Genomic DNA, 85,950 nt, shown 5'->3' on the forward strand with positions numbered 1-85,950 from the left:
TCGGGTGTGGGGGAGGAGTGGTGCTGATGGCCGGCCGGCGGGGCCGGCCGCCACCGCCGCGCCACCCCCCCCCCCCCCCCCCCCCCCCCCCCCCCCCCCCCCCCCCGCCTCGACCGCCTCGCGGAAGGCACCGCTGTCGTCGCCCATCCCCACCACCCCGTCGTGACCACCGGCCCCCGCGTGCCGGGGACGGGCCCGACAGTAGTGCGCCGGGCGCACCGACGGGCGTGGAGGTGCGCGGGCGCCGGGGCGCCTCAGCCGACGCGCGCGCGCACGGCCGCCTCGACCGCGGCCAGGTGCGCGTCGTCGTGCACGGCGCGCCCGGTGCCGGCGGGCCAGGGCACGTCCAGCTCCAGCCAGCTCGTGCAGCCTCGGTGCTCCGGCCGGCGCACCAGGCGCACCGGCTCGGGCAGCTCCACCGCGCGCACCACGAGCGCGGTGAGCTGGTGGCGCGGGCGGAAGTCCACGCGCGAGGAGCGCACGGAGGCGGACGTCCACACGTGCAGGTCCTCCAGCTCCTCCACGCGCTCGGGCCGGGCGACGGGCACCACGGCCACGACCTCGGCGCCGGCGCGCACGGTGAGCTCCTCGCCGTCGGCCCCGGCGGCGTCGGCCGCACCCAGGGGCAGCAGGTCGCGGTGCTCGGGGCGCACCGACTCCGCGTGGCTGTGCGCCACGGTGGGGAAGAGCACGAACCGCGAGGCGCCCACGCTGAAGCGCTTCTCGTGGATGCCGCCCTTGCGCAGCAGCAGCGCCTGCCGGCCCTGCAGCAGGGCGTGCGCCACCGCCCCCCACTCCTTCAGGGCGGGGGTGGGACCGGGCGCGGTGGCGGGCTCGCTGCTCACGCCGGGCTCCCTCAGCCGGTGACCAGCTGCAGGCGGCGGGACTGGTCGGAGGCGAACTTGCGCTCGGGGTCGACCGCGTCGCGCACCCGGCGCCAGGCGGGCAGGTCCGGGTACATCCGCGCGAAGCGGTCCGCGGTGGTGCGCGAGTCCTTGGCCAGGTACAGCCGGCCGCCGGCGTCCAGCACCATCTCGTCGAGCCGGTCGCACAGGCGGTCCAGGCCGGGCTTGACCGGCAGGTCCACCGCGAGCGTCCAGCCCTTGCGCGGGAACGACAGCGGCGCGTCGTTGCCCTCGCCGAAGCGCTTGAGGACGTTCAGGGCGGAGATGTGCCCGGACTCGACGATGGCCTCCATGCTGGCCCTGAGGACGTCGGTGCGGTCCATCGGCACGACGAACTGGTACTGCAGGAAGCCGTGCGGGCCGTAGGCGCGGTTCCAGTCCGCGAACAGGTCGAGCAGGTGGTAGAACTGCGTGATGTTCTGCACCACGCCCTGCTGGGTGTGGGCCTTGCGGTAGTAGAACTCGTTGAGCGCCTTCGCCGTGAAGCGGTTGAGCATCCCCGGCGGGAAGAGGTCCGGGAACTTCGCGTACTGCGGGGCGTCGAACTTCAGCGGGTCCTTGCGCAGCTTCGCCGGCAGGTCCTCCAGCTTCGCGGAGGAGCCGCGCAGCAGGAAGCCGCGGCCCATGTGCTCGCCCTTGGTGACGGAGTCGAACCACGTCTTGGAGTACGTGTAGTTCTCGTCGTTCCTCGTCAGCCGCTCGAGCATCTCGTCGAAGTCGGGGGCCTGCTCGACGTCGGCGAGGAAGTAGGAGGTCTCCACCCGGTCCAGGCGGATCCTGGCGCGCAGCACGACGCCGGTCAGGCCCATGCCGCCGGTGGTGGCCAGGAACAGCTCGCGCTCGGGGCCGTCCGGGGTGAGGGTGCGCACCTGGCCGTCGGCGGTGAGCAGGTCCAGGGAGAGCACGTGGCGGGTGAAGGTGCCCTGCGTGTGGTGGTTGCCGCCGTGGATGTCGGCACCGATGGCGCCGCCGACGGTGACCTGGCGGGTGCCCGGCAGCACCGGCACCCACAGCCCGTGCGGCACGACCGCGCGCAGCAGCTTGTCCAGGGACACCCCGGCGTCGACGTCGGCCACGGCGGCGTCGACGTCGATGTCGTGGATGCGGTCCAGGGCCGTCATGTCGATCACCAGGCCGCCGGCGTTCTGGGCGGGGTCGCCGTAGCTGCGGCCCAGGCCGCGCGCGATGACGCCGCGCGGGCCGGCGGTGCGCACGGCCTCGGCGATCACGTCGAGGTCGGCGGTGCGCAGCACCGTCGCGGTCGTCGGCGCCGTGCGGCCCCAGCCGGTCAGGCGGGCGCTCGCGCGCGAGGCGCCCCCCGCCGTCGCGTCGGCCGGGCGGTCCAGCACGGTCTTCAGGCCAGGGATGCTCACCACGGGCCCGAGCCTAACCCGCGGCCGCGACACGGCCCGCGGCGCCGGGGACGGGCCGGCGCCGGGGACGGGCCGGCGCCGGGGACGGGCCGGTGCACCGGGCGGGTGCGCCGGGCGGGTGCGCCGGGCGGGTGGCGCGGGTGCGCCGTGCGGGTGACGCCGGCGCCCGGCGCTCCAGCCGGCCGGCCGGGGCGCCGAGACCGCCGGGGTGATCCAGGAGCGCGGGACGTCCCCGTGGTGGCTGCACGCCGTCGCGGTGGCGGCGGTGCTGGCCGTGCCGCTGTCCGCCGTCCCCGACCCGGCCTCGACGGCCGGCTCGCTGGCCTACCTCGTGCCGGTGGTGCTGGCGGTGGCGCTGACCGCCCTGGCGGTGCCCCGGGTGCCGCGCGAGCGGCGCGGGCCCTGGCGCTGGCTGCTGACCGCGCAGGTGCTGTTCCTGACCGGCGAGGCGACCCTGACGGTGCTGAACCTGCTGGGCAACGACTCCTGGCCCACGCCGGCCGACGCGGCCTACCTGCTGGCGTACGTGCCGGTGGCGATCGGCCTGCTGGGCCTGAACCGCCAGCGCGCCCGGCGCTCGCACCGCGGCAGCCTGCTCGACGCCGCGGTGCTCACCCTCAGCGCCGGCACCCTCTTCGGCGTCTTCGTCGTGCTGCCGCTGGCCGCCGACAGCACCCAGGGGGCGCTGGCGCGCACCACCAGCGTGGCCTACCCCGTGGCGGACGTGCTGGTGGTGCACCTGCTGGCGCGCATGGTCACCGGACCCGGCGCGCGCACCCGCGCCTACTGGCTGCTGGTGGCCGGTGTCACCGCCACGGTGGCCGCCGACGTGGCCTGGACGGTGCTGCAGTACCGCACCGGCGGCGACACGGCCCCGCGCTGGGTCAACGTGCTGTGGCTGTCGTACTACCTGAGCATCGCCCTGGCCGCCTGCCAGGCGTCGGCGCCGGCGCTGGCGGAGAAGAAGCCCGCCCGGGCCGAGGGGCTGACCCCGGTGCGCCTGGCCGTCCTGGCCCTGGCCGCCGCGCTGCCCTCGGCGGTGCTGGTGGTGCTCGACCTCACCCGCGGGCCCACCGCGGTGGCGTGGCTGGGGCTGGGCTCGGTGCTGCTGGTGGGCCTGGTGGTGGCCCGCGTCTGGGACCTGCTGCAGCAGGTGCGCAGCCAGGCGGTGCAGCTGGCCGCGCTGGCCCGCACCGACCCGCTCACCGGCGCGGCCAACCGCCGCACCTGGGACCACGAGCTGTCCGGCGCCTGCGCGCGGGCGCGCGCCGGGGGCACCTCGTTCGTCGTGGCGCTGCTGGACCTGGACCACTTCAAGACCTACAACGACACCCGCGGGCACCAGGCCGGCGACGAGCTGCTCAAGGCCGCCACCGCCGCCTGGAGCGAGGTCCTCGGCGACGAGGGGTTCCTGGCCCGCTGGGGCGGGGAGGAGTTCGCCGTCCTGCTGCCGTGCGGCACCGACCCCGCCGCCGCCCTGGCGCGCGCGGACCGCTTGCGCGCCGTCGTGCCCGACGGGCAGTCCTGCTCGGTGGGCGCCGCGGTGTGGGACGGGCGCGAGGAGCCGGCGGCCCTGCTGCGCCGCGCCGACGAGGCGCTCTACGCGGCCAAGACCGCCGGGCGCGACCGGACGGTCACCGCCCCCGCCGGCACCGGCGTCACCACGGGCAGCACCGCCACCGCGGCCGGGCCGGGCGGGCGGGCCCCGGCGGGCGGGGCGGCGGCGGTGGCAGACTCGCGGGCGTGAGCACCACCTCCGCCCCCGCCGGCCGCAGCCGCCACGACGTGGCCCGCCTGGTCGACCACACCCTGCTCAAGCCCGAGGCGACCCGCGCGGACGTCCTCGCGCTGTGCGCCGACGCCCGCGAGCTGGGCGTGCTGGCGATCTGCGTGTCGCCGACCATGCTCTCCGTCGCGCGCGGCGAGGCCGTCGAGGGCCTCGTCGTCGCCACCGTCTGCGGCTTCCCCTCCGGCAAGCACACCAGCGCCGTCAAGGCCGCCGAGGCCGAGGCCGCCGTGCGCGACGGCGCCGACGAGGTCGACGTGGTCGTCGACGTCGGCGCCGCGCTGGCCGGCGAGTTCGACGCCGTGCGCGCCGACATCGCCGCCGTGCGCGCCGCCGTGCCCGCCCCCGGCGTGCTGAAGGTCATCGTGGAGTCCGCGGCGCTGCCCGACGACGTGCTCGTCGAGGTGTGCCGCGCCGCGGAGGCCGCCGGCGCCGACTTCGTGAAGACCTCCACCGGCTTCCACGCCACCGGCGGCGCCACCCTGCACGCCGTGCAGCTCATGGCCGCCACCGTCGGCGGGCGCCTGGGCGTCAAGGCCAGCGGCGGCATCCGCGACACCACCACCGCCCTGGCGATGCTCGACGCGGGCGCCACCCGGCTGGGACTCTCGGGCACGGCCGCCGTCCTGGCGGGCCTGGACGGCTGAGGGGACGGGCGCGGTGGGCGGGGACGTGGACGGCGGGGACATGCGCGGCGAGGACGTGAGCGGCGAGGACGTGAGCGGCGAGGACGTGCGGGCGGCTGACGCGGAGCACGGGGACGCGGTCCCCGGGGGCGGCGACGGCGGCATCGAGTGCTGGCTGACCGACATGGACGGCGTGCTCGTCCACGAGGAGCGGGCCCTGCCCGGCGCGCCGGAGTTCCTGCAGCGCCTGGCCGACAGCGGCCGGCGCTTCCTGGTGCTGACGAACAACTCGATCTTCACCCCGCGCGACCTGGCCGCGCGCCTGGCGCGCAGCGGCATCACCGTGCCGGAGGAGTGCATCTGGACGTCGGCGCTGGCCACCGCGGACTTCCTGGCGCGGCAGATGCCGAACGGGTCGGCGTACGTCATCGGCGAGTCGGGCCTGACCACGGCGCTGCACGAGGCGGGGTTCATCCTCACCGACACCGCCCCCGACTACGTGGTGCTCGGCGAGACGCGCACCTACTCGTTCGAGGCGATCACCCGGGCGATCCGCCTCATCGAGGGCGGGGCGCGCTTCATCGCCACGAACCCGGACGCCACCGGCCCGTCGGCCGAGGGGCCGCTGCCGGCCACCGGTTCGGTGGCCGCGCTCATCACCCGGGCCACCGGCGCCGAGCCGTACTTCGTCGGCAAGCCGAACCCCATGATGTTCCGCTCGGCGATGAACCGGATCTCCGCGCACTCGGAGACCACGGCGATGGTCGGCGACCGCATGGACACCGACGTCGTCGCCGGCATCGAGGCGGGCCTGCGCACCTACCTGGTGCTCACCGGTTCCACCCGGGCCGAGCAGGTGGAGCGCTTCCCGTTCCGCCCGCACCGCGTCGTGGACTCCGTGGGCGACCTGGTGCCGCTGGTCTGAGACCGCCGCCCGCCGGCCGGGACAGGTGGTCCCGGCCGGCGGGTTCAGCCGGCGGGTTCAGCCGGTGGCGCCCAGCACGTGCGCCATGACGCGCGCGCCGCGCGCCTCGGAGGTGCGGCTCTGGCGCTCCAGGCTGCGGGCAAGCAGCAGGTGCGCGTAGCCGTCGGAGGGGGCGCGGCGCACCAGCTCGCGTGCCTGCTCCTCGGCCTTGCGCAGCATCGCGGCGCCGAAGTAGGAGCGCGCCAGCAGTTCGCGCAGGGCCCGGTCGTCCGGGTTGCGCTCCAGGAGGGGTTCGAGGGCGGCGACCGCGTCGGTGTAGCGACGTTCGTCGAACGCCGCGCGGGCGAGTTCGAAGCTGAGCAGGTCGACGATCACACCGTCCTCAACCCCGGCCGGGGGCGGGCGATTCCGCCGCACGGGTCCACCCGGGTGGGCAACCTCAAGGCCGCGGCAGGGTGGGCCGATGCCGCCACCGTGACGAGCACCAGGGCCCGCGCGCTGCGCGCCGCCGCCGAGGCCGTGCTGCCCAGCGGGCGCAGCCTGCCGGGCCCGGTGTGGCAGCGCCGGCACCGCGCCATCGTGCTCGTCGCCGCGCTGCAGGCGCTGGCGCTGCTGCCGCTGGGCCTGGCGCTGGGGCACGGCGCCGCGCACGTGCTGGCCCTGGTGGGGGCGGTGCTGCTGCCGCTGGCGGCCGCGCTGCCGCGCCGGTGGGGCCGGGCGGTGACCTCCGCGGCGGCCACGGCCAGCCTGTTCACCGCCTCCGCGGTCCTCGTGCAGCTCACCGGCGGGCTCACCGAGTCGCACTTCCACTTCTTCGTCATGGTGGGCGTCGCCGCGCTCTACCAGGACTGGGTGCCCTTCGGGGTGGGGCTGGGCATCGTCGTGGTGCACCACGGCGCGCTCGGCACCGTGTTCCCCCACAGCGTCTACGGCCACCACGAGGCGGTGCGGAACCCCTGGCGCTGGATGCTCGTGCACGCCGGTTTCGTGCTCGCGGCGAGCTGCGCGCACCTGGCCTCCTGGCGGCTGAACGAGCAGCAGGTCCTGCACGACGCCCTCACGGGGCTGGCCAACCGCACCCAGCTCGGCGAGGTCCTCGACCGCGCACTGGGCGACGGCGACGGCACCGCCGTGGTGCTGCTGGACCTCGACGGTTTCAAGGCCGTCAACGACGCCCGCGGCACCCGCGCCGGCGACGAGGCGCTGCGCGTGCTGGCGCAGCGGCTGCGCGCCGGCGCCCGGGCCGGCGACCGCGTCGCGCGCCTGGAGGGCGACGAGTTCGCCGTCGTGCTGGCCGGCGCGAGCGGGGAAGAGGCCGCGCGCGCCGCCGAGCGCTTCCTCGCCGCGGTGCGCGAGCCGATCGCCGCCGGCGGTCAGCAGGTGCACCTGCAGGCCAGCGCGGGCGTGGCCGACTCCACCACCCTGGACGGCACCTGCCCCGAGGACGCCACCGAGCAGCTGCTGCGCAACGCCGGCCTGGCCGTGCAGCAGGCCAAGGCGCGCGGCGGCGACCGCGCCGTCACCTACGCCGAGGCGATGGGCCAGGCCGCCTCCGAGCGCGCCCACCTGCTGGAGGACCTGCAGGGCGTCGTCGAGCGCGGCGAGCTGGAGGTGCACTACCAGGCCACCGTGGAGCTGGACGGCGGCGCGACGGAGGGTTTCGAGGCGCTGCTGCGCTGGCGTCACCCGCGGCGCGGCATGGTCCCGCCGCTGGAGTTCGTGCCGCTGGCCGAGAGCAGCGGGCACATCACGGCGATCGGCGCGTGGGTGCTGCGCACCGCCACCGCGCAGGCGGCGCGGTGGTCGCGCCTGCGCGGGCACCCGGTCACCATCGGCGTGAACCTCTCGGCCGTGCAGCTGGCCGACGACGCCGTGCTCGACGTCGTCGCCGGGGCGCTGCGCGACTCGGGCCTGCCGCCGCAGCAGCTCACGCTGGAGATCACCGAGAGCCTGCTGGTGGACGACTTCACGGGCACCGCCACGCGCCTGGAGCGGCTGCGCGACCTGGGCGTGCAGATCGCCATCGACGACTTCGGCACCGGCTACTCCAGCCTGTCGTACCTGCGGCGCCTGCCCGTGGACATCGTCAAGATCGACCGCTCCTTCGTCAGCGACCTCGCCGGCGGCGGCGCCGCCACCACGCTGGTGGCCACCATCGTGGAACTGGCCCGCAGCCTGGGCCTGGACGTCATCGCCGAGGGCGTGGAGACCGAGCAGCAGGCCGGGGCGCTGCGCGCGCTGAACTGCGGCCTGGCCCAGGGCTACCTGTACGCGCGGCCGCTGAGCGCGGCGCAGATCGCGATGCCGGCGGCCGCGAGCGCCGCGGCGGGCTGAGCGCGGGCTCGCCCCGCGCCCGGCGGTGGGGCCGCCGGGCTGCACGGCGTTGACGTCCCCCCGCTCGTAGTGTCCAATCAGTCACATGCGTTCCGGAGCGACCCCGTGAGGTCCACCGCCGAGTCCCAGCGTCCCCGCGTGACCGCCAGCGCCGTGCGGGTCTTCGCCCGCACCGGCTACCACGCGACACCGGTGACCGCGGTGGCCGCCGACGCCGGCATCTCCCCGGCGTACGTCTTCCGGCTCTTCACCGACAAGCTCGGGCTGTTCGTGGCCGCGCTGGACCACTGCTTCGAGCGCGTGCGCGGGGCCCTGGACGCCGGCGCCGACCGGGCCGCGGGCACCTCCCCCGAGGAGGTGCTGGAGGCGATGGGCGTGGCGTACGCCGAGCTGATCGCCGACCGGGACCTGCTCATGCTGCAGGTGCACGCGCAGAGCGCGTGCGACGTGCCGGAGGTGCGCGAGGCGCTGCAGCGCGGGCTGTCCTCGGTGGTGCGGCTGGTGCAGGGGCGCAGCGGCGCCGGGGACGCGGACGTGCAGCGCTTCACCGCCTACGGCCAGCTGTGCCACCTCATCGTCACCCTGGACCTGGACGCGGTGGACGCGTCGTGGGCGAGCGCGCTGACGACCGGCATGACCCACGTGCCCTCCCCCGCCTGAACGGGCCCGGCGACGACGGGCCGGGCGACGACGGGCCGGGCGACGCGGCGCGGGACGGGCGCGGCGGGCCCGCCCTCAGGACGGGCGGGCCCCGCGGGTGCCGTCGGCGGCCTCCTCGACCATCCGGGTCGCCAGGTCCTCGCCGTAGCGCACGCGCACGCGCTCGCGCACCTCGGCGTCGTCGCGCGGCACCGGCTCCAGGAACACCTCGGCGACGTCGGGGAAGCGCTCGCGCACGCTGCGGCCGATGCGCACCGCGGCCCGCTCCACCTCGGTGCTGCTCAGCTCGTCGACCAGGTCCAGGCGCGCGCACACCAGCACCTGGTCGGTGCCCAGCTGCACGGTCAGCAGGTCCACCACCGCCTCGACCTCGGGCTCGTCGCCGAGCTGGACGAGGACCGCGCGCACCAGCCGCGGGTCGGCCTGCACCCCGGTGAGCAGGCGCATGTTCGTGCGCCCCAGCCGCACCGCGATGAGCGCCAGCAGCAGCGCGATGCACAGGCTGGCGATGCCGTCGTAGACGCCCGAGCCGGTGACCTGGTGCAGCGCGGTCCCGGCGGCGGCCAGCAGCAGGCCGATGAGCGCGGCGCTGTCCTCGAACACCACGGTCGTCGCCGTGGGGTCGTCGCTGGTGCGCAGGAACCGGCGGAAGCTCTGGCGGTTCGCGCGCGCCTCCCCGCGGGTCTGCTTCAGGCCCTTCAGCAGCGAGGAACCCTCCAGCACGAAGGCGACGGCCAGCACGACGTAGGAGACCAGCGGGCTCTCCAGCTCGTGCGACTCCGACGTCAGCGCCTCCACGCCCTCGAAGGCGGAGTACAGGGCCCCGGTGACGAAGATCGAACCGGCGGCGACCAGGGCCCAGAAGTAGCGGGCGCGGCCGTAACCCAGCGGGTGCTCGCGGTCGGCCGGGCGCGCGCTGGTGCGCAGGGCCGTCAGCAGGAACACCTCGTTGACGGTGTCGGCCACGGAGTGGGCGGTCTCGGCGGCCATGGCGGCCGAGCCGGTGACGACCGCCGCGACGCCCTTGGCGACGGCGATCAGGGCGTTGGCGCCCAGGGCGACGAGGACGGTGGCGGTGCTCTCCCCGCCGCCCGGTCCTTCGCGCTGCACGGTCCCCTGGGCTGCGTCGGTGGCCACGGTGGGAACGCTAGGGCCGTGCGCCGGATCACGCGCGCGGGCGACCGCCGCGGCGTCAGCCCCGGGCCGCCGCCTCGGCGCGGTGCAGCCAGTCGACGAGCAGGCCCCTCTCGGCGGCGTTGAGCCCGGGCAGTTCGGGTGCCATGGCGCGGAAGGCGACGACCGCGGCGGCACCGGCCTGCTCGGCGGGAGCGGGTGCACCGGCCGAGCCGGCGTCCTCGACGAGCACGGCGGCCACCACGGCGTCCCACATCGAGGTGACCAGCCCGGGGTCCCGCTCGTCGGCGGGGGTCGCCAGCAGGGTCTGGACGACGCCGGTGCCCGCGGCCTGCAGCAGGTCGACGCAGCGCCGCTCCGGCACGCGCAGGCGCCCGGTCAGCGCCACGCGGTGGACCCGCGCCCGCAGCACCTCCAGGCCCGCCCGCGCCGCTCTGGAGCGCAGCACCCGCGCCGGGTCGCCGAGGAGCCGGAACACCTCCGGGTTGGCCACGCCGAAGTCCACCTGCGCGCAGAAGGCCGCGCGCAGGTCCTCCAGCGGGTCGGCACCGCGCCCGGCCTCGTCCCGCGCCGCACGGGCCTTGGTGGCCACGAACTCCTCCGCGGCCCGCTCGGCGACGGCGTCGAGCAGCCCGTCCTTGTCCCCGAAGACCCGGTAGATCATCGGCGCCTGCACGCCCGCCGCGGCGGCCACCGCCCGGGTGGTCACCGCCGCCGGCCCCTCCCGCCCCAGCAGGTCGGCCGCCACGTCGACGAGCCGGTCGCGCGCGGCGTCCCTGCCGGCGTGCGCACCGCGCGGCTCGTGCCGACCTGCCCCGACCACCATGTTGCCAATGGTAGCAAGCGGGTGGTACCACTGTATTTCCATCGATTCGTCAATCCCGCTACCAACGTTAGCGAGGCTGTGGTGATCATCATCACCGGTGCCACGGGCGCCCTCAACGGCGCCACCACCGAGCACCTGCTCCACCGCTTCCCCGCCGAGGAACTGGTCGTCGTCGCCCGCGACCCCGCCGGGGCCGAGCGCTTCGCCCGGCGGGGCGTCGCCGTGCGCCACGGCGACTACGCCGAGCCCGACACCCTCGTGCCCGCCTTCACCGGGGCCGACCAGCTGCTGCTGGTCTCCTCCAACGACCCGTCCGCCGACGCCGTCGCCCTGCACACCGCCGCCGTGGACGCCGCGGTGCGGGCGGGCGTCGGGCACGTGCTGTACACCAGCCACCAGGGCGCCTCGCCCGGGACGCCCTTCGGCCCCGGCCGCGACCACGCCGCCACCGAGGTCGCGCTGGAGCGGTCCGGCCTGCCGTGGACGTCGCTGCGCAACGGCTTCTACGCCCACAGCCTCGCCTGGCTCGCCGGCGACTGGCGCTCCACCGGAGCCGTCACGGTGCCCGCGGACGGGCCGGTGTCCTGGACCGCGCGCGAGGACGCCGCCGAGGCGGCGGCGGTCGTCATCGCCCGGCTCGCCGCGGGCGAGGGCGGCCTCGAGGGTCCGCTGACGCTCACCGCCGGCGAAGCCCCCACCTTCGCCGACCTCGCCGACCTCCTCTCCGAGGCCACCGGCCGGCGCGTCGAGCGCGTCCTGGTCGACCCCGAGGAGTGGCTCGCCGCCCAGGTGGGCGCAGGACGCCCCGAGGCGGTAGCGCGCTTCGTCCTGGGCATGCACCGGGCCGCCGCCGAGGGTTTCTTCGCCGGGACGTCGCCCCTGCTCGCCGACCTGCTGGAGCGCCGACCGGCCACGGCCCTGGACGCCCTGACGGCGCCCCCGCCGCACTGAGGCGCGCAGGCGTCGAGGCAGCGAGCACGGCCGGCGGTCAGCCGGGAACCTCGGCGGGCGCGCAGCGCTGCCTCACGCCTCGAGCCCGGTCGTCGGGGTGGTGGCGGGCGGTTCCCCGGCGGTCCTCCGCGCCCTCGTCGGCACGGTGCGCGCACGCCGACGCTCCCCGCGCACCTCGGGGCGAGGGTCCCGCTCCGAACTGCGTCGACCGACCGGTGCGCCACCACCCCGGGCGCCGTCACACCGCCCGGGCGGCGACGGCCGCGTGGGGACGCCGCTCGCCCTCCTGCCCGCGCTGCAGGCGTTCCACCTCCGCGAAACCGGCCGAGGCCAGCCACCGCGCCGCCTCGTCGACGGGCCATCGGTACGCCGTGGTGACCCGGTGCTCGAACGGCTCGCACACCGGCCCGTCGAAGAACCCGAGGACCAGAACCCCACCCGGGGCCAGCAGCCGGCGGATGCCGGTCAGGACGCCGCTGACCCGCTCGGGTTCGAGGTGGATGAGCGAGTACCACGCCAGGACGCCCGCCACCGAGCCGTCCGGGCGGTCCACGTCCGTCAGGGACCCCACCTCGAAGCGCGCGTCCGGGTGGGCCCGGCGCGCGTGCTCGATGAACTCGGGCACCAGGTCGACGCCCGTGACGTCCGCGCCCGTCGAGCGCAGGAGACCCGTCAGGTGACCCGGGCCGCACCCGAGGTCCAGCACCGCACCGCTCACCCGCCCGAGGTGCTCCGCGATCAGCCGCCGGTCGTCCCGGTGCACGACGTCCACGGACCCCAGCAGGTCGATGTACGGGCCGGCGAGCGAGGAGCAGGCCCGCCGGACGCTCGAGGAGCTCACGGACCACGACGGTACGCACGCGGCTCGCACCCCCTGCACCCCCTCGGGGGGTCAAGCCGTCGTGCCCCCGTGCCGATGGACGCTCCTGTGAGATCGCCGTCCCCCCTGCTGCCCGCCCGGGGGTCCACCGGGCGGGGCACCGGCGCTCCCAGCGCGATCGTGCTCGAGGCCGAGCGCCTCGCGGCGCTGCACGCCTACGACGTGCTGGACGCGCCGGCCGCCACCGAGCTCGACGACGTGGTGCGCGCCGCGGCGATGGTCGCGGGCGTCCCCCACGCGACGCTGAACCTGATCGACGCGGACCGGCAGTGCCAGCTGACCACCGTGGGTTTCGAGGGCGCGGACTCCGCGCGCGAGGACTCGATGTGCGCGCTGCACTTCGCCGACGGGCAGGTGGTGCACGCGCGCGACGCCGCCCTCGACGAGCGCTACCGGACCAACCCCTGGGTCGACGGCCGGCTGGGGCGGGTGCGCCTGTACGCCTCCGCGCCCCTGCTCAGCCCGGACGGGCACGCCCTGGGCAGCCTGTGCGTCTTCGACACCGCGCCGGGGGAGCTCTCGCAGGCGCAGCTGGACGCGCTGGAGGGGCTGGCGCGGGTGGTGGTGGCCCTCTTCGAGCGCAGCCGCCAGGCCCGGGCCGCCGAGGACCACGCCGCGCGGGCGCGCGAGCACGCCGCCGAGGTCCAGCGCCTGGCCGAGCGCGACGCCGAGCTGCGCTCGGTGCTGGCCGCCTCCGAGCAGCGCTTCCGCACCGCCTTCGACACCGCCCCGGTGGGCATGCTGATCGTCGGGCTCGGTGGGCGCGACGCGGGCCGCGTCCTGCAGGTGAACTCCACGCTGTGCGCGTTCACCGGCCTGAGCGCCGCGCAGCTGCTGACCCGCGAGGTGCACGACCTCGCGCACCCGGACGACCGGGTGCACTCCGCGCTCGCCCTCGCGCCCTTCCTCCTGGGCGAGCGCGCCCACGGGCAGGTCGAGCAGCGCTACCGCCACGCCGACGGCAGCGTGCGCTGGGGCCTGCTGACGGCGACCGCCATGAACGCCGCGGTGCCCGGACCCCCGGCGCCCGGCGAACGGGGCGAACCCGGCGAACCGGGCGAAACCGGCCGCGCGGAGAGCGAGCCGCAGCTGCTGTGCCTGATCGAGGACGTCACCGCTCGCCGCGCGGCCGAGGACGCGCTGCGCCACCAGGCGCTGCACGACGCGCTGACCGGGCTGCCCAACCGCACCCTGCTGCACGACCGCCTGGCCCACGCCCTGGCCGCCGCCGGGCGCAGCGGCGCCGGGGTGGGCGTGCTGTTCTGCGACCTGGACGGCTTCAAGGCCGTCAACGACTCCGCCGGGCACGCCGCCGGCGACGAGCTGCTGCGCGAGGTGGCCTCCCGCTTCTCCGCGTGCCTGCGCCCGACGGACACCCTGGCCCGCCTGGGCGGTGACGAGTTCGCCGCCGTCTGCCCCGGCACCACCCGCGGCGAGGACCTGCGAGCCATCGCCGAGCGCCTGCTGGGCGCCCTGCGCGAGCCGGTCACCACCACCGCGGGCACCTTCACCGTCGGCGTCAGCATCGGCACCCACCTGGCTCGCCCCGACCTGGCCCGGCGCACGGCCGGCGGCTGCGGCGACGGTGGCCCGGGCGCGGTCGAGCACGCCCTGGCCCGCGCCGACGGCGCGATGTACGAGGCCAAGCGCGCCGGCAGGAACCGCGTCCACCCGGCTGGCGAGGGCGTCGCCGCCAGCACCTTGCCTTCCTAACTTAGAAGGGCAATGCTGAGGGGGTGCCCGGCGCCCTCACCTTCGACCTGCACCTGCTGACCGCGCGCCTGGACCGCGCGGCCGACCGCATCCTGCGCGCGGAGCTGGACCTGCCCTACCGCCGGTTCCTGGCGCTGCTGCTCGTCGGCGAGGGCGCGCCGACCCAGCGGGTGCTGGCCGAGCGCCTGGGCATCACCGAACCCTCGACCAGCCGCATGGTCGCCGTCCTCACCGGGGCGGGGCTGCTCGAGGCCACCGCCGAGGCGGGCGGCGGCAACCGCCGGCGCCTCGCGCTGACGGCGGCGGGGCGCGAGCGCGTCGAGGCCTGCCGGCAGCTGCTGGAGACCCGCTTCGCCGACCTCGTCGCCGTCAGCGGCGTCCCCTACGCCGAGTACGCCGCGCACACCCGGCGGCTGCTGGCCGCCCTGGACGGCTCCCTCGACGACTCCCTCGACGACTCCCCCGACGACTCCCCCGACGGCGCCCCCGCACCGCTCCCCGCACACACCGAGCAGGAGGCACCGCTGTGACCGGATGGACCCCGCTGCTGGCCGCCCACGCCGCCAGCGCCCTGATCTGCCTGGGCCTGGGTGCGCACGTCCTGCTGCGCCGCACCAAGGGAGACGGCGCCCACCGCGCGGCCGGCTGGTGCTGGGTGAGCGGCATGACCTTCGTCGCCACCAGCTCCTTCGCCATCCGCGACCTGCGCGACGGCCGGCTGAGCCTGCTGCACGTGCTGTCGGTCGTGACGCTGGTCAGCCTCGTCCTGGGCGTGCGCGCCGCGCGCCGCCACGACGTGGCGGGGCACCGGGCGAACATGCGCGGCAGCTACCTCGGGCTCGTGGGCGCCTTCCTCGGGGCGGTCGCCGTGCCCGACCGGACCATCCCCACCTTCGTCGTCACCCAGCCGCTGGGCGCGCTGGCCGCGGCCACCGCCACCGCCGCCACCACCGCGGGGCTCGCCGTCCTCTCCCGCTGGATCGGCCGGTACCGCCCCGGCAGCCGGACGCTCCCCGGCGCACCGGCCGCCGTCCGCGCCGGTGCGCGGGACGACCCCCGGGAGGGGGTGGAACGCGTCGGCCGGTGAACCGCGGCGCCAGATCCTCTGGTGCGCGGCCGGCGCGATCGGGTCGACGGTGCGGGACTGCCTCGACCTGTTGCCGTCGCCGTTGACGGAACTGCTCGAGGCCGCTCGCGCGGGGCGCTGAACCCCGCTGCGCCGGCGCGCACGCGGTACCACGCGCACGGGTGGAAGTGCGGAACCCGCTCTCCCCCACCGCGTGTCACGACTCCACGTCACAACTGCTCAGCACAGGGTGATGAGTTGTGCGGTCGGTGCTGTGCGGCGACGCGCGGGAACCCCCGGTCGAGGCCCACGACGGCCGGTGGACCGCGTTCCACGGCCGGGGGCGCCGTGCCGGGACGGGTGAACGCCGGAGCAACGGCGACCGTTCGACCCCCCAGCGTGCGTCCACAGCGACCGTCTGTGATATCCCTGGGGATCTCACAGGCAGTTCCGTGCCGAGCCACACCTGGCACCTGGAATCCGGCGTGGATCGCCGTTCCCGGCCGCTAGGCTCGGCGCCGCCGACGATCACCGCTCCTCCGATCGAGGCGTCCCTCGGCTGCGTACAGCCCAGCGCGCCGCCCTGTTCGATCGACCGCGGGAGGACCGCCCAGTCATGACCGCCTCCGCCGCACGCCCGGCTGCCGGCTCGTCGCGCTTCGCCCACCTCGACGCCCTGCGCGCCCTGGCCGTCCTCCTCGTCGTCCTGGCGCACGCCGGCCTCGGTCACGTCGTGCCCGGAGGGGTCGGCGTCACCATCTTCTTCTCGATCTCCGGGTTCATCATCACCTGGCTGCTGCTGCGCGAGCGGGCGGCGACCGGTTCGTTCAGCGCCCGGCTGTTCTTCGCCCGCCGCGCCCTGAAGATCCTGCCCCCGTTCGCGGTGGTGATCGCGCTGCCGAGCGCGGTGTACGCGCTGGCCGGTGGACGGGTCGACGGCTCGACCGCCCTGGCGCAGCTGCTGTTCGTCTACAACTGGGCGCGCACGGGCCTCGACGCCGGCGGCGACATCCTCGCCGGGACCGGCGTGGTGTGGAGCCTGGCCATCGAGGAGCAGTTCTACGTGGTGCTCGCGGCCTTCTGGCTGCTCGCGCACCGGGCCCGCCGCCACGTCGCCGTCCTGACCGCGACGGCGCTGGCCGCCACCGCGTACTCCCTCGCCGCGAAGGTGGTCCTGGCGCTGCAGGCGGACACCGCCAACCGCATCTACTACGGCTCGGACACCCGCACGGACGGGCTCGCGCTGGGCATCCTCGCCGCGGTCCTGCACCACCGCCTCACCTCCGACGCCACGAGCCTGCCGCGGGTGCGCCGCGCGCTCGGCCACGACGCCACGCTGCTGTTCGCGGGCGCGCTGCTGGTGGTGAGCATCGTCGTGCGCGACCCGCTGTTCCGCGACACCCTGCGGTTCACGTTCCAGAGCGTCGCCACCTGCCTGGTGATCCTGTACGGGCTCTCCGACGGCCGCGGCCCGTGCCGCCGGTTGCTCGACACCGTCGCCGCCGCGCGGGGCGTGCGGGTCGTCGGCCAGGCCAGCTACAGCATCTACCTGGTGCACCTGGTGCTGATCTCCGCGGCGGCCGGGCTCCTGACCGGCCTGCCGCGGCCCGTCTCCACCGCCGTCCTCGTCGTCCTCACCACGGGTGCCGGCACCGCCCTGTGGCGGCTGCTGGAGGTGCCCCTCGACCCGGTGCGCGCGCGGCTGCGGCCGGTGCCGCACGGGGCGGCGGACAGGACCGCCCCGGCCGTGCCCGTCCCCGCTCGTGCGGGCACCGGGGCCACCGCTGCGGCCGGGTCGCCGGGCGCCGGCACCCACCCCCGCGTGATCACCCTCCCCGACTCCGGCTCGGTGCGCCCCGGGGCACGGCAGTCGCGTTGAGCCTCCCCCACCGCTGCGGGGACCGGGGCGGCGAACCGTTCCTCGAGGAGTTGCTCGGCACGCGTCGTCGTGCTCGACGAGGAACTCGCTCGGCCGCTCCAGGGGCCCCGCCGCGTCCTCACCGCGACCGGCAGTCCTCGAAGGTGCTCAGCGCGGCCACGTCCGGGCAGTGCAGGTGCTCCCACCGCTCGGAGCCGAACGAGTCGTCGGTGGCGTCGACGAAGACCTCCACACCGGCGCCGCCGGGCAGCGCCCGGTAGTACGTCCTGACCGGATCGCCCTCCGTGGTCAAGGTCGTCACGCGCACCTCCACCCCCTCGCGCCGGGCACCCGGGCTCGTCAGGCACTCCTGCAGCGGAGGCGGTTCCCGGCCCTGCGGCACGTGCACCGGCGGGCACGTGCGGTACGGGTCGCGCTCGGTGAAGGCCCGTGGCGCCCGGCCGGCGGCGGTCAGCTGCCAGAGCACCCACGCCGACACGAGGACGGCGGAGGTCAGCAGCGCCACCGCGAGCACCGCCGCGGTCGAGGGCGCCGGGCGCGGGGACGGTGCGCGCACCGCTGCGGGTTCCACCTGCGCACGGTGACGCACCGGAGCACCGCCGCGCCAGCGTGGCGCGCACCCCGCCCGCGCAGGCGCGCGGCACTCGCGCACCGGGCACCACCGCGGGCACGTCACACTGGTGCCGTGGCGAGGCAACCCTGGTGGCGGGCGACGAAGACGCTGGAGCAGTCCAAGCGGTCCGGGCTGCTCTACGCGGCCGTGGCCGTGCTGGCGTGGACCCTGGGGTACGACGACACCAGCCCCTTCGTCTGGTTCGTCAAGGTCCTCTTCACGGTCGTGGCGGTCTACTTCCTCGCCGCCTGGTACGTCCGGCGCTCGCACGAGCGGGACGAGGCCGGCTAGCCGCCCGCGCTCGCGCCGCTGCCCGCGTCCCGCACGCTCGCCGGCCCCGTGCTCGACGCCAGCAGGCGCAGGTGCTCGTGGACCAGGGGGACGGTGGCCGCGCCCTCGCCGGCGGCGGTGGTCACCCGCTTGACCGAGCCGCTGCGCACGTCCCCGGCGCAGAAGATCCCGGGGACGCTGGTGGCCAGGTCGGCCGGCGGCCGGTCCGCGAGCCAGCGCTCGCGCGGCACGTCGCGCCCGGTGAGGACGAAACCGCGCTCGTCGGTGCTCACGGCGGCAGGGAGCCAGTCGGCGTGCGGGTCCGCGCCGAGCATCAGGAACACGGCCCGCACCGGCAGGCGCCGCCGCGTGCGCCGGTGCACGTCCTCGACGTCCACCCGCTGCAGCTCCCCCTCGCCGCCGGCGTCGACGACGCGCGAGTCCACGAGGACCTCGACGCGCGGGTTGAACGCCAGCTCGTCGATCAGGTACTGCGACATGGTCGCCGCCAGCGATCCGCGCCGGACCACGAGGCTGACGCGGCGGGCGGTGCGCGCCAGGTGCAGGGCCGCCTGGCCGGCGGAGTTGCCCCCTCCGACGACCGCGACGTCGCCGCCCTCCAGCTCCCGCGCGGCCGACAGGGCCGCCCCGTAGAACACCCCGCGGCCGACCAGCTCCTCCACCGCGGGCACGCCGAGCCTGCGGTACCTCACGCCGCTGGCGACGAGGACGGTGCGCGCCCGGATGCTGGCCCTGTTCGTGCGCAGCTCGTGCGGCTCGCCGCCCTCCCCCGGCAGCAGCTCCGCGGTCTCCCAGCCGGGCAGGAACCGGGTGCCGAAGCGCAGCGCCTGGGTGCGGGCGCGCTGGGCCAGGCGCATGCCGGAGATCCCCGAGGGGAAACCCAGGTAGTTGCGCAGCATGGAGCTGGTCCCGGCCTGGCCGCCGATCGCCTCCGCCTCGGTGACGACGACGGACAGGCCCTCGGAGGACCCGTACACCGCGGCGGCCAGCCCGGCCGGGCCGGCGCCGACGACCGCGAGGTCCACGACCTGCGCGGGCGGTGCGGACGCCTCGGTCTCGAACAGGGCCAGGGCGACGTCGCGCACCGACGTCGCCTGCAGCGGGGTCCGGTTGGAGGCGTACACCAGCGGGAAGCGCCGCGGGTCCTCGAAGCGGCCGCCGACGCGCCGCAGCACCTCGCGCCCGGTGGGGCTGTCCGGGTGCGAGACGCGGTTGAGCATGCCGACGCGGTCCAGGTAGTCGCAGATGGAGCGGGTCAGCGGGTCCAGCTCCGGGGAGACCACCTCGACGGCGACGTGGCGCGTGCGCGCCGCGCTCCACCCCCAGTCCGAGAGGAGTTCGGTGACGGCGTGGTGGAACTCCTCGTCGCGCCTGCCGCGCGGCATGAGCAGGAAGGCGTTGAAGCTGCCGCGCACCAGGCCCGGGCGCAGCGCGCTGCGGTCGGCCAGGAAGTGGTCCCAGTGGGCGACGACGACGGCGCGCGCGTCCGGGCTCAGCTCGCGGCAGCGGTCCAGGACGTCGAGCACGCCGGACAGCTGCGAGTCGACCACGAGCAGGGCGACGCCCGCCCCGCTCGCGCGGGCGGCGCCGACGGCCTCGGCGGCCTGCGCACCGCTGCGCACCGCGCGCACGTCGTAGTCGCGGTCGTAGCGGCTGCGGAACTCCTCCTGCAGCGCGTCGGCGTGCTCGGCGGAGACGACGAGGACGAGGGGGTCGGGCACGGTGCGGCATCCTCACTCGCGGCGGGCGGGGCGGCGGCTCGTGGTGCGGATGCTAGGGCGAGCGCACCGGTCACGTCGTGCCCCACCCCCGCCGGACGCGCGGCGCGCCCGGGGCCGGGCCGGTCACAGGGTGACGACGGCCTTGAAGCGGGCGCCGCCCCCGGCGGCGTGCTGGTGCGCCTTCTCGACGTCGGCGAAGTCGAAGGCCTCGGTGACGGGGGTGACCCGCCCGTCGGCGACCATCTCGAGGGCTTCGACGAGGAGCTCGAGCCCGTTGTGGGCGCTGCCGACCACCTGCCAGCTCTGGGAGACCAGGTCCAGGGCGGGCACGGCGAAGCCGTCGAAGGCGATGCCCATGAGGGCGATCTTGCCCCACGGCCTCAGGCCCCGGGTGGCGTCGAGGACGGTGCCGTGGTGGCTGCTGGTGTGCAGCAGCAGGTCCACACCGCCGGCGGCCCGCAGCGCCGCGCCGTCGGCGACGACCTCGTCGGCGCCCAGACCGCGCGCCAGCTCGGCCTTGTCCGGGGAGTGGGTGATCGCCGTGACGTGGTGACCGGCGGCCTTGGCGTACTGCACGGCGAAGTGGCCCACACCACCGATGCCGACCACGCCGACGCGCGAGCCGGGCGCGGGGGCAGCGCGCCGCAGGGCCGCCCAGGAGGTGAAGCCGGCGCACAGGGTGGGTGCTGCGGCCTCGTAGGGGACGGCCTCGGGCAGGACGACGGTGCCGACGGCGTCGACGGCGACGTACTCGGCGAAGGCGCCGTCCACGGTCACCCCGGTCAGCACCGGCGCGGCGCAGTTGGCGGCGGTGACGAAGCTCGCCGGGTGCTCCTGGCGGCAGAAGGCGCAGGTGCCGCACCCGCGCTGGACCATCGGCACGCCCACCCGGTCCCCGACGGCGCGGCTGTGCACGCCGGCGCCGACGGCGACGACCTCACCGACGCCCTCGTGGCCGAGCACCAGCGGGAAGGGGCGGTAGGACAGGTCGCCGTGCGCCATCCACAGGTCGGTGCCGCAGACGGCGCAGGCGTGGACCCGCACCAGGACCTGCCCTGGACCGGCCTCCGGGAGCGGGCGCTCCTCCAGGGTCCAGGGCCCCCGGGCGTCGTGGACGACGGCGGCGCGCATCGTGGTGCTCATGGTCTGCCTCTCCCCTGCGTCGAGCGGTCGGGACCGGGCGGCCGGGCCGCCCGGACACATGGTCGAGCGCTGCCGCGGTGCCGGGATCGGCAGGAAGTGCCTAGGCGCGCAGGTCCCGCACCCCCCTGCGCACCGGTCGCCGTGGACGCCTGCGCGGCGGGCGGCCGGCGCCTACCGTGCACGGTGGTGCCCGCGGGGGCGCACGGGTGCAGCGGCGGACGGGAGGGTGGGCGGTGGCGGGGTCGTCGGCGGGCTGCGCGAGGCCCGCGTCCGGCCCGCGCGCGCGCTCGGCCGGCCGCGAGGGGGAACTGGCGCTCCTCGCCGAGCACCTGGAGTCGGCACGCCGCGGGCGGGCGGGCGCCGTCGTGGTGCTGGGCGCGGCGGGGACGGGCAAGACGCTGCTGCTGCGCGACGTCGCCGCCGCGGCCGGCGACTTCCAGGTGGTCTCCCTGCGCGCTGCGCAGCACGAGTCGCAGGTGCGCTACGCCGCGCTGGAGTCCCTGGTGCGCGCGCTGCCGCCGGCGGTGGGCACCCTGCCCGCACCGCAGCGCCACGCGCTCGCCGTGGTCACCGGGCGCGAGGCGGGCGAGGTGCCCGATCCGCTGCTGGTGGGGTTGGCCACCGAGGCGCTGCTCACCGGCGCCGGACGCCTGCTGTGCCTGGTCGACGACGCGCACCGGATGGACGCGGCCAGCCTGCGAGCGCTGAGCACCGCGGCGCACCGGATGCGCCACGGCCACGGCCTGCTCGTCCTGGCCGGCCGCCCCGGGGTGCTGGAGGAGTGGCTGGAGGGGAGCACCCACGTGCGGCTGCCCCCGCTGGACCACGCGCAGATGCACCGCGTCCTGGACGTCCTGCTGGAGACGCCGATCGAGCCGCGGGTGCGCGAGCAGCTGGTCGCGGAGTCGCGGGGCAACCCCGGGGCCGTGCGCGAGTTCCTCGACCTCGTCGAACCGGCCGCGCTGGCCGGTGGTCTCGGCGTCCCCTCCGCGGCGCGGGTCCTCGACCCGCCCGCTGCGGTGGACGGGCTGCTCGGGCAGGTCGACGCGCTGCCGCAGCACGTGCGCACCCTGCTGGTGCTGGCGGCGGCGGAACCGACGGGGGACCGCGAGGTGCTGCACCGGGCGGCGCAGCACCTGGGCCTGCGCCTGCAGGACCTGGCCGCCGCGGCGGACCGCGGCCTCGTCGACGTCGGCACCCGCGTGCTCTTCGGCGACCCGCGGTTGCGGGCGCACGTCTACCGCAGCGCCGGACCGTCGCTGCGCAGGCGCGTCCACGCAGCCCTGGCCGAGGCGCTGCAGGACGGCTCCGACCCCGACCTGCGGGCCTGGTGCAGCGCCCTGGCGGCCACCGGGCCCGACGACGACCTGGCCCGCGACCTCGTCGAACGGGCCGGCGCGGCCCGCAGCCGCGGCGCCGTCGCCGCCGCCGCGCTGCTGCTCGAGCGGGCGGCGGCCCTGACGACCTCCCCCGCGGGGCGAGCGGACCTGCAGTGGCGAGCCGGGCGCGCGTGGCAGGAGTCCGGGGACCTGGCGCGGGCCCGCTCGTCGATCGCCACCGTCGCCGCGCACACCCGCGACCCCCGGCGCCGCGCGCAGGCCGAGCTGCTGATGGCCCGCATGGCCTACGACCAGCGCCACGGGCAGCACGAGGTCGAGCAGCTGATCGACGTGGTCGCGGCGCTGCCGCCGGGCACCGGGGCGGAGGCGCGCCTGCGGGCGCTGGTCGGCACGATGATCTCCGGGCCGCCGTCGGCGCGGGAGCGCCTCGCCCGCCCGGGCGCCGGCGCCCCGGTGCGCCCGGACGCACCGCCCTCCTTCGTCGAGGAGGCGCTCGAGGCGCTGACGGCGGCGTCGGAGGACCGGCCGGCGTCCGCGATCGCCCGCTCCCAGCGGGCGGTGGCAGCGCTCGACCGGGTGCCGGACGTGTCCGCCGACATCGACTTCATGTGGATCTACCTGGTCTGCGCCGTGGCGTGGGACGAGACGACACTCCTGCGCACGGCGCGCCGGTACGTCGACGACGTGCGCCGCTGCGGCAGGTTGTCGCAGGCGGGCCTCGCCTACAACTACGCCGCGGTGCTCGAGATGCACGCCGGGCACCTCGACCGCGCCGAGGAGCTGTCCCGGCGGGCCCGCAGGGTGCGCGAGCTGACCGGTGCGCGCGAGAACCACCGCGTCGACCTGCTGCTGGCCGCCTGGAGGGGGCAGGGCGCCCGCGTCGGCGAGCTGGCGCGCGCCTGCCGGGAGCTGGCGGCGCAGAACGGCGAGACGCGCGTGCTGGCCACCGTCGCCTGCGCGAACGCGTTGCTGCACAACGGCGCGGGCCGTTACACCGCCGCGCTGCGGGCGCTGGAGCCGGCGCGCACCGACGTCGGTTTCGCCCCGTTCCTGCTGCCCGAGGAGGTGGAGGCGGCGGTGCGGACCGGGGAGGCGGAACGGGCCCGGCGGGCCCACCGGCTCCTGCAGCGCTGGAGCGCCGGTGCGGGGACCCCGTGGGCACGGGGTCTGGACCTGCGGTGCCGCGCCCTGCTGCTCGGGCCCGCGGAGGAGGCGGACGCCCTGCACCGGGAGTCGGTGGCCGTCCTCGGCACCGGGGAGAGCACCTCGCAGGTGGCGCGGGCGCGGTTGCTGCACGGGGAGTGGCTGCGGCGCGCGCGCCGCCACCGCGAGGCGCGCGAGCAGCTGGGTCTGGCGCACGAGGTGTTCGCCGCCGTCGGGGCGAACGGCTTCGCCTCCCGCGCCGCCCGGGAGCTGACCGCCGCGGGCGGCGCCCCGCGCGCCGCCGACGGCGTGGAGCTGACCGCTCAGCAGCGGGCCGTCGCCCGGCTCGCGGCCGGGGGGGCGACGTCGAAGGAGATCGCCGCCGCGCTGGTCGTCAGCCCGCGCACCGTCCACGCGCACCTGCGCACCGTCTTCGCCAAGCTGGGCGTCGAGTCGCGCCGCTCCCTGCGGGACGCCCTGGTCGAGCACGGCCTCGAGGCCGGGGAGGACCGAGCCGTTCCCGGCGGGCACCGAGGAGGTCGCCGAGGAAGCGTGCCGGATCGGCCGGCCGGGCGGGTGCCTTGACGCGCCGGCGCAGCGGCACGGACGCTGCGCGGGTGCTGATCGTCCTGTGCGGGCTGCCGGCGTCGGGCAAGAGCGCCCTGGCCGACGCCCTGGGCCGGGCGCTGCCAGCGCCGGTGCTCTCGGTCGACCCCGTGGAGGCGGCGCTGCACCGCGCGGGCGTCGGGCGCGAGCAGCCCACCGGGCTGGCCGCGTACGCCGTCACGCAGGCGCTCGCGGGCGAGAACCTGCGCCTGGGCCTCGACGTCGTCGTGGACGCGGTCAACGACGCGCCCGAGGCGCGCGACGCCTGGGTCGAGGTGGCCCGGCGGCACGGGGTGCCGGCGCGGTTCGTGCAGGTCACCTGCCCCGACGTGGACCTGCACCGGCGGCGCCTGCGCGAACGGCGCCGCGACCTGGACGGTTTCCCGGAGCCGACGTGGGAGTCCGTGCAGGCCCGCCGGCACGCCTTCGACTCCTGGGACGGCGAGCGGCTGGTGCTGGACTCCCGCCGCCCCCCGGCCGACCTGGCGGCCGAGGTGCTCGCGCACCTGCGCGCGCAGCCCGCCGGGCGGGGCTGAGGGGTCCCGCGGGCCCGCCCGCCACGGCGACGGCCGCGGGCGCCGACGGCGGCGGGCGCCGCCCCTGGTCGCGCGGCCCGGTCCTCACTACAGTCCGCGCCTGTGGCCAGCCGGAGCGGGCTCCTGGGTCGTGACGACGAACTGCACCACGTCGCCCGGTTGCTGGGCAGGGCGCGCAACGGCCGCGGCGGTGCCCTGCTGCTGACCGGTGAGCCGGGCATCGGCAAGAGCGCGCTGCTGCACGAGGCGACCTCGACGCTGACCGGCACGCACCTGCTGCGGGTGGACGGCTACGAGGCCGAGTCGACGATCCCCTACGCGGCGCTGCAGCGCCTGCTGACCCCGCTGCACGCCCACCTGCCCGCCCTGCCCGAGCAGCACCGGCGCGCCCTGCGCGTGGCGGCCGGTGCCGTCGAGGGCGCCCCGCCCGAGCGGTTCCTGGTCGGGCTGGGCGTGCTGGGCCTGCTGGCGGCGGCCGGGGGGACGACGCCGCTGGTGTGCGCCGTCGACGACGCCCACCTGCTGGACGAGGAGTCGCTGGACGCGCTGGCGTTCGTCGCCCGGCGCCTGCAGGCCGAGTCCGCCGCCCTGGTGGTCGCCGCCCGCGACGAGCCCGCGGTGCTGGCCCGGATGGCCGGTGTGCCGACGCTGCGCCTGCAGGGGCTCGACCGCGAGGCGGCGCTCGCCCTGCTGCGCTCCTCGCTGCCGCAGCCGATCGACCCGGCCGCGGCCGCCCGCATCGCCGCCGCCACCGGCGGGAACCCGCTGGCCCTCATCGACCTCGCGGCCGAGCTCAGCGTCGAGGACCTGACCGAGTCCAGCTTCGCCGACGAACCGCTGCCGGTGGGGCACCACCTGGAGACGCACTACCTGCGGCAGGTGCGCCACCTGCCGGCGCACGTGCAGCGGTGGCTGCTCATCGCCGCGGCCGACTCCACCGGCACCGTCGACGTCATCGCCGCGGCCGCCGGCGAGCTGGGCGTACCGGCCTCGGCCGCCGACGAGGCGGAGAGCGCCGGGCTGGTCCGGCTCGGCGACCCGGTGCGCTTCCGGCACCCGCTGGTGGAGTCCGCCGCCTACAACGCCGCCACCGGTGCGGAACGCCGCCGCGTGCACCGCGCGCTGTCGTCGGCCACCGCGGCCCTGGGGCTGGTGCACCTGCACGCCTGGCACGCGGCGAAGGCGACGCTGGGCACGGACCCGGTCGTGGCCGAGCAGCTGGAGCGGGTGGCGGACCTGGCCGGCCGCCGCGGCGGGCTGTCCTCGCGCGCCAGCGTGCTCGCGCGCGCCTCGGACCTGACCCCGGCCGGGGAGCTGAAGCACGCCCGGCGGGTGGCCGCCGCCGAGGCGGCGCTGGGCGCCGGCGCCGCCCAGCGCGCCCAGGACCTGCTCGACGGCGTCGACGAGGGCGCCGTCCCGCCGCCGGTGCGCGGCCGGCTGATCTCGGTGCGGGCCAGCCACGCGCTGTTCACGGCCGACCCCGCGCTGGCGCGGGCCGGCGCCGACATGCTCGAGGCCGCCGCGTGCTTCCACGGCCACGACACCGCCGCGGAGCAGCACGCCCTGATCAGGGCCTTCGACTACACCCTGCCCGCCGAGCGCCTCGCCCGGGGCACCACGCTGCACCACCTCGGCCGGCGCCTGCGCGCCGGGGCCGCGGAGGCCGAGGGGCCGGCGGCGGTGGTCCTGCGGGCGCTGAGCGCGCTCGTCCTGATGCCCTACCACCGGGCCGTGCCCGTCGTGCGCCGCGCCGTGGAGGAGATCGCCCGGCTGCCCGACGAGCAGCTGCTGCTGTACGGGGCCACCAGCGTGGCGCTGACCACCGCGCTGTGGGACGCGCCCGCCCGCCGGGAGCACCTGCAGCGCACCGCGGACGCGGCCCGGGACGCCGGCTCGCTGCAACTGCTGGACACCACCTTGTGGATCATGTCCTCGGCCGAGCTGCAGGGTGGCACCCCGCGGCGCGCCGGCGAGCACGTCGAGCAGGTGCGCGAGCTGCGCCGGGCCCTGGGCTACGGCGCCGAGCACGTGGTCAACGTGGCGCTGCTGGCCTGGTCGGGCGCACCGCGCGCGCAGGTGGAGGCCGTCGCCGAGCAGGCGGGCGCCGTCGGCTTCGGCGGCGTGCAGGCGGCGGGGGTGACCGCGCTGGGGATCCGCGACCTCGCCGAGGGCCGCTACCGCGACGCCTACGCGCGCCTGAAGCCCCTGGCCGACGACCCGTTCCTGCACGTCACGCCCCTGATCCACCCCGACCTCGTCGAGGCCGCGATCCGCAGCGGGCACGGCGAGCACGCCCGGCGCGTGCTCGAGCAGCTGGAGGCGCTCGCCGCCGCCAACGGCTCGCCGTGGACCCGGGGCGTCGCCCAGCGCTCGCGGGCGCTGCTGGACGAGGACGCCGAGGAGTGCTTCCGCAGCGCCGTGGCGACGCTGACGCTGCCCGAGCTGCAGGTGGAACTGGCCCGCGCGCACCTGCTGTACGGGGAGTGGTTGCGGCGGGGTCGCCGGCGCGCTGCGGCCCGCGAGCACCTGCACCACGCCGCGGCGCTGTTCGAGCAGGCGCAGGCGCCGGCGTTCGCGCACCGGGCGCGCAGGGAGCTGGCCGCCCTGGGCGAGTGCTCCGGCACCGCGGGGGCGGGCAGCGCCGCCGGAGCGGCAGGAGGACCGGGAGCGCACGCGCAGCCGGGCACCCGGCTGACCGCCCAGGAGGCCACGGTGGCCCGGATGGCCGCCTCGGGCGCCACCAACGCCGAGATCGGGGCAACCCTCTTCCTGAGCGTGAACACCATCGACTACCACCTGCGCAAGGTCTTCGCCAAGCTGGGCATCTCCTCGCGCCGCCAGCTCGCCGAGCACCTGGACGACCTGCCGGACTGACCGGGCAGCGCGCCGGGGACCCGCACCGGGGACTCGCGCTCGGGACTACGCGCACCACGTGGTCCGCGCGGGCACCGGGCGGCGGGAGGCTGCGGGCACCCCCGAGCACGGGGACCCCGGAGCCGAGGAGGCACCCATGCCCCACGTCACCGTCGACGACGGCGCACAGATCTTCTACCGCGACTGGGGCTCGGGCGGCTCGCCGGTCCTGCTCAGCCACGGCTGGCCGCTGAACTCCGACGCGTGGGAGGCGGCGGCGCGCTTCCTCGCCGAGAACGGCCACCGCGCCGTCGCCCACGACCGCCGCGGGCACGGGCGCTCCACCCAGACGTGGCACGGCAACGAGATGGACACCTACGCCGACGACCTCGCCCGCCTGATCGAGACCCTGGACCTGCAGGAGCTGACGCTGGTCGGGCACTCCACCGGCGGCGGGGAGGTGGTGCGCTACCTGGCCCGGCACGGCAGCTCGCGGGTGGCCAGGCTCGTGCTCGTCTCCGCCGTGCCGCCGCTGATGCTGCGCACCGCGGACAACCCCGAGGGGCTGCCCGGGCAGGTGTTCGACGACCTGCGCGCCGGCGAGGCCCGCGACCGCTCGCAGCTGTACCGCGACCTGGCCGACGGCCCGTTCTTCGGGCACAACCGCGGCGACGTCGAGCGGGGGTTCCGCGACGCGTTCTGGCTGCAGGGCATGGCGTGCGGGCACCGCGCCGCCCACGAGTGCATCGCCGCCTTCTCGGCCACCGACTTCCGCAACGACCTGCGCGGCGTCGACGTGCCCACCCTGGTCGTGCACGGCGACGACGACCAGATCGTGCCCTTCGACGTGGGCGGCCGGCGCTCCGCGGCGATGGTGCCCGGCGCGCGGCTGACCGTGTACGAGGGCGCCGGCCACGCCCTGCCCGACACCGAGCGCGACCGCCTGCACGCCGACCTGCTCGCCTTCGTGAACTCCTGAACGACCGCACCCGCGACGACCGCACCCGCGACCCGACCAGTCCGCCCCCGCACCGAGGAGCTGAGGACCGTGACCACCCAGACGCCCACCGAGCCCGGGACCGCACCCGCCCCCGGGACGCGCACCGCCGCCCGCTACGCCCGCCGCCCCCTGCTGGCCGCCGCCCTGGCCGCCCCGCTGACCGCAGCCGCCGGCACGAGCGCCGCCGCGGGACCGGCGGCGGCCCGCGGGCGCGGCAGGCCCACGGTCGTGCTCGTGCACGGCGCCTTCGCCGACGCCTCCGGCTGGAGCGCGGTGGTCGAGCGCCTGCAGCGGCGCGGGTACACCGCCATCGCCCCGGCGAACCCGCTGCGCGGCCTGGCCTCCGACGCCGAGTACCTGCGCACCTTCCTCACCACGGTCCCCGGCCCGCTCGTGCTGGTCGGGCACTCCTACGGCGGCGCGGTCATCACCAACGCCGCCACCGGCAACCCGCACGTCACGGCCCTGGTGTACGCGGCGGCCTACGGCCTGGACGAGGGCGAGTCCGTCGGCGCGGCCAACAGCCTCGGCGGCGGCCACAGCGACGTCGTGGACAACCTCGTCCTGCGCCCCTTCCCCGGCAGCGGGGCGCAGGACGCCGACGCCTACGTCGACCCCGCCGAGTTCCGGCGCATCTTCGCCGGGGACCTGCCCGAGAGGCAGGTCGCCGTCATGGCCGCGAGCCAGCGCCCCGGCGTGCTGTCCTCGCTGCTCGAGCCCTCCGGGCCGCCGGCGTGGCGGACGATCCCGTCCTGGTACGTCGTGGCCACCCGCGACGGCCTCATCCCCCCGCCGGCGCAGTTCGCGATGGCCGAGCGGATGGGGGCCACCACGACGAGGGTGCGCAGCTCGCACGTGGTGATGATGAGCCACCCCGACGAGGTCATCGCCGTCGTCCGCGACGCCGCCCGGCGGTGAGCGCCGTGCCCACCACCTCCCCCGGCACCGACGGCCCCGGCGCGCACGGCCCCGGCGCGCACGGCTCGGGTGCGCGCACCGTCGTGTTCGTCCACGGCCTGTGGCTCAGCTCCGCGTCCTGGCGGGCCTGGCGCACCCGCTTCGAGGCCGCGGGCCACACCACCCTCGCACCGGAGTGGCCGGGCATGGACGCACCCCTGCCGGAACTGCGCGAGCGCAGCCGGAGCGGCGATCGCACCGACGGCACGGGTTTGACGCAGGTCGTCGACGCGTACGCCCGCGCCGTCAGCGCACTGCCGCAGCAGCCGATCCTCATCGGGCACTCCTTCGGCGGCCTGGTCGTGCAGCTGCTGCTGGACCGGGGTCTCGGCTCAGCGGGCGTGGCCATCTCCCCCGCCTCGATCGCGGGCGTCAACAGGATCCCGCTGAGCACCCTGCGCAGCGGCTGGGCGGTGCTGCGCAGCCCCGCCAACCGCCACCGCACCGTCGCGCTGACCAGGAGCCAGTGGCACTACGCCTTCGCCAACACCCTGACCCGCGCGCAGTCCGACGAGCTGTGGGAGCAGCACTGGGCCCCCACCCCCGGTCTGCCGCTGTGGCAGGCGGCCACCGCCGCCCTCAGCCGCCACCCGGCGAACGCGGTCGACCTGGCGAACCGCGAGCGTCCGCCGCTGCTCGTCCACGCCAACGGCGCCGACCACACCGTGCCCGCCTCCCTCAGCCGCGCCACCCACGCGGCCCAGTCCAGGACCGGCGCACCCACCGAGATCCACGAGTTCCCCGGCCGCCCGCACCTGTCCGCCCTCGTCGACGGCTGGGAGGACGTCGCCGACGACGCGCTGGAGTGGGCGCTGCGCTTCCCGGTCCGGCCGGGCACACCACCCGGCAGCGACGACGCGGGGTCCCGGCAGCCCGGGGACGGCCTGCCGCGCCTCCTGCAGAGCTGATCACCACGACACCCGGTGGAGGGGAGCGGTCCGTGCAGGACGTCCGCACCACGCACGTCGGCGGTCCCACCGTGCTGCTGGAGGCCGCCGGCTGGCGCATCCTGACCGACCCCACCTTCGACCCGCCCGGACGGCGCTACGCCTTCGGGTGGGGGACCGGCTCGCGCAAGCTCAGCGGCCCCGCGGTCCCCGCCGAGGAGGTCGGCCCGATCGACCTGGTGCTGCTGAGCCACCACCACCACGCCGACAACCTCGACGACACCGGGCGCCGGCTGCTGCGCACCGCCGGCGCGGTCCTCACCACTCCCCCCGGCGCACGCGCGCTCGGGGGGCGCTGCAGGAGCCTGCGCCCCTGGCAGCGGACCACCCTCTGCGCGCCGGGGCGCCGGCCGCTGACGGTCACCGCCACCCCCGCCCGGCACGGGCCGCGCTTCAGCCGCCCCCTGGTCGGTGCCGTCACCGGCTTCGCGCTCTCCTGGCCCGGCCAGGAGCACGGAGCGCTGTGGATGACCGGGGACACCGTCCTGCACGGCGCCGTCCTGCAGGTCGCCGCACGCCTGGACGTGGACACCGTCCTGCTGCACCTGGGCTGCGTGCGCTTCCCGCTGACCGGGCCGGTGCGCTACAGCATGAGCGCGGCCGAGGCCGTGCGGCTGTGCCGGGCGATCCGGCCCAGGACGATCGTCCCCGTCCACTACGAGGGCTGGCAGCACTTCCGCGAGGGCAGGGACGACGTCACCCGGGCGTTCGCGGGCGCCCCGGGCGACCTGAGCGGTCGACTGCACTGGCTGGACCTCGCGGAACCCCGGCCCCCGGCCGGTGGTTGACGCGTGCACCACCGGCTCGTAGGTTCCTGCGCGAGCGCGCAGCAGGACCACCCACGGGGTCCGTCGACGGACCCGAGGAGGACCGATGACGGCACCCGGACCGGCCGCCCCGACCCGGACCGCGTGGCCGGCCCTGCGCGTGGAGGACTGGACCCCCACCCGCGACACCCTGCACATGTGGACCCAGGTCGTCGGCAAGGTCCGGACGGCCCACGCGCCGCTGCTGAACCACTGGTGGCAGGCCACCCTGCACGTCAGCCCCCGGGGCCTGACCACCTCCACGGTGCCGCACGGCGCGGGGGCCTTCGACGTGGAGTTCGACTTCGTCGACCACCGCCTGGTGGTGCGCACCAGCAGCGGCTCGACGCGGACGCTGGCCCTGGAGGCGAAACCTGTGGCGGCGTTCTACGCGGAGGTCATGAGCGCGCTGGACGAGGTGGGCGTGCACACCGAGATCCGGCCGGTCCCCAACGAGGTCGATCCCGCGATCCCCTTCGCCGAGGACCACGAGCACGCCTCCTACGACCCGCGGGCGGTGAACGCGTTCTGGCGGCAGCTGCTGCAGGCGAACCGGGTGATGGGCGCCTTCCGCGCCCGCTTCGTCGGCAAGGTCAGCCCGGTGCACTTCTTCTGGGGGTCCATGGACCTGGCCTGCACGCGGTTCTCCGGGCGCACCGCGCCCCCGCACCCCGGAGGGGCGCCCAACTGCGGCGACTGGGTGATGGAGGAGGGGTACTCCCGGGAGCTGAGCAGCTGCGGGTTCTGGCCGGGCGGGGGCGAGGAGGGCGCCTTCTACGCCTACGCCTACCCCGAGCCGGACGGGTTCGCCGAGCACCCCGTCCTGCCGCCGCAGGCGTCCTACAGCACGCGGAACCGCCAGTTCCTGCTGCCCTACGAGGACGTGCGCCGCTCGGCCGACCCGGACGCCACGCTGACGGACTTCCTGCAGAGCACGTACGAGGCGGCCGCCGAGCACGCGCACTGGGACCGCGCCGCGCTCGAGGACGACCCCGCGCGCTGGGACCACCGGCGGTGAGCGCCGTGGACGTCACCGTCTCCCGCAACGCCGCCGAGGTGGACCCGAGCTTCGAGGGTCGGGGGGTCGGCGGCGCCCCGGCCGGGGCGGGCCTGGACGACGCCCGGGCGCGCACCTGCGGGGCCCCAGGCCCGTCCTGGGCCGTGTCTGGTAGATCGTGGAACGGGGCGGTTCACCGGTCGACACGGCACAGACCGAGGTGCTCACCGGTGCGGCGTGGGCTCGCATCGAGCCGATGCTGCTCCCGGCGACGCCGCGGCGTGGTGGTCGCTGACGAGATCACCGACAGGTGATCGAGGCGATCGCGTGGAAGTACCGCACCGCGCACCCGCCCACGGCAAGTGGTCGCAGACGAGGGCTGCAGCTCGCGCGCCGACCGGCGCCCGCTCGCCGCCAGGGGCATCGCGGCCACGATCCCCGAACGCGCCGACCAGCTCGCCGACCGCCGCGCCCGCGGCAGTTCGGGCGGGCGCCCTCACCGCTTCGAGGCGCGCACCCACCGCCAGCGCGACGTCGTCGAGCGGGCCCTCACCCACCTCGAGCAGTGGCGCGGGCTCGCCACCCGCTACGACGAGCACGCCCGGCACTACCGCGCCGGGCTGCTGCTGGCCTCGCTGCCGCTCTGGCTCACGTGAAGACCCGTGAGACGTGGCCTAGAGGCGCTCCACGCGATCGGCTTGCGGGCCCCGGTCGCTCTGACGCACTGCGTACCGGACTCGGTCGCCCTGCTGCAGCGGTTCCGACCCTGCGACCACGGACACGTGGACGAACAGGTCGTCACCTCCGGCGTCCGGGGTGATGAACCCGAACCCGCGCTCGCCGTCGTAACGCGCGACGACGCCCTCACCGGCGCGTGCAGGCACGCCCCGTGACTCCGGCTCCCTCCTCCCGGTGCGTGCCGGCCCGGCCGGTGCCGGCTGTCGCGGTGGCGGTGCGGGCTCGGCCCCTCGGACGAGCTGCACGTCGCGGGCCTGCGGGCCCTTGTCGCCGCTGACCACCTCGTACGCCACGCGGTCGCCCTCGGTCAACCAGGTGAGCCCCTCGGCCAGGGACCGGGCGTGGACGAAGACGTCCCCGGCGCCGGAGTCGGGGGCGATGAAGCCGAAACCCTTGTCCTCGTCGTACCAGGAGACGGTGCCGTCCGCCCCGTCGGCACCGCCGACCCCGACGGGCAGGCCGGCCCCCGGCCCCAGCGGGACCACGTGCGCCGCCTGCGGGCCGCGCTCGCCCTCGACGACGACGAAGGCCACCCGCTGCCCCTCGGTGACCACGCCACCCGTGACGATGGCAGAGCTGTGCACGAAGATGTCGGGACCTCCGCCGTCCGGCGAGGCGAACCCGTACCCCTTGGCCGGCTCGTACCAGTTGACCGTGCCGAGCAGGCCCACGGCGCCGCCGGCGCTCGTCTCGGAGGTGACGCGGACGCGCAGCGCCTGGGGACCGCGGTCGTTCTCCCCGGCCTCGAACTCGACGGTCTGGCCCTCGCGGAGCACCCTCGGCCCTCCGTCCTCGACGATCGAGGAGGCGTGCACGAACACGTCCGGTGAACCGTCCTCGGGCGCGAGGAAGCCGAACCCCCGTTCAGCGTCGAACCAGCGGACGGTCGCGTGCGGCATGGGGAGCTCCAGGTCGGAAGAGCGGGCAGTGCTCTCAGTCTCGCTGACGGCGTCGGGGCCCGGGACCACCGGGACCGGCCACGGGTCAGCCCACGGTCAGGGCGTCGCAGGCGCCAGGAGGCGCGTGGCGGTCGCGAACGACCCGGACGCCGCCTCGTCCGCGCCGGCCCGCGAGCGCACCCCGTCCGGGACCACCCGTCACGGGCACGGTGATCGTCGTGAGCCCGGGTGCGCTGGCCGTCGAGCGACGCTCCGGAAGACCCACGGCTCTCCGACCGACACCGACAGGCCCGTGATCTCCCGGTGACGAGGACGCGCTCGTGCTCGAGCTCGTCGGCCGCCCCGCCCCACCGCACGCGCTCACGCCGGCCGATCGACCGGCCTCGTGCCCCGTCACGACTCCCGCCGCACCGGCCGCCGCACCGGCCGCCGCACCGGCCGCCGCACCGGCCGCCGCCCTCACCGAGCCCATCGCCGCTGACAGCGACCGTCCCCGTGATCCACCGGACACGGCCTAGGCCCAGCCGAGCTCGTGCAGGCGCTCGTCGTCGATGCCGAAGTGGTGGGCCACCTCGTGCACCACGGTCACCCGCACCTCCTCGACGACGTGCTCGCGGTCCTCGCACACGGCCAGGGTGGGGCGGCGGAAGACGGTGATGCGGTCCGGCAGCGCCCCGGCCGCCCACCAGGTGCCGCGCTCGGTCAGCGGGGTGCCCTCGTACAGCCCCAGCAGGTCGGGCGGGAACCCCTCGGGCGGGTCGTCCTCGACGAGGACGACCACGTTGCTCATCTGCCGCGCCAGCCCCTCGGGGATCGCGTCGAGCGCGTCGGCGACGGCCTCCTCGAACTCCTCGCGCCCCATCTCCACCACGCCCCGATCCTCGCAGGGCGCCCCCGGGCGGGTGCCCGCGGGAGGCGCTCAGCAGCAGCGCGAGGAGACCGAGCCGGCGCGGGCGTCGGCGCGCCGGCGCTCGAACTCGCGCCGCGTCAGCGGCGCGTGCCCGTGCTCGGCGGCCGAGCGCAGGTGCTCCTCCCAGCGGGCGCTGCCGTCGACCTGGCGCAGGTACCAGCGCACCCCGCGCAGCGCCTCGCCCACGGCGGCGATCAGCGGCGTCCGGCCGCTCACCGCAGCGCCTCCGTGCGCTCGGCGGCCAGCTCGCGCTCCTCCTCGGCGGTGGCGAACAGCCCGGCCGGCTCGCGCAGCCGCGAGGGCACCGCGGGCACCTCCGTGGTCGGCAGCGACCCGGCGCGCAGGGCGCGGGCCACGACGACCGCGGCGTTGACGGCGACGACGAGCACGAGCAGCGCGAACAGCGACTGCAGCACGCCGTTGACGGTGGAGTTCGTGACGACCTGCTGCATCTGGTCGGCGTCCTGCGCCGCCCCGAGCAGCTCACCGGCGTCGCGGGCCTCGCGGTAGGCGCTCGCCTGGGCGAAGTAGCCGATGGCCGGGTCGTCGGAGAACACCTTCTGCCAGCTGGCGGTCATCGTCACCACGAGGTCCCAGGCGAGCGGCAGGCCGGGCACCCACGCGTAGCGGGCGCGCCCGTGCTTGACGAGCAGCGTGGTCGCCAGGGTCAGGGCGATGGCCGCCAGGAGCTGGTTGGCGATGCCGAACAGCGGGAAGAGCTGGTTGATGCCGCCGAGCGGGTCGGTGACGCCGGTGTACAGGAAGTAGCCCCAGGCCCCGACGACGACGGCGCTGGCCAGCAGGTTGCCCGGCCGCCAGGACAGGTCCCCGAAGCGCTTCCACACGTTGCCGACCGTGTCCTGGAGCATGAACCGGCCCACGCGGGTGCCGGCGTCGACGGCGGTGAGGATGAACAGCGCCTCGAACATGATCGCGAAGTGGTACCAGAAGGCCTGCAGCGCCCCGCCGAACGCGGAGTTCAGCACCTGCGAGATGCCCAGCGCCAGGGTGGGGGCGCCGCCGGTGCGCGAGACGATGTCCTCCTCCACGGCCTGCGCGGTGGCGGTGATCGTCTCCGGCGGGGTGGTGATGCCGATGCCGGCGAGGAACTGCGAGGCGGACTCCGCGGTGCCGCCGGTGGCGCCGGCCGGGGAGTTCATGGCGAAGTACACGCCCTGGTCGATGACGGAGGCGGCGATGAGGGCGCTGATCGCGACGAAGCTCTCCATGAGCATCCCGCCGTAGCCGATGAGGCGGACCTGCCGCTCCTTGGCGATCATCTTCGGCGTCGTGCCGGAGGCGATGAGGGCGTGGAAGCCGGAGAGCGCCCCGCAGGCGATGGTGATGAAGACGAACGGGAACAGCGAGCCGGCGAACACCGGCCCGTTCCCCTCGCGGGCGAAGCTGGTGACGGCGTCGTTGGCCAGGACCGGGCGGGCCACCAGCAGGCTGACGGCCAGCAGCACGATGACGCCGATCTTCATGAACGTCGAGAGGTAGTCGCGCGGGGTGAGCAGCAGCCACACCGGCAGCACCGAGGCGACGAACCCGTAGACCACCAGCGCCAGCACCAGGCTCTCGCGGCTGAGCGTCAGGCTCTCGGCCAGGCCCCACTGCTCGACGTACCCGCCGCCGACGATGGCGGCCAGCAGCAGCACCACGCCGATCCCGGTGGCCTCCAGCACCCGGCCCGGGCGCAGGAAGCGCAGGTAGACGCCCATGAACAGCGCGACGGGGATGGTCAGGGCGATGGAGAACACGCCCCACGGCGACTCGGCCAGGGCGTTGACGACGATGAGCGCCAGCACCGCCAGGATGATGATCATGATGGCGAAGACGGCCACCAGCGCGGCGGCGCCGCCCACCGGCCCGATCTCCTCGCGCACCATCTGCCCCAGGCTCTTGCCGTCGCGGCGCATCGAGAAGAACAGCACCGTCAGGTCCTGCACCGCACCGGCGAAGACCACGCCGACGACGATCCAGATCGTGCCGGGCAGGTAGCCCATCTGCGCGGCCAGCACCGGCCCGACCAGCGGTCCGGCGCCGGCGATGGCGGCGAAGTGATGCCCGAAGAGCACCCGCCGGTCGGTGACCTCGTAGTCCACGCCGTCGTGCAGGCGCTCGGCCGGGGTGGCGCGCGCGTCGTCCGCGCGCAGCACCCGGTAGGTGATGAACCGGGCGTAGAAGCGGTACGCGATCGCGTACGAGGCGAGCGCGGCGAACAGCACCCACAGCGCGCTGACGGACTCCCCGCGCGCGAGCGCGAGGACCGTCCACGCGGTGGCGCCGACCAGCGCGACGAGCGTCCAGAGCACGACCGAGCGCGGGCTCGGCCGGCGCCGGGTGCTCGTGGGTTCCGGGGTGGGCACGGCAGTGGACACGACCGCCTCCTCGCGGGACGTCCTGGCTCTACCCGCCAGATCATCACCGCCGGTGGCGGTCGTGTCACATCGACGCGCCCGCCGCCCTCAGCCGCGCAGGCCCGCCAGGAACCCGTCGATCTTGGCGCGCAGCTCCTCGGCGAGGCGGGACAGGCCGGTGACGTCCTGCGCCCCGCCCCAGTTCCCGCCGCCGTCCACGGCGGCGCGCACGCCGTCCACCAGGCCGTTCATCTCGGCCACGGTGCCGCTGATGCCGGTGATCGCCTGCACGGCGCCCTGGGCCTGGGCGCGGATGCTGGCCACCTGCTGCGAGACCTGCTCGGTGGCGCGGCCGGTCTGGTCGGCCAGCTCCTTGACCTCGGCGGCCACCACCGCGAACCCGCGACCGGCCTCGCCGGCGCGGGCGGACTCGATGGTGGCGTTCAGGGCGAGCAGCCGCGTCTGGTCGGCGATGCTGTTGATGGTGGAGACGACCTGCTGGATCTCCTCGGAGGCGTGGGTGAGGGCCTGCATGGTCACCGAGGCCTGGTCGGCCTCGACGCTGGCGGCCGAGGCCGCCGAGGACAGGCCCTGCGCGGAGGCGCTCAGCTCGGTGGAGGCGGTCGCCACCTGCTCGGCCACGCCGAGGACGTCGGCCTCGAAGCTGTCGGCCAGCACCAGGCGCGAGTCGGCCGCGGCGGAGATGCGCTGGGCGTCGCGCTGCATGCTGGCGCGCCCGCCGTCGATGCTCGCGGCCGCGCCGCGGAAGGCCCCGCGCAGGCCGCCGGGCAGCAGGCGCCGGTGGTAGCGGCCCTCGGCCGCGGAGCTGAGCACCGCGCCGGCCTCGCGCACGAAGGCGTCGGAGACGTCGAGGGCGCGGTTGACGCCGTTGGCCAGCTCGGCCAGCTGCGGCACGGCCCAGGAGCCCTCCACGCCGCCCACGCGCGCCTCGGAGTCGCCGGCGGCGGCGGCCTCGCACACGCGGGTGACCTGCTCGACGAGGGCCTTGTACAGGGCCAGCTCCTCGGCGGCGCCGCTGCGCTCGCCGCGGGCGAAGAACCCGCGCTTGACGGTGCTGCTCATCTCAGGCCTCCGCGTCGGGGATCAGGGACCAGACGAACTGGTCGTAGTCGACGCCGCGCTCGGCCAGGCGACGGTTCAGCAGGGCGGTGCCGGCCTCGGCGGCGGCGCGGCCGGTGCCGGCGCGCGACTCCTCGGCGAGCAGCTCGCGGTACAGCGGCTTGATGGCCTCCACGCCCGCGGTGGCCGGGCGGCGGCGGCTGGAGTGGTAACCGACGATCTTCCCGCCGGCGCCGAAGGAGGGCGTCACGTGCGCCAGCACCCAGTAGTTGGCGCCGTCGGCGGCCAGGTTGTTGACGTAGGCGAACAGCTCGCGGCCGGAGGCGACGGTGTCCCACAGCAGCTTGAAGACCGCCCGGGGCATGTCCGGGTGGCGGATGAGGTTGTGCGGCTGCCCGATCACCTCGTGCAGCTCGTAGGCGCCGACGCGGCAGAAGACGTCGTTGGCGTAGGTGATGATCCCGCGGGTGTCGGTCTTGGAGACGATCAGCTCGTCCGCCCCGAAGGTCCGCTCCTGACCGCTCGGCCGCACCGCGGCCCGGTCCGTGCGGGAGGTCGCCGTGGCGCTCCCCATGCTCTGCTCCCCCGCTCCCGCGACGCGCTGCTCGGCCGCTCCTGCACAGCCCATCGGCACCGCGGGGCGCCACCTGAGGGCCGCGCGCGCCCCTCCTGCGGGGGGCCGGGCGGGGCGCGGGCCGTCCGGGGGGCCGCCGCGCTCGTGGCAGGATCGCCCGGTGCGATTGGCTGAGCAGCTCGACGGCAAGCGCCTCCTCCTGACCGGTGTCACCGGCTTCATCGGCGAGGCGCTGCTGCAGCGGGTCCTGGTGGACCTGCCGGGGACGACCGTGGTGGCGCTGGTGCGGCCCAAGCCGGGCCAGAGCGGCGAGGACCGCCTGCGCGCGCTGCTCAGGAAGAAGATCTTCGCCGCGGCCGGCGACCCCGACGACCTGCTCAAGACGCGGGTCCTCGCCCTCGAGGGCGACCTGGCCGACGTGCCGGAGCTGCCCGGCGACCTCGACGCGGTGGTGCACTGCGCCGGCGACGTCTCCTTCGACCCGCTGATCCAGGACGCCTTCACCACCAACGTCCTGGGCACGAGGTCGCTGGTGGAGCGGGTGCTGGCCGCCAGCCGGCCGCAGTCGCCCACCCACTACGTGCACGTGTCCACCGCCTACGTCGGCGGGCGCCGGCGCGGCTCGGTGCCCGAGCGGGCCGTCGAGCACGACGCCGACTGGCGCACCGAGCTGGAGGCCGGCCTGCGGCTGGCCGCGCGCATCGAGGAGGACTCGCGCCTGGACGCGCGGCTGCGGGAGTTCCTGCGCGCCGCCGAGCGCGACCACGGCCGCGCCGGGCCGCTGACGGTGGCCGCCGACGCCGAGCGCCGCCGCGTGGAGTGGGTGGCCGAGCAGCAGAAGGCGGCCGGCAAGGAGCGCGCGCGCACCCTGGGCTGGACGGACTGCTACACGTTCACCAAGGCCATGGGCGAGCGCTTCGTGGAGGAGGTCGCCGCCCCGGCGGTGCCCACCACGGTCCTGCGGCCCAGCATCGTGGAGTCGGCGCTGGTCCACCCGCACCCGGGCTGGATCGAGGGCTTCAAGATGGCCGAGCCGATCATCCTGGCCTACGGCAAGGGCGAGCTGACGGAGTTCCCCGCCGCCCCGGACTCCGTGCTGGACGTGGTGCCCATCGACCACGTCGTCAACGCGATCCTCAAGGCCGCCGCCACCCCGCCGCCGCTCTCGCGCCCGGCCTACTACCACGTCTCCTCCGGCGCCCGGAACCCGATCACGTTCCGCGAGCTGTACGAGCACGTGCGCGCCTACTTCACCGAGCACCCCTTCGACTCCTCCCCCGAGGTCATGCCGACCTGGCGGTTCCCGGGGCAGAACGCGGTGGAGCGCAAGGTGCGCGCCGGTGAGCTGCTGACGAGCGCGGGCAACCGGGCCCTGATGCTGGCGCCGCGCTCGGAGCGGGTGCGGCGCGCCTCGCGCTCGCTGGACGCGGCGCGCCGGCAGGTGGAGTTCGCCCGGCGCTACATGGACCTGTACAAGGCGTACACCGAGGCGGAGCTGCGCTTCGTCGACGACAACACCCTGGCCCTGCACCGCTCGCTGGACCCGGCCGACGTCGAGCTGTGGGGCTTCGACACCGCGGTGGTGGACTGGAAGGCGTACTGGCGCGACACCCACTGCCCCAGCGTGACCGGGCAGATGCGCAAGTACGAGGAGATCCGCCGGCGCCGCCGGGCCGCCGAGGAGACCTCGGGACCGCGGCGCCTGGAGCCGGTCGCCGAGGGCGCCGCGCCGGTGCTGGCGGTGTTCGACCTGGCCGGCACGCTGCTGCCGGGCACCGTGGTCGACACCTACCTGACGCTGCGCCTGTCGCAGCTGGACGCCCCGGCGCGGGTGGCGGAGTTCGCCCGCGTGGTGCGCCACCTGCCCGGCTGGATCGCCGCCGAACGCCGCGACCGCGGCAGCTTCCTGCGCTCGCTCTTCCGCGGCTACGCCGGCGTCGACCTCGACGCCCTGGAGGCGCACGTGGACGACGTGTTCGCCCCGCGCTTCCTGGCGCAGGTCTCCGCCGACGCGCTGCGGCGCATCCAGGCGCACCGCGACGCCGGGCACCGCACGATCCTCATGACCGGCGACGTGCGCCTGGTGACGCGGCCGCTGGCGGGGCTGTTCGACGAGGTGGTCTGCACGGACCTGCAGGAGGAGACCGGCGCGGACGGGCGCCGGCGGGCCACCGGCTTCCTCACCTCCCCGCCGCTGGTCGGCGAGGCGCGCGCGGCGTGGCTGCGCCGCTACGCGGAGGTCGTCGGCGCGGACCTGGCCGCCGGCTACGCCTACGCCGACTCGCACCCGGACGTGCCGCTGCTGAGGGCCGTGGGCAACCCCACGGCCGTCTCCCCGGACGTGTCGCTGTACCGGGGGGGGGGGGGGGGGGGGGGGCGGGGGGGGGGGGGGGGGGGGGGGGGGGGGGGGGGGGGGGGGGGGGGGGGGCGGCGGGGGGTGGAAGGGTCCCCCAACCCCCCGCCCCCCCCCCCCCCCCCCCCCCCCCCCCCCCCCCCCCCCCCCCCCCCCCCCCCCCCCCCCCCCCCCCCCCCCCCCCCCCCCCCCCCCCCCCCCCCGCGCCGGCGCGCGGCAGTGGGCCGCGCTGGCGGTGCTGATGCTGCCGGTGCTGATGATCTCGGTGGACACCACCGTGCTGAGCTTCGCCGTCCCGCACCTGAGCACCGCCCTGGCGCCCACGGGCACGCAGCTGCTGTGGATCGTCGACGGCTACTCGCTGGCCATCGCCGGGCTGCTGGTGACGATGGGCGCCCTGGGCGACCGCTCGGGCCGGCGGCGCCTGCTGCTCGTGGGGGCCGCCGGCTTCGGCGCCGTCTCGGCGCTGGCCGCCTTCGCGCCCTCCGCGGAGGCGCTCATCGCCGCGCGCGTGGCGCTGGGCGTCTTCGGCGCCACCCTCATGCCCTCCACGCTGGCGCTGCTGCGCAGCACCTTCCCCGACCGCGAGCAGCGGCGCACCGCCTTCGCGGTGTGGGCCGGCGCCTTCGCCGGTGGTGCCGCGCTCGGCCCGGTGGTCGGCGGCGCGCTGCTGGGGCGGTTCTGGTGGGGCTCGGTCTTCCTCGTCAACGTGCCCGTGGTGGCGCTGGTGCTCGTGCTGCTGCCGCTGCTGGTGCGCGAGTCGCGCTCCAGCGCCCCCGCGCGCCTGGACCTCGCCAGCGCCGCGCTGGCGACGGCGGCGATGGTGGGCGTGGTGCACGGGGTGAAGTCGCTGGCCGACCACGGCGGCCTGGCCGGGCCGCTGGCGACGGTCGCGGCGGGCGCGGCGCTGGGCGTGCTCTTCGTGCGCCGGCAGGTGCGCCTGGCCGAGCCGCTGCTGGACGTGGGGCTGTTCCGGCTGCCCGTCTTCCGCACGGCGGTGCTGGCCAACCTCATGAGCATCTGCGGGATGACGGGCATGCTCTTCGCCGTCTCGCAGTACCTGCAGCTCGTGCTGGGCCTGTCGCCGGTGCGCGCGGGCCTGCTGCTGCTGCCCGGGGCGGTGGTCTCGGTGTGCACCGGGCTGCTGGCCGCGCGCCTGGCCCGGCGGGTGCGCCTGGACGTGCTCATCGCCACCGGCCTGCTGCTGGGCACCACCGGCTACGCGGTGGCCGCCACCCTGGGCCCGGCCGAGGGCGCGGCGGTGGCGGGCGCGGCCGCGCAGCTGGCCGTGGCGTTCGTGGTGCTCTCCGCCGGCGCCGGGCTGGCCGAGACGCTGACGAACGACGCGATCCTCTCCGCCGCCCCCGCCGACCGCGCCGGCGCGGCCTCGGCGATCTCCGAGACGGCCTACGAGGTCGGCGCGGTGCTGGGCACGACCGTGCTCGGCGGGCTGCTGACCGCCGTCTACGGCGCGCGCGTGCGGGTGCCGGCCGAGGCGGGCGCCGAGGGCGCCGGCGCGGCCGCGGAGACGCTGGGCGGTGCGGTGGAGGTGGCCGGGCAGCTGCCGGCCGGCCCGGCCGCGCAGCTGCTGGGCTCGGCGCGCGAGGCGTTCGCGCAGGGCCTGGACACCACCGCCCTGGCCGGCGCGCTGCTGACGGCGACCGCCGCCCTGGTGGTGCACCGCCAGCTGCGCCCGCGCCCCGGCCGGCCCAGCGGGCAGCCGGCCGCCGAGCGCGTCAGCGCCTGACGCCGGCGCCCGGGGCGGCGCCTCAGCGCGCGACCACCGCACCCGCCGCCGGCGCCGCGCCCACCCCGGCGGTCGCGGCGCGCGGCAGCAGCGCGGCGGCGCGGCGGCGGTGCAGGTCCTCCGCGGCGCGCAGCTGCCGCTCGGCGCGCCCGGGCAGCGCGCGCACGGCCCCGGCCCACTCCCCGGCCGCCGCGCCGACGACGTCGGCGAGCACGCGGGCGGCGACCTGGCGCCGGTGCAGGCCGGCGAGCAGGTCCTCCAGCTCCAGCAGCGCCTGCACCGCGTCCTGGCGCGCGGACGGGGCGCTGGGCACGCGGTCCAGGACGGGCAGGCGGTGCAGCAGCGGCAGCAGCCGCGCGGCGCGCGCGGTGGCCCAGCTGACGCCGAGGACGGCCCAGTCGGTGCGCACCCCGAGCCGGCGCAGCGCGGCGCGCACGGTGGCGCGGTCGGCGCCGACCTGCCGGCGCAGGTCGGCGAGCACGGCGCGCTCGGCCAGCAGGTCGGGGTCGCGCGAGGCGCGGCGCAGCTGGTCGAGCAGGGTCGTGACCCGGGCCAGCTGCTCGTTGAGGTAGGCGGCCAGCGCGGGGTCGGCGTCGACGGCCGGGCGCGGGCTCCGCAGGCGCATCAGCACACCGCGACCGTACGGGCACGGGGCGGCACGGGTCGAACCGGTGCGCAGCGTGGCCGTCGCCCGTCCGGGTGAAGGAGCCCGATCGGGTGGAAGCACCCCGCCACGTGACGTAGCGTATAGATATAGTGACTCAGTGCTGATGCGTAGGGGGACGGATGAACGGCGCCCAGGGCGGTCTGCTCACGACCGAGGGACCAGCGGTCGACACGACCGTGACGCTCATGCCCGCGACGGGCACCGCCGAGCGCGGACCCCGCGTGCACACCGGCACCGTGCGCTCCTGGACCGCCGGCGCGGCCGGGCTGGTGGTCACCAGCCACGTGCTCGCCGACCCCGGCACCGTCGAGGCCCTCGACGGGCAGCGCGTGTGGGTCAGCACCGAGGCCGGCGAGCCGGGCGCGGTCGTGCCGCACGCCGTCTTCCAGGCGGTCGCGCAGGCGCACCGCTCCGACGAGCTGGCCCTGACCGGCGTGATGCTGCTGGCCTCGGAGACCCGGCGCGGCGCCGTGCGCGTGCCCGCCTCGCTGCCGGTGCACCTGACCACCCCCGACGGCGTCGCGGACGCGCGCACCGTCGACCTCTCGCGCAGCGGCCTGCGCCTGGAGGGCGACGAGCTGCCCGGCGAGCACGCCGAGGTCGACCTGGCCCTCGAGCTCGACGACGGCCTGGAGGTGCACGCGCGCGGCGAGGTGGTGCGCGTCGACGACGTCACCCACGAGGCCGTCGTGCGCTTCGTCGAGCTCGACGAGGGCGCCGCCGAGGTCCTCGAGCGCAGCGTGCTCAGCGAGCTGGCCCGGCGCAACCGGGGGTACTGAGGACCGGGCGCCGCCGGGCCCGCGCGCCCGGGCCCGCACGTGCGGGCGCGCCCGGCTACCGTCGCGGCGTGGAGCGCGGGCGGCACTGGGGCGGCAGCGGGCGCTGGGTCGAGGGCGAGCGGGTCTTCGCCCCGCCCGCCGGCGCCTTCGACCCCGACTGGGTGGCCGGCATCGTGCTGGACCGCGACCCCGGCGCCGGCGAGCGCGTGGCGCTCGCGCGCGCCGCGCAGCGCGCCCGCGACGCGCGCACCCGCGGCGCCGGCGACGAGGAGGCGCTGGCGGAGCTGACCGCCGCCGGCCTGGAGCCCGCCCTGGCCGCCGCGGTGCTGCGCGCCACCGACGACTTCGCCACCGCCTACGGCCTCTGAGGCCCGCCCCCGCGTCCCCCCACGGCTCTCGCGTACCCCCGCGTCAGGCGGAGGCGGGCCGGCCGCCGGGCGGGGCGCCTGCGGGCCCACCACCGCCGGGCCCACCGCCGGGCGCCGAGCCCGCGGTGGGCGCGGTGCGGGTGTCGACCCCGACGGTGAGGGAGGCGGCGTAGCCGGTGGTGGTGTCGCCGGTGACGGTGGCCAGCTGGGTGGCGGCGGAGTCGTCGCCGAAGACGCCGTCGCCGGCCAGGGTGACGCCCGCCAGGTTGCTCACCGACCGCTCGTAGCCGGCGGTGGCGTAGACGGCTTCGCACACCTCCTGCGGGAGGGCGAGCTGGGAGGTGGCGATCGCGTCGGCGGCGTCGGAGATCGAGTCGACGTCGGGGTAGACCTCGAAGTGCACGTGCGGCCAGCGCCCGGAGTAGCAGGCGGGGAAGACGCTGGTGAAGGTGACGCGGCCGTCGGCGTCGGCGACCTGCACCCCGCGCAGGTAGTCCTCGTCCTCGACGCCCTCGGAGTAGAGGGAGTACTTCCCGTCGCGGTCGCAGTGCCACACGTAGACGGCGGCGCCGGTGAAGGGCACGTCGCCGCCGGCCACGTCGACGACGTCCAGCGTCAGGGTCATCGGCACGCCGGCGGCGGTGGTGGTCGAGGTGCCGAAGGACGAGCGGATGTCCGAGCGCACCACCCCGGAGGCGGTCAGCACGTTCACGCCGTTGGAGCCGTCAGCGGGGTAGGGACCGGCGGTCTCGTCGGGGACCTCGCTCAGCGCCGAAGGGGACGAGCCGCCCGAGGAGGCGTCGGCGTCGCCCTCGCCGCAGGCGGCAAGGCCCAGGCCCAGCGCGCCGAGGCCCAGCGCGGAGAGCACGCGACGGCGCTCCAGCACGCGCCGGCGCGCGGTGGCCAGGTCGAAGGTCAGGCCCTGGTCGTCGACGTCCTCGTCCTGGCGCGGCAGGACGCGGCCCTGGTAGGTGCGCAGCTCCCGGTCGGTGCCCTCCTGCCGCCGGGGACGCTGCTGCTGGCGGGGACGGTGCTGCTCGCGCTGCAGCAGTCGCTCGAACGTGCTCACGGTGGTCTCCTCCTGGCTCACCCCCGCACCATCGACGCTGCACCGACGAACCGGGCGTGCGGGCGCTGTGGTGAGCCTGTGGGTGCGCGGCCGGGGCGCTCCCGGTGGCCGCGGCGGCGCGCGGTGCCTAGCGTCGCGGGCATGCAGCAGCGAAACCTCGGTCCCCGCACCGTCTCGGCCGTCGGCCTGGGCGCGATGCCCATGTCCATCGAGGGCCGCCCCGACGAGGAGCGCTCGATCGCCACGATCCACGCCGCCCTCGAGGCCGGCGTCACCCTGATCGACACCGCCGACGCCTACCACCTGCACGCCGACGAGGTCGGCCACAACGAGGAGCTCATCGCCCGCGCGCTGCGCAGCTGGGGCGGGGACACCTCGCAGGTCCTCGTCGCCACCAAGGGCGGGCACCTGCGCCCCGGCGACGGCTCGTGGACGCAGGACGGGCGCCCCGAGCACCTCGAGGAGGCCGCGAAGGCCTCCGCGAAGCGCCTGGGCGTGGAGGCGATCGGGCTGTACCAGTTCCACCGCCCCGACCCGGACGTGCCCTACGCGGAGTCGGTGGGCGCCCTGCGCGACCTGCTCGACGAGGGCGTCATCGAGCTGGCCGGCATCTCCAACGCGGACGTCGCGCAGATCGACGAGGCCAACGAGGTGCTCGGCGGGCGGCTGGTCTCGGTGCAGAACCAGTTCTCCCCCGCGTTCCGCTCCAGCCTGGGCGAGCTGCAGCACTGCGCGCAGCTGGGCGTGGCGTTCCTGCCGTGGAGCCCCCTGGGCGGCATCTCCAACGCCGGTGAGCTCGGCAGCCGGCACGGCGCGTTCCAGGAGGTCGCCGACGCGCACGGCGTCAGCGTCCAGCGGGTCGCCCTGGCCTGGCACCTCGCGCTGGCCCCGGTCGTCATCCCGATCCCGGGCTCCTCGCGCCCGCAGAGCATCACCGACTCCGCGCGCGCCGCCGAGCTGACCCTGACGGCCGACGAGGTCGCGAAGCTGTCGGAGGCGTGAGCGTGCGGACCGTCCCCCTGGGCACCAGCGGCCTGCAGGTGCCGAACGTCGTCCTGGGCCTCATGCGCATCGCCGACATGTCCGACGAGGAGGTGCGCACCCTGTGGGACACCGCCCGCGAGGCGGGCGTCACCTTCGTCGACCACGCCGACGTCTACGGGCAGGAGCTGCACCGCTGCGAGCGCCGGTGGGCCGAGGCCGTGCCGCTGAGCCCGTCCGAGCGCGACGCGGTCACCCTCCAGACCAAGTGCGGCATCGTCCCCGACGGGCCGTACTTCGACTTCTCGTACGAGCACATCGTGGAGTCCGTGGACGGCTCGCTGGAGGCGCTGAACACCGACCGCATCGACGTGCTGCTCCTGCACCGCCCCGACGCCCTCGTCGAGCCGGACGAGGTGGCTCGCGCGTTCGACGAGCTGCACCAGGCCGGCAAGGTGCGCGCGTTCGGCGTCTCGAACCACACCCCCGGCCAGATCGAGCTGCTCAAGCGCTCGGTCCGCCAGCCCCTGGTGGCCAACCAGCTGCAGCTGTCCATCACCCACGCGCCGCTGGTCGCGCAGGGCGTGGCGGCGAACATGCAGGAGCTGGACCAGTCCGTCTCGCGCGACGTGGGGCTGCTGGACTACTGCCGCCTGAACGACATCACGGTGCAGGCGTGGTCGCCGTTCCAGGCGGGTTTCTTCACCGGGGTGTTCCTGGACAACCCCGCCTACTCCGAGCTCAACGAGGTCCTGGACCGCCTCGCCGGGGAGCACGGGGTGCCGCCGCTGGCGATCGCCACCGCGTGGATCACCCGCCACCCGGCGGGCATGCAGGTGGTCCTCGGCACCACGAACCCCGGGCGGGTCGCGGCCGCGGCGCAGGGTTCGGACCTGCCGCTGACGCGCGCGCAGTGGTACGAGCTGTACCGGGCGGCGGGCTACACCGTCCCCTGACGGGTCCCCCGGCGCGGCCGGGGGCCGGGTTTGCGCGGCGGTGCGGCGGGTAGCTGGGGAGTGCGGCGCCCGCCGCTCCGCCGGACCCGACCCAGGAGGCGACCCCCGTGCCCGAACTGCCCCAGCCCGTCAACGACAACACCATCAAGGTCCGCCAGCTCAGCCACTACCAGTTCTCCTGGGTGGCCGGCGAGCCGGGCCGGAACGGCGCGTACACCCTCCAGCTCGTCCTCGACGAGGGCGCGTGGGAGGAGGTCCTGACCCTGACCGCGGACGACGCCGACGCGCTGCAGGACCTGCTGGTGAACACGAAGGACGTGCACTACGACATCGAGCGCCGCACGCTGATGTTCGGGGTCACGCGCGCCGGGGAGTGAACCCGCGGCGGCGCGGGCGGGGGTGAGCGGACGGCGGCCCGGGGGATCCGCGGGCGTTCTTCCCCAACACTCGAAGCCCCCCGGGCCGCCGGGACGATTCCACCACGGACCGGCGCCGACGGCCAGCCCCAGCGGGTCGGCCGGCGGCGCCGGTCCGCGCGGGCGCCGGGGGTCAGTACGCGACGGTGAAGCGCTGCCGGCGGTGCGCGGCGCTATCGACCTCGTCGGCCACGGCCAGCGCGAAGTCGTCGCCGGAGACGAACGACTCCCCGGAGGCGTCGGTCAGCAGCAGGTCGCCGCCGGTGCGGTAGGTGCCGGTGCGCTCGCCGGGGGCGAAGGCGCCGAACCCGGCGGCGGGGCTGACGTAGAACCAGTCCAGGGACTCCTCCGAGGCGCGCAGGTCGTCCAGGACGGCCGCGGCCTCCAGCGCCTCGGGCTTGAAGGCGTCGGGGAACCCCTCGGTGTCCACCAGGCGCGGGCCGCCCTCGGCCACCAGCAGCGAGCCGGCGCCGCCGACCACGCCCAGGCGCGCACCGCGCTCGCGCACCAGGCCGGCCAGCTCGCGCAGCACCGGGCGCACGCGCCCCTCGAGCTCCCCGCGCGGGGCCAGCGAGGAGAGCACCACGTCGGCGCCGTCCACGGCCCGCTCGAGCACTTCGCGCTCGAGCACCGAACCGGCCAGGTGCCGCACGCCCTCCAGCGGCTGCTGCGGGGCGGTGCGGCTGACGGCCGTCACCTCGTGCCCGCGCGCGGCCAGCTCGCGGCTGATGCGGCTGCCCGCGTACCCGGTGCCGCCCAGGACCGTCACCCGTGCCATGCGTGCTCCTCCTCGTCCCGGGGCCCGCGGTGGGCCCCGCCGCGGCGACGGTAGGCGAGCGGGTCGCGCGCGGCGAACGGGCCCGTCCCGCGCGCGGTGCGCGGGACGGGCCCGGGAGGAGCCGCGCCGGGAGGCGGCGGTTCAGGAGGGGGTGGAGGCGTCCGCGTAGCGCAGCACGGCGCCGATGCCCTGCACGAGGTCCGGCCGCTCGGCGACCAGCTCGATCTCCGCGTCCGAGGCGGCCAGCGCCCGCACGATCGCCGCGTCGGCGCGCACCCGCAGCGGCTCGCCGTCCACGCCCAGGGCGCGCACCTCGTCGGCGGTGGTGCCGATCTCCAGCGGGCCCGCGCCCACCCACAGCGTCTCGGAGTCCTCGCCGGGGTTCGGGTCGTCGCGCAGCAGCACCGTGCGCACCTGACCGCGCCGCAGCGCGTCCACGACCGGGCCCAGGCCCTTGACGGCGCGCCCGCCGCGGCCGGCCTCCTGCTCGAACTCGTCGACCACCGCGTCGCGGCGGCGGCGGCGCACCTGCTCCAGCGCCTCGGCGACGGCGGCGTTGAACGACTCCTCGTGCACGCCGGCGTGCCGGCTGCCGCCGGGCACGTCCACGAGCAGCTCCAGGACCTGCTTGGCGGCCTTGCCGCGCAGCGCGGCGGCGGCCTTGGTGTCGCCGGTCAGCAGCACCACCTCCGGGTGCTGCTCGCGCACGATGGTGTGCAGCTCGTCGGCCACGGCGGCGGCGTTGTGGTCCCAGGAGTCCTGCACGGCGTGCTGGTAGCGCAGCGCCGCCCAGCCCCCGCCGGGGACCTTGTGCAGCAGGTCGTGCCCGGCGGTGACCTCGCGGACCTCCTCGCTGCCGCGCGGCGCGTCGGAGCTGGTGACGGTGATGTCGGCGCCGGCGCGGTCCAGCTCGACGAGGACGTAGCGCACGTCGTCGGCCAGCGAGCGCACCAGCGGCATCAGGTGCGCCACGGGGCCGCTGACGGCCTCGTCCTGGGCGGGCGGGTCCGGGAGCAGGACGTCGATCTCGATGCCGTCGGCGGAGGCGATGAGCGCCCGCCCGACCGGGCCGCCGACCTCGGGGGGCGTGGTGGCGACGCCGTCCAGCGCCTGCAGCGCCCCCTCGGGCGCGCCCTGCCCGGCGAGGGCGTCGCGGGCGTCCTTCCAGCGCACCTCCATCTCGTGCGCGCCGGTCTCGCGGGTGCGCGAGACGTCGACGTAGACGCACACGTGGGGGCCGGGATCGGTGGAGACGGGCTTGAGCCAGTCCAGCTTCACGGACGTGTCCTCCTCGACGGGTTCGACCGGCGGTGTCCTGTCGTCTTACCCAGCGTGGCGGGGGTCAACCCCGCGACACGCGGCGCTCAGGACCCCGCCGCACCACCCGCCGCACCACCCGCCGCACCGCCCGCCGCACCGCCCGTCGCACCGGCGTACAGCCAGCGCCCGCCCTCGCGGCGGAAGGCGGACACCTCGTGCTGCACCCGGCGGCGCCCGCCCTCGCGCGCGTGCGCCTCGAACTCCACGGTGCCCGCGTCGTCGAAGGGGCCGCCGCCGGTGGTGGCGAGCACGACCAGGCGCCGCCAGCGGTCCCCGGTGCCGGCGAGGTCCAGCGCGCCGGGGCGGTCGCGGCGGTCCCAGGTGCGCAGCAGGTACGCCTCGTCCTCGCGCACGAAGGCGCTGTAGCGCGAGCGCATCAGCGCCTCGGCCGTGGGGGCCGGCTCACCGGCGTGGTGGCGGCCGCAGCAGGCGGCGTACGGCTCGCCCCACCCGCACGGGCAGGGCGCGGCGGGGTCCACCTCGCGCACGGGCCCGGCCCGTCCTCAGCCCGCCCTCGGCCCGCCCTCAGCCCGCCGCCGGGCGGGCGCCGTGGACGACGTCGTAGACGAGCTTGGTGACGCCGTTGGGGTACGTCTCGGACTCGCGCACCGACAGCAGCTGCATGTCCTTGTCCGCGTCGCTGAACAGGCGCTTGCCGGCGCCGAGCAGGACGGGGAAGACGAGCAGGTGGTAGCGGTCCACCAGGTCGGCATCGGCCAGCGAGCGGGCCAGGGAGGCGCTGCCGTGCACGGCGATCGGGCCGCCGTCGGTCTCCTTCAGCGCGGCGACGTCGTCGAGCGAGCGCAGGACGGTGGCCGGCCAGCGCTCGTCGTCGCGCTGCAGGGTGGTGGAGACCACGTAGCGCGGCATGGCGTTGTAGCCGGCGAAGTCCTCCACGTCCGGCCACACCGGCGCGAACGCCTCGTAGCTGACCCGCCCGAGCAGCAGGGCGGTGGTCTCCTCCTGCTCGCGGCCCTTGATCTCGTAGACGGCCTCGTCGAACTCGACGGCGTTGAACGTCCACCCGCGGTTGCGGTACGTCCCCTCACCGCCGGGGGACTCCACCACGCCGTCCAGGGACGTGAAGGCGGTGACGACGAGGGGGCGCATGGTTCCTCCTGCGGGGTGCTTCCGGCGGCTGTCGAGGGGGTGGACCGGCGCGGACCACCGTAGTCACCGGTGCGGGTGCGGGTCCCCGGCGCGCGGGGCGCGGCGCGCGGCTCAGGCGCAGATGTCGTCGGTGGCGACGCGCTCGGGGATCGGCGCCACCGGCGCCGGCGGGGCGGCGGGCGCGGCGCCGCCGACGCGGGCGCGCACGTCGAGCACCCGGTACGCGGCCGAGGAGACCTCCACGACGACCGCGCGGCCCAGCGAGGGGTCCAGGCGGGTGGGCGCGCCGCCCAGGGCGGCCGCGACGGTGGCGGCGCTGTCGGCGCGCTCGGCGCCGTGGCGCACCAGCACGGGCGTGCCCGGGGCGGTGGCGGTGCCGTCGCCGGTGCCGGCGGGGGCGAAGCCCACCGCCGCCAGCTGGCCGGCGAGCACCCCGGCGGTGCCGGCGGGGGCGCCGACGTTGAGCACCTGCACGGCCACGTCGGCCGGCGCGACGAGCAGCTGCGAGCTGGTGGCCGGGTCGGGCGCCGGGGCGGGCGCCGTCTCCGGCGCGCCGGTGTCGTCCTCGCGGATGCGCCGCCACAGCTCGTCGGCGGCCGCCGTCCACTGCACGCGCGCGTCGTTGCGCGGGTACGGCTCGACGGGGACGGTCACGAAGCGCACGCCGTCGGCGGGCAGCTGCTGCAGGCCGCGCGCCAGCTCCGCGAGCCGGCCGAAGTCCGCCAGCCCCGGGTCGGTGGTCACCGAGCGGGTGGCGGCGTTGAGGAAGCCGTAGAGGCGGTCCGGGCGCAGCAGCGTCTCGGAGCTGGTGACCTTCTGCACGATCGAGGACATCAGCGCCTGCTGGCGGTCGATGCGGGAGATGTCCGAGCCGTCGCCGACGCCGTAGCGCACCCGCGCGTACGCCAGCGCCGTCTCGCCGTCCACGTCGTGCGTGCCGGCGGCCAGGTGGAGGTTGGCGCGGTCGCTGTCGATGTCCTCGGGCGTGCAGATCGTCACCCCGCCCAGGGCGTCGATCATGGAGCGGAAGCCGCTGAAGTCCACGACGGCGTAGTGGTCGACGTACACGCCGGTCAGCGCCTCGACGGTCTCGATGGTGCAGGCCGGGCCGCCCTCGGAGAACGCCTCGTTGAACATGTCCAGCTGCGCGGGCACCACCTCGCCGGTGGGCGCGGTGCACTCGGGGATCGCCACCATCGAGTCGCGCGGGATGCTCACGAAGGTGGCGCTGCGCCGGTCGCCGGCCAGGTGCACCAGCACGGTGGTGTCCGAGCGGGCGCCGGGGTCGGCGGCCTCGCCGCCGTAGGCGTCGCCGGTGCCGTCGGCCAGGGCGCGGGTGTCGCTGCCCATGACGAGCACGTTCAGCGGGGTGGTCGCCGCGGTGCTCCCGCGCTCGGGCCGCTCGCCCAGCAGGCCGGAGACGTCGCGGGCGGTGATGTTGCCCTGCAGGCGCTGGTAGGCGTACACGCCGCCGCCGGCGGCGGCCAGCACGAGCACCACCGCGGCCACCAGCACCACCCGCAGCACCCGGGCGGCGGTGCGGTGCGCGTGGCTGGCGTGCCGGCCGCGCGCGCGCAGGCCCGCGCCGGGCACGTCGGCGCGCGGCGGGGTCGGGTCGGCGGTGATCGGCACGGGCTCAACGGTACGTGCCGCCCGGGTGCCGCCCGCGCAGTCCGGGCCGGGCCCCACCGCGCGTGCGCGAGGTCTCCACACGCGCACCGCGCGCCGGACCCTCGGCGCACCGGGGCCCTCAGGCGCCCTCGACCGTGCCGTCGTTGATGGCGAGGTGGTCGGCGAGCAGCGGGAAGAGCACCGTGAAGCACAGCAGCACCACGCCGGCCGCCACGAGCAGGCTCACCAGCAGCCGCACCCACCACGGCCCGGGCAGGACCCGCCACCACCACGCGTACACGCCGTCCCCCCGCCTCAGCCGACCGGTGCCAGCGACGCGGGCGGCCCGGCGGCGCGGTCCTGGGAGGACTGCAGCAGGGCGTGCACCACGTAGCGCTGCCGCGCGGAGTTCATCGGGTGGCAGGCGGTCATCGTCAGCCACGCCTGCGTCGGCTCCGCGCCCGGCTCACCGGGCACCGGGGCGATCACCTCCACCCGCCGCGGGCTGACCACCTCCCAAGAGCGCACCCGGTAGGTGTACCAGCGCTCGGCGGTGGCCACGACGACCGCGTCGCCCTCGCGCAGCTCGGCGATGCGGTGGAACGGCTTGCCGTAGGTGACGCGGTGCCCGGCCAGGGCGAGGTTGCCCACCTCGCCGGGCAGCGCGGTGCCCCCGTAGTGCCCGATGCCCTCCTTCAGCTCGGCGGTGCCGGTGCCCTCCACCACGGGTACCGCGTAGTCCGCGCCGAAGCGCGGCACGTAGGTGATGGCGAAGGCGTCGCCGGTGGGCGGGCGCTGGTCCACCTGCGGCGCGGCCGGCGCGGGGGCCTGGGCGGGGGCCTGCGCGGGGGCCTGGGCGGGGGCCTGCGCGGGGGGCTGCACCGCCGGGGCCGCGGGCGCGGCGGGGGCGGCGGCGTCCCAGCGCTCCTGCAGGCTCGTGACGGTGGCCGCCTGCGCGCGCCCGCTGGTGAAGTCGGTCCAGTGCAGCTGCCACACGACGAACAGCAGCGTGAGCACCCCGGCGGTCAGCAGCAGCTCGCCGAGCACGCCGGTGGCGCGGCGGATCACGCGGCGCTCCGGGCGGCGTCGAGGGTGGTGGAGCCGTCGAAGGCGGGCAGCAGCAGGGCGTCGGGCGCCTCGCCGACCTCCACGGACCAGCCCAGGCCGTAGGCGTCGACGTACTGGCGGTAGACGGCCACCTGCGCGCTGGCGTCCAGCGCCGCGCGCAGCGCGTCCGGGTCGCCGATCGCGGAGATCGCGTACGGCGGGGAGTAGGTGCGCCCCTGCAGGACGAGGACGTTGCCGACGCAGCGCACCGCGGAGGTGGACACGATGCGCTGGTCCACGATCGTCATCGCCTCCGCGCCGCCGGCCCACAGCGCGTTGACCACCGCCTCGACGTCCTGCTGGTGCACGACGAGGTCGTCGGGACCGACGCCCTCGGGGCGCACGCCGTCGGGGGCGTCGTCCAGGACGACCGTCACCCCCGGGCCGGTGACGGCCAGGGCGCCGGAGGCGGTGCCCAGGGCCGCGTCGGCCAGCGGGTCGGCCAGCGGGTCGTCCAGCGGGTCGCGCTGCCCGCCGGCCGGCGCGGCGGCGCGGCTGAGCTCGTCCACCTCGGCGCGCAGCTGCGCCACGCGCGCGGCGCGCTGCTCGTTCAGGCGGGAGCGCTCGACGACGAGCGCTCCCAGGTCGGCGGTCTCCGAGCGCAGGTCGGTGCCGCGCGAGGTCAGGGCGCTGGTGGCGAAGAGCAGCCCGGCCAGCGCGAACACGCCCGCCACGGCGGCGCGCCGGCCCAGCGGGCGCAGCCCGCCCGTCCTCCGCACCAGCACCGCTCCCCCTCCCGCCGGCCCCGCCCCACGCACCCGCCGTGCGACCGTGCGCGGAGCCGCGCCCACTACGCTAACCAGGCGAACAGCGTGGCTCGCGCCACTCGTCCCGACCCGGAGGTTGACGTGTCCCAGTCCCGCGACGAGCGGCAGCGCGACGAGGAGGCGGCCGAGCGCGCCGGGGCGGGCGCCGCGGGCGCGCGCGCTGCGAAGCGGCGGCGGCGCCGGGGCGCGGACGCGGAGGACGGCGTGGCCGCGGCCGACCGGGCCGTCAAGGCGCGCAACCAGCTCACCCCGCGCTGGTGGATCTACCTCATGGTCGCGTTCATGGTCGCGGGGCTGGTGTGGATCGTCACCTTCTACCTCTCCAGCGCCCAGTACCCGGTGCCCGGCTGGGACAACTGGAACCTCGTGGCCGGCTTCGCCCTGGTCCTCGTCGGCTTCGCCATGACCACGCGCTGGCGCTGAGCGCCGCGCGGCCAGCAGCCGCGACCGTCCCCGACGACCCCGGGGTGCCCCTGGCGCCCCGGGGTCCTCGCGTTCCCGTCCCCGGTCGCGACCGGCGCGGGCGACGAGGGGGTGGTGAGGGGTGAGCGGCGGGTGCGGGGCCCGTCAGCCCCTGGGGACGACCTGTGGACCGGCGGGGGACGAGCGGGGGACGGGCGCCGCGGTGTCCACAGGAGTTGTCCACCGACTCGTCCACAGCCTGTGGAGGAGTGTGGGAAAGCGTCACCTCCGTCCACACGGCAACCCACAGAACGTGGACAACACCGGGCCGTTCGCACAGGTGTGCGAACCGCCTGTGGACGAGCGCGGGGCTGTGGAAGGGCGTGGACGACCCGGTGGACACTGTGCGCGACGGGCTGTGCGCGGAGCGCTCAGGCGACGGCTCGGACGGCCGCGAGGGCGAGCAGGCCGAGCACGACGACGGCCACCGCGGCCAGCCCGGCCCACTGCGTGCCGGGGCCGCGGCGCCGGGTGCGCACCAGCAGGGCGGAGACGGCGAAGCCGGTGAGCAGGCCGCCGAGGTGCGCCTGCCAGGAGATGCCGGGGATGAAGACGCCCAGCAGGAAGTTCACGGCGATGAGCGCGGTGATCTGCCGGGTCTGCCGTCCCAGGTGCCGGTTGACCGTCAGCAGCGCCGCGAAGAGGCCGAAGACGGCGCCGGAGGCGCCCACCAGGCTCGTGCCGGCCGTGCCGGGCAGCAGCAGGCCGCCGGCCGCCCCGCCGAGGGCGGAGAGCAGGTACACGGCCGCGAAGCGCGCCCGGCCCAGCAGGGGCTCGAGGTACTGCCCCACCAGCCACAGCGCGTAGAGGTTGAAGAGCAGGTGCAGCGGCGAGGCGTGCAGGAACGCCGAGGTCAGCGGCTGCCACCAGGTGCCGGGGCCGAAGCCGTTGAGGTAGCGCGGCTCGTTGACCAGCGGCAGGTAGTAGTAGACCTCGTCGGGCAGCACGTAGCGGGCCGCGAACAGGACCAGGCACGCCACGACCAGCGAGCGCGTCACGAGGGTGTCGCGCCCGCGCACCGCGCCGCCGAGGGTCGTGCGGCCCTGCCGGACCGTGCGGTTGCCCTCGGCGACGCAGTCCACGCACTGCACCCCGACGGCGGCGGGGCGCTGGCACTGCGGGCACGCGGGCCGCTCGCAGCGCTGGCAGCGCACCCAGGACTCGCGGTCGGGGTGCCGGGGGCAGACGGGCACCCCGGTGGACGTCTCGTTCGCGGCGTCGGTCACGCAGCGCTCAACGCACCGGGGGCCCCGGTCGTTCGCGCGTTCCGCGCAGGGCGGAACGCGCCGGGCGCGTCAGCGCTCGACGTCGACCCCGGTGATGACGACGGGCTCGCGCGGGGCGTCGGCCGGGCCGGTGGGCAGGGCCGCGATGGCGTCCACGACGCGGCGGCTCTCGTCGTCGGCGACCTCGCCGAAGATGGTGTGCCGGCCGTTGAGGTGCGGGGTGGTGGCGACGGTGATGAAGAACTGCGAGCCGTTGGTGCCGTGGCCGGCGATCTTGCCGGCGTTGGCCATGGCGAGCAGGTACTCCTTGTCGAAGCGCAGCTCGGGGTGGATCTCGTCGTCGAACTGGTAGCCGGGGCCGCCGCGGCCGTCGCCGCGCGGGTCGCCGCCCTGGATCATGAAGCCGTCGATGATGCGGTGGAAGGTCAGGCCGTCGTAGAAGCGGTCGGTCCGCGACTCGCCGGTGGAGGGGTCCTTCCACTCCTTGGTGCCCTCGGCCAGCCCGACGAAGTTCGCCACCGTCTTCGGGGCGTGGTTCTCGAACAGCTCCAGGCGGATGTCGCCGTGGTTGGTGTGCAGGGTCGCGCGCATGGCCGTCATCGTCGCACGGTGCCCCCCGGGGCCCGCACGCCGGAGCCGCCCGCCGGCGGCGCACGCTGGCGCACCGGCCCACCCTGCGGTGGGATGGGGTGGCCGGCCGCGCAGGGGCACGAGGCAGGGGCACGAGCCCGCGCCCCCGGGCGTTGCCCCGGCGAGACGACCGCAGACGGAGGAGGAACGGATGTCCCGGACCACGAACCGGACCGACAAGCTGGTGCAGGTCCGCGACCAGGGCACGGCCCTCGCGGAGAAGGTCGCCCCCGCCGTGGAGAGCGCGAGGGCGTGGGCCACGCCCCACGTCGAGACGGCCCGCACCTGGGCCACCCCGCACGTGGAGAGCGCCCGCACCTGGGCCACGCCCCACGTCGAGAGCGCGCGCACGTGGGCGACGCCCCACGTCGAGAGCGCCCGCACGTGGGCCACCCCGCACGTGGAGAGCGCCGGCCAGCACGTCGGCGCCGCCGCCCAGCGGGTGGCGCCCGCGGTGGACACCGCGCGCGAGAAGATCACCGGTGAGCTGCTGCCGCGCCTCGTCGACGTCGTGCACGACGCGGCCGACACGGCGAAGACGGCCGCCACCCCCGCGGTCGCCGCCGCCGGCACGGCCGCCACGGCCGCCGCCGCCAAGGGCGCCGCGTCCGTCACCTCCGCGGCGGCCAAGGGCGCCGCCGCGACGACGGCCGCCACCACCGCCGCCAAGGGCGCGGCGACCGCCGCCGCGGCCAAGGGCGCCAGCACCGCCCTGAGCGGCACGAAGGTCGCCCGCGAGCGCAGCGCCGACGCGCTGGCGGTGCTCAAGGGCGAGGCGACCGTCAAGCGCAGGAAGCCCCGGCGCGGGCGCCGCGCGCTGGTCCTGCTCGCGCTGCTCGGCGCGGGCGCGGCCGCCTTCAGCGCGGTGCGCAGCCGCCGCCAGGAGGACCCGTGGGCCGCCCCGGGCGCCGCGTGGACGCCGGCGGCGCCGACGAACTCGCCCACCGCCACCGCCGCCCCCGTGCCGGACCCGCCTGCCGCTACCACCACCGCCTCCCCCGCTGCCGACGCGCCGGCTGCGGGCGGCACCGGCGCGGGCGCGACCGCCGCGAGCGCGACGGGCGAGGCCACCACGGGCGAGGCCACCACGAGCGGCGTGACGGACGGGGCGGACACCCCGCTGGACCTGCCCGCCGAGCCGCCGTCGAACGCGGTGCGCAACTTCGAGGAGGCCACCTCCCCGGTGGTCGAGGACGTCCCGGACGCCGACGACACCGAGGGCGGCGAGAAGCGCGCCTGACGCGGCCCGCGGACCCGCCCCGCACGACGGAGGCCCCCACCCGCAGGGGTGGGGGCCTTCGCGGTGCCCGGGTGGAGGCGAGGGGACTCGAACCCCCAACCCCCTGCTTGCAAAGCAGGTGCGCTACCAGTTGCGCCACACCCCCGGTGCGGACGCCGTGCTCAGCGCACGGTGTCCGTGGCCTCGGCCCACAGGTCCCGCTCGGCCTTCGCGGACGAGCGCTGGCGCCAGGCCAGGGCGGCACCCGCGACGGCGGCCACCAGCAGCAGCTTCTTCACCCGTGACCTCCAGCGGACTCGCAGAACGAGCTCGAACGCTAGCACGCGGGCCCGCCCGGACCCCGGCGCGCACGTGCCCGCCGTCCGCCTTGCCGTCGCCGGCCGCGGCGGGGAGGGTGCGCACGTGAGCAGCGAGCAGGAGCGGTTCGAGCAGCTGAGGCGCCGGGCGAGGGCGAAGGGCTGGACGCTGGAGGCGCCCACGAAGCGCCACCCCGGCTACCTGCTCACCAGCGGCAGGCCCGGTGCGGCCGACGCGCGCATCGCCTTCGGCGCGGCCGGCCCGGTGCTGACGCTGGAGGAGGCCGAGGCGTACGTGCGGGACCTGCCCGGCGCGTGAGGACGGCGGGACGGCGAGAGGCCCGCTCCCCCACCGGGGGAACGGGCCTCTGCTCGCGGGTGGGCCTAGGAGGACTTGAACCTCCGACCTCTTCCTTATCAGGGAAGCGCTCTAACCGACTGAGCTATAGGCCCTCGACCGCAGCGCGGCGACGTCCACTGTACCGGACGGGCAGGGGTGCCGCCGACCACCGGCCGGCGGCACCGGCGGGCGCTCAGTCGTCCGAGAGGGTCACCCGCAGGCCGCCGACCAGGGCGGACGAGACGTTGTAGAGGAACGCCAGGATCGTCGACAGCGCCGTCAGCAGCACCACGTCGACCACCGCGATGACGGTGGCCAGCGAGAGCACCTTGCCCAGGGCGAGGTAGTCCAGCAGGTCCACCTCGACGTCGCCGCCGACCACGTCGCGCAGCAGGCCGTTGACGTCGGTGAACACGCCCATGCCGTCCAGCACGCTCCACACGACCGCCGTGGCCACCACCAGGGCGATGCCCACGGCCACCGAGAGCAGGAACGACAGCTTCGTCACCGACCACGGGTCGATGCGCGCCAGCGTCAGCCGCACGCGCCGCGGCACGTCCACCGCGGCGGCGGGGCGGCCCGCGGGCCGCGAGCGCGCCGCCGAGCCGCTGCGCGGGGTCGCCGCGGCAGCAGCGGGCGAGGAGGCCGTGCGTTCGGCGGGGCTCACGAGGCACCTCCGGTGTCGGTGTCGGTGCCGGCCGCGGTGTCGTCGTCGGCCGACCGGTCAGACCGTACGTCATCGACGGCGTCCGGCGCAGTGTCTCCGGACGCCGGGGGCTCGTCCGCACCCAGCGCCGCGGACTGGTCGTCGCCGCTGCCGGCGACGTCGACCAGCGGGTCGTCCACGCCCTCGACGGTGGCCTCGGAGGCCTCCTGGGCGGCGACCTCCTCGTCGAGGACCCGCTCGGCGTTGCGGGCCACGGCGATGATGCGGTCGCCCGTCTCGGGCCGGGCGAACGTCACGCCCATGGTGTCGCGGCCCTTGGCGGGCACCTCGTCCACCCGCGAGCGCACCACGCGCCCGCCGGCCATGACGACGAGCACCTCGTCGTCCTCGGAGACGGTCAGCGCGCCCACGAGGTCGCCGCGCGCCTCGGCCAGCTTGGCCACCTTGATGCCCAGCCCGCCGCGGCCCTGCCGGCGGTACTCGCCGATCGCCGTGCGCTTGGCGTAGCCGAGCTCGGTGACCACGAAGACGTCGAGGTCGTCGCGGGCCACGGCCATCGCCAGCAGCTCGTCGTCGCCGCGGAACTTCATGCCCGTGACGCCGGAGGTGGCCCGGCCCATCGGCCGCAGCGTGTCGTCGTCGGCGCAGAAGCGCACGCTCATGCCCTTGCGCGAGACGAGGAAGAGGTCCTCGCCCTCGGCGACGAGGGCGGCGGCGAACAGCTCGTCGTCGACCTCCTCGCCGTCGGCGCCGGGGCGCTGGCGCAGGTTGATGGCGATGAGGCCGCCGGAGCGGTTGGAGTCGTACTCGCTCAGGCGGGTCTTCTTCACCACGCCGCCGCGGGTGGCCAGCACCAGGTAGGGCGCCTGCTCGTAGTCCTCCACGTCGAGCACGGCCACGATGCGCTCGCCCGGCTGGAACGCCAGCAGGTTCGCCACGTGCTGCCCGCGCCCGTCGCGCCCGCCCTCGGGCAGCTCGTAGCCCTTGGCGCGGTACACGCGCCCGAGGTTGGTGAAGAACAGCAGCCAGTGGTGGGTGGTGGTGGTGAAGAAGTGCTCCACCACGTCGTCCTCGCGCAGGCTCGCCCCGCGCACGCCGCGGCCGCCGCGGCGCTGGGCGCGGTAGAGGTCGGTGCGGGTGCGCTTGGCGTACCCGCCGCGGGTGACGGTGACGACGACGTCCTCGACGGGGATGAGGTCCTCGACGCTCATGTCGCCCTCGAAGGGCAGCACCTGCGTCTTGCGCTCGTCGCCGTACTTCTCGACGAGCTCGGTCAGCTCGTCGCCGACGATGCGCCGCTGGCGCTCGGGGCGGGCCAGGACGTCGTTGTAGTCGGCGATGCGGCGCTCGAGCTCGTCGTGCTCGTCGGTCAGGCGCTGGCGCTCCAGCGCGGCGAGCTGGCGCAGCTGCATGGTGAGGATGGCGCGCGCCTGCACCTCGTCGATCTCCAGCAGGCCCATGAGGCCGTCGCGGGCGGCGTCGACGGTGGCCGAGGCCCGGATGAGGGCGATGACCTCGTCCATGGCGTCCAGTGCCTTCAGCAGCGCGCGCAGGATGTGCGCGCGCTCCTCGGCCTTGCGCAGCCGGAAGCGGGTGCGCCGCACGATGACGTCGAGCTGGTGGGCGACCCAGTGCTTGAGGAACGCGTGGATCGGCAGGGTGCGCGGCACCCCGTCGACCAGGGCGAGCATGTTCGCGCCGAAGTTCTGCTGCAGCTGGGTGTGCTTGTAGAGGTTGTTCAGCACGACCTTGGCCACCGCGTCGCGGCGCAGCACCACCACGAGGCGCTGGCCGGTCTTGCCGGAGGTCTCGTCGCGCACGTCGGCGATGCCGGTCAGGCGCCCGTCGCGCACGAGGTTGGCGATGTTCTCGGCGAGGTTGTCGGGGTTGACCTGGTAGGGCAGCTCGGTGATGACCAGGCAGGTGCGGCCCTGGATCTCCTCGACCTCGACGACCGCGCGCATCGTGATGGAGCCGCGGCCGGTGCGGTAGGCGTCGTCGATGCCGCGGTGGCCCAGGACCTGCGCGCCCGTGGGGAAGTCGGGGCCCTTCACGCGCTGCAGGACCGCCGCGAGCTGCTCCTCGTCGGAGGCGTCGGGGTGCTCCAGCAGCCAGGAGACGCCGTCGGCGACCTCGCGCAGGTTGTGCGGCGGGATGTTGGTGGCCATGCCGACCGCGATGCCGGCGGAGCCGTTGACCAGCAGGTTGGGGAACCGGCTGGGCAGCACGTCCGGCTCGTCGGTGTGCCCGTCGTAGTTCGGCGAGAAGTCGACGGTCTCCTCGTCGATGTCGCGGACCATCTCCATGGCCAGCGGCGCCATGCGGCACTCGGTGTAGCGCGGCGCGGCGGCCGGGTCGTTGCCGGGCGAGCCGAAGTTGCCCTGGCCGTCCACCAGCGGGTAGCGCAGCGACCAGTCCTGCGCCAGGCGCACCAGCGCGTCGTAGATGGAGACGTCGCCGTGCGGGTGGTAGTGGCCCATGACGTCGCCGACGACGCGCGCGCACTTGGAGTACCCGCGGTCGGGGCGGTACCCGCCGTCGAACATCGCGTACAGGACGCGCCGGTGCACCGGCTTGAGCCCGTCGCGCACGTCCGGCAGGGCGCGCGAGACGATGACGCTCATCGCGTAGTCCAGGTAGGACCGCTGCATCTCCAGCTGCAGGTCGACCTGCTCGACGCGGTCGCCGGCGGGTGGCTCGGTGGTGCTCTCGCTCACGAAGGGGTCTTCCTCTCAGGCGTCGACGTCGGGTGCGGCCGGCCACGCGGTTCCACGTGGAACGGCCCGCTCAGACGTCGAGGAACCGGACGTCGCGGGCGTTGCGCTGGATGAACGTGCGGCGGGACTCCACGTCCTCGCCCATGAGCACGGAGAACATCGCGTCGGCCGCGGCGGCGTCCTCCAGCGTCACCTGCAGCAGCGTGCGGTGCGCCGGGTCCATCGTCGTCTCCGACAGCTCGTCCCAGTTCATCTCGCCCAGTCCCTTGTAGCGCTGGACGTTGTTCTCCTTGGGCAGCTTCTTGCCCGCCGCCCGGCCGGCCTCGATGAGGGCGTCGCGCTCGCGGTCGGAGTAGGCGAACTCGTGCGCCGTGCCGCCGCTCCACTTGATGCGGTACAGCGGCGGCTGGGCGAGGTAGACGTGCCCGTTCTCCACCAGCGGGCTCATGTACCGGAACAGCAGCGTCAGCAGCAGCGTGCGGATGTGCTGACCGTCGACGTCGGCGTCCGCCATGATGATGATCTTGTGGTACCGCAGCTTGTCGAGGTTGATCTCCTCGCCGATGCCGGTGCCGAACGCGGTGATGAGGGCCTGGACTTCCTGGTTGCCCATCGCCCGGTCCAGGCGCGCCTTCTCGACGTTGAGGATCTTGCCGCGGATCGGCAGGATCGCCTGGGTGCGCGGGTTGCGCCCGCGGGTGGCCGAGCCGCCGGCGGAGTCGCCCTCGACGATGAACACCTCGCACTCGGCGGGGTTGTTCGACTGGCAGTCCTTGAGCTTGCCCGGCAGCGAGTTGCGCTCCAGCAGGCTCTTGCGGCTGGCCTCGCGCGCCTTGCGCGCCGCCTGCCGCGCCACCGACGCCGAGTGCGCCTTGCGCACGATGACCCGCGCCTCGTTGGGGTGCGAGGCGAACCAGTGGCCCAGGTGCTCGCGCACCTGCGCGTTGACGAAGGTGCGCGCCAGGGTGTTGCCCAGCTTCGTCTTCGTCTGCCCCTCGAACTGCGGCTCGCGCAGCTTCACGGAGATGACCGCGGACAGGCCCTCGCGGATGTCGGCGCCCTCGAGGGTGTCCTTCTCCTTCAGCAGCTTCTGCTCGCGCGCGTAGTCCTGCACCAGGCTCGTCAGCGCCGTGCGGAAACCCGTCTCGTGGGTGCCGCCCTCGGAGGTGTTGATGTTGTTCGCGTACGTGAACACCGCCTCGGAGTAGGCGGTGGTCCACTGCAGCGCCAGCTCCACGGAGATGCCCTGCTCGGTGTCCTCCGCCTCCAGGGAGATGACGGAGTCGTGCAGCGGCTCGTTCTTCTTCTGCGCGTTGATGTGCCGCACGTAGTCGACCAGGCCGCCGTCGTAGCGGTAGGTCACCTCGTGCAGGGGGACCTCGTCGACCGCCTCGGCCTCGGCGTCGCCGTCCTCGCGCGAGCGCTCGTCGCGCAGCGAGATGGTCAGGCCCTTGTTCAGGAAGGCCGTCTGCTGGAAGCGGGTGCGCAGCGTCTCGAAGTCGAAGGTGGTGGTCTCGAAGGTCTCGGCGCTGGGCCAGAAGGTCACCGTGGTGCCGGTGGCGTCGGTCTCCTCGCCCTTGGCCAGCGGGGCCAGGGGCACGCCGTCGGCGTAGGACTGGCGCCACACGTGGCCCTGCCGGCGCACCTCGACCTCCAGCCGGCTGGAGAGCGCGTTGACGACGGAGCTGCCCACGCCGTGCAGGCCGCCGGAGACGGCGTACCCGCCGCCGCCGAACTTGCCGCCGGCGTGCAGCACGGTCAGCACCACCTCGACGGCCGGGCGGCCCTCGCCGGGCATGACGTCCACCGGGATGCCGCGGCCGTCGTCCTCCACGCGCAGGCCGCCGTCGGCGAGCATCGTCACCGCGATGGTGTCGCAGTAGCCGGCCAGCGCCTCGTCCACGGCGTTGTCGACGATCTCGTACACCAGGTGGTGCAGGCCGCGCTCACCGGTGGAGCCGATGTACATGCCGGGGCGCTTGCGGACGGCCTCCAGGCCCTCCAGCACCGTGATGGCGTCCGCGCCGTAGTCGGAGCCGGGCGCCGGGGCGCCGGGGGCGGTGACCGCGTCCGCGAGCGAGGGGGCGTCCTCGGGGGCCGGGGTGCGACCGTCGGGGCCGGTGGGCTCTTCGTCTGGCACGGGCGCGTGCTCTCCCTCCGCGTCGAGCGGCGCGAGGCGGGCGCGCGGGGCGTGGGGCCCCGAGACGCCGGGGGCCCTCACGACCGCCAGGTTCACCCCATTCTACCCCCAGCGGGGACACCCACCACCGCGACGAGCCGTCCAGGGCGCCTCTCGGGCCCGCACCCCCCGGGTGCGGGGGGACCTACGCGCGCCGGGGGTGCGCCACGCAGCGCGCGTTCCCCGGGCCGGCGCGCTCAGCCGTAGGTGTCGCGCGGGCCGCGCCCGCCCGGCGCCGAGCGCGTGCCCCTGCGCCACGAGGGGCCCTGCGGCCCGCGCACCACGACCTTCACGACGACCCCGTGCCCCAGCTCCTCGTCGAGGCGGCGCACCAGCACGCTCGTCAGCAGCCGCACCTGCGTGGCCCAGGCCGTGGACTCCGCGCGCACCACCAGCGTGCCGTCCTTGAGGCTCTCCGGGGCGCAGTGCCCGGCCAGCTCCGGGCCGACCACCGCGTCCCAGCGCCCGAAGGCGCCGCCGACGGCCACCGGCTGCTCCCAGCCGCGCTCGCCGACCAGCCGGCCCAGCGTCGACTCCAGCGTCTGCGGGTCGCGCGCGTCCGGCCAGGCGCCCGAGCGCGCCGAGGGGTCGCCGCGGCGCGCCGCGCCGTCCGCGCCGCGCCCGCGCTCCCCCGGCTGCCGGCCCGCCGGCCCGCGGCGCAGCCCCTTGGCGGCCGCCGCGGCCCGCGCCCGGCCCAGCGCCGTGCGCGCCAGGTCCGCACCGGCCGGCTCCCCCGCCCCCGGGCCCGCGGCGGGCTCGGGCAGCTGCACCGCCGCGTCCGCCGGGTCCTGCGCCCCCTCGCCGGCCTCGCCGGCCTGCCCGGCCGGCCGGTCCTCGGCGTCGGCGCCGGTGCCGGCGTCGGCGCCGGCGCCGGTGCCGCCGTCGGTACCGGCGCCGGGCGGCTCAGTCGGCACGGACCGCGCTCCCGGTGCTCACCAGCACCCGGTCGGCGCCCGGCCCGCGCAGCGCCCCGGGCACGTCCTCGGGCACGGCCGCGGTCACCAGCACCTGCTCGGCGTCGGCGACGACCTCCGCCAGGCGCTCGCGCCGGCCGGCGTCCAGCTCGGCGAAGACGTCGTCGAGCACGAGCACGGGCCCGCCGGGGTCGGCGGTGGAGTCGTCCTCCAGCAGCAGCCGGTAGCTGGCCAGGCGCAGCCCCAGCGCCACCGACCAGCTCTCGCCGTGGCTGGCGTAGCCCTTGGCGGGCATCCCGCCCAGGGTCAGCAGCAGGTCGTCGCGGTGCGGGCCCACCAGGCACACCCCGCGCTCCAGCTCCGCCTTGCGCTGCTCGGCGGCGGCCGCCAGCAGCGCCGCGCGCAGCTCCTCGCGCCCGGGCACCGCCCCGCCGGCGGTGGCGGCCACGCCCCCGGCCAGCAGGGGCAGCGAGGAGCGGTAGGACAGCTCCAGCTCGCCCTGCCCGCGGCTGACGGCCCGGTACGCCTCCCCCGCCGGCCCGCGCAGGTCCGCCAGCAGCGCCAGGCGCGCCGTCAGCAGCTCGGCGCCGACCTCGGCGAGGTGCTCGTCCCACACGTCCAGGGTGGAGGCGTCCCCGCGCCCGCCGCGCAGGGCGGCACCGGCCGACTTCAGCAGCGCGGTGCGCTGGCGCACCACGCGCTCGTAGTCGCTGCGCACCCCGGCCAGGCGCGGCCAGCGCGTGACCAGCAGGTCGTCGAGGTAGCGCCGGCGCCCGTCCGGGTCGCCCTTGACGAGCGCGAGGTCCTCCGGGGCGAAGAGCACGGTGCGCAGCACGCCGAGCACCTCGCGGGTGCGGCGCACGGGGGCGCCGTTCAGCCGCGCCCGGTTGGCGCGGCCGGGCGTGATCTCCAGCTCGACCAGCGCCCGGCGCTCCCCGCGCACCAGCTGCGCGCGCACGACCGCGCGCTCCGCCCCCCGCCGCACGAGCGGCGCGTCACCGGGAACCCGGTGGCTGCCGAGCGTGGCGGCGTACCCGATCGCCTCGACGAGGTTCGTCTTGCCCTGGCCGTTCAGGCCCACGAACGTCGTCGTGCCCGGCCGCAGGTCCAGCTCCAGGGCCGCGTACGAGCGGAAGTCGACGAGGGAGAGGTGCGCGACGTGCACGCGAGCCCGTGACCTAGCTGACGGAGCCGGTGCCCGAGGACGGACCGGCCTGGGTCACGGCGTGACCGCCGAACTGGTTGCGCAGCGCCGCCACGGCCTTGATGGAGGGCGAGTCCTCCTGGCGCGAGGAGAAGCGCGCGAACAGCGCCGCGGCCAGCACCGGCATGGGCACGGCGTTCTCGATGGCCTGCTCCAGCGTCCAGCGGCCCTCGCCGGAGTCCTGCGCGTAGCCGCGGATGTTCTCCAGCTTCGGGTCCTCCTCCAGGGCGCGGACCATGAGGTCCAGCAGCCAGGAGCGCACCACGGTGCCGCGCGTCCACGCCTTGAAGACGGCCGGCACGTCGCTGATGATCCCCTTGGCCTCGAGCAGCTCGTAACCCTCGGCGTAGGCGTGCATCAGGCCGTACTCGATGCCGTTGTGGACCATCTTCGAGTAGTGGCCCGCGCCCACGCCGCCGGCGTGCACGAAGCCCTCCTCGCGCGGGCCCTCGGGGCGCAGCGCGTCGAAGACCGGCATCGCGAGGTCCACGTGCTTCTTCGGCCCGCCGACCATGAGGCCGTAGCCGTTGTCCTTGCCCCACACGCCGCCGGAGACGCCGCAGTCCAGGTAGCCGGTGCCGCGCTCGGCGAGCAGCTCGGCGTTGACGGTGTCGTCCGTCCACTTGGAGTTGCCGCCGTCGATGACGAGGTCGCCGTCGCCCAGCAGGGCGGCCAGGCCCGCGACGGTGTCGCGCGTGATGCGCCCCGAGGGGACCATCACCCACACCACCTTCGGCGAGGGCAGCGCCTCGACGAGCGCGGCCAGCGAGGGGACGTCGGTGACGTCCGGGTTGGGGTCGTACCCCGTGACCTCGATGCCCTTCTCGCGCAGGCGGGCGCGCATGTTGCCGCCCATCTTCCCGAGACCGACGAGTCCGATGTGCATCTGGACGACCCTTCCTTCCCCGGGGGCCCGGGGTTCGCGTGCGTGCCGGCTCAGCCGGCGAGGCGGACCGGCATGAGCAGGTACCGGTAGCTGGCGTCGTCCTCCCCCTCGAGCTCCGCCTGACCGGTGATCACGGCCGGGCGGGTCGACTGGGTGAACGACAGACGGGCGTAGGGGGCGCTCAGGGCCCCCAGCCCGTCGAGCAGGAACTGCGGGTTGAAGGCGATGGAGATGGCCTCGCCGACGAGGGACGCCTCGAGGGCCTCCGTCGCCTGCGCGTCCTCGCCCTGGCCCGCCTCCAAGGACAGCACGCCGTCCTCGAAGCGCAAGCGCACGGGCGTGTTGCGCTCGGCCACCAGCGCCACGCGCTTGACGGCCTCGACGAGGGCGGACGTGGACACCACGGCGTGCGTGGGGGACTCGGCGGGGAACAGCGCCCGCACCTTGGGGTACTCGCCGTCGACGAGCAGCGAGGTGGACTGCCGGCCCTCGGCGGCGAAGCCGATGAGGTCGCTGGCGCCGTCGGCCAGGGCCATGCGCAGGGTGCTCGTGCTGCCCAGCGAGCGGGCCACGTCCGAGAGGGTGCGCGCGCGCACCAGGGCCGTGGTGGACAGGTCCGGGGTGCTGGGGTTCCAGCGCAGCTCGCGCACCGCCAGGCGGTAGCGGTCGGTGGCCAGCAGCGTCAGGCGCCCGCCCTCGATCTCCAGGCGCACGCCCGTGAGGATCGGCAGGGTCTCGTCGCGGCTGGCGGCCACCGTGACCTGCGCGACCGCCTCGGTGAACTCCGCACCGGGCACGGTGCCGGTCTCCGCGGGCACCGCCGGCAGCGACGGGTACTCGTCCACGGCCATCGTCAGCAGCGTGAAGCGGCTGGCGCCGCACGTGAGCACCACCCGGGAGCCGTCGGTGGTCAGCAGCACCGGCCGCGGGGGCAGGCTGCGCGAGATGTCGGCCAGCAGGCGCCCGGAGACCAGGACCTTCCCGCCCGTGCGCACGTCCGCGGGCACCTCCACGCGCGCGGAGACCTCGTAGTCGAACGTCGACAGCCGCAGCGTGCCGTCGTCACCCGCCTCGAGCAGCACGCCGGCCAGCACCGGCACGGGCGGCCGCGAGGGCAGAGCACGCGCCGCCCACGCCACGGCGTCGGCCAGCACGTCGCGCTCGACCTGCAGCTCCACCGGGCACCGCCTCCTGTCGGGTCACCTCGTCCGCGCAGCCCGCAGCGCGGGCGGTTCCCGACAGTAGTGGAGAGCGCCCCGGCCGTCGCAGGCGGCCGTCCACCACCGGTCCACCGCTCCCCCCCCCCCCCCCCCCCGCCGGCGTCCTGCGGCGCGTCCCGCCTCCCCCGGTCCTCCCTGCGCCCCGCAGGGGCCCTCCCGGTGCCTTGCGCGGTGGCCGTCCCCAGCAGGTGTCCACACCTCTCGTGGGCTGACGGATCCATCCATGTCGGGATCCATCGTCGTCGTCGCCCTTGTGCGGCCTGTGGACGACGGCGCGTCGCCGCAGGTCAGCGCCCGATCGGGGCCCCTGGAGGCGTGTGGACCGGCTGCGGACCGCGGGGCCCGGCCGTCCACAGGCCCGTGGACGCCGCGAGCGCCGTCCCCACCCGTCCCCACCCCGCCCCTGCGCCGTCCACGCGGTGTCCACCGGGTTGTCCACCGGTGGGGACACGACTGTCCACACCGCTGTCCCCAGCGTGTGGAAAGCCGTGGACAACCGCTCCGCGCCGGTGGGGGAATGTGGACACCACTGGGGGAAAGCGCTTTCCGAGACGTTCCGCACCGCTCCCGGCGCTGCAAGGACGCTCGACGGGGCCGGGTGGGCGGTCCACGGACCCGCGCCGCGGCCCGGGACGCGCGAAGGCCCCCGCACCGGGGTGCGGGGGCCTGGGGACGACGTGCGCGCGGACGGCGCTCCTGCGGCCCGCCGGGCGCGTCAGCGCGCCGCGACGGGCCGGCTCAGGCGCCGGCCTGCTTCTTGATGCGGTTGGTCAGCTCGGTGACCTGGTTGTAGGTGCTGCGCCGCTCGGCCATCTGCTGCTTGATCTTGCGCTCGGCGTGCATGACCGTCGTGTGGTCGCGCCCGCCGAAGTGCTGGCCGATCTTCGGCAGCGACAGCTCCGTCAGCTCCCGACACAGGTACATGGCGATCTGCCGCGCCGTCACCAGCGTGCGCGAGCGCGAGGTGCCGCACAGGTCCTCCAGCGTGACGCTGAAGTACGACGCCGTCTGCCCCATGATGGCCGCCGCGGTGATCTCCGGCGTCTCGTCGTTGGGGATCAGGTCGCGCAGCACGATGTCGGCCAGCTGCATGTCCACCGGCTGGCGGTTCAGGCTCGCGAAGGCCGTCACCCGGATGAGCGCGCCCTCCAGCTCGCGGATGTTCGAGGAGATCTTCGAGGCGATGTACTCGTTGACGTCCTCGGGCACCTCCAGGCGCTCCCCGATCGCCTTCTTGCGCAGGATGGCGATGCGCGTCTCGAGGTCCGGCGGCTGCACGTCGGTGATCAGGCCCCACTCGAAGCGGCTGCGCATGCGGTCCTCGAAGCCCGACAGCTGCTTGGGGGGCAGGTCGGAGGTGATCACGACCTGCTTGCTGGCGTTGTGCAGCGTGTTGAAGGTGTGGAAGAACTCCTCCTGCGTCTGCACCTTGTTCGACAGGAACTGGATGTCGTCGATGAGCAGCACGTCGACGTCGCGGTAGCGGCGCTGGAACGCCTGCGCCTTGTCGTCGCGGATGGAGTTGATGAAGTCGTTGGTGAACTCCTCGGAGTTCACGTAGCGCACCTGCACGCCCGGGTACAGGTTCTGCGCGTAGTGCCCGATGGCGTGCAGCAGGTGCGTCTTGCCCAGCCCGGACTCGCCGTAGATGAACAGCGGGTTGTACGCCTTGGCCGGCGCCTCGGCCACCGCCACCGCCGCGGCGTGCGCGAAGCGGTTGCTGGCGCCGATGACGAAGGTCTCGAAGACGTACTTCGGGTTCAGCCGGGCGTTCTCGCCCTTCACGCCCGGGCGGGCGCGCGAGGCCTGCCGGCCGGTGCCGGGGCCCCGGTCGACCTTGAAGCCGGTGAAGAGCAGGTCGGGGTCGGAGTCGTCCAGCCCCTGCTCGCCGTGCGCGGGCGCGCCGTCGGGGCCGTCCTGCTCCGGCGCGGTGCCGCCCGCCGGGCGGTGCTCGCCCAGCGCCTCCCCCAGCGCCTCGCCCGGTGCGCCGTCCACCGCGCCGCCGCGCTCGCGCTCCAGGCTGGAGAAGCCCTCGCCGGTGCTGCTGCCGCGGTACTCACCCGTCAGCTCCGGCGCCAGGGTCTGCCCGATGGTGGGGTCCACGGTGACCGCCAGGCGCACCGCGGTGCCCAGCTGCTCGCTCAGGGCGCGGGTGAGCTGCTCGCGCACCTTCTGCTCGATGACCTCCTTGGTGAGGTCGTTGGGCACGGCCAGCAGGGCCGTGCCGTCCAGCAGGCCCAGCGGCTTGGTCAGCCGGACGAACGCGCGCTGGTGCGGGGCCACGCCCCCGTCGATGAGCTGCGCCACTGCGCGCTCCCACACGTCGGGGAAGCTGCCCCGGTCGGTCTCCACTCGAGCCATCTCCCGTCGTGCCCTATCCGTGTGCGACGGGCCTCGTCCACACCTCTGTCCACACACTGTGCACGACGGCGGGGTAGGGCGAGGCACCCCTCTCGTGCACCGGGATCGGCGGGGGCGTCAGCGGACGGACGGGACCGTAACAACGGCGGCGGCCCACGTTCAAGTGCCGTCCCACCGGCGGCCACCCGGCCGGCCCGGCCGGGACCGCCGGGCGCGCCTCGCACCCGGCGCGGGGCCGGCGTGGGCGCACCGTCGTGCCGCCGGTGCCCCGCCGCCCGCGCTTTGACCACGGCGGGGGCGCCGCCGTACTCTGCTGGGGATTGTGCTCCGCGGCACTCCCGTGCGCCGAACCCTCGGCGTCCAGCGGGCAGGGCCGGCTCCGGAGCCGGGCCCTTCCAGCGAGCATGGAGAACTGACGTGAGCAAGCGCACCTTCCAGCCGAACAACCGTCGGCGGGCCAAGACGCACGGCTTCCGCCTGCGCATGCGCACCCGCGCCGGTCGCGCCATCCTCTCCGCGCGCCGCGCCAAGGGCCGCGCGCAGCTGTCCGCCTGAGCACCGCCCCGGCGCGCGGCACACCGTGCTGCCCGCAGCGCACCGCCTGAGGGCGCGGGGCGACTTCACGGTCGCCCTGCGGCGCGGCGCGCGCACCGGCACCCGGCGCCTGGTCGTGCACTGGGCGCAGACCGACGAAGCCCACCCCACGAGGGTGGGCTTCGTCGTGTCCAAGGCCGTGGGCGGCTCGGTGGTGCGCCACCGCACCCAGCGCCGGCTGCGGCACCTGGCGGCCGCGCGGCTGGCCGTGCTGCCGCCCGACGGGGGCCTGCTCGTGGTGCGTGCCCTGCCCGCGGCGGCCGACGCCTCCTCCGCCGAGCTGGCCGGGGACGTCGACCGCGCGCTGCGCCGGCTGGGGCTGACGTCCCGGTGAGCGGTGGCGGTCCCCCGGCGCCGCGCGCGTGGTGGCACCCGCTGCGCTGGCCGGTGCTGCTGCTGGTGGCGCTGGTGCGCACCTACCAGCTCGCGGTCTCGCCCCTGCTGGGGCCGACCTGCCGCTTCTACCCGTCCTGTTCCGCCTACGCGGTCGAGGCGCTGCGCACCCGCGGTGCGCTCGTCGGCACCTGGCTGACCGTCCGCAGGCTCCTGCGCTGCCACCCGTGGAACCCTGGTGGCGTCGATCCCGTTCCGCCCAGGGGCCCCTCAGGGCGGGGACAGCACCGATGAGGGCGCACAGCCCGTCTCGAGAGGACTAGTCGCACGATGATCGATTTCTTCTTCGACCTCTTGTACCCCATCCAGTGGGTGGTCGCATGGATCATGGTGCGCTTCCACGACCTGCTGACCGCGCTCGGGCTGGACCCGGCCGGCGGCGCGGCGTGGTCGCTGTCCATCGTGGGCCTGGTCGTCGTCATCCGCATCCTGCTGATCCCGCTGTTCGTCAAGCAGATCAAGGCGATGCGCGGGATGCAGGTCATCCAGCCGGAGATCCGCAAGATCCAGGCGAAGTACAAGGGCAAGACCGATCCGGCCAGCCGCCAGGCCATGCAGCAGGAGATGATGACGCTCTGGCGCACCTCGGGCACCAACCCGATGGCCAGCTGCCTACCCATCCTGCTGCAGTCGCCGATCTTCTTCGCGCTCTTCCACACGCTCAACGGCATCGGTCAGCGTGAGCCCGTCGGGCCGTTGACCTTGGACCTGGTGGACCAGGCCGACAACGCGACCATCTTCGGGTCCCAGCTCTCCGACATCTTCCTGCGCTCGTGGGGTAGCGGCGACTGGAACACCATCGTCCTCACCGCGGTGATGATCGTGCTGATGTCGCTGTCGCAGTTCATCACGCAGAAGCAGCTGATGGCGAAGAACACCTCCTCCGCCTCGCTGGAGGGCAACCCGTTCGCCCAGCAGCAGAAGCTCCTGCTGTACGTGCTGCCGATCATCTTCGCCGTCTCGGGCGTCAACTTCCCCATCGGCGTCCTCCTCTACTGGCTGACCACCAACGTGTGGTCCATGGGGCAGCAGTTCTTCGTCATCCGGCGCATGCCCAACCCCGGCTCGCTCGCCGAGAAGGAGCTGCAGGAACGCCGTGCGCGCCGCGCCGCCCGTCGCGGTCAGGTGCTGCCGCCCGCGGCCGAGGCCGGCGGCACCACCGCCGTGGCCGACCACACCACCGCGGCGGTGCGCCGCCAGCGCCAGCAGCCCAAGCGGGGCGGCAGCCGCGAGACCCGCCGGCCCAGCGGCTCGCGCGCCAACCAGCGCCCCGGCAAGCGCTGACCCGACCGAGCACGAACCACCGAGGAGGACCACGGGTGAACAGCACCACCAGTGCAGTGGACGACGGCGCCGACGAGGCGACGGTCGAGGCGGCCTCCCCGTCGCGGCCGCGGGCCACGAGCCCGGCCAAGCGCCTGGAGGAGGAGGGCGAGATCGCGGCCGACTACCTCGAGGAGCTGCTGGACATCGCCGACCTGGACGGCGACATCGACATCGACGTCGAGAACGGGCGCGCCTCCGTGGCGATCGTGGCCGACGAGGCGGGCACGCACGCCCTCAAGCGCCTCGTCGGACGCGAGGGCGAGGTGCTCGAGGCCCTGCAGGAGCTGACCCGCCTGGCCGTGCAGGCGCAGACGGGCGACCGCACCCGTCTCCTGCTCGACGTCGCCGGGCACCGCACCGGCAAGCGCACCGTCCTGGAGTCGCTGGCCGCCGACGTCGTCGCGCGGGTCAGCGCCAGCGGCCAGGCCGAGCGCCTGGAGCCCATGTCGGCCTTCGAGCGCAAGGTCGTGCACGACGCGGTCGCCGCCCTGGGCCTGACCAGCGAGTCGGAGGGCCAGGAGCCCGAGCGCCGCGTCGTGGTCCTGCCAACCCCGATCGCCGGTGAGACCGGCGCCGACGACGCGGACGGGGCTGTCGACGACACGGAGGACGGCGCGGCGCAGTGACCGGACCCGTGCCACCCGGCGGATAGGGTGGCACGGTGCCAGACGAAGTTCCCGAGGGCGGTGGCGTTTCACGTGAAACACCACCGCCCTCCGTCGTTCCCCCCGCTGCTGCGACCGTCTTCGGCGACCGGCTCGGTGCCGCGCTCGCCTACCACGACTTCCTCGCCACGGCGGGGGTCGAGCGCGGTCTGATCGGCCCGCGGGAGGTGCCGCGGCTGTGGGAGCGCCACCTGCTCAACTGCGCGTACCTCGGCGACCTCATCGGGGCCGAGGAGAGCGTGGTGGACGTCGGCTCGGGTGCGGGGCTGCCCGGCATCCCGCTGGCCCTGGCCCGCCCCGACCTGTCCGTCCAGCTCATCGAACCGCTGGAGCGCCGGTACACCTTCCTGCGCGAGGCGATCGGGGTGGCGGGCCTCGGTGAGCAGGTGGCCGTGGCCCGCGGTCGCGCCGAGGACGTCACCGGGGAGTTCTCCGGCAGCGTCGTCACCGCCCGGGCCGTCGCCCCCCTGGCCACCCTGTACGGCTGGACCATGCCGCTCTGCCGACCGGGCGGCCACCTGCTCGCCATCAAGGGCCGCAGCGCCGCCGAGGAGATCGACGCCGCCGCGGGAGCCCTGACGGCCCTCGGCATCACGAGCGAGCCGGAGATCGTCCACTGCGGTCCCGAGGGCGACGAGGGCACCACGGTGGTCCGCGTCGCTCGTGGGACCGGACCGCTGCGCCGGCCCTCCGCGCCGCGCACCGCGACCACCACCCGGCGTCCGCGGGCGTCGAGGACCACGGGAAGGAAGAAGGCGTGACGCAGTTGGGATGGTTCGGGACGCTCCGATCCGCCTCGGCCCGAGGGCTGGGCTGGCTGGACCGCGAGCCGCAGGCCGCACCGGCCGTTTCACGTGAAACGGCCCTCCCGAGGCCCGAGGTACCGGAGATGGCTCCTGAGACGCCGGCGGAGTCGGGTGCGCCCGGCGACGGTGAGCACGGGGCGACGGTCGTCGAGGAGGACACCACCCCCGGCGCGCCGGTGGACGCGGGCGAGGCCGGCTCGGCCGTCGAACCGCTCGCTGAGACTGTCGCTCCGCCCGTCGTCGAGCCCGAGGTGCAGTCGGTCACCGGGGTCGATGTTCCACGTGAAACAGACAGCGAGCTCCTCGTTCCACGTGAAACGACGATCGACGAGGTGGTGGCCGCCGTCCCCGAGGACGCGGACGAGCAGCCCCTGGAACCTCCCGTCGAGCCGCGCGGTGCGTCGCGCGCCGTGGTGGCCGAGCGCTTCCCCCGGCCGGCGGAGACGCGCATCCTCACCATCGCGAACCAGAAGGGCGGCGTCGGCAAGACGACCACCGCCGTCAACCTCGCCTCGGCGCTGTCGGCAGCCGGGCTGAAGGTGCTGGTCCTCGACCTGGACCCCCAGGGCAACGCCTCCACGGCGCTGGGCATCGAGCACCACTCCGAGGTGCCCGGTGTCTACGAGGTGCTCGTGGAGGGCAAGGCGCTGACCGAGGTGGTGCAGCGCTGCGAGGAGGCCCCGGACCTGTGGTGCGCGCCCGCGACCGTGGACCTGGCGGGCGCGGAGATCGAGCTGGTGTCCATGGTGGCGCGCGAGTCGAGGTTGCAGCGGGCGCTGACCAAGTACCTCAAGACGGTCGAGCGCAACGGCGACGGCCGCGTGGACTACGTCCTCATCGACTGCCCGCCGAGCCTGGGCCTGCTCACCATCAACGCCTTCGTGGCCGCGCCCGAGGTGCTCATCCCCATCCAGTGCGAGTACTACGCGCTGGAGGGGCTCAGCCAGCTCCTGGCGAACATCGAGCTCATCCAGGAGCACTTGAACCCCGACCTGACGGTCTCCACGATCCTGCTCACCATGTACGACGGGCGCACCCGCCTGGCCGCGCAGGTGGTGGAGGAGGTGCGCCAGCACTTCGGCGAGCAGGTGCTGCGCGCGCTGGTCCCGCGCTCGGTGCGCATCTCCGAGGCGCCCAGCCACGGGCAGACCGTCATGGCCTACGACCCGCTCTCCTCCGGGGCGCTGGCCTACCTCCAGGCGGCGCGCGAGATCGCGCACCGCGGTGAGCTGCTGGGCGAGGAGCGGGGCGACGGGGGACGGGGCGCCGCTGCGGCCGCCCCGGCACAGGCCTCCGACCCCTGGTCGCGGTGGACGGACGGAACGGGCAACCGACGCGGTGTCGCGTCGAGGGAAGGTGGAGCGTGAGCGAGAAGCGGCGTGGGCTCGGGCGTGGTCTGGGTGCGCTGATCCCCAACGGGGCGACCGCGCCGGCGGCCGCCCGCGGCGGTGCGGCGGCGCCTCCCCCCGTCATGCGGCCGGGCGCGCGCCCGGTGGACCTCTTCTTCGACCAGACGACCGCTCGCGTGCCCCGGCCCGTCGAGGACGTCGAGCGGGTCGAGGACGTCGAGCGGGTCGCGACCGGGGAGCCGCACGCACGGAACGGCGGCGACGCCCCCGAGGAGCAGCCGGAGCGAGCGCAGGCCGAGCAGCCCGGGGCCGAGCAGCCCGGGACCGAGCAGCCCGGGACCGAGGACCCCGCGCAGGCGCCGCGGCCCGACGAGGTCGTCGGCCCCGACCAGGACCCCTCCGCCGCCCCCGTGGACCCGCCCGTCCCGGGCGAGGACCCCGCGGACGCGCCGGGGGAGACCCTCGAGGGCGCCTCCGACGCGGACCTCCTCGCCCCGGGCGCCCCCCGGGCGACCGAGGCGCCGCGCAGCGCGCCCGCGGAGGACGGCGAGCGCGACGGTGGACCGGTCGCGGCGCCGACCGCCGGCCACGGCACCGGTCACGACGCCGGTCACGACACCGGCCGGGACGAGGAGGCCGCCGGCTCCCCGCTCGACGGCCTGCTGCCGGTGCCGGGCGCGCGGTTCGCGGAGCTGCCCATCGGCTCCATCACCCCCAACCCGCGCCAGCCGCGCACCGTCTTCGACGAGGACGAGCTGGCCGAGCTGGTGCACTCCATCGGCGAGATCGGCGTGCTGCAGCCGGTCGTGGTGCGCCCGGTGGCGCCCGCGGAGGACGGCTCGGCGCGCTTCGAGCTGGTCATGGGCGAGCGCCGCTGGCGCGCGTCCACCGAGGCGGGCCTGACGACGATCCCGGCGATCGTGCGCGAGACCGCCGACGACGACCTGCTGCGCGACGCGCTGCTGGAGAACCTGCACCGCAGCCAGCTGAACCCGCTGGAGGAGGCCGCCGCCTACCAGCAGCTCCTCGACGACTTCGGCTGCACCCACGAGGAGCTGGCCGCGCGCATCGGGCGCTCGCGCCCGCAGATCAGCAACACGCTGCGGCTGATGAAGCTGCCGCCGCTGGTGCAGCGGCGCGTGGCGGCGGGCGTGCTCAGCGCCGGGCACGCCCGGGCCCTGCTGGCCCTGGAGGACGGCGGGGCCATGGAGCGCCTGGCGCAGCGCATCGTCGCCGAGGGGCTGTCCGTGCGGGCGGTGGAGGAGGTCATCGCCGTGGGCGACGGCGACACCGCCCCCCGCCGGCGCGGGCTCGCCGAGGCGCGCCCAGAGCTGGACGCGCGCGCGGCCGCCCTGGGCGACCGGCTCGACACGCGCGTGCGCATCAGCGTGGGGCGCACCCGCGGCCGGCTGACGGTCGACTTCGCGGGCCTGGAGGACCTGGACCGCATCCTGCGGCTGCTGGACGCCTCGCCCGCGTCCTGAGCCGGTCGGCGCGGCGGGGGAGGGACCACACCGGTCCCTCCCCCGCGGCGCGCCGGCCCGGTGCCGCGGGCGCCTCGTCAGGCCGGTGCGGCGACCCCCGGGCGCCACGGCGCGCCGGGCTCGGCGACCGGCTGCGCCAGCGCGGTCTCGACCACGCCGCGGTAGAGGGCGTCGAGGTCCAGCCCGGCGGCGCGCACCGCCTGCGGCAGCAGGGAGGTCTCCGTGGTGCCCGGGGCGGCGTTGGCCTCCAGGAACACCGGCTCGCCGTCCGGGCGCACCACGAGGTCCACGCGCGAGAGGTGCCGCAGGCCCAGCGCGGCGTGGGCCGTCAGCGCCGCCCCGGCCACGCGCGCGGCCACCTCGTCCGGCAGCCGCGCGGGGGCGAAGAACTCCGCGGCCCCGGCGGTGTAGCGCGCCGCGTAGCCGTACTCGCCGCCGTCCACGCGCACCTCCACCGCGGGCAGCGCCCGCACCCGCCCGTCGAGCTCCACCACCGGCACGGCGACCTCCGTGCCGGCGACGTGGCGCTGCACGAGGGCGGTGTCGCCGTAGGCGAAGCACTCCGCGGCCGCGCGGGCCAGGTCGCCCTCGCGGCGCACCACGCCCACGCCCAGGGCCGAGCCGCCCCGGGCGGGCTTGACCACCAGCGGCAGCCCGGCCCAGCGCGCGGCGGCCGCCAGCACCGCCTGCGCGCCCAGGTCGCGGAACGTCGCGTGCGGCAGCACCACCTCCCCGGGCACGGCCACCCCCGCGGCGGCCACGACGGCGGCCGCGACGGCCTTGTCCCACGCCAGCCGGCACGCCGCCGGGCGCGGGCCGACGTAGCGCAGGCCCAGCAGCTCCAGCACGTCGCGCAGCGCGCCGTCCTCGCCCACCGCGCCGTGCAGCACCGGCCACACCACGTCGGGGGCCTCCTGCGCCAGCCGCGGCAGCAGCTGCGCGTCGGCGTCGAGCTCCACGACCTCGCAGCCGCGCCCGCGCAGGGCCTCGGCCACCCGCCGCCCCGAGCGCAGCGAGACGTCGCGCTCGTGGGAGAGCCCCCCGGCCAGCACGGCCACGCGCGGGCCGCTCACACCAGCTCCGGGCCCTGGGCGCCGGCGTCGGGCGCGCCCGTGGCCGTGCCCGTGCCAGGGGCCGGCGGCAGCGGCCCGAACGTCTCGAGGACCTCCAGCTCGTCGTGCACGACGCCGGCCAGGCGCCGCACCCCCTCCGCGATGCGCTCGGGGGTGGGGAAGCAGTACGACAGGCGCAGGTGCCGGCCGCCGCGGCCGTCGGCGTAGAAGGCGGTGCCGGGCACGAACGCCACCCGGCCGGTGACCGCCCGGGGCAGCAGCGCGCGCGCGTCCAGCCCCTCCGGCAGGGTCAGCCACACGTAGAAGCCGCCCACCGGGCGCGTCCAGGACGCCTCGGGCAGGTGGGTGGCCAGGGCGCCGAGCATCGCGTCGCGGCGCTCGCGGTACAGCTCGCGGTACGCCTTCACCTGCCCGCGCCAGTCGCAGGTGCGCAGGTACTCGGTGATCACCGCCTGGCCCACCGTCGAGGGGCACAGCACGGCCGACTCCGCGGCCAGCACCAGCTTCTCTCGCACCGCGTGCGGGGCGATCGCCCAGCCGATGCGGTAGCCAGGGGCGAAGGTCTTGGAGAAGGAGCCCAGGTGCACCACGTGCTCGGCGTCCATCGAGCGCAGCGCCGGCAGCGGGTCGCCGTCGAAGCCCAGCAGCGCGTAGGGGTCGTCCTCCACCACGAGCAGGCCGTGGCGGCGCGCGACGTCCAGCACCCGCGCGCGCCGCTCCAGCGACATCGTCACCCCGGCGGGGTTGTGGTGGTTGGGCACGGTGTAGAGCAGCTTCACGCGCCGCCCGGCCGCCCGCAGGCGCACCAGCGCCTCCTCCAGCGCCTCGGGCACCAGGCCGTCGTCGTCCATCGGCACGTGCTCGACGTGCGCGCGGTGCGCGCGGAAGACGCCCAGGGCGCCGACGTAGCTGGGGGCCTCGGCCAGCACGACGTCGCCGGGGTCGAGGAAGACGCCGGCGACGAGGTCGATGGCGTGCTGCGAGCCGGTGGTGACCACGACGTCGTCGGGGTGGGCGGCGATGCCCTGCGGGCGCACCACCTCGGTGATCTGCTCGCGCACCCCCGCCTCGCCCTGCCCGGAGCCGTACTGCAGCACGGAGGCGCCGCGCTCGGCGACCAGGCGCGCGGACAGCTCGGCGACCGCGTCCACGGGCAGCGCCGGCAGGTACGGCATCCCCCCGGCCAGCGAGACGACCTCGGGGCGGCTGGCGACGGCGAACAGGGCGCGGATCTCCGAGGCCGTGGTGGTGCGGGCGCGCTCGGAGTACGAGCCCAGCCAGCGGTCCAGCCGGTCGCCGGCGGCGGCCGCCCCGGCCCCGGCCGCGGCGGACGCGACCGGCGCGTGCCCGGGACGGGGGGTGGGCGGGTGCTGGCTCACGGGGACCTCCGGCGGGTCGGGGACGGCTCGTGCGGCTCGACTCGTCGCACCCGTCCCACCCTGCCACCTAGGATGCCCACGACGCTCGGGTGAACCGCGCGGTGGACCAGGCCGCGCGAGGCGGTGCGCGAGGCAGTGCGCAGGACGCGGAGGGAGCTGCTCCGGTGGGTCGTCGCATGGCGCCGTTGATGCTCGACACCGTGGTCGACCTGCCCAAGGCGTCGCGCCGCTGCGTCTTCTGGGAGCTGGACGCGGTCGCCGCCCAGCGCGCCGCCGAGGCCGGGTACCCGGACTTCGAGAAGGAGGTCTGGATCTCCTCGGTGCTGCTGGAGTGGGGCCCGTGCGGGCGGCTGGTCTACGTCGACGAGCAGCCCGCCGGCTTCGTCATGTACGCCCCGCCGTCGTACGTGCCCCGGCAGTCCGGGTTCGCGACCTCCCCGGTGGGCGGGGACGCGGTGCTGCTGACGACGGGCTGGATCGACCCGGCCTTCCGCGGGCAGGGCCTGGCGCGCATGCTCCTGCAGGGCGCGGCCAAGGACCTCACCCAGCGCGGGGTCAAGGCCGTCGAGGCGTTCGGCGGCACCTCCCTGGTGCCCGGCGGCGACGGCAACGGGGACTGCGCCCACGAGACGTCCGAGCCGTGCGTGCTGCCGGTGCACCTGCTGGAGTCGGTGGGCTTCACGGTGGTGCGCCCGCACCACCGCTACCCGCGGCTGCGGCTGGAGCTGAAGAACGCGATCAGCTGGCGCGAGGACGTCGAGGCGGCCCTGGAGCGGCTGCTGGGCAGCGTGCGCGTGCCCGTGCTCAGCGGCGTCGCGCACGGCTGAGCCCCCCGCACCCCCCGGGGTGCGGGGGGCTCGGGGGGCTCGGGGGGCTCGGCCGCGCGGTTCAGCCGCCGACGTGGATGCCGGGGCGGCGGGCCGGGTCCGGCTCGCTCATGCGCAGGATCTCGCGCACCACCGGCGGGGTGTCGCCCTGGCCGAGGATGAGGTAGCGCATCAGGTGCGTCAGCGGGTTGCCCTCGGACCACTCGAAGTGCGCGTGCGGGAGCACGCCGGTGGCGTCGCGCAGGGCGAGCAGGATCGCGGCGATGGCGTTGGGCGCCGCCGGTGCCTGCGCGCGCAGGACGCGGTAGCCGCCCACCTCCACCCCGCGCACGCGCAGCACCTCGCTGAAGTCGGAGGGGTCGACGACGTCGACCTCCAGGAAGAGCACGTCGGCGCCGCCGGGCACGGGGTCCACCCCGCGCACCGCGGCCTCCTTGGCGGCGTACTCGGCGCGGTCGCCGGCCTGGCGGCGGTTGGCGATCAGGTGCAGGGCGCCGTCGTGGGTCAGGGAGTCGGTGAGGTAGCGGCGGGCGGCCTCGTCGAACTCCAGGCGGTCGGCGCGCAGCTCGGTGGTGCGGCTGACCCGCGAGACCAGGGAGACCGCGATGATGCCCGCGATGAACACCGCGGAGATGACGATGCCGTCGGGCGCGGCGTGCACGTTCTCCGCCAGCGCGTACACCAGCACCGCGGTGAGCACCCCGAAGCCGGCGGTGGAGCGGCGGCGGTGCGCGCGCGCGGAGGAGACGGTCACCGCGACGGCGCCGGAGACCATCATCGCCAGGATGCCGGTGGCGTAGGCGCCGGCCTGGGCGTCCACGTCGGCGCGGAAGGCGATGGTGATCAGGACGCTGACGGCGGTGTAGACGAGCACGACGGGGCGCACCGCGCGCCCCCACTCCGGCGCCATGCCGTACCCGGGCAGGTAGCGCGGCACGATGTTGACCAGGCCCGCCATCGCCGAGGCCCCGGCGAACCACAGGATGAGGATGCTGGAGACGTCGTAGGCGGTGCCGAAGGCGTTGCCCAGCTCCTCGTGCGCCAGGTACGCCATGGCCCGCCCGGCGGCCTCCCCGCCCTCCTCGAAGGCCGGCGCGGGGATGAGCACGGTGGTCACGAAGCTGGTGGCCAGCAGGTACACGCTCATGATCAGCGCCGCGGCCGTGAGCAGCTTGCGGGTGTTGCGCACGCGCGAGGCCAGCACCTCCTGCGGCGTGGCCCCCCGCGCGGCGACCAGCGGCATCATCGACACGCCCGTCTCGAAGCCCGACAGGCCCAGCACCAGCAGCGGGAAGGCCAGCACCGCCGGGCCGAGCACGTCGCCCACGCCCCCGCCGCCGGCGGTCAGCCGGTCCGTCCACCCGCTCAGCAGCGCCGGGTCGGCGAGCACGTCGGCGACGGCGGCGGCCACGACGACGGCGTTGAGCAGCAGGAAGACCGCGACCAGCGGGATGGCCACGACCACGGCCTCGGTGAAGCCGAGCAGGAACACCCCGCCCAGCACCAGCAGCAGCGCCACCGTGATCGCCACCGCGTGCCCCTGCAGCGCCTGCGGCAGGTACGGGTTCTCCAGCGCGTGCACGGTGGCGTCGGCGCTGGAGAGGGTGATGGTGATGATCCAGGAGGTCGCCACGAAGCCGAGCAGGACGAGCACGAAAACCTTCCCGCGCCAGAACGGCAGCAGGTCCTCCAGCATCGCCACCGACCCCTGCCCGTGCGGGCTCTCGGCGGCCACCCGCCGGTACATCGGCAGCATCCCCAGCAGGGTCAGCGCCACGATGAGCAGCGTGGCCAGCGGGGACAGCGCCCCGGCGGCCAGCGCGGCGATGCCCGGCAGGTAGGACAGGGTGGAGAAGTAGTCCACGCCCGTCAGGCACATCACCTTCCACCAGGACTGCGGGCGCGCGTGCCCGGCCTCGACGGCGGGACCGGCGGGGGAGACGCGCTGGGCCAGCAGCCAGCGCCTGACGCCCGTGGGCGGAGGCGTTCGCGGGGTCGGGCAGTCCACCTGCGCCGGGACGGCGAACGGGGGGCTGGTGCTCATGGTCCACGGTTCCCTCGGTGCGTCGGGCTCGGACCGCAGGAGCCCACCACACCCGGACGCTCCACGCCCGCCGGGGGCGTCCACGGGCCGGGCGTGGCGTGCACGCGCGCGGGCCCCGGCACCGCGGGTGCGGTGCCGGGGCCCGGGAGCGGGGGAGCCGGTGTCAGCCGATGACGTCGGAGAGCTCGGCGAGGATGTCCGGCTTCGGGCGCGCGCCCAGGATGCTCTTGACGACCTCGCCGCCGGAGTAGACGTTCATCAGCGGGATGGACGTCACGCCGTACTTCGCGGCGGTGCGCGGGTTCTCGTCCGTGTTGAGCTTCACGATGGTGATCTTGTCGCCGTGCTCGGCGGCGATCTCCTCCAGCACGGGCGCGACGCGGCGGCACGGGCCGCACCACGGCGCCCAGAAGTCGACGAGCACGGGCTTGTCGGACTTCAGGACCTCGGCCTCGAAGGTGTCGTCGGTGACGGCGGTGGTGGCGCTCACGGGCTGCCTCCTGATCGTGCGGGTGGGGTGGTGGGGGACGTGCGGCTCAGCGCTCGCGCGGCTGCGGGCGGTCCACGGTGCCGGCGGAGACGAGCACGGGCTCCTCGGTCTCCTCGCGCGGCGGGTTGACCTCCTGCGCCACGTCGTGGCGGGCGGCCAGGTAGCGCTCGGCGTCCAGGGCGGCGGAGCAGCCCATGCCGGCGGCGGTGATGGCCTGCATGTAGGTGTGGTCGACGACGTCGCCGGCGGCGAAGACGCCCGGCACGTTCGTGCGGGTGCTGCGCCCCTCGACGAGGACGAAGCCGCTGTCGTCGAGGTCGACCTGGCCGCGCACCAGCGCCGTGCGCGGCTCGTGGCCGATGGCGACGAACAGGCCGGTGGCGGCCAGCTCGCGCTCCTCGCCGGTGACGGTGTCGCGCAGCGTCAGGCCGCTGACCTTGTCCTCGCCGTGGATGGCGACGACCTCGGAGTTCCACGCGAAGCGGATCTTGGGGTTCTCCTGGGCGCGGCGGGCCATGATGCGCGAGGCGCGCAGCTCGTCGCGGCGGTGCACGATCGTCACGCTGCGCGCGAAGCGGGTGAGGAACGTGGCCTCCTCGACCGCGGAGTCGCCGCCGCCGACGACCACGATGTCCTGGTCGCGGAAGAAGAAGCCGTCGCAGGTGGCGCACCAGCTCACGCCGCGGCCGGACAGGCGCTTCTCGTCGGGCAGGCCGAGCTCGCGGTAGGCCGAGCCCAGGGCGAGGACGACGGCGTGCGCGCGGTAGGTCTTCCCGCCGCCGGTGACGACCTCCTTGACCTCCCCGTGCAGGCGCACCTCCACCGCGTCGTCGGTGACCAGCTCGGCGCCGAAGCGCTCGGCCTGCGCGCGCATGCCGTCCATGAGGTCCGGGCCCAGGACCCCCTCGGGGAAGCCGGGGAAGTTGTCGACCTCGGTGGTGTTCATGAGCGCGCCGCCGGCCGTGACGGAGCCCTCCAGCACCAGGGGCGCCAGCTCCGCGCGAGCGGCGTACAGGGCCGCGGTGTACCCGGCCGGGCCGGAACCGATGACGATGACGTTGCGGACCTCGTCCACCGAGGAGCTCACCGAGGGACCTGCTTCCTTCGATCCGGGGCGCGGCCGGGACGCCGGTCGCGTGCTCGCTGCAACGGATCGCGGGGCGGTGCTGTTCCCGGCGCGCGCAGGCCTCAGGAACCCGCCGGCGGCGCCGGGACCGGCAGCTCGGTGCGCGCCAGGGCGGGCTCGCCCGGGGTGCAGCCGAGCGCCACGACGACGACCTCACCGCCGGCCGCGGTGCGCTCGACGACCAGCGCGGCCGGCTGCGAGCGCCAGGCCGCCACCTGCACCACCGCCACCGAGGTCGCGTCCACCCCGAGGGCGCGGGCGCACTCCAGGGCCCGCTCGGCCGCGGGGCGCTGCGACTCGTCGGCCGCGCCCGGGGCCGCGGGGGCGAGCTTGCGGTCGTGCTCGGCGTCCGCGCCGGGCACGCCGGGCAGCGCCTCGGGCGCCGGCCGGCCCGCGCTGCCCGTCCCGGGCCCGCCGTCCGCCGTGCCCGCCGGGCCCGGGCCCACCGGGCCCTGGCCCGGGGCGGGCGCCGACAGCAGCTGCACCCCGGCGGTGCGCACGGCGGCCTCGTCGGCGTAGTCGGCCCCGCTGCTCAGCACGGCGGGCGGCGGCGGGGCGGGCGGCGGCGGGGCGGGCGCCGCCGCCTCCTGCGTGCTCTCCGCGGCACCCGCGGCGCCCGCGGCACCCGCGCCGCCCGCGGCGGGGACCGCCGCGGAGTCCGCCGCGGAGGAGCCGCTGCCCGCCTCGAGCGCACCGGACCCGCCGGTGACGTTGGCCACCCCGGCGACCACGACGGCCGCGGCGGCGGCGGCGAGCAGGCCGCGCTGCCAGCGCGCCGTGCGCCGGGCGGCGCGCGCGCGGCGCGCGGCGTCCAGGTCGGCGACGTGCACCCCCGCCGGGGCGCGCCCGGCGGCGTCCTGCGCCCGCGCGGCGGCCAGCGCCCGGTCGACGCGCTCGACGACGTCCGCGGGCATCGGCCCGGCCGTGCCCGCGGCGGCGCGCAGCAGCTCCCGCACGCGCGCCTCCTCCGGCGGCAGCGGGTCCTCGCCCGCCGGGCCCCCGGCTCCTGCCACCTCGCACCCCCTCGTCACCCCGGTCCACCGCGCTGCGCAGGACCCCTGTTCCGACGCGCCGGCGCGCTCAGCGGTTCCCGCCGCGCGCCCCGTCCTGCCGCTCCGCCCCCGGTCCCTCGCCCGGTCCCTCGTCCTCGCGCAGCAGCTCGGCCAGCGCGGTGCGCCCGCGCGAGCAGCGCGACTTCACGGTGCCGACGGGCACGCCGAGCACCTGCGCGGCCTCGGCCACCGGCACGTCGTACATGTCGACCAGCACCAGCGCGACCCGCTGCGCCTCCGGCAGCCGCGTCAGGGCCCGCTGCACGTCCAGGCGCGCCTCCACGGCCGGGGCGCGGTCCGCGGCCACGGGGGGGGGCGGGCCCGGGGGGGGGGGGGGGGGGGGCGGGGGGGGGGGGGGGGGGGGGGGGGGGGGGGGGGGGGGGGGGGGGGGGGGGGGGG

Annotated in this window: 82 protein-coding genes, 2 tRNA genes and 2 pseudogenes; 40 read left to right on the top strand and 46 right to left on the bottom strand. The window is 76.1% G+C overall.

Translation table 11 applies throughout. From position 1 onward, the window contains the following. Positions 1-254 precede the first annotated feature (254 nt). On the bottom strand, positions 255-845 hold the full coding sequence (locus tag ACRYMN_RS07675) for a DUF1802 family protein (protein ID WP_432493649.1): 591 nt from the start codon (positions 843-845) through the stop codon (positions 255-257). An 11-nt stretch (positions 846-856) separates the two neighbouring features. Further along, entirely contained in the window at positions 857-2,251 is a 1,395-nt protein-coding gene (gene dprE1, locus ACRYMN_RS07680; RefSeq protein ID WP_432493798.1) for a decaprenylphosphoryl-beta-D-ribose oxidase, read from the bottom strand. A gap of 235 nt (positions 2,252-2,486) precedes the next feature. On the opposite strand from dprE1, the gene ACRYMN_RS07685 reads away from it, so the two are divergent. The 3 genes from ACRYMN_RS07685 to ACRYMN_RS07695 all read left to right on the top strand — a co-directional run bounded on the left by ACRYMN_RS07685 (position 2,487) and on the right by ACRYMN_RS07695 (position 5,615). Further along, positions 2,487-4,025, top strand: a complete 1,539-nt coding sequence (locus ACRYMN_RS07685) for a GGDEF domain-containing protein (RefSeq protein ID WP_432493651.1) — start codon at positions 2,487-2,489, stop codon at positions 4,023-4,025. Further along, the gene (gene deoC / locus ACRYMN_RS07690; protein ID WP_432493653.1) at positions 4,022-4,711 is read left to right on the top strand and encodes a deoxyribose-phosphate aldolase; all 690 of its coding nucleotides are present in this window, start codon (positions 4,022-4,024) and stop codon (positions 4,709-4,711) included. The genes ACRYMN_RS07685 and deoC overlap by 4 nt, the downstream gene beginning before the upstream one ends. Before the next feature lie 163 nt (positions 4,712-4,874). Further along, positions 4,875-5,615, top strand: a complete 741-nt coding sequence (locus tag ACRYMN_RS07695) for an HAD-IIA family hydrolase (RefSeq protein ID WP_432493800.1) — start codon at positions 4,875-4,877, stop codon at positions 5,613-5,615. Between the two features lie 57 nt (positions 5,616-5,672). On the opposite strand, the gene ACRYMN_RS07700 is transcribed toward ACRYMN_RS07695, so the two are convergent. Continuing rightward, positions 5,673-5,990, bottom strand: coding sequence for a tetratricopeptide repeat protein (locus ACRYMN_RS07700; protein WP_432493655.1), 318 nt, complete (start codon positions 5,988-5,990; stop codon positions 5,673-5,675). Between the two features lie 99 nt (positions 5,991-6,089). On the opposite strand from ACRYMN_RS07700, the gene ACRYMN_RS07705 reads away from it, so the two are divergent. Then, on the top strand, positions 6,090-7,949 hold the full coding sequence (locus ACRYMN_RS07705; RefSeq protein ID WP_432493657.1) for a putative bifunctional diguanylate cyclase/phosphodiesterase: 1,860 nt from the start codon (positions 6,090-6,092) through the stop codon (positions 7,947-7,949). A 138-nt stretch (positions 7,950-8,087) separates the two neighbouring features. Beyond that, on the top strand, positions 8,088-8,609 hold the full coding sequence (locus ACRYMN_RS07710; protein WP_432493659.1) for a TetR/AcrR family transcriptional regulator: 522 nt from the start codon (positions 8,088-8,090) through the stop codon (positions 8,607-8,609). A 75-nt stretch (positions 8,610-8,684) separates the two neighbouring features. Here ACRYMN_RS07710 and ACRYMN_RS07715 read toward each other — a convergent pair whose 3' ends face one another. Both ACRYMN_RS07715 and ACRYMN_RS07720 read right to left on the bottom strand, forming a co-directional pair. Then, on the bottom strand, positions 8,685-9,746 hold the full coding sequence (locus tag ACRYMN_RS07715) for a cation diffusion facilitator family transporter (protein ID WP_432493661.1): 1,062 nt from the start codon (positions 9,744-9,746) through the stop codon (positions 8,685-8,687). Between the two features lie 55 nt (positions 9,747-9,801). Further along, positions 9,802-10,569, bottom strand: coding sequence for a TetR/AcrR family transcriptional regulator (locus ACRYMN_RS07720; RefSeq protein WP_432493663.1), 768 nt, complete (start codon positions 10,567-10,569; stop codon positions 9,802-9,804). 81 nt (positions 10,570-10,650) lie between these two features. Between ACRYMN_RS07720 and ACRYMN_RS07725 the strand changes: the two genes are divergently transcribed. After that, positions 10,651-11,520 carry an NmrA family NAD(P)-binding protein gene (locus tag ACRYMN_RS07725; protein ID WP_432493665.1) on the top strand — a complete coding sequence of 290 codons (870 nt, stop codon included), beginning with the start codon at positions 10,651-10,653 and terminating at the stop codon, positions 11,518-11,520. A gap of 238 nt (positions 11,521-11,758) precedes the next feature. On the opposite strand, the gene ACRYMN_RS07730 is transcribed toward ACRYMN_RS07725, so the two are convergent. After that, entirely contained in the window at positions 11,759-12,361 is a 603-nt protein-coding gene (locus tag ACRYMN_RS07730; protein WP_432493667.1) for a class I SAM-dependent methyltransferase, read from the bottom strand. A gap of 87 nt (positions 12,362-12,448) precedes the next feature. Here ACRYMN_RS07730 and ACRYMN_RS07735 point away from each other — a divergent pair, with 87 nt between their 5' ends. The 4 genes from ACRYMN_RS07735 to ACRYMN_RS07750 all read left to right on the top strand — a co-directional run bounded on the left by ACRYMN_RS07735 (position 12,449) and on the right by ACRYMN_RS07750 (position 17,058). Next, on the top strand, positions 12,449-14,113 hold the full coding sequence (locus ACRYMN_RS07735; protein ID WP_432493669.1) for a diguanylate cyclase domain-containing protein: 1,665 nt from the start codon (positions 12,449-12,451) through the stop codon (positions 14,111-14,113). Positions 14,114-14,136: 23 nt separating this feature from the next. Then, positions 14,137-14,643: a MarR family winged helix-turn-helix transcriptional regulator gene (locus ACRYMN_RS07740; protein ID WP_432493671.1), complete on the top strand. Its 507-nt coding sequence runs from the start codon at positions 14,137-14,139 to the stop codon at positions 14,641-14,643. Beyond that, a complete protein-coding gene (locus ACRYMN_RS07745) occupies positions 14,640-15,200 on the top strand; it encodes a DUF2306 domain-containing protein (protein ID WP_432493673.1) in 561 nt (186 codons plus the stop codon). The genes ACRYMN_RS07740 and ACRYMN_RS07745 overlap by 4 nt, the downstream gene beginning before the upstream one ends. A 595-nt stretch (positions 15,201-15,795) precedes the next feature. Next, positions 15,796-17,058 carry an acyltransferase family protein gene (locus ACRYMN_RS07750; RefSeq protein WP_432493676.1) on the top strand — a complete coding sequence of 421 codons (1,263 nt, stop codon included), beginning with the start codon at positions 15,796-15,798 and terminating at the stop codon, positions 17,056-17,058. Between the two features lie 118 nt (positions 17,059-17,176). On the opposite strand, the gene ACRYMN_RS07755 is transcribed toward ACRYMN_RS07750, so the two are convergent. Next, the gene (locus tag ACRYMN_RS07755) at positions 17,177-17,629 is read right to left on the bottom strand and encodes a hypothetical protein (protein WP_432493679.1); all 453 of its coding nucleotides are present in this window, start codon (positions 17,627-17,629) and stop codon (positions 17,177-17,179) included. Between the two features lie 114 nt (positions 17,630-17,743). On the opposite strand from ACRYMN_RS07755, the gene ACRYMN_RS07760 reads away from it, so the two are divergent. After that, complete coding sequence (locus ACRYMN_RS07760) at positions 17,744-17,962, top strand: hypothetical protein (protein WP_432493681.1); 219 nt, start codon at positions 17,744-17,746, stop codon at positions 17,960-17,962. Here the strand turns inward: ACRYMN_RS07760 and ACRYMN_RS07765 are convergent. Together ACRYMN_RS07765 and ACRYMN_RS07770 are read right to left on the bottom strand one after the other, a co-directional pair. After that, entirely contained in the window at positions 17,959-19,683 is a 1,725-nt protein-coding gene (locus ACRYMN_RS07765) for an NAD(P)/FAD-dependent oxidoreductase (protein WP_432493683.1), read from the bottom strand. The genes ACRYMN_RS07760 and ACRYMN_RS07765 overlap by 4 nt on opposite strands. A gap of 123 nt (positions 19,684-19,806) precedes the next feature. Next, on the bottom strand, positions 19,807-20,826 hold the full coding sequence (locus ACRYMN_RS07770) for an alcohol dehydrogenase catalytic domain-containing protein (protein ID WP_432493685.1): 1,020 nt from the start codon (positions 20,824-20,826) through the stop codon (positions 19,807-19,809). A 233-nt stretch (positions 20,827-21,059) separates the two neighbouring features. Between ACRYMN_RS07770 and ACRYMN_RS07775 the strand changes: the two genes are divergently transcribed. The 9 genes from ACRYMN_RS07775 to ACRYMN_RS07815 all read left to right on the top strand — a co-directional run bounded on the left by ACRYMN_RS07775 (position 21,060) and on the right by ACRYMN_RS07815 (position 32,667). Continuing rightward, positions 21,060-23,894 (top strand): AAA family ATPase, encoded by a 2,835-nt coding sequence (locus tag ACRYMN_RS07775; RefSeq protein ID WP_432493687.1) that lies wholly within the window; start codon positions 21,060-21,062, stop codon positions 23,892-23,894. A gap of 32 nt (positions 23,895-23,926) precedes the next feature. Beyond that, complete coding sequence (locus tag ACRYMN_RS07780) at positions 23,927-24,451, top strand: P-loop nucleotide/nucleoside kinase family protein (RefSeq protein ID WP_432493689.1); 525 nt, start codon at positions 23,927-23,929, stop codon at positions 24,449-24,451. Between the two features lie 102 nt (positions 24,452-24,553). Continuing rightward, the gene (locus tag ACRYMN_RS07785; RefSeq protein ID WP_432493691.1) at positions 24,554-27,325 is read left to right on the top strand and encodes a helix-turn-helix transcriptional regulator; all 2,772 of its coding nucleotides are present in this window, start codon (positions 24,554-24,556) and stop codon (positions 27,323-27,325) included. A gap of 136 nt (positions 27,326-27,461) precedes the next feature. Then, positions 27,462-28,283 (top strand): alpha/beta fold hydrolase, encoded by an 822-nt coding sequence (locus ACRYMN_RS07790; protein ID WP_432493693.1) that lies wholly within the window; start codon positions 27,462-27,464, stop codon positions 28,281-28,283. A gap of 69 nt (positions 28,284-28,352) precedes the next feature. Continuing rightward, positions 28,353-29,222, top strand: a complete 870-nt coding sequence (locus tag ACRYMN_RS07795) for an alpha/beta fold hydrolase (protein ID WP_432493695.1) — start codon at positions 28,353-28,355, stop codon at positions 29,220-29,222. After that, entirely contained in the window at positions 29,219-30,169 is a 951-nt protein-coding gene (locus tag ACRYMN_RS07800; RefSeq protein ID WP_432493697.1) for an alpha/beta hydrolase, read from the top strand. Before ACRYMN_RS07795 ends, ACRYMN_RS07800 begins: the two co-directional genes overlap by 4 nt. Positions 30,170-30,201: 32 nt before the next feature. Next, the gene (locus ACRYMN_RS07805) at positions 30,202-30,996 is read left to right on the top strand and encodes an MBL fold metallo-hydrolase (RefSeq protein WP_432493699.1); all 795 of its coding nucleotides are present in this window, start codon (positions 30,202-30,204) and stop codon (positions 30,994-30,996) included. A gap of 85 nt (positions 30,997-31,081) precedes the next feature. Next, positions 31,082-32,032, top strand: a complete 951-nt coding sequence (locus ACRYMN_RS07810; RefSeq protein WP_432493701.1) for a DUF5996 family protein — start codon at positions 31,082-31,084, stop codon at positions 32,030-32,032. 341 nt (positions 32,033-32,373) lie between these two features. After that, positions 32,374-32,667, top strand: coding sequence for a hypothetical protein (locus ACRYMN_RS07815; RefSeq protein ID WP_432493703.1), 294 nt, complete (start codon positions 32,374-32,376; stop codon positions 32,665-32,667). A gap of 18 nt (positions 32,668-32,685) precedes the next feature. Here the strand turns inward: ACRYMN_RS07815 and ACRYMN_RS07820 are convergent, their stop codons facing one another. The 6 genes from ACRYMN_RS07820 to ACRYMN_RS07845 all read right to left on the bottom strand — a co-directional run bounded on the left by ACRYMN_RS07820 (position 32,686) and on the right by ACRYMN_RS07845 (position 38,572). After that, on the bottom strand, positions 32,686-33,648 hold the full coding sequence (locus ACRYMN_RS07820) for a cold-shock protein (protein WP_432493705.1): 963 nt from the start codon (positions 33,646-33,648) through the stop codon (positions 32,686-32,688). 514 nt (positions 33,649-34,162) lie between these two features. Continuing rightward, positions 34,163-34,510 (bottom strand): metallopeptidase family protein, encoded by a 348-nt coding sequence (locus ACRYMN_RS07825; RefSeq protein ID WP_432493802.1) that lies wholly within the window; start codon positions 34,508-34,510, stop codon positions 34,163-34,165. A 57-nt stretch (positions 34,511-34,567) separates the two neighbouring features. Continuing rightward, positions 34,568-34,774, bottom strand: coding sequence for a YbdD/YjiX family protein (locus ACRYMN_RS07830; RefSeq protein ID WP_432493707.1), 207 nt, complete (start codon positions 34,772-34,774; stop codon positions 34,568-34,570). Beyond that, a complete protein-coding gene (locus ACRYMN_RS07835; protein WP_432493709.1) occupies positions 34,771-36,939 on the bottom strand; it encodes a carbon starvation CstA family protein in 2,169 nt (722 codons plus the stop codon). The genes ACRYMN_RS07830 and ACRYMN_RS07835 overlap by 4 nt, the downstream gene beginning before the upstream one ends. 87 nt (positions 36,940-37,026) lie before the next feature. Further along, a complete protein-coding gene (locus ACRYMN_RS07840; protein WP_432493711.1) occupies positions 37,027-38,001 on the bottom strand; it encodes a methyl-accepting chemotaxis protein in 975 nt (324 codons plus the stop codon). Between the two features lies 1 nt (position 38,002). Further along, the gene (locus ACRYMN_RS07845; RefSeq protein WP_432493713.1) at positions 38,003-38,572 is read right to left on the bottom strand and encodes a PAS domain-containing protein; all 570 of its coding nucleotides are present in this window, start codon (positions 38,570-38,572) and stop codon (positions 38,003-38,005) included. On the opposite strand from ACRYMN_RS07845, the pseudogene ACRYMN_RS07850 reads away from it, so the two are divergent. Beyond that, positions 38,571-39,647: pseudogene (locus ACRYMN_RS07850) on the top strand (SDR family oxidoreductase); the annotation flags it as partial. The gene ACRYMN_RS07845 and the pseudogene ACRYMN_RS07850 sit on opposite strands and share 2 nt — an antisense overlap. A 383-nt stretch (positions 39,648-40,030) precedes the next feature. Here the strand turns inward: ACRYMN_RS07850 and ACRYMN_RS07855 are convergent. Further along, positions 40,031-40,360: a hypothetical protein gene (locus ACRYMN_RS07855; protein WP_432493715.1), complete on the bottom strand. Its 330-nt coding sequence runs from the start codon at positions 40,358-40,360 to the stop codon at positions 40,031-40,033. A gap of 10 nt (positions 40,361-40,370) precedes the next feature. On the opposite strand from ACRYMN_RS07855, the pseudogene ACRYMN_RS07860 reads away from it, so the two are divergent. After that, positions 40,371-40,820: pseudogene (locus tag ACRYMN_RS07860) on the top strand (HAD family hydrolase); the annotation flags it as partial. A 340-nt stretch (positions 40,821-41,160) separates the two neighbouring features. Next, a complete protein-coding gene (locus ACRYMN_RS07865) occupies positions 41,161-42,672 on the top strand; it encodes an MFS transporter (RefSeq protein ID WP_432493717.1) in 1,512 nt (503 codons plus the stop codon). Positions 42,673-42,694: 22 nt separating this feature from the next. On the opposite strand, the gene ACRYMN_RS07870 is transcribed toward ACRYMN_RS07865, so the two are convergent. Next, complete coding sequence (locus ACRYMN_RS07870; protein WP_432493719.1) at positions 42,695-43,303, bottom strand: hypothetical protein; 609 nt, start codon at positions 43,301-43,303, stop codon at positions 42,695-42,697. A 221-nt stretch (positions 43,304-43,524) separates the two neighbouring features. Between ACRYMN_RS07870 and ACRYMN_RS07875 the strand changes: the two genes are divergently transcribed. Further along, positions 43,525-44,118 carry a PilZ domain-containing protein gene (locus tag ACRYMN_RS07875; protein WP_432493721.1) on the top strand — a complete coding sequence of 198 codons (594 nt, stop codon included), beginning with the start codon at positions 43,525-43,527 and terminating at the stop codon, positions 44,116-44,118. A gap of 68 nt (positions 44,119-44,186) precedes the next feature. Beyond that, positions 44,187-44,486 carry a hypothetical protein gene (locus ACRYMN_RS07880; RefSeq protein ID WP_432493723.1) on the top strand — a complete coding sequence of 100 codons (300 nt, stop codon included), beginning with the start codon at positions 44,187-44,189 and terminating at the stop codon, positions 44,484-44,486. Between the two features lie 43 nt (positions 44,487-44,529). On the opposite strand, the gene ACRYMN_RS07885 is transcribed toward ACRYMN_RS07880, so the two are convergent. Further along, positions 44,530-45,465, bottom strand: a complete 936-nt coding sequence (locus ACRYMN_RS07885; RefSeq protein ID WP_432493804.1) for an intradiol ring-cleavage dioxygenase — start codon at positions 45,463-45,465, stop codon at positions 44,530-44,532. 231 nt (positions 45,466-45,696) lie between these two features. On the opposite strand from ACRYMN_RS07885, the gene ACRYMN_RS07890 reads away from it, so the two are divergent. The 3 genes from ACRYMN_RS07890 (at position 45,697) to ACRYMN_RS07900 (ending at position 47,869) form a co-directional block, all read left to right on the top strand. Beyond that, positions 45,697-46,557: an aldo/keto reductase gene (locus ACRYMN_RS07890; RefSeq protein WP_432493725.1), complete on the top strand. Its 861-nt coding sequence runs from the start codon at positions 45,697-45,699 to the stop codon at positions 46,555-46,557. 2 nt (positions 46,558-46,559) lie between these two features. Then, positions 46,560-47,492: an aldo/keto reductase gene (locus ACRYMN_RS07895; protein WP_432493806.1), complete on the top strand. Its 933-nt coding sequence runs from the start codon at positions 46,560-46,562 to the stop codon at positions 47,490-47,492. Positions 47,493-47,599: 107 nt separating this feature from the next. Further along, entirely contained in the window at positions 47,600-47,869 is a 270-nt protein-coding gene (locus ACRYMN_RS07900; RefSeq protein WP_432493727.1) for a hypothetical protein, read from the top strand. A gap of 172 nt (positions 47,870-48,041) precedes the next feature. Here ACRYMN_RS07900 and ACRYMN_RS07905 read toward each other — a convergent pair whose 3' ends face one another. The 8 genes from ACRYMN_RS07905 to ACRYMN_RS07940 all read right to left on the bottom strand — a co-directional run bounded on the left by ACRYMN_RS07905 (position 48,042) and on the right by ACRYMN_RS07940 (position 54,559). Next, a complete protein-coding gene (locus tag ACRYMN_RS07905; RefSeq protein ID WP_432493729.1) occupies positions 48,042-48,686 on the bottom strand; it encodes an NAD(P)-dependent oxidoreductase in 645 nt (214 codons plus the stop codon). 141 nt (positions 48,687-48,827) lie between these two features. Next, on the bottom strand, positions 48,828-49,964 hold the full coding sequence (locus tag ACRYMN_RS07910) for a baeRF2 domain-containing protein (RefSeq protein ID WP_432493731.1): 1,137 nt from the start codon (positions 49,962-49,964) through the stop codon (positions 48,828-48,830). Between the two features lie 86 nt (positions 49,965-50,050). Continuing rightward, positions 50,051-50,494, bottom strand: coding sequence for a YchJ family protein (locus tag ACRYMN_RS07915; protein ID WP_432493733.1), 444 nt, complete (start codon positions 50,492-50,494; stop codon positions 50,051-50,053). Between the two features lie 37 nt (positions 50,495-50,531). Continuing rightward, positions 50,532-51,116, bottom strand: coding sequence for a dihydrofolate reductase family protein (locus ACRYMN_RS07920; RefSeq protein ID WP_432493735.1), 585 nt, complete (start codon positions 51,114-51,116; stop codon positions 50,532-50,534). A gap of 111 nt (positions 51,117-51,227) precedes the next feature. Further along, the gene (locus tag ACRYMN_RS07925; protein ID WP_432493737.1) at positions 51,228-52,748 is read right to left on the bottom strand and encodes an LCP family protein; all 1,521 of its coding nucleotides are present in this window, start codon (positions 52,746-52,748) and stop codon (positions 51,228-51,230) included. A gap of 118 nt (positions 52,749-52,866) precedes the next feature. Then, the gene (locus tag ACRYMN_RS07930) at positions 52,867-53,028 is read right to left on the bottom strand and encodes a hypothetical protein (RefSeq protein WP_432493739.1); all 162 of its coding nucleotides are present in this window, start codon (positions 53,026-53,028) and stop codon (positions 52,867-52,869) included. A gap of 14 nt (positions 53,029-53,042) precedes the next feature. Continuing rightward, the gene (locus tag ACRYMN_RS07935; RefSeq protein WP_432493741.1) at positions 53,043-53,795 is read right to left on the bottom strand and encodes a class E sortase; all 753 of its coding nucleotides are present in this window, start codon (positions 53,793-53,795) and stop codon (positions 53,043-53,045) included. Then, a complete protein-coding gene (locus tag ACRYMN_RS07940) occupies positions 53,792-54,559 on the bottom strand; it encodes a DUF881 domain-containing protein (RefSeq protein WP_432493743.1) in 768 nt (255 codons plus the stop codon). Before ACRYMN_RS07940 ends, ACRYMN_RS07935 begins: the two co-directional genes overlap by 4 nt. A 123-nt stretch (positions 54,560-54,682) precedes the next feature. Between ACRYMN_RS07940 and ACRYMN_RS07945 the strand changes: the two genes are divergently transcribed. Continuing rightward, positions 54,683-55,024 (top strand): cell division protein CrgA, encoded by a 342-nt coding sequence (locus ACRYMN_RS07945; protein ID WP_432493745.1) that lies wholly within the window; start codon positions 54,683-54,685, stop codon positions 55,022-55,024. A 410-nt stretch (positions 55,025-55,434) separates the two neighbouring features. Here ACRYMN_RS07945 and ACRYMN_RS07950 read toward each other — a convergent pair whose 3' ends face one another. Continuing rightward, positions 55,435-56,289: a rhomboid family intramembrane serine protease gene (locus ACRYMN_RS07950; protein ID WP_432493747.1), complete on the bottom strand. Its 855-nt coding sequence runs from the start codon at positions 56,287-56,289 to the stop codon at positions 55,435-55,437. Between the two features lie 69 nt (positions 56,290-56,358). Then, the gene (locus ACRYMN_RS07955; protein ID WP_432493749.1) at positions 56,359-56,880 is read right to left on the bottom strand and encodes a peptidylprolyl isomerase; all 522 of its coding nucleotides are present in this window, start codon (positions 56,878-56,880) and stop codon (positions 56,359-56,361) included. A 190-nt stretch (positions 56,881-57,070) separates the two neighbouring features. On the opposite strand from ACRYMN_RS07955, the gene ACRYMN_RS07960 reads away from it, so the two are divergent. Then, entirely contained in the window at positions 57,071-58,159 is a 1,089-nt protein-coding gene (locus ACRYMN_RS07960) for a hypothetical protein (RefSeq protein ID WP_432493751.1), read from the top strand. Between the two features lie 72 nt (positions 58,160-58,231). Here the strand turns inward: ACRYMN_RS07960 and ACRYMN_RS07965 are convergent. Then, positions 58,232-58,304: transfer RNA gene (locus ACRYMN_RS07965), tRNA-Ala, on the bottom strand. Between the two features lie 16 nt (positions 58,305-58,320). Further along, positions 58,321-58,437, bottom strand: a complete 117-nt coding sequence (locus ACRYMN_RS07970) for a DLW-39 family protein (protein WP_432493753.1) — start codon at positions 58,435-58,437, stop codon at positions 58,321-58,323. A gap of 124 nt (positions 58,438-58,561) precedes the next feature. Here ACRYMN_RS07970 and ACRYMN_RS07975 point away from each other — a divergent pair, with 124 nt between their 5' ends. Further along, positions 58,562-58,774: a hypothetical protein gene (locus ACRYMN_RS07975; protein WP_432493755.1), complete on the top strand. Its 213-nt coding sequence runs from the start codon at positions 58,562-58,564 to the stop codon at positions 58,772-58,774. A 60-nt stretch (positions 58,775-58,834) separates the two neighbouring features. On the opposite strand, the gene ACRYMN_RS07980 is transcribed toward ACRYMN_RS07975, so the two are convergent. From ACRYMN_RS07980 to dnaA, 9 genes are all read right to left on the bottom strand, one after another. Further along, a tRNA-Ile gene (locus ACRYMN_RS07980) sits at positions 58,835-58,908 on the bottom strand. A gap of 80 nt (positions 58,909-58,988) precedes the next feature. Then, positions 58,989-59,462 carry a DUF3566 domain-containing protein gene (locus tag ACRYMN_RS07985; RefSeq protein WP_432493757.1) on the bottom strand — a complete coding sequence of 158 codons (474 nt, stop codon included), beginning with the start codon at positions 59,460-59,462 and terminating at the stop codon, positions 58,989-58,991. Continuing rightward, on the bottom strand, positions 59,459-62,113 hold the full coding sequence (gene gyrA, locus ACRYMN_RS07990) for a DNA gyrase subunit A (protein WP_432493808.1): 2,655 nt from the start codon (positions 62,111-62,113) through the stop codon (positions 59,459-59,461). The genes ACRYMN_RS07985 and gyrA overlap by 4 nt, the downstream gene beginning before the upstream one ends. 136 nt (positions 62,114-62,249) lie before the next feature. Further along, positions 62,250-64,319: a DNA topoisomerase (ATP-hydrolyzing) subunit B gene (gene gyrB, locus ACRYMN_RS07995; RefSeq protein ID WP_432493759.1), complete on the bottom strand. Its 2,070-nt coding sequence runs from the start codon at positions 64,317-64,319 to the stop codon at positions 62,250-62,252. Between the two features lie 236 nt (positions 64,320-64,555). Next, complete coding sequence (locus ACRYMN_RS08000) at positions 64,556-65,272, bottom strand: DciA family protein (protein ID WP_432493761.1); 717 nt, start codon at positions 65,270-65,272, stop codon at positions 64,556-64,558. Beyond that, the gene (recF, locus tag ACRYMN_RS08005) at positions 65,262-66,437 is read right to left on the bottom strand and encodes a DNA replication/repair protein RecF (RefSeq protein ID WP_432493763.1); all 1,176 of its coding nucleotides are present in this window, start codon (positions 66,435-66,437) and stop codon (positions 65,262-65,264) included. The genes ACRYMN_RS08000 and recF overlap by 11 nt, the downstream gene beginning before the upstream one ends. 13 nt (positions 66,438-66,450) lie before the next feature. Beyond that, a complete protein-coding gene (gene gnd, locus ACRYMN_RS08010) occupies positions 66,451-67,362 on the bottom strand; it encodes a phosphogluconate dehydrogenase (NAD(+)-dependent, decarboxylating) (RefSeq protein ID WP_432493765.1) in 912 nt (303 codons plus the stop codon). 50 nt (positions 67,363-67,412) lie between these two features. After that, a complete protein-coding gene (gene dnaN / locus ACRYMN_RS08015) occupies positions 67,413-68,540 on the bottom strand; it encodes a DNA polymerase III subunit beta (RefSeq protein WP_432493767.1) in 1,128 nt (375 codons plus the stop codon). A 780-nt stretch (positions 68,541-69,320) separates the two neighbouring features. Then, entirely contained in the window at positions 69,321-70,943 is a 1,623-nt protein-coding gene (gene dnaA, locus ACRYMN_RS08020) for a chromosomal replication initiator protein DnaA (RefSeq protein WP_432493769.1), read from the bottom strand. 417 nt (positions 70,944-71,360) lie between these two features. Here dnaA and rpmH point away from each other — a divergent pair, with 417 nt between their 5' ends. The 8 genes from rpmH (at position 71,361) to ACRYMN_RS08060 (ending at position 77,560) form a co-directional block, all read left to right on the top strand. Continuing rightward, positions 71,361-71,498, top strand: a complete 138-nt coding sequence (gene rpmH, locus ACRYMN_RS08025) for a 50S ribosomal protein L34 (protein WP_166610470.1) — start codon at positions 71,361-71,363, stop codon at positions 71,496-71,498. Positions 71,499-71,523: 25 nt separating this feature from the next. After that, a complete protein-coding gene (rnpA, locus tag ACRYMN_RS08030) occupies positions 71,524-71,871 on the top strand; it encodes a ribonuclease P protein component (protein WP_432493771.1) in 348 nt (115 codons plus the stop codon). Between the two features lie 59 nt (positions 71,872-71,930). Then, on the top strand, positions 71,931-72,164 hold the full coding sequence (gene yidD, locus ACRYMN_RS08035; protein ID WP_432493810.1) for a membrane protein insertion efficiency factor YidD: 234 nt from the start codon (positions 71,931-71,933) through the stop codon (positions 72,162-72,164). A gap of 36 nt (positions 72,165-72,200) precedes the next feature. Beyond that, on the top strand, positions 72,201-73,214 hold the full coding sequence (yidC, locus tag ACRYMN_RS08040; protein WP_432493773.1) for a membrane protein insertase YidC: 1,014 nt from the start codon (positions 72,201-72,203) through the stop codon (positions 73,212-73,214). Between the two features lie 35 nt (positions 73,215-73,249). Then, complete coding sequence (locus tag ACRYMN_RS08045) at positions 73,250-73,882, top strand: Jag family protein (RefSeq protein ID WP_432493775.1); 633 nt, start codon at positions 73,250-73,252, stop codon at positions 73,880-73,882. A gap of 35 nt (positions 73,883-73,917) precedes the next feature. Then, on the top strand, positions 73,918-74,682 hold the full coding sequence (rsmG, locus tag ACRYMN_RS08050) for a 16S rRNA (guanine(527)-N(7))-methyltransferase RsmG (RefSeq protein WP_432493777.1): 765 nt from the start codon (positions 73,918-73,920) through the stop codon (positions 74,680-74,682). A gap of 128 nt (positions 74,683-74,810) precedes the next feature. Then, complete coding sequence (locus ACRYMN_RS08055; RefSeq protein ID WP_432493779.1) at positions 74,811-76,094, top strand: ParA family protein; 1,284 nt, start codon at positions 74,811-74,813, stop codon at positions 76,092-76,094. After that, entirely contained in the window at positions 76,091-77,560 is a 1,470-nt protein-coding gene (locus tag ACRYMN_RS08060) for a ParB/RepB/Spo0J family partition protein (protein WP_432493781.1), read from the top strand. The genes ACRYMN_RS08055 and ACRYMN_RS08060 overlap by 4 nt, the downstream gene beginning before the upstream one ends. A gap of 77 nt (positions 77,561-77,637) precedes the next feature. On the opposite strand, the gene ACRYMN_RS08065 is transcribed toward ACRYMN_RS08060, so the two are convergent. Further along, positions 77,638-78,633: a D-alanine--D-alanine ligase family protein gene (locus ACRYMN_RS08065; protein WP_432493783.1), complete on the bottom strand. Its 996-nt coding sequence runs from the start codon at positions 78,631-78,633 to the stop codon at positions 77,638-77,640. Continuing rightward, a complete protein-coding gene (locus ACRYMN_RS08070) occupies positions 78,630-80,012 on the bottom strand; it encodes an aminotransferase-like domain-containing protein (protein ID WP_432493785.1) in 1,383 nt (460 codons plus the stop codon). The genes ACRYMN_RS08065 and ACRYMN_RS08070 overlap by 4 nt, the downstream gene beginning before the upstream one ends. A 164-nt stretch (positions 80,013-80,176) precedes the next feature. Here ACRYMN_RS08070 and ACRYMN_RS08075 point away from each other — a divergent pair, with 164 nt between their 5' ends. Beyond that, the gene (locus ACRYMN_RS08075) at positions 80,177-80,839 is read left to right on the top strand and encodes a GNAT family N-acetyltransferase (RefSeq protein ID WP_432493786.1); all 663 of its coding nucleotides are present in this window, start codon (positions 80,177-80,179) and stop codon (positions 80,837-80,839) included. 61 nt (positions 80,840-80,900) lie between these two features. On the opposite strand, the gene ACRYMN_RS08080 is transcribed toward ACRYMN_RS08075, so the two are convergent. The 5 genes from ACRYMN_RS08080 to ACRYMN_RS08100 form a co-directional block, all read right to left on the bottom strand. Beyond that, positions 80,901-82,883: an amino acid transporter gene (locus ACRYMN_RS08080; protein WP_432493788.1), complete on the bottom strand. Its 1,983-nt coding sequence runs from the start codon at positions 82,881-82,883 to the stop codon at positions 80,901-80,903. Positions 82,884-83,046: 163 nt separating this feature from the next. Further along, the gene (gene trxA / locus ACRYMN_RS08085) at positions 83,047-83,373 is read right to left on the bottom strand and encodes a thioredoxin (protein WP_432493790.1); all 327 of its coding nucleotides are present in this window, start codon (positions 83,371-83,373) and stop codon (positions 83,047-83,049) included. A 46-nt stretch (positions 83,374-83,419) separates the two neighbouring features. Next, positions 83,420-84,460: a thioredoxin-disulfide reductase gene (gene trxB / locus ACRYMN_RS08090; RefSeq protein WP_432493792.1), complete on the bottom strand. Its 1,041-nt coding sequence runs from the start codon at positions 84,458-84,460 to the stop codon at positions 83,420-83,422. Between the two features lie 101 nt (positions 84,461-84,561). Next, positions 84,562-85,512 (bottom strand): hypothetical protein, encoded by a 951-nt coding sequence (locus ACRYMN_RS08095; protein ID WP_432493794.1) that lies wholly within the window; start codon positions 85,510-85,512, stop codon positions 84,562-84,564. Positions 85,513-85,579: 67 nt separating this feature from the next. Next, a complete protein-coding gene (locus tag ACRYMN_RS08100; protein ID WP_432493796.1) occupies positions 85,580-85,858 on the bottom strand; it encodes a sigma factor-like helix-turn-helix DNA-binding protein in 279 nt (92 codons plus the stop codon). Positions 85,859-85,950 lie beyond the last annotated feature (92 nt).

The organism is Kineococcus gypseus (assembly GCF_050871305.1).
In the GTDB taxonomy this organism is placed as follows: domain Bacteria; phylum Actinomycetota; class Actinomycetes; order Actinomycetales; family Kineococcaceae; genus Kineococcus; species Kineococcus gypseus.

Coding starts and splice junctions, on each gene's coding strand:
- ACRYMN_RS07770 (WP_432493685.1), bottom strand. CDS start 20,826: ATGAGCACCACGATGCGCGCCGCCGTCGTCCACGACGCCCGGGGGCCC.
- ACRYMN_RS07890 (WP_432493725.1), top strand. CDS start 45,697: ATGCAGCAGCGAAACCTCGGTCCCCGCACCGTCTCGGCCGTCGGCCTG.
- ACRYMN_RS07810 (WP_432493701.1), top strand. CDS start 31,082: ATGACGGCACCCGGACCGGCCGCCCCGACCCGGACCGCGTGGCCGGCC.
- yidC (WP_432493773.1), top strand. CDS start 72,201: ATGATCGATTTCTTCTTCGACCTCTTGTACCCCATCCAGTGGGTGGTC.
- ACRYMN_RS07820 (WP_432493705.1), bottom strand. CDS start 33,648: ATGCCGCACGCGACCGTCCGCTGGTTCGACGCTGAACGGGGGTTCGGC.
- ACRYMN_RS07825 (WP_432493802.1), bottom strand. CDS start 34,510: ATGGGGCGCGAGGAGTTCGAGGAGGCCGTCGCCGACGCGCTCGACGCG.
- gyrA (WP_432493808.1), bottom strand. CDS start 62,113: ATGCAGCGGTCCTACCTGGACTACGCGATGAGCGTCATCGTCTCGCGC.
- ACRYMN_RS07845 (WP_432493713.1), bottom strand. CDS start 38,572: ATGGGGAGCGCCACGGCGACCTCCCGCACGGACCGGGCCGCGGTGCGG.
- ACRYMN_RS07960 (WP_432493751.1), top strand. CDS start 57,071: ATGTCCCGGACCACGAACCGGACCGACAAGCTGGTGCAGGTCCGCGAC.
- ACRYMN_RS07920 (WP_432493735.1), bottom strand. CDS start 51,116: ATGCGCCCCCTCGTCGTCACCGCCTTCACGTCCCTGGACGGCGTGGTG.
- gnd (WP_432493765.1), bottom strand. CDS start 67,362: ATGCACATCGGACTCGTCGGTCTCGGGAAGATGGGCGGCAACATGCGC.
- dnaA (WP_432493769.1), bottom strand. CDS start 70,943: ATGGCTCGAGTGGAGACCGACCGGGGCAGCTTCCCCGACGTGTGGGAG.
- ACRYMN_RS07750 (WP_432493676.1), top strand. CDS start 15,796: ATGACCGCCTCCGCCGCACGCCCGGCTGCCGGCTCGTCGCGCTTCGCC.
- ACRYMN_RS07840 (WP_432493711.1), bottom strand. CDS start 38,001: ATGAGCAGCACCGTCAAGCGCGGGTTCTTCGCCCGCGGCGAGCGCAGC.
- ACRYMN_RS07875 (WP_432493721.1), top strand. CDS start 43,525: ATGCCCGCGACGGGCACCGCCGAGCGCGGACCCCGCGTGCACACCGGC.
- ACRYMN_RS08080 (WP_432493788.1), bottom strand. CDS start 82,883: ATGAGCACCAGCCCCCCGTTCGCCGTCCCGGCGCAGGTGGACTGCCCG.
- ACRYMN_RS07695 (WP_432493800.1), top strand. CDS start 4,875: ATGGACGGCGTGCTCGTCCACGAGGAGCGGGCCCTGCCCGGCGCGCCG.
- ACRYMN_RS07790 (WP_432493693.1), top strand. CDS start 27,462: ATGCCCCACGTCACCGTCGACGACGGCGCACAGATCTTCTACCGCGAC.
- ACRYMN_RS07955 (WP_432493749.1), bottom strand. CDS start 56,880: ATGCGCGCGACCCTGCACACCAACCACGGCGACATCCGCCTGGAGCTG.
- ACRYMN_RS08055 (WP_432493779.1), top strand. CDS start 74,811: ATGGCTCCTGAGACGCCGGCGGAGTCGGGTGCGCCCGGCGACGGTGAG.
- ACRYMN_RS07720 (WP_432493663.1), bottom strand. CDS start 10,569: ATGGTGGTCGGGGCAGGTCGGCACGAGCCGCGCGGTGCGCACGCCGGC.
- ACRYMN_RS07905 (WP_432493729.1), bottom strand. CDS start 48,686: ATGGCACGGGTGACGGTCCTGGGCGGCACCGGGTACGCGGGCAGCCGC.